General features: G+C 58.7%; 112 protein-coding genes and 5 pseudogenes (1 of these 117 cut by a window edge). 65 read left to right on the top strand and 52 right to left on the bottom strand.

All coding sequences use genetic code 11. The features are described from left to right. The 3 genes from AC07UI_RS26090 to tldD all read left to right on the top strand — a co-directional run. A protein-coding gene (locus AC07UI_RS26090) for a YhdP family protein (protein ID WP_494995195.1) crosses the window boundary here: on the top strand, positions 1–63 show its 3' portion. It extends 3,741 nt beyond the left edge of the window; only the last 63 of its 3,804 coding nucleotides appear in the window; its start codon lies off the left edge, out of view; the stop codon is at positions 61–63. Positions 64–279: 216 nt separating this feature from the next. Then, complete coding sequence (locus AC07UI_RS26085; protein ID WP_494995194.1) at positions 280–1,128, top strand: carbon-nitrogen hydrolase family protein; 849 nt, start codon at positions 280–282, stop codon at positions 1,126–1,128. Positions 1,129–1,146: 18 nt separating this feature from the next. Further along, the gene (gene tldD, locus AC07UI_RS26080) at positions 1,147–2,589 is read left to right on the top strand and encodes a metalloprotease TldD (RefSeq protein ID WP_494995193.1); all 1,443 of its coding nucleotides are present in this window, start codon (positions 1,147–1,149) and stop codon (positions 2,587–2,589) included. 62 nt (positions 2,590–2,651) lie between these two features. Here tldD and yjgA read toward each other — a convergent pair whose 3' ends face one another. Then, a complete protein-coding gene (gene yjgA, locus AC07UI_RS26075) occupies positions 2,652–3,176 on the bottom strand; it encodes a ribosome biogenesis factor YjgA (protein WP_494995192.1) in 525 nt (174 codons plus the stop codon). A gap of 108 nt (positions 3,177–3,284) precedes the next feature. On the opposite strand from yjgA, the gene pmbA reads away from it, so the two are divergent. Both pmbA and AC07UI_RS26065 read left to right on the top strand, forming a co-directional pair. Beyond that, positions 3,285–4,631: a metalloprotease PmbA gene (gene pmbA / locus AC07UI_RS26070; protein ID WP_494995191.1), complete on the top strand. Its 1,347-nt coding sequence runs from the start codon at positions 3,285–3,287 to the stop codon at positions 4,629–4,631. Between the two features lie 59 nt (positions 4,632–4,690). Then, a pseudogene (locus AC07UI_RS26065) lies at positions 4,691–5,143 on the top strand (ZIP family metal transporter); the annotation flags it as partial. A 30-nt stretch (positions 5,144–5,173) separates the two neighbouring features. Here AC07UI_RS26065 and AC07UI_RS26060 read toward each other — a convergent pair. The 10 genes from AC07UI_RS26060 to AC07UI_RS26015 all read right to left on the bottom strand — a co-directional run bounded on the left by AC07UI_RS26060 (position 5,174) and on the right by AC07UI_RS26015 (position 12,284). Continuing rightward, entirely contained in the window at positions 5,174–5,446 is a 273-nt protein-coding gene (locus tag AC07UI_RS26060; protein ID WP_494995190.1) for an HPr family phosphocarrier protein, read from the bottom strand. Between the two features lie 15 nt (positions 5,447–5,461). Continuing rightward, positions 5,462–6,319: an RNase adapter RapZ gene (rapZ, locus tag AC07UI_RS26055; protein WP_494995189.1), complete on the bottom strand. Its 858-nt coding sequence runs from the start codon at positions 6,317–6,319 to the stop codon at positions 5,462–5,464. Positions 6,320–6,321: 2 nt separating this feature from the next. Then, on the bottom strand, positions 6,322–6,786 hold the full coding sequence (gene ptsN / locus AC07UI_RS26050; protein WP_494995188.1) for a PTS IIA-like nitrogen regulatory protein PtsN: 465 nt from the start codon (positions 6,784–6,786) through the stop codon (positions 6,322–6,324). Between the two features lie 12 nt (positions 6,787–6,798). Beyond that, positions 6,799–7,107, bottom strand: coding sequence for a ribosome hibernation-promoting factor, HPF/YfiA family (gene hpf / locus AC07UI_RS26045; RefSeq protein ID WP_494995187.1), 309 nt, complete (start codon positions 7,105–7,107; stop codon positions 6,799–6,801). Between the two features lie 76 nt (positions 7,108–7,183). Then, a complete protein-coding gene (locus AC07UI_RS26040) occupies positions 7,184–8,677 on the bottom strand; it encodes an RNA polymerase factor sigma-54 (RefSeq protein WP_494995186.1) in 1,494 nt (497 codons plus the stop codon). A gap of 270 nt (positions 8,678–8,947) precedes the next feature. Then, entirely contained in the window at positions 8,948–9,673 is a 726-nt protein-coding gene (gene lptB / locus AC07UI_RS26035; protein ID WP_058436531.1) for an LPS export ABC transporter ATP-binding protein, read from the bottom strand. Further along, a complete protein-coding gene (gene lptA / locus AC07UI_RS26030; protein WP_494995185.1) occupies positions 9,673–10,218 on the bottom strand; it encodes a lipopolysaccharide transport periplasmic protein LptA in 546 nt (181 codons plus the stop codon). Before lptA ends, lptB begins: the two co-directional genes overlap by 1 nt. Then, a complete protein-coding gene (gene lptC / locus AC07UI_RS26025; protein ID WP_494995184.1) occupies positions 10,205–10,777 on the bottom strand; it encodes an LPS export ABC transporter periplasmic protein LptC in 573 nt (190 codons plus the stop codon). The genes lptA and lptC overlap by 14 nt, the downstream gene beginning before the upstream one ends. Positions 10,778–10,785: 8 nt before the next feature. Continuing rightward, a complete protein-coding gene (locus AC07UI_RS26020; RefSeq protein ID WP_494995183.1) occupies positions 10,786–11,310 on the bottom strand; it encodes a KdsC family phosphatase in 525 nt (174 codons plus the stop codon). Continuing rightward, positions 11,310–12,284, bottom strand: a complete 975-nt coding sequence (locus AC07UI_RS26015; RefSeq protein ID WP_494995182.1) for a KpsF/GutQ family sugar-phosphate isomerase — start codon at positions 12,282–12,284, stop codon at positions 11,310–11,312. The genes AC07UI_RS26020 and AC07UI_RS26015 overlap by 1 nt, the downstream gene beginning before the upstream one ends. A 223-nt stretch (positions 12,285–12,507) precedes the next feature. On the opposite strand from AC07UI_RS26015, the gene AC07UI_RS26010 reads away from it, so the two are divergent. The 10 genes from AC07UI_RS26010 to hisC all read left to right on the top strand — a co-directional run bounded on the left by AC07UI_RS26010 (position 12,508) and on the right by hisC (position 20,531). Further along, entirely contained in the window at positions 12,508–13,317 is an 810-nt protein-coding gene (locus tag AC07UI_RS26010; RefSeq protein WP_494995181.1) for an ATP-binding cassette domain-containing protein, read from the top strand. Continuing rightward, positions 13,317–14,114 (top strand): lipid asymmetry maintenance ABC transporter permease subunit MlaE, encoded by a 798-nt coding sequence (gene mlaE / locus AC07UI_RS26005; RefSeq protein WP_494995180.1) that lies wholly within the window; start codon positions 13,317–13,319, stop codon positions 14,112–14,114. The genes AC07UI_RS26010 and mlaE overlap by 1 nt, the downstream gene beginning before the upstream one ends. Next, positions 14,114–14,581 (top strand): outer membrane lipid asymmetry maintenance protein MlaD, encoded by a 468-nt coding sequence (gene mlaD / locus AC07UI_RS26000; protein ID WP_494995179.1) that lies wholly within the window; start codon positions 14,114–14,116, stop codon positions 14,579–14,581. The genes mlaE and mlaD overlap by 1 nt, the downstream gene beginning before the upstream one ends. Positions 14,582–14,592: 11 nt before the next feature. After that, positions 14,593–15,252 carry an MlaC/ttg2D family ABC transporter substrate-binding protein gene (locus AC07UI_RS25995; RefSeq protein ID WP_494995178.1) on the top strand — a complete coding sequence of 220 codons (660 nt, stop codon included), beginning with the start codon at positions 14,593–14,595 and terminating at the stop codon, positions 15,250–15,252. Next, positions 15,249–15,554, top strand: a complete 306-nt coding sequence (locus AC07UI_RS25990) for an STAS domain-containing protein (protein WP_494995177.1) — start codon at positions 15,249–15,251, stop codon at positions 15,552–15,554. The genes AC07UI_RS25995 and AC07UI_RS25990 overlap by 4 nt, the downstream gene beginning before the upstream one ends. A 114-nt stretch (positions 15,555–15,668) precedes the next feature. Then, a complete protein-coding gene (locus AC07UI_RS25985) occupies positions 15,669–15,920 on the top strand; it encodes a BolA family protein (protein ID WP_095077854.1) in 252 nt (83 codons plus the stop codon). A gap of 22 nt (positions 15,921–15,942) precedes the next feature. Beyond that, positions 15,943–17,208, top strand: coding sequence for a UDP-N-acetylglucosamine 1-carboxyvinyltransferase (gene murA / locus AC07UI_RS25980; protein WP_494995176.1), 1,266 nt, complete (start codon positions 15,943–15,945; stop codon positions 17,206–17,208). A 137-nt stretch (positions 17,209–17,345) separates the two neighbouring features. Beyond that, positions 17,346–17,981 carry an ATP phosphoribosyltransferase gene (gene hisG / locus AC07UI_RS25975; protein ID WP_494995175.1) on the top strand — a complete coding sequence of 212 codons (636 nt, stop codon included), beginning with the start codon at positions 17,346–17,348 and terminating at the stop codon, positions 17,979–17,981. Between the two features lie 169 nt (positions 17,982–18,150). Further along, positions 18,151–19,482, top strand: coding sequence for a histidinol dehydrogenase (gene hisD, locus AC07UI_RS25970; RefSeq protein WP_494995174.1), 1,332 nt, complete (start codon positions 18,151–18,153; stop codon positions 19,480–19,482). Then, entirely contained in the window at positions 19,479–20,531 is a 1,053-nt protein-coding gene (gene hisC, locus AC07UI_RS25965; protein WP_494995173.1) for a histidinol-phosphate transaminase, read from the top strand. Before hisD ends, hisC begins: the two co-directional genes overlap by 4 nt. A gap of 49 nt (positions 20,532–20,580) precedes the next feature. On the opposite strand, the gene AC07UI_RS25960 is transcribed toward hisC, so the two are convergent. From AC07UI_RS25960 to algW, 3 genes are all read right to left on the bottom strand, one after another. Then, a complete protein-coding gene (locus AC07UI_RS25960) occupies positions 20,581–21,309 on the bottom strand; it encodes a DUF4198 domain-containing protein (protein WP_494995172.1) in 729 nt (242 codons plus the stop codon). Between the two features lie 12 nt (positions 21,310–21,321). Beyond that, positions 21,322–23,427, bottom strand: a complete 2,106-nt coding sequence (locus tag AC07UI_RS25955) for a TonB-dependent siderophore receptor (RefSeq protein WP_494995171.1) — start codon at positions 23,425–23,427, stop codon at positions 21,322–21,324. Between the two features lie 84 nt (positions 23,428–23,511). After that, positions 23,512–24,666 carry a Do family serine endopeptidase AlgW gene (gene algW, locus AC07UI_RS25950; RefSeq protein ID WP_494995170.1) on the bottom strand — a complete coding sequence of 385 codons (1,155 nt, stop codon included), beginning with the start codon at positions 24,664–24,666 and terminating at the stop codon, positions 23,512–23,514. A 102-nt stretch (positions 24,667–24,768) separates the two neighbouring features. On the opposite strand from algW, the gene AC07UI_RS25945 reads away from it, so the two are divergent. The 3 genes from AC07UI_RS25945 to cysN all read left to right on the top strand — a co-directional run bounded on the left by AC07UI_RS25945 (position 24,769) and on the right by cysN (position 28,493). Next, the gene (locus tag AC07UI_RS25945; RefSeq protein ID WP_494995169.1) at positions 24,769–25,527 is read left to right on the top strand and encodes a Nif3-like dinuclear metal center hexameric protein; all 759 of its coding nucleotides are present in this window, start codon (positions 24,769–24,771) and stop codon (positions 25,525–25,527) included. 135 nt (positions 25,528–25,662) lie between these two features. Beyond that, the gene (gene cysD / locus AC07UI_RS25940) at positions 25,663–26,580 is read left to right on the top strand and encodes a sulfate adenylyltransferase subunit CysD (protein WP_494995168.1); all 918 of its coding nucleotides are present in this window, start codon (positions 25,663–25,665) and stop codon (positions 26,578–26,580) included. A 14-nt stretch (positions 26,581–26,594) separates the two neighbouring features. Continuing rightward, positions 26,595–28,493 carry a sulfate adenylyltransferase subunit CysN gene (cysN, locus tag AC07UI_RS25935; RefSeq protein ID WP_494995167.1) on the top strand — a complete coding sequence of 633 codons (1,899 nt, stop codon included), beginning with the start codon at positions 26,595–26,597 and terminating at the stop codon, positions 28,491–28,493. 188 nt (positions 28,494–28,681) lie between these two features. Here the strand turns inward: cysN and yihG are convergent, their stop codons facing one another. The 3 genes from yihG to AC07UI_RS25920 all read right to left on the bottom strand — a co-directional run bounded on the left by yihG (position 28,682) and on the right by AC07UI_RS25920 (position 32,060). Beyond that, entirely contained in the window at positions 28,682–29,590 is a 909-nt protein-coding gene (gene yihG, locus AC07UI_RS25930) for a 1-acylglycerol-3-phosphate O-acyltransferase, YihG family (RefSeq protein WP_494995166.1), read from the bottom strand. After that, the gene (gene pta / locus AC07UI_RS25925; RefSeq protein ID WP_494995165.1) at positions 29,591–31,690 is read right to left on the bottom strand and encodes a phosphate acetyltransferase; all 2,100 of its coding nucleotides are present in this window, start codon (positions 31,688–31,690) and stop codon (positions 29,591–29,593) included. It abuts the gene before it with no gap. Between the two features lie 61 nt (positions 31,691–31,751). Continuing rightward, entirely contained in the window at positions 31,752–32,060 is a 309-nt protein-coding gene (locus tag AC07UI_RS25920) for a DUF3565 domain-containing protein (RefSeq protein WP_494995215.1), read from the bottom strand. Between AC07UI_RS25920 and AC07UI_RS25915 the strand changes: the two genes are divergently transcribed. The 3 genes from AC07UI_RS25915 (at position 32,059) to AC07UI_RS25905 (ending at position 34,500) form a co-directional block, all read left to right on the top strand. Continuing rightward, the gene (locus AC07UI_RS25915) at positions 32,059–32,544 is read left to right on the top strand and encodes an FKBP-type peptidyl-prolyl cis-trans isomerase (protein ID WP_020297166.1); all 486 of its coding nucleotides are present in this window, start codon (positions 32,059–32,061) and stop codon (positions 32,542–32,544) included. The two genes, AC07UI_RS25920 and AC07UI_RS25915, sit on opposite strands and share 2 nt — an antisense overlap. 134 nt (positions 32,545–32,678) lie before the next feature. Further along, positions 32,679–33,161, top strand: a complete 483-nt coding sequence (locus AC07UI_RS25910; protein ID WP_494995164.1) for a glutathione peroxidase — start codon at positions 32,679–32,681, stop codon at positions 33,159–33,161. Positions 33,162–33,396: 235 nt separating this feature from the next. After that, on the top strand, positions 33,397–34,500 hold the full coding sequence (locus AC07UI_RS25905; protein ID WP_494995163.1) for an NADH:flavin oxidoreductase: 1,104 nt from the start codon (positions 33,397–33,399) through the stop codon (positions 34,498–34,500). A gap of 60 nt (positions 34,501–34,560) precedes the next feature. Here AC07UI_RS25905 and AC07UI_RS25900 read toward each other — a convergent pair whose 3' ends face one another. Further along, positions 34,561–35,781 (bottom strand): glycosyltransferase family 4 protein, encoded by a 1,221-nt coding sequence (locus AC07UI_RS25900; protein ID WP_494995162.1) that lies wholly within the window; start codon positions 35,779–35,781, stop codon positions 34,561–34,563. 41 nt (positions 35,782–35,822) lie between these two features. Beyond that, positions 35,823–36,578 (bottom strand): sulfate transporter CysZ, encoded by a 756-nt coding sequence (gene cysZ / locus AC07UI_RS25895; RefSeq protein WP_494995161.1) that lies wholly within the window; start codon positions 36,576–36,578, stop codon positions 35,823–35,825. Positions 36,579–36,884: 306 nt separating this feature from the next. Between cysZ and trxB the strand changes: the two genes are divergently transcribed. Further along, positions 36,885–37,847: a thioredoxin-disulfide reductase gene (trxB, locus tag AC07UI_RS25890; protein ID WP_494995160.1), complete on the top strand. Its 963-nt coding sequence runs from the start codon at positions 36,885–36,887 to the stop codon at positions 37,845–37,847. A gap of 167 nt (positions 37,848–38,014) precedes the next feature. Here trxB and AC07UI_RS25885 read toward each other — a convergent pair whose 3' ends face one another. The 6 genes from AC07UI_RS25885 to AC07UI_RS25860 all read right to left on the bottom strand — a co-directional run bounded on the left by AC07UI_RS25885 (position 38,015) and on the right by AC07UI_RS25860 (position 41,095). After that, positions 38,015–38,353, bottom strand: a complete 339-nt coding sequence (locus AC07UI_RS25885; RefSeq protein WP_494995159.1) for a HopJ type III effector protein — start codon at positions 38,351–38,353, stop codon at positions 38,015–38,017. Beyond that, positions 38,346–38,642: a DUF1244 domain-containing protein gene (locus tag AC07UI_RS25880; protein ID WP_494995158.1), complete on the bottom strand. Its 297-nt coding sequence runs from the start codon at positions 38,640–38,642 to the stop codon at positions 38,346–38,348. The genes AC07UI_RS25885 and AC07UI_RS25880 overlap by 8 nt, the downstream gene beginning before the upstream one ends. A 68-nt stretch (positions 38,643–38,710) precedes the next feature. Beyond that, on the bottom strand, positions 38,711–39,082 hold the full coding sequence (folX, locus tag AC07UI_RS25875; RefSeq protein WP_494995157.1) for a dihydroneopterin triphosphate 2'-epimerase: 372 nt from the start codon (positions 39,080–39,082) through the stop codon (positions 38,711–38,713). Positions 39,083–39,084: 2 nt separating this feature from the next. Further along, on the bottom strand, positions 39,085–39,645 hold the full coding sequence (gene folE, locus AC07UI_RS25870) for a GTP cyclohydrolase I FolE (RefSeq protein ID WP_494995156.1): 561 nt from the start codon (positions 39,643–39,645) through the stop codon (positions 39,085–39,087). Positions 39,646–39,667: 22 nt separating this feature from the next. Next, positions 39,668–40,378 carry a dihydromonapterin reductase gene (gene folM, locus AC07UI_RS25865; RefSeq protein WP_494995155.1) on the bottom strand — a complete coding sequence of 237 codons (711 nt, stop codon included), beginning with the start codon at positions 40,376–40,378 and terminating at the stop codon, positions 39,668–39,670. A gap of 147 nt (positions 40,379–40,525) precedes the next feature. Then, positions 40,526–41,095 (bottom strand): antibiotic biosynthesis monooxygenase, encoded by a 570-nt coding sequence (locus AC07UI_RS25860; protein ID WP_494995154.1) that lies wholly within the window; start codon positions 41,093–41,095, stop codon positions 40,526–40,528. A gap of 208 nt (positions 41,096–41,303) precedes the next feature. Here AC07UI_RS25860 and AC07UI_RS25855 point away from each other — a divergent pair, with 208 nt between their 5' ends. After that, on the top strand, positions 41,304–42,263 hold the full coding sequence (locus AC07UI_RS25855) for a MerR family transcriptional regulator (protein WP_494995153.1): 960 nt from the start codon (positions 41,304–41,306) through the stop codon (positions 42,261–42,263). Positions 42,264–42,272: 9 nt separating this feature from the next. Here AC07UI_RS25855 and AC07UI_RS25850 read toward each other — a convergent pair whose 3' ends face one another. Then, the gene (locus tag AC07UI_RS25850; protein WP_494995152.1) at positions 42,273–42,878 is read right to left on the bottom strand and encodes a hypothetical protein; all 606 of its coding nucleotides are present in this window, start codon (positions 42,876–42,878) and stop codon (positions 42,273–42,275) included. Positions 42,879–43,160: 282 nt separating this feature from the next. On the opposite strand from AC07UI_RS25850, the gene AC07UI_RS25845 reads away from it, so the two are divergent. The 4 genes from AC07UI_RS25845 (at position 43,161) to AC07UI_RS25830 (ending at position 46,576) form a co-directional block, all read left to right on the top strand. Beyond that, positions 43,161–43,616, top strand: coding sequence for a flavodoxin (locus tag AC07UI_RS25845; protein WP_494995151.1), 456 nt, complete (start codon positions 43,161–43,163; stop codon positions 43,614–43,616). Between the two features lie 203 nt (positions 43,617–43,819). Next, complete coding sequence (locus AC07UI_RS25840; protein ID WP_494995150.1) at positions 43,820–44,602, top strand: class II aldolase/adducin family protein; 783 nt, start codon at positions 43,820–43,822, stop codon at positions 44,600–44,602. After that, the gene (locus AC07UI_RS25835) at positions 44,602–45,504 is read left to right on the top strand and encodes an alpha/beta fold hydrolase (protein WP_494995149.1); all 903 of its coding nucleotides are present in this window, start codon (positions 44,602–44,604) and stop codon (positions 45,502–45,504) included. The genes AC07UI_RS25840 and AC07UI_RS25835 overlap by 1 nt, the downstream gene beginning before the upstream one ends. A gap of 160 nt (positions 45,505–45,664) precedes the next feature. Continuing rightward, positions 45,665–46,576 carry an SDR family oxidoreductase gene (locus AC07UI_RS25830; protein WP_494995148.1) on the top strand — a complete coding sequence of 304 codons (912 nt, stop codon included), beginning with the start codon at positions 45,665–45,667 and terminating at the stop codon, positions 46,574–46,576. 49 nt (positions 46,577–46,625) lie between these two features. Here AC07UI_RS25830 and AC07UI_RS25825 read toward each other — a convergent pair whose 3' ends face one another. Both AC07UI_RS25825 and AC07UI_RS25820 read right to left on the bottom strand, forming a co-directional pair. Beyond that, positions 46,626–46,883 (bottom strand): bacteriocin immunity protein, encoded by a 258-nt coding sequence (locus AC07UI_RS25825; protein WP_494995147.1) that lies wholly within the window; start codon positions 46,881–46,883, stop codon positions 46,626–46,628. 1 nt (position 46,884) lies between these two features. Then, positions 46,885–48,840, bottom strand: a complete 1,956-nt coding sequence (locus AC07UI_RS25820) for a pyocin-S2/colicin E7-DNase domain-containing protein (RefSeq protein ID WP_494995146.1) — start codon at positions 48,838–48,840, stop codon at positions 46,885–46,887. 1,052 nt (positions 48,841–49,892) lie between these two features. Here AC07UI_RS25820 and AC07UI_RS25815 point away from each other — a divergent pair. Then, positions 49,893–50,003, top strand: a pseudogene (locus tag AC07UI_RS25815) (helix-turn-helix transcriptional regulator); the annotation flags it as partial. 361 nt (positions 50,004–50,364) lie between these two features. Next, a complete protein-coding gene (locus AC07UI_RS25810; RefSeq protein ID WP_494995145.1) occupies positions 50,365–50,721 on the top strand; it encodes a hypothetical protein in 357 nt (118 codons plus the stop codon). Positions 50,722–50,763: 42 nt separating this feature from the next. Here the strand turns inward: AC07UI_RS25810 and AC07UI_RS25805 are convergent, their stop codons facing one another. Then, positions 50,764–51,549 (bottom strand): IclR family transcriptional regulator, encoded by a 786-nt coding sequence (locus tag AC07UI_RS25805; RefSeq protein ID WP_494995144.1) that lies wholly within the window; start codon positions 51,547–51,549, stop codon positions 50,764–50,766. 164 nt (positions 51,550–51,713) lie between these two features. On the opposite strand from AC07UI_RS25805, the gene hmgA reads away from it, so the two are divergent. From hmgA to maiA, 3 genes are read left to right on the top strand one after another with little or no spacing between them, the layout of a single operon-like run. Further along, positions 51,714–53,018 carry a homogentisate 1,2-dioxygenase gene (hmgA, locus tag AC07UI_RS25800; RefSeq protein ID WP_494995143.1) on the top strand — a complete coding sequence of 435 codons (1,305 nt, stop codon included), beginning with the start codon at positions 51,714–51,716 and terminating at the stop codon, positions 53,016–53,018. Positions 53,019–53,021: 3 nt separating this feature from the next. Next, positions 53,022–54,326, top strand: a complete 1,305-nt coding sequence (gene fahA, locus AC07UI_RS25795) for a fumarylacetoacetase (protein WP_494995142.1) — start codon at positions 53,022–53,024, stop codon at positions 54,324–54,326. A 12-nt stretch (positions 54,327–54,338) separates the two neighbouring features. Continuing rightward, positions 54,339–54,974: a maleylacetoacetate isomerase gene (gene maiA / locus AC07UI_RS25790; RefSeq protein WP_494995141.1), complete on the top strand. Its 636-nt coding sequence runs from the start codon at positions 54,339–54,341 to the stop codon at positions 54,972–54,974. 75 nt (positions 54,975–55,049) lie between these two features. On the opposite strand, the gene AC07UI_RS25785 is transcribed toward maiA, so the two are convergent. After that, a complete protein-coding gene (locus AC07UI_RS25785; RefSeq protein ID WP_494995140.1) occupies positions 55,050–55,853 on the bottom strand; it encodes a SirB1 family protein in 804 nt (267 codons plus the stop codon). 181 nt (positions 55,854–56,034) lie between these two features. Here AC07UI_RS25785 and AC07UI_RS25780 point away from each other — a divergent pair, with 181 nt between their 5' ends. The 4 genes from AC07UI_RS25780 to AC07UI_RS25765 all read left to right on the top strand — a co-directional run bounded on the left by AC07UI_RS25780 (position 56,035) and on the right by AC07UI_RS25765 (position 60,357). Beyond that, on the top strand, positions 56,035–57,054 hold the full coding sequence (locus AC07UI_RS25780) for a Leu/Phe/Val dehydrogenase (RefSeq protein ID WP_494995139.1): 1,020 nt from the start codon (positions 56,035–56,037) through the stop codon (positions 57,052–57,054). A 103-nt stretch (positions 57,055–57,157) separates the two neighbouring features. Then, positions 57,158–58,252: a pyruvate dehydrogenase (acetyl-transferring) E1 component subunit alpha gene (pdhA, locus tag AC07UI_RS25775; RefSeq protein ID WP_494995138.1), complete on the top strand. Its 1,095-nt coding sequence runs from the start codon at positions 57,158–57,160 to the stop codon at positions 58,250–58,252. Then, entirely contained in the window at positions 58,245–59,231 is a 987-nt protein-coding gene (locus AC07UI_RS25770; protein WP_494995137.1) for an alpha-ketoacid dehydrogenase subunit beta, read from the top strand. The genes pdhA and AC07UI_RS25770 overlap by 8 nt, the downstream gene beginning before the upstream one ends. 16 nt (positions 59,232–59,247) lie before the next feature. Then, positions 59,248–60,357, top strand: a complete 1,110-nt coding sequence (locus AC07UI_RS25765; RefSeq protein ID WP_494995136.1) for a dihydrolipoamide acetyltransferase family protein — start codon at positions 59,248–59,250, stop codon at positions 60,355–60,357. 215 nt (positions 60,358–60,572) lie between these two features. Here AC07UI_RS25765 and AC07UI_RS25760 read toward each other — a convergent pair. Then, positions 60,573–60,812: pseudogene (locus tag AC07UI_RS25760) on the bottom strand (YebG family protein); the annotation flags it as partial. A gap of 359 nt (positions 60,813–61,171) precedes the next feature. Here AC07UI_RS25760 and AC07UI_RS25755 point away from each other — a divergent pair. Further along, positions 61,172–61,672: a phosphate-starvation-inducible protein PsiE gene (locus AC07UI_RS25755; RefSeq protein WP_494995135.1), complete on the top strand. Its 501-nt coding sequence runs from the start codon at positions 61,172–61,174 to the stop codon at positions 61,670–61,672. On the opposite strand, the gene AC07UI_RS25750 is transcribed toward AC07UI_RS25755, so the two are convergent. The 3 genes and pseudogenes from AC07UI_RS25750 to AC07UI_RS25740 all read right to left on the bottom strand — a co-directional run. Next, entirely contained in the window at positions 61,669–61,998 is a 330-nt protein-coding gene (locus tag AC07UI_RS25750; protein WP_494995134.1) for a DUF3509 domain-containing protein, read from the bottom strand. The genes AC07UI_RS25755 and AC07UI_RS25750 overlap by 4 nt on opposite strands. A gap of 216 nt (positions 61,999–62,214) precedes the next feature. Continuing rightward, positions 62,215–62,337: pseudogene (locus AC07UI_RS25745) on the bottom strand (HAAAP family serine/threonine permease); the annotation flags it as partial. Between the two features lie 67 nt (positions 62,338–62,404). Continuing rightward, a pseudogene (locus AC07UI_RS25740) lies at positions 62,405–62,919 on the bottom strand (L-serine ammonia-lyase, iron-sulfur-dependent, subunit alpha); the annotation flags it as partial. 282 nt (positions 62,920–63,201) lie between these two features. Here AC07UI_RS25740 and AC07UI_RS25735 point away from each other — a divergent pair. Further along, positions 63,202–63,609, top strand: a complete 408-nt coding sequence (locus tag AC07UI_RS25735) for an HPF/RaiA family ribosome-associated protein (RefSeq protein WP_494995133.1) — start codon at positions 63,202–63,204, stop codon at positions 63,607–63,609. A 213-nt stretch (positions 63,610–63,822) separates the two neighbouring features. Here the strand turns inward: AC07UI_RS25735 and AC07UI_RS25730 are convergent, their stop codons facing one another. Genes AC07UI_RS25730 through AC07UI_RS25720 form a run of 3 tightly spaced genes read right to left on the bottom strand, consistent with a single transcriptional unit; the run spans position 63,823 to position 66,439 of the window. Next, entirely contained in the window at positions 63,823–64,575 is a 753-nt protein-coding gene (locus AC07UI_RS25730; protein ID WP_494995132.1) for an SDR family NAD(P)-dependent oxidoreductase, read from the bottom strand. Between the two features lie 22 nt (positions 64,576–64,597). Continuing rightward, positions 64,598–65,383, bottom strand: a complete 786-nt coding sequence (locus AC07UI_RS25725) for a sulfite exporter TauE/SafE family protein (RefSeq protein ID WP_494995131.1) — start codon at positions 65,381–65,383, stop codon at positions 64,598–64,600. Positions 65,384–65,413: 30 nt separating this feature from the next. Continuing rightward, positions 65,414–66,439 carry a TauD/TfdA family dioxygenase gene (locus AC07UI_RS25720; protein ID WP_494995130.1) on the bottom strand — a complete coding sequence of 342 codons (1,026 nt, stop codon included), beginning with the start codon at positions 66,437–66,439 and terminating at the stop codon, positions 65,414–65,416. Between the two features lie 554 nt (positions 66,440–66,993). On the opposite strand from AC07UI_RS25720, the gene AC07UI_RS25715 reads away from it, so the two are divergent. The 6 genes from AC07UI_RS25715 (at position 66,994) to AC07UI_RS25690 (ending at position 73,747) form a co-directional block, all read left to right on the top strand. Continuing rightward, positions 66,994–68,382 (top strand): aminotransferase-like domain-containing protein, encoded by a 1,389-nt coding sequence (locus AC07UI_RS25715; RefSeq protein ID WP_494995129.1) that lies wholly within the window; start codon positions 66,994–66,996, stop codon positions 68,380–68,382. Between the two features lie 149 nt (positions 68,383–68,531). Beyond that, a complete protein-coding gene (locus tag AC07UI_RS25710) occupies positions 68,532–69,107 on the top strand; it encodes an RNA polymerase sigma factor (protein WP_494995128.1) in 576 nt (191 codons plus the stop codon). After that, a complete protein-coding gene (locus tag AC07UI_RS25705; RefSeq protein WP_494995127.1) occupies positions 69,107–70,093 on the top strand; it encodes a FecR family protein in 987 nt (328 codons plus the stop codon). The genes AC07UI_RS25710 and AC07UI_RS25705 overlap by 1 nt, the downstream gene beginning before the upstream one ends. A gap of 176 nt (positions 70,094–70,269) precedes the next feature. Beyond that, on the top strand, positions 70,270–72,708 hold the full coding sequence (locus AC07UI_RS25700; RefSeq protein WP_494995126.1) for a TonB-dependent siderophore receptor: 2,439 nt from the start codon (positions 70,270–70,272) through the stop codon (positions 72,706–72,708). Further along, a complete protein-coding gene (locus AC07UI_RS25695) occupies positions 72,708–73,109 on the top strand; it encodes a YncE family protein (protein ID WP_494995125.1) in 402 nt (133 codons plus the stop codon). Before AC07UI_RS25700 ends, AC07UI_RS25695 begins: the two co-directional genes overlap by 1 nt. Next, complete coding sequence (locus AC07UI_RS25690; protein ID WP_494995124.1) at positions 73,082–73,747, top strand: YncE family protein; 666 nt, start codon at positions 73,082–73,084, stop codon at positions 73,745–73,747. The genes AC07UI_RS25695 and AC07UI_RS25690 overlap by 28 nt, the downstream gene beginning before the upstream one ends. Positions 73,748–73,800: 53 nt before the next feature. On the opposite strand, the gene AC07UI_RS25685 is transcribed toward AC07UI_RS25690, so the two are convergent. Beyond that, entirely contained in the window at positions 73,801–74,676 is an 876-nt protein-coding gene (locus AC07UI_RS25685) for a helix-turn-helix domain-containing protein (RefSeq protein WP_494995123.1), read from the bottom strand. Positions 74,677–74,814: 138 nt separating this feature from the next. Between AC07UI_RS25685 and AC07UI_RS25680 the strand changes: the two genes are divergently transcribed. Next, positions 74,815–75,717, top strand: a complete 903-nt coding sequence (locus AC07UI_RS25680) for a DMT family transporter (RefSeq protein ID WP_494995122.1) — start codon at positions 74,815–74,817, stop codon at positions 75,715–75,717. Between the two features lie 115 nt (positions 75,718–75,832). Here the strand turns inward: AC07UI_RS25680 and AC07UI_RS25675 are convergent, their stop codons facing one another. Continuing rightward, entirely contained in the window at positions 75,833–76,807 is a 975-nt protein-coding gene (locus AC07UI_RS25675) for a 2-hydroxyacid dehydrogenase (RefSeq protein ID WP_494995121.1), read from the bottom strand. Positions 76,808–77,017: 210 nt separating this feature from the next. Then, positions 77,018–77,986 carry a LysR family transcriptional regulator gene (locus AC07UI_RS25670; protein ID WP_494995120.1) on the bottom strand — a complete coding sequence of 323 codons (969 nt, stop codon included), beginning with the start codon at positions 77,984–77,986 and terminating at the stop codon, positions 77,018–77,020. A 194-nt stretch (positions 77,987–78,180) separates the two neighbouring features. Between AC07UI_RS25670 and AC07UI_RS25665 the strand changes: the two genes are divergently transcribed. Genes AC07UI_RS25665 through AC07UI_RS25650 form a run of 4 tightly spaced genes read left to right on the top strand, consistent with a single transcriptional unit; the run spans position 78,181 to position 82,976 of the window. After that, positions 78,181–79,692, top strand: coding sequence for an efflux transporter outer membrane subunit (locus AC07UI_RS25665; RefSeq protein ID WP_494995119.1), 1,512 nt, complete (start codon positions 78,181–78,183; stop codon positions 79,690–79,692). Between the two features lie 24 nt (positions 79,693–79,716). After that, entirely contained in the window at positions 79,717–81,912 is a 2,196-nt protein-coding gene (locus AC07UI_RS25660) for an FUSC family protein (protein ID WP_494995118.1), read from the top strand. Continuing rightward, positions 81,902–82,102, top strand: a complete 201-nt coding sequence (locus AC07UI_RS25655) for a DUF1656 domain-containing protein (RefSeq protein WP_494995117.1) — start codon at positions 81,902–81,904, stop codon at positions 82,100–82,102. The genes AC07UI_RS25660 and AC07UI_RS25655 overlap by 11 nt, the downstream gene beginning before the upstream one ends. Before the next feature lie 10 nt (positions 82,103–82,112). After that, entirely contained in the window at positions 82,113–82,976 is an 864-nt protein-coding gene (locus tag AC07UI_RS25650; RefSeq protein WP_494995116.1) for an efflux RND transporter periplasmic adaptor subunit, read from the top strand. A 67-nt stretch (positions 82,977–83,043) separates the two neighbouring features. On the opposite strand, the gene AC07UI_RS25645 is transcribed toward AC07UI_RS25650, so the two are convergent. The 3 genes from AC07UI_RS25645 to yaaA form a co-directional block, all read right to left on the bottom strand. Continuing rightward, entirely contained in the window at positions 83,044–83,868 is an 825-nt protein-coding gene (locus AC07UI_RS25645; RefSeq protein WP_494995115.1) for an SDR family oxidoreductase, read from the bottom strand. 36 nt (positions 83,869–83,904) lie between these two features. After that, positions 83,905–84,369: a multidrug transporter gene (locus AC07UI_RS25640; protein ID WP_494995114.1), complete on the bottom strand. Its 465-nt coding sequence runs from the start codon at positions 84,367–84,369 to the stop codon at positions 83,905–83,907. A 237-nt stretch (positions 84,370–84,606) separates the two neighbouring features. After that, a complete protein-coding gene (gene yaaA, locus AC07UI_RS25635) occupies positions 84,607–85,386 on the bottom strand; it encodes a peroxide stress protein YaaA (RefSeq protein ID WP_494995113.1) in 780 nt (259 codons plus the stop codon). A gap of 170 nt (positions 85,387–85,556) precedes the next feature. On the opposite strand from yaaA, the gene AC07UI_RS25630 reads away from it, so the two are divergent. From AC07UI_RS25630 to AC07UI_RS25605, 6 genes are all read left to right on the top strand, one after another. Further along, entirely contained in the window at positions 85,557–86,681 is a 1,125-nt protein-coding gene (locus tag AC07UI_RS25630; RefSeq protein WP_494995112.1) for a polysaccharide deacetylase family protein, read from the top strand. Positions 86,682–87,042: 361 nt separating this feature from the next. Further along, complete coding sequence (locus tag AC07UI_RS25625; RefSeq protein ID WP_494995111.1) at positions 87,043–88,437, top strand: PhoH family protein; 1,395 nt, start codon at positions 87,043–87,045, stop codon at positions 88,435–88,437. Positions 88,438–88,710: 273 nt separating this feature from the next. Next, on the top strand, positions 88,711–89,181 hold the full coding sequence (gene moaC / locus AC07UI_RS25620) for a cyclic pyranopterin monophosphate synthase MoaC (RefSeq protein WP_494995110.1): 471 nt from the start codon (positions 88,711–88,713) through the stop codon (positions 89,179–89,181). A 16-nt stretch (positions 89,182–89,197) separates the two neighbouring features. After that, positions 89,198–89,440 carry a MoaD/ThiS family protein gene (locus tag AC07UI_RS25615; RefSeq protein ID WP_494995109.1) on the top strand — a complete coding sequence of 81 codons (243 nt, stop codon included), beginning with the start codon at positions 89,198–89,200 and terminating at the stop codon, positions 89,438–89,440. A 2-nt stretch (positions 89,441–89,442) separates the two neighbouring features. Then, a complete protein-coding gene (gene moaE, locus AC07UI_RS25610) occupies positions 89,443–89,895 on the top strand; it encodes a molybdopterin synthase catalytic subunit MoaE (protein ID WP_494995108.1) in 453 nt (150 codons plus the stop codon). A 299-nt stretch (positions 89,896–90,194) separates the two neighbouring features. After that, positions 90,195–90,971 carry an ABC transporter substrate-binding protein gene (locus AC07UI_RS25605; RefSeq protein ID WP_494995107.1) on the top strand — a complete coding sequence of 259 codons (777 nt, stop codon included), beginning with the start codon at positions 90,195–90,197 and terminating at the stop codon, positions 90,969–90,971. Positions 90,972–91,110: 139 nt separating this feature from the next. Here the strand turns inward: AC07UI_RS25605 and AC07UI_RS25600 are convergent, their stop codons facing one another. The 5 genes from AC07UI_RS25600 to AC07UI_RS25580 form a co-directional block, all read right to left on the bottom strand. Further along, positions 91,111–91,737, bottom strand: a complete 627-nt coding sequence (locus AC07UI_RS25600; RefSeq protein ID WP_494995106.1) for a helix-turn-helix transcriptional regulator — start codon at positions 91,735–91,737, stop codon at positions 91,111–91,113. Positions 91,738–91,826: 89 nt separating this feature from the next. After that, positions 91,827–92,954, bottom strand: coding sequence for an NAD(P)/FAD-dependent oxidoreductase (locus AC07UI_RS25595; protein ID WP_494995105.1), 1,128 nt, complete (start codon positions 92,952–92,954; stop codon positions 91,827–91,829). A gap of 162 nt (positions 92,955–93,116) precedes the next feature. Next, positions 93,117–94,073 (bottom strand): ornithine cyclodeaminase family protein, encoded by a 957-nt coding sequence (locus tag AC07UI_RS25590; protein WP_494995104.1) that lies wholly within the window; start codon positions 94,071–94,073, stop codon positions 93,117–93,119. Positions 94,074–94,201: 128 nt separating this feature from the next. Then, positions 94,202–95,689, bottom strand: coding sequence for an ATP-dependent RNA helicase RhlB (gene rhlB, locus AC07UI_RS25585; RefSeq protein ID WP_494995103.1), 1,488 nt, complete (start codon positions 95,687–95,689; stop codon positions 94,202–94,204). 96 nt (positions 95,690–95,785) lie between these two features. Further along, a complete protein-coding gene (locus AC07UI_RS25580; RefSeq protein WP_494995102.1) occupies positions 95,786–96,442 on the bottom strand; it encodes an alpha/beta hydrolase in 657 nt (218 codons plus the stop codon). Positions 96,443–96,908: 466 nt separating this feature from the next. On the opposite strand from AC07UI_RS25580, the gene AC07UI_RS25575 reads away from it, so the two are divergent. The 9 genes from AC07UI_RS25575 to AC07UI_RS25535 all read left to right on the top strand — a co-directional run bounded on the left by AC07UI_RS25575 (position 96,909) and on the right by AC07UI_RS25535 (position 105,149). Next, positions 96,909–97,940: an amino acid ABC transporter substrate-binding protein gene (locus AC07UI_RS25575; RefSeq protein ID WP_494995101.1), complete on the top strand. Its 1,032-nt coding sequence runs from the start codon at positions 96,909–96,911 to the stop codon at positions 97,938–97,940. Between the two features lie 65 nt (positions 97,941–98,005). Then, positions 98,006–99,187: an amino acid ABC transporter permease gene (locus AC07UI_RS25570; RefSeq protein ID WP_494995100.1), complete on the top strand. Its 1,182-nt coding sequence runs from the start codon at positions 98,006–98,008 to the stop codon at positions 99,185–99,187. Positions 99,188–99,197: 10 nt separating this feature from the next. After that, a complete protein-coding gene (locus tag AC07UI_RS25565; protein ID WP_494995099.1) occupies positions 99,198–100,295 on the top strand; it encodes an amino acid ABC transporter permease in 1,098 nt (365 codons plus the stop codon). Between the two features lie 10 nt (positions 100,296–100,305). Continuing rightward, positions 100,306–101,070 (top strand): amino acid ABC transporter ATP-binding protein, encoded by a 765-nt coding sequence (locus AC07UI_RS25560; RefSeq protein WP_494995098.1) that lies wholly within the window; start codon positions 100,306–100,308, stop codon positions 101,068–101,070. A gap of 144 nt (positions 101,071–101,214) precedes the next feature. Further along, complete coding sequence (locus AC07UI_RS25555) at positions 101,215–101,874, top strand: FadR/GntR family transcriptional regulator (RefSeq protein ID WP_494995097.1); 660 nt, start codon at positions 101,215–101,217, stop codon at positions 101,872–101,874. Next, complete coding sequence (locus AC07UI_RS25550) at positions 101,864–103,180, top strand: CynX/NimT family MFS transporter (RefSeq protein ID WP_494995096.1); 1,317 nt, start codon at positions 101,864–101,866, stop codon at positions 103,178–103,180. Before AC07UI_RS25555 ends, AC07UI_RS25550 begins: the two co-directional genes overlap by 11 nt. 100 nt (positions 103,181–103,280) lie before the next feature. Beyond that, positions 103,281–103,751, top strand: a complete 471-nt coding sequence (locus AC07UI_RS25545) for a nuclear transport factor 2 family protein (protein WP_494995095.1) — start codon at positions 103,281–103,283, stop codon at positions 103,749–103,751. Between the two features lie 53 nt (positions 103,752–103,804). Then, a complete protein-coding gene (locus AC07UI_RS25540; protein ID WP_494995094.1) occupies positions 103,805–104,149 on the top strand; it encodes a GIY-YIG nuclease family protein in 345 nt (114 codons plus the stop codon). 64 nt (positions 104,150–104,213) lie between these two features. Continuing rightward, positions 104,214–105,149 carry a glutathione S-transferase family protein gene (locus AC07UI_RS25535; protein WP_494995093.1) on the top strand — a complete coding sequence of 312 codons (936 nt, stop codon included), beginning with the start codon at positions 104,214–104,216 and terminating at the stop codon, positions 105,147–105,149. Between the two features lie 113 nt (positions 105,150–105,262). Here the strand turns inward: AC07UI_RS25535 and AC07UI_RS25530 are convergent, their stop codons facing one another. Next, positions 105,263–105,610 carry a glutaredoxin domain-containing protein gene (locus AC07UI_RS25530; protein WP_494995092.1) on the bottom strand — a complete coding sequence of 116 codons (348 nt, stop codon included), beginning with the start codon at positions 105,608–105,610 and terminating at the stop codon, positions 105,263–105,265. Further along, complete coding sequence (yejK, locus tag AC07UI_RS25525) at positions 105,610–106,614, bottom strand: nucleoid-associated protein YejK (protein ID WP_494995091.1); 1,005 nt, start codon at positions 106,612–106,614, stop codon at positions 105,610–105,612. The genes AC07UI_RS25530 and yejK overlap by 1 nt, the downstream gene beginning before the upstream one ends. A 396-nt stretch (positions 106,615–107,010) precedes the next feature. Between yejK and AC07UI_RS25520 the strand changes: the two genes are divergently transcribed. Continuing rightward, a complete protein-coding gene (locus tag AC07UI_RS25520) occupies positions 107,011–107,292 on the top strand; it encodes an HU family DNA-binding protein (RefSeq protein ID WP_494995090.1) in 282 nt (93 codons plus the stop codon). A 102-nt stretch (positions 107,293–107,394) separates the two neighbouring features. Here the strand turns inward: AC07UI_RS25520 and rlmF are convergent, their stop codons facing one another. Then, complete coding sequence (gene rlmF / locus AC07UI_RS25515) at positions 107,395–108,417, bottom strand: 23S rRNA (adenine(1618)-N(6))-methyltransferase RlmF (protein WP_494995089.1); 1,023 nt, start codon at positions 108,415–108,417, stop codon at positions 107,395–107,397. A gap of 302 nt (positions 108,418–108,719) precedes the next feature. Next, positions 108,720–111,566 carry a valine--tRNA ligase gene (locus AC07UI_RS25510; protein ID WP_494995088.1) on the bottom strand — a complete coding sequence of 949 codons (2,847 nt, stop codon included), beginning with the start codon at positions 111,564–111,566 and terminating at the stop codon, positions 108,720–108,722. Between the last annotated feature and the right edge of the window lie 314 nt (positions 111,567–111,880).

Below are 111,880 nucleotides of genomic sequence, written 5' to 3'. Positions count from 1 at the left end.
GTGAAATACAACGTCAAAGGCCCGTGGAAAGAACCGAAAATCACCTTCGACAAGCCTTTTTGAAAAACCACGCCTGGGGCTATGGGAGTAGCATGACTCCATGCGTTTTTTGTAGCAGTTGCCGCCAGGCTACGTCCGGCTGCGTAGCGGCCGTAAAGTCTGACACTGCGATTCTTCTGGTTAACCGCGTACGCCGCAGACGCAGGCTTCGCCAGCTGCTACACAGGGTTTTGCAGAGTCTGCACCGGGCGTGCAGAACCAACCGAAAAAGGATACGCCATGTCTCTTGCGGTGATTCAAATGGTCAGCCAGAGCGATGTTCTGGCCAATCTGGTCCAGGCCCGGCGCTTGCTGGAGCAAGCAGCGGCTGGCGGTGCCCGGCTGGCGGTGCTGCCGGAAAACTTCGCTGCAATGGGCCGCCGTGATATTGCCGACATTGGTCGTGCCGAAGCCTTGGGCAGCGGTCCGATCCTGCCCTGGTTGAAACAGACCGCTCGCGACCTCAAGTTATGGATAGTGGCCGGCACATTGCCGTTGCCGCCCCAGGATCAACCCGACGGCAAGGTCAATGCCTGCTCCTTGTTGATCGACGAACACGGTGAGGCGGTGGCGCGTTACGACAAGCTGCATTTGTTCGATGTGGATGTGGCCGACAATCGCGGTCGTTATCGTGAGTCGGATGACTATGCTCATGGAGATGCGGTGGTGGTCGCAGACACACCTGTCGGCCGAGTGGGCCTGACGGTGTGCTACGACTTGCGCTTCCCGGAGTTGTACAGTGAGTTACGCGCAGCCGGTGCCGAGTTGATCACCGCGCCCTCTGCATTTACCGCGGTGACCGGTGCGGCTCATTGGGAGGTGCTGATCCGCGCACGGGCAATCGAGACCCAGTGTTATGTGCTGGCAGCTGCCCAGGGTGGGATTCACCCGGGAGCGCGAGAAACCTTTGGCCATGCAGCGATTATCGACCCTTGGGGGCGTGTGCTGGCCGAGCAGGATCAGGGCGAGGCTGTGCTGCTGGCCGAGCGCGATAGCAGCGAACAGGCGTCCATCAGGGCGCGGATGCCGGTGGCCAGCCATCGGCGCTTTTTCTCGCAGGGCGCACAGCGACCTGCCTCAGAACGATGAATTTAAGGCGCAAAGCATATGAGCGAGTTGTTGTCCTCAGTCAGTGAACACCTTTTAGCGCCGGGTGGCGTGACCATTGAAAGCCTGCAAGCAGTGCTCGGCGATCTGGCCGGGCCGGGCATCGATGCCGCCGACCTGTATTTCCAGGGACAGATTTCCGAGTCCTGGGCGCTGGAAGACGGCATCGTCAAGGAAGGTAGCTTCAACCTTGACCAAGGCGTCGGTGTGCGTGCGCAGTCGGGCGAGAAGACCGGTTTTGCTTACAGCAATGCCATTACTCTCGAAGCCCTGGGCCTGGCCGCCCGTGCTGCCCGTTCGATTTCCCGTGCCGGGCAGAATGGCACCGTGCAGGCGTTCAGTACCCAGGATGTCGCCCGACTGTATGCGCCGGATAACCCGCTGGAAGTCATCAGCCGTGCCGAGAAGGTCGAGCTGCTCAAGCGCGTCGATGCCGCGACCCGGGCGCTGGACCCGCGCATCCAACAAGTCACCGTGAGCATGGCCGGGGTCTGGGAGCGGATTCTGGTCGCATCCACCGACGGCGGTCTGGCGGCAGACGTGCGTCCCTTGGTGCGATTCAATGTCAGCGTCATCGTCGAACAGAATGGTCGCCGCGAACGCGGTGGTCACGGCGGTGGCGGTCGTACCGATTACCGTTACTTCCTTGGCGAGGACCGCGCCATGGGTTATGCCCGTGAAGCATTGCGCCAGGCTCTGGTCAATCTCGAGGCGATTGCGGCACCGGCCGGTACGTTGCCGGTGGTCCTCGGTTCCGGTTGGTCGGGTGTGCTGTTGCATGAAGCGGTAGGTCATGGCCTGGAAGGTGACTTCAACCGTAAAGGCAGTTCGGCTTACAGCGGCCGCATGGGCGAAATGGTTGCTTCCAGGCTCTGCACCATCGTCGACGATGGCACTTTGGCCGGTCGCCGCGGTTCCTTGAGCGTCGACGACGAAGGCACTCCGACCGAGTGCACTACTCTGATCGAAAACGGTGTGCTCAAAGGTTATATGCAGGACAAGCTCAATGCCCGCCTGATGGGCATGGCCCGCACTGGCAACGGTCGTCGTGAGTCATATGCGCACTTGCCAATGCCGCGGATGACCAACACTTACATGCTCGCTGGTGAAAGCGATCCGGCCGAAATCATCGCCTCGGTGAAGAGGGGTATCTACTGCGCCAATCTCGGCGGCGGTCAGGTGGACATCACCAGCGGCAAATTCGTGTTCTCCACCAGCGAGGCCTATCTGATCGAAGACGGCAAGATCACCGCGCCGGTCAAAGGTGCGACGTTGATCGGTAACGGGCCGGAAGCGATGAGCAAAGTGTCGATGGTCGGTAACGACCTGGCGCTGGACAGCGGGGTAGGGACATGCGGTAAGGATGGGCAGTCGGTGCCGGTGGGTGTCGGCCAGCCAACCTTGAAGATCGACGCGATCACCGTGGGTGGCACGGGCGCTTGAGCTTGAGAGGGAGCCTTGGGTGGGTGAACCGCGAAGCGGTACAACCCACCCGGGGTCGAAGACTAACGCAGACCGCGTTGTGTCTCGTCCAGCTCACGGATGTACTTGAAGATTTTTCGGCTGGCAGCAGGTGGCTTGCTTTGCGCAAGCTCATGCTGGGCCTGACGGATCAGGGAGCGCAGTTGCTGGCGATCCGCGTCCGGGTAGTCGATGACGAACTTCTCCAGGACACCGTCATCGCCCGCGATCAAGCGATCGCGCCAGCGTTCCAGACCGTGGAAACGTTCGTTGTACTGCCGAGTGGAGGCGTCGAGTTGATCAAGCAACACCAGAATGGCGTCAGTGTCCTGATCGCGCATCAGTTTGCCGATGAACAGAATGTGCCGTTTACGCGCGATATTCGCGGTGTGCTTGGGCGCTTCAGCCAAAGCCCGGCGCAAGGCGTCGGTCAATGGCAGTTTTGCCAGCAAGTCAGGCTTGAGTGTTGTAAGGCGCTCGCCAAGATCAACCAGAGCATGCAGCTCGCGTTTGACCTGGGATTTGCTTTTTTCTCCCCCGTCGAGGGAGTCGTCGTAAGAATCAACCATGGTGGCAGTCCGCAAAGAAACGCCGCCATGATAACCAGTCGGGGGCCGCTTGTCCGGCCCGGTCGCTCGAAGGCCCCAGCCGAACGCAGAATTTGAGTGGAGAAAACCATGAGTGCAGTTGAAAGCGTCGGTCCACAAGCCTTGCCGGCACTGCAAGAACAAGTCGAGCAGATCATCGCCGAGGCCAAACGCCAGGGCGCCAGCGCCTGTGAAGTCGCGGTTTCTCTGGAGCAGGGGCTGTCGACCACGGTCCGCCAGCGGGAAGTCGAAACCGTTGAGTTCAACCGTGACCAGGGCTTTGGCATCACCTTGTATGTTGGCCAGCGCAAAGGTTCGGCCAGCACCTCGGCCAGCGGTCTGGAGGCGATTCGCGAAACCGTCGCCGCCGCCCTGGCCATCGCCAAACACACCTCGGAAGATGAAAGCTCAGGTTTGGCCGATGCAGCCTTGATGGCCAAGGATCTGCCGGACTTCGACCTGTTCCACGCCTGGGACATCACTCCGGAGCAAGCCATTGAGCAGGCACTGGCCTGTGAAGCGGCGGCGTTTGCCACCGACAGCCGAATCAAGAACGCCGATGGCACATCCCTGAGCACCCATCAGGGTTGCCGTGTGTATGGCAACAGTCACGGATTTATCGGCGGTTACGCGTCGACCCGTCACAGCCTGAGCTGCGTGATGATTGCCGAAGCCGATGGCCAGATGCAGCGCGATTACTGGTATGACGTGAATCGCCAGGGCGAACTGCTCGCTGATCCGGTCAGCATCGGCCAGCGTGCTGCGCAACGGGCGGCCAGTCGTCTGGGCGCGCGTCCGGTTCCAACCTGCGAAGTGCCGGTGCTGTTTTCCGCAGAACTGGCTGGCGGTTTGTTCGGCAGTTTTCTCGGGGCGATCTCCGGCGGCAATCTGTACCGAAAATCGTCGTTCCTCGAAGGTACGTTGGGCCAACGGCTGTTCCCTGAATGGCTGACCCTGGATGAGCGGCCACACCTGATGCGTGGCCTGGGCAGTTCGGCCTTCGATGGCGACGGTCTGGCAACTTACGCCAAACCTTTCGTCGAGAACGGTCATTTGGTTTCTTACGTGCTGGGCACGTACTCCGGTCGCAAACTGGGCATGCCGAGCACCGCCAACGCTGGTGGCGTGCATAACCTGTTCGTTAGCCATGGCGATGAAGACCAGGCTGCGCTGCTGCGGCGCATGGGGCGCGGGCTGCTGGTCACCGAATTGATGGGTCAGGGCTTGAACATGGTGACTGGCGACTATTCCCGTGGTGCCTCGGGTTTCTGGGTGGAAAACGGCGAGATTCAGTTCGCCGTGCAAGAAGTGACCATCGCCGGCAACATGCGTGACATGTTCCAGCAGATCATCGCCGTTGGTAATGACCTGGAATTGCGCAGCAATATTCGTACGGGGTCAGTGCTGATCGAGCGGATGACAGTGGCCGGTAGCTAAACGACCGCAGCTTCAAGCGAAGGCGCGTCACCCAATGGGAGGCGCGCCTTTTTTTGTGGGAGCATCCGGTGATTGCTCCGCGGATCTGGCAATTTGTATTTGCCATCATTGCTCACAACATCCCGGAAGGCATGGCGGTCGGCGTGTCTGCCGGCGGTGGGATGCCCGACGCCGACAGTCTGGCCATGGGCATCGCTTTACAGGATGTGCCGGAAGGTTTGGTGATCGCTTTGGTATTAGCCGGGGCAGGGATGTCGCGGGTCAAGGCGTTCCTGGTCGGCGCGGCTTCAGGTTTGGTTGAGCCGGTCTTCGCGTTGTTGTGTGCCTGGCTGGTGAGTCTGGCCGAGTTGCTCTTGCCTCTGGGGTTGGCGTTGGCTGCAGGCGCGATGCTGCTGGTGGTGACTCACGAGGTGAGCCCGGAGTCACGGCGCAATGGCCACGACAAGCTGGCCAGCCTGGGGCTGTGTATCGGGTTCTGTCTGATGACAGTCATGAATACCGCGCTTGCGTAGGCGCCGCCGAAGGCTCGGGCCGCCGAGCTTTTATTCGCCTTCGTCGAAGAAGTTATTGATCAGCGCAACCAGTGCATTCAGCGCTTCCTGTTCTTGTTCGCCTTCAGTGCACAGATGGATTTTGGTGCCTTTACCGGCAGCGAGCATCATCATGGCCATGATGCTTTTGCCATCGACCATGGATTCAGGGGTACGTCCGGCTTTTATCTGGCAGGGATATTGACCTGCTACGCCGACAAACTTGGCAGATGCTCGGGCATGTAAACCCAGCTTGTTGATGATTTCAATTTCCAGAGCGGGCATCGCGGTGTGAATCCTTTAGCTTAGGTCGCGGTGGCGAACCTGGACGTTCTTCAGGGACTTTTGTAGAGCCTGGCCCAGACGTTCGGTCAGGTAGACGGAGCGGTGATGCCCGCCGGTGCAGCCAATGGCAATGGTGACGTAGGCGCGGTTGCTGGCGGCAAAGCGGGGCAGCCATTTCAGCAAATACGCAGAGATATCCTGGAACATTTCTTCGACATCCGGCTGAGCAGCCAGATACTCGGCAACCGGCTGGTCCAGCCCGGACTGATCGCGCAACTCCGGTTTCCAGTATGGATTGGGTAGGCAGCGCACATCGAATACCAGGTCAGCATCGACCGGCATTCCGCGTTTGAAGCCGAAAGATTCGACCAGAAACGCCGTGCCCGGCTCCGGCTGGTTCAGCAGGCGAAGTTTGATGGTATCGCGCAGTTGATACAGGTTCAGATGGGTGGTGTTGAGCTTCAGATCAGCGAGGTCGGCAATCGGCCCAAGCAGGTTGGTTTCATCATCAATGGCTTCGGCGAGCGACCGATTGGCGGTGCTCAGGGGGTGGCGTCGACGGGTTTCCGAGAATCGCTTGAGCAGGGTTTCCTCGTCGGCGTCCAGATACAGCACGTCGCATTGGATGTGCCGGCTGCGCACTTCTTCCAAAAGCTCCGGAAAGCGCGACAGATGGCTGGGCAAGTTACGGGCGTCGATGGAAACCGCAACCAGCGGTTGCGCCAGTTCAGTGTGAATCAACGCACGTTCGGCCAATTCCGGAAGCAGGCCGGCCGGCAGGTTGTCGATGCAGTAGTAACCGTTGTCCTCCAATACATCGAGGGCGGTGCTTTTACCGGAGCCGGATCGGCCGCTGACAATGATCAAACGCATGATTAATGACCGTTCTGCTCGTCCAGGACAACCTGGTACAGGGCTTCATTAGTTGCGGCGCTGCGAAGTTTTTCGCGCACTTCCTTGCGATCAAGCATGCTGGCAATTTGCCGAAGCAGTTCCAGATGCGCATCGGTAGCGGCTTGCGGGACCAGCAGGACAAACAGCAGGTCGACCGGAGCACCATCGATGGCGTCGAAATCTATGGGGGCGTCCAGGTGCATCAAGGCACTGATGGGCGATTCGCAGCCTTTGAGGCGGCAGTGGGGAATGGCGATGCCGTTGCCAAAACCGGTTGAACCAAGTTTTTCACGGGCTATCAGACTCTCGAAGACATCTTGCATCCCCAGATCCGGCACTTCGCGGCTGATCAGGTTGGCAATTTGCTCGAGGGCGCGCTTTTTACTGCCGCCCGGCACGTTCACCAAAGAACGGCCGGGGGTCAGGATGTTTTCAAGTCGAATCATGGGTTGGGAGTGTTAACGACCTGTTGCGCCCTGGAGGAGGCTCTGGGTCTTTTCCTTGTGCTTTTTGAGTTGGCGATCCAGCTTGTCGGTGAGTGCGTCGATTGCCGCGTACATGTCGTCATGCTCGGCGTTGGCGACCACTTCATTGCCGGGGATATGCAAGGTAGCTTCGATTTTCTGCTTCAGCTTTTCGACGGTCATCGTGACTTGCACATTGGTGATCTTGTCGAAATGCCTTTCCAATCGTTCGAGTTTTTCGCCGATGTAGATGCGCAGGGGTTCGGTCACTTCCAGTTGGTGTCCACTGATGTTGACTTGCATACAGCTTCTCCTTCGTTGCCAGTGCATAAAGCGGCAGGCAGAAATGCCTGCCACTGGAACGCTGTGGCGTGGCCCGTTACATCAAACGCTTACGTTCGCTCGAAGGCGCGATCCCAAGGGATTCGCGGTATTTGGCGACGGTGCGACGGGCTACCTGAATGCCTTGTGCCTCCAGTAAACCAGCGATCTTGCTGTCACTCAACGGCTTTTTCTGATTTTCCGCTGCAACCAGTTTTTTGATGATCGCGCGGATCGCTGTAGACGAGCATTCACCGCCTTCAGAGGTGCTTACGTGGCTGGAGAAAAAATATTTCAGTTCGTAGATGCCGCGCGGGGTATGCATGAATTTCTGGGTGGTGACCCGGGAAATTGTCGATTCGTGCATGCCGACCGCTTCGGCGATGTCATGCAGCACCAGCGGTTTCATCGCCTCATCGCCGTACTCGAGAAAGCCCCGTTGATGCTCGACGATCTGGGTGGCGACTTTCATCAGGGTTTCGTTGCGGCTTTGCAGGCTTTTGATGAACCAGCGCGCTTCCTGCAACTGGTTGCGCATGAAGGTGTTGTCGGCGCTGGTGTCGGCCCGGCGCACGAAACCGGCGTACTGCGGGTTGACCCGCAGGCGCGGCACGGATTCCTGATTCAACTCCACCAGCCAGCGTTCGTTGTCCTTGCGTACGATGACGTCGGGGACGACGTACTCGGCTTCGCTGGATTCGATTTGAGAACCCGGGCGCGGGTTGAGGCTTTGCACCAGCTCGATGATCTGCCGCAGTTCGTCCTCTTTGAGCTTCATACGGCGCATCAGCTGGCTGTAGTCACGGCTGCCAAGCAGGTCGATGAAGTCGGTGACCAGGCGTTTAGCCTCGCTCAGCCAAGGTGTTTTGGCTGGCATTTGACGCAGCTGCAGCAACAGGCATTCGCTGAGGTTGCGCGCACCGATACCGGCGGGTTCGAATTGCTGGATGCGGTGCAGGACGGCCTCAATCTCGTCCAGTTCGATGTCCAGTTCCGGGTCGAAGGCTTCGAGGATTTCCTCAAGAGTTTCGTCCAGGTAGCCCTGATTGTTGATGCAATCGATCAGGGTAACGGCGATCAGGCGATCAGTATCGGACATCGGTGCCAGGTTCAGTTGCCAGAGCAAATGACTCTGCAGGCTCTCACCGGCCGATGTGCGGGTGGTGAAGTCCCACTCGTCGTCATCGTTACTCGGCAGGCTGCTGGCACTGGTCTGGTAAACATCTTCCCAAGCGGTGTCGACAGGTAATTCGTTGGGGATGCGCTCGTTCCAGTCGCCTTCCTCGAGGTTATCCACCGTCGGGGCGGTTTCCTGGTAAGAGGGTTCCTGAACATCGGTATTGGCTTTCTGCTCGACGTTGTCGGCCAGAGGGTCGGCGTTATCGAAGTCGTCGCCTTCTTCCTGGCGTTCGAGCATCGGATTGGACTCCAGTGCCTCCTGAATTTCCTGTTGCAGGTCCAGGGTCGACAATTGGAGCAGGCGGATGGCCTGTTGCAGCTGCGGTGTCATCGTCAGCTGCTGGCCCATTCTCAAGACTAGCGATGGTTTCATGGCAGGGGCTTAACACCTTATTTGCCGGCGCACATGCGCCATCCACTACAGGGCGCCGAAGCGCCAAACATAAGCAAATTATATGCCTGAAACTGAAGTGTTTGCCTAGAGCGCGGTAACAATAAAAATTTACAGGGTCTCATTGCTACTGGCGCTCTGACTATTGGCTGAACACCTGAGGGCGCGTGTTTGCCTAAAGCGCGGTAACAATAAAATTTATAGGGTTTTATTGATAGCGGCGCTCTGACGACTTGCCCAACACCTCAGCGCTTACAGGCGGAACTCATGGCCCAGATACACTTCCTTGACCAGCTCGTTGGCCAGGATGGTGGCGGAGTCGCCTTCGGCGATCAGTTGACCGTCGTTAACGATGTAGGCGGTCTCGCAGATATCCAGGGTTTCACGGACGTTGTGATCTGTGATCAGCACGCCGATGCCCTTGGCCTTCAGGTGATGAATGATCTGCTTGATGTCTCCCACCGAGATCGGATCCACACCGGCAAACGGTTCATCGAGCAGGATGAACTTCGGTGCGGTGGCCAGGGCTCGGGCGATTTCCACGCGACGACGTTCGCCACCGGAGAGGCTCATGCCGAGGTTGTCGCGGATATGGTTGATGTGGAATTCCTGCAGCAGGCTTTCCAGCTCCTGGCGACGTCCGGCCTTGTCGAGTTCCTTGCGGGTCTCAAGAATGGCCATGATGTTATCGGCAACCGACAGCTTGCGGAAGATCGATGCTTCTTGCGGCAGATAGCCGATGCCGGCCCGTGCGCGGCCGTGCATCGGCTGGTGGCTGACGTCCAGGTCGTCGATCAGTACGCGACCCTGATCGGCCTGGACCAGCCCGACGATCATGTAGAAACAGGTGGTCTTGCCGGCACCGTTAGGGCCGAGCAAGCCGACGATCTGGCCGCTGTCGATGGACAGACTGACGTCACGCACGACCTGGCGGCTCTTGTAGCTCTTGGCCAGATGCTGAGCTTTCAGAGTTGCCATTACTGGGCCTTCTGCTCGTCAGTTTTCTTTTTCGGCTGGATCACCATGTCGACCCGCGGACGTTGCTGGGTGACCTTGTTGCCAGTGGCGCGACCGGCGTTAGCGACCTGTTTGACGGTGTCGTAGACGATTTTCTCACCTTCGGTGGTGTTGCCGTCGTTGATCACTTTGGCCTTGTCGATCAGCACGATACGGTTTTGCGCGGCGTGATACTGAATGGTCACACCATAAGCCTGGACAGGCTTTGGATCAGTCGCCTTTTGCAGCTGTTCGAAGTAAGCCAGGTTGCCCACCGAGGTCACTACGTCGATTTCACCTGCCGGGGTGCGAGTGATGGTCACGGTATTACCGGTGATCTTCATCGAGCCCTGGGTAATGATCACGTCGCCCTTGTAGGTGGCCACGCCATTCTTGTCGTCCAACTGAGCGTCGTCGGCCTGAATGCGGATGGGTTGCTGGCTATCAGTCGGCAGAGCCCAGGCGCTCACGCTTCCCAGTGCTGCGCTCAGGCTGAGCAAAATAGGGAGGGTTTTAACGAGCCTCATACTGTCCTCTTACGTTCGATAGCAGGTGCATCCTGCCTTCTTCCAAATACGCTTTCATTCCCTTGCCAGTAGTCGCGCCACCAGCGCCGTCGATTCTAACGGCTTGCTCGGTCTGCGCATATTGCTTCTGAGGGAATACGGTCATACGGCTACTGGTAATAATGGTCGTACGATCTTTCTCGTCGGTACGTGCAATACGTACCGAATCAATCAGTTCTACTTCAGTGCCGTCCGGATTGACTTCGCCGCGTTCGCTCTGGACGTGCCAGGGGAAAGTAGTGCCGCGATAGATGTGCAAGTCGGGCTTGGTCAGCATCGTCACTTCGGTCGCTTTCAGGTGTTCGACCTTGTCGGAAGTCATTTCGTACTGCAACTTGCCATCGGGCAGAAACTGCACACTGTGGGCGTTGATGGCGTAGTAGTCGATAGCGTTTTCGTCGACGACTGCCGCTGGCCGCTCGAGAAAGCGTTCCGGGCTGATGTTCCAGTAGCCAACGGCCGCGAACAGGGCGGTGATGACTCCGAAAATCAGAATGTTGCGAGTCTTTTTGCTCAGCATAGGTGGCTCTACAGGTAGGCGGCGTTGGCCGCTTCAAGGCTGCCTTGGGCGCGCAGGATCAACTCGCAAAATTCGCGCGCAGCCCCTTCGCCGCCACGGGCCTGAGTGATGCCGTGCGCATGTTCACGAACGAAGCTGGCGGCGTTGGCGACCGCCATACCCAAACCGACACGACGAATCACGGGAAGGTCGGGCAGGTCGTCACCCAGGTAGGCGACTTGTTCATAGCTTAGGTTGAGTTGAGCAAGAAGCTCGTCCAGTACCACCAGTTTGTCTTCGCGGCCCTGATAAAGATGAGGAATACCGAGATTTTTCGCGCGGCGCTCGACCACCGGGGTCTTGCGGCCGCTGATAATGGCAGTCTGTACGCCCGCGGCCATCAGCATCTTGATGCCTTGGCCGTCGAGAGTGTTGAAGGTCTTGAATTCGCTGCCGTCTTCAAGAAAGTACAGGCGGCCATCAGTCAGTACGCCGTCGACGTCGAAAACCGCGAGTTTGATGTTTTTGCCGCGTAGCAGTAGGTCTGTGCTCATTACATTACTCCCGCACGCAGCAAATCGTGCATATTCAAGGCGCCAACCGGGCGATCATCGCTATCGACCACCACCAGTGCGCTGATTTTATTGTCTTCCATGATTTTCAGGGCCTGGGCCGCGAGCATTTCGGCGCGCGCGGTTTTGCCATGAACGGTCATCACTTCATCGATGGTGGTGCTGTGGATGTCAATGGTGCGATCCAGTGTTCGACGCAAATCGCCGTCAGTGAAGATCCCGGCCAGACGCCCGTCGGCCTCGAGAATCATGGTCATGCCAAGGCCTTTGCGGGTCATTTCCACTAAGGCGTCTTTGAGCAAGGTGCCGCGCGGCACTTGAGGCAGTTCCGTGCCCGAGTGCATGACATTTTCCACTTTCAGTAGCAGGCGACGACCCAGGGCACCGCCCGGATGGGAGAAGGCGAAGTCTTCAGCGGTAAAACCCCGTGCTTCAAGCAAGGCGACCGCCAGTGCGTCCCCCATTACCAGGGCTGCGGTGGTGGAGGACGTCGGCGCCAGGTTCAGCGGGCAGGCTTCGTGCTCGACGTGAACATTGAGATTGACCTCTGCGGCCTTGGCCAGTGCCGACTCGGGATTGCCGGTCATGCTGATCAACTGAATGCCCATGCGCTTGATCAGCGGCAACAGGGTGATGATTTCATTGGTAGAGCCGGAATTGGACAGGGCGAGGATGATGTCGTCGCGGGTGATCATGCCCATGTCACCGTGGCTGGCTTCCGCCGGGTGTACGAAAAATGCAGTGGTGCCGGTGCTGGCCAGGGTTGCGGCAATTTTATTGCCGATGTGCCCTGACTTGCCCATGCCGACCACAACCACGCGGCCTTTGCTGGCCAGAATCATCTCGCAAGCGCGTACGAAATCTGCGTCGATATGAGCCAGCAAGCTTTCTACAGCTTCAGTTTCGAGGCGAATGGTACGTTGTGCTGATTGAATCAGGTCGCTGGATTGGCTCATATCAGAAATCGTATACCCAGATGAAAAGGCGGCGATTATAACGGTAATGATCAGTTCCCTCACGTAAGTTCGTCGGGCTTTGCGTGATTTGCCTGTCTTGATCCTGAACAGGCACGGCTTCGGCCTTGGGCGCTCTGCATCAGCAGTGATATAGTTCGCCGCCAGTTCGGCCTGCCTAGGGAGCCAGGCGTCCTAGTGAGAGGCTGCATCGCAAGGAGTTTAGATGAGTGCCGATAACGCCTACGCGGTCGAGCTGAAGGGACTGTCCTTCAAGCACGGTGCGCGCAGCATCTTCAATAACGTTGATATTCGCATTCCGCGAGGCAAGGTCACCGGCATCATGGGACCTTCCGGCTGCGGTAAAACCACGCTGTTACGCCTGATAGGCGCGCAGTTGCGGCCCAGCGCCGGTGAAGTCTGGGTCAACGGTCAGAACCTGCCGAAGCTATCGCGCAGCGACCTGTTCGACGCGCGCAAGCAAATGGGCGTGTTGTTTCAAAGCGGCGCATTGTTCACGGATCTGGACGTTTTCGAGAACGTTGCCTTTCCGTTGCGCGTTCATACCCAATTACCGGATGAAATGATCCGCGACATCGTTCTGCTCAAATTGCAGGCGGTGGGGCTGCGGGGTGCCATCGATTTGATGCCTGACGAGCTGTCGGGCGGCATGAAACGTCGCGTCGCGTTGGCACGAGCCATTGCCCTCGATCCGCTGATTCTCATGTATGACGAACCCTTTGTCGGGCAGGACCCTATCGCCATGGGCGTACTGGTGCGCCTGATCCGTCTGCTTAATGACGCTCTGGGGATCACCAGTATCGTGGTTTCCCACGATTTGGCCGAAACCGCGAGCATTGCCGATTACCTGTATGTGGTCGGCGATGGACAAGTGTTGGGGCAAGGGACTCCTGAGGAATTGATGAACACCGACAACCCGCGCATTCGCCAATTCATGAAAGGCGATCCAGACGGCCCGGTTCCGTTCCACTTCCCGGCGCAGGATTACCGCGCAGATCTTCTGGGGAAGCGCTGATGCACAAGACTTCATTAATCGAGAGGATTCGCCTCTTTGGTCGATCCGGCATCGACATTGTCGAGTCGCTGGGACGTTCGACGCTGTTTCTGTTTCACACACTGCTTGGTCGCGGGAGCATCGGCGGCGGGTTTGGCCTGCTGGTAAAACAATTGCATTCGGTGGGTGTGATGTCCCTGGTGATCATTGTGGTCTCCGGGATATTCATCGGCATGGTACTGGCACTGCAAGGCTTCAATATCCTGTCCAGCTACGGTTCGGAGCAGGCGGTCGGGCAGATGGTTGCGCTGACGTTGCTGCGTGAATTGGGGCCGGTGGTCACCGCCTTGCTGTTTGCCGGGCGTGCCGGTTCGGCCCTGACCGCCGAAATCGGCAACATGAAATCCACCGAGCAGCTCTCCAGTCTGGAAATGATTGGCGTGGACCCGCTCAAGTACATCATTGCCCCGCGCCTCTGGGCCGGCTTCATTTCGCTACCGCTGCTGGCGATAATTTTCAGCGTGGTAGGGATCTGGGGTGGCTCCTGGGTAGCTGTCGACTGGCTTGGAGTGTATGAAGGCTCCTACTGGTCGAATATGCAAAATAGCGTGAGTTTCAACGGCGATGTGCTCAATGGTGTTATCAAAAGCATCGTTTTCGCTTTTGTAGTGACCTGGATCGCCGTTTTTCAAGGCTATGACTGTGAGCCCACATCCGAGGGGATCAGTCGTGCCACCACCAAGACGGTGGTGTATGCCTCTTTGGCCATTCTCGGCCTCGACTTTATTCTGACCGCCTTGATGTTTGGAGATTTCTGATGCAAAACCGCACCCTGGAAATCGGTGTCGGCCTTTTCTTGCTGGCTGGCATCCTGGCTTTGCTGCTGCTGGCTTTGCGGGTCAGTGGCCTGTCCCCGAGCGCGAGCAGTGACAGTTATAAACTTTATGCGTATTTCGACAATATCGCCGGTTTGACTGTCAGATCCAAAGTGACCATGGCCGGTGTAACCATCGGCAAGGTCACGGCTATCGATCTGGATCGCGACAGTTTCACCGGTCGGGTCACGTTGCAGCTGGAAAAGCGTGTAGATAACCTGCCGACTGACTCCACTGCATCTATCCTGACCTCTGGCCTGTTGGGCGAGAAATACATCGGCCTCAGCGTGGGTGGGGAGCAGACTCTGCTCAAGGATGGTGGAACCATCCATGACACCCAGTCGTCGCTGGTGCTTGAAGACCTGATCGGTAAATTCCTGCTCAATACCGTTAGCAAAGACCCCAAATGAGGAGTTTTTTCATGATCTCTATCTTGCGACGTGGCCTGTTGGTATTACTCGCGGCATTGCCGTTGGTGGCTAACGCCGTGGCTGCGCCTTCCGCGCACGATCTGGTTCAGGACACCACCAATCGATTGCTCGCCGATCTGGCGGCCAATAAAGAGAAGTACAAACGGGATCCGAGCGGCTTTTACGACTCCTTGAACAGCATCGTCGGGCCTGTAGTGGATGCCGAGGGCATCTCCAAGAGCATCATGACGGTCAAGTACTCGGGCAAAGCCACGCCTGAGCAAATGAAAACCTTTGAAAATAACTTCAAGAGGGGCCTGTTCCAGTTCTATGGCAACGCCTTGCTCGAGTACAACAATCAAGGCATCACCGTCGATCCAGCCAAGGATGAGTCGGGAGATCGTACAAACGTTGGCATGACGGTCAAGGGCAGCAATGGCGCGATCTACCCTGTGTCTTACACACTGGAAAAGATCAATGGCGAGTGGAAACTGCGTAACGTGATCATCAACGGCATCAACATCGGCAAGCTGTTCCGTGATCAGTTCAGCGATGCAATGCAGCGCAATGGCAATAACCTGGACGCGACCATCAATGGTTGGGCCGGTGAAGTCGCCAAAGCCAAGGAAAAGACCGAAGCTGAAACGACTCAGAAGAAGCCCGCCCAATGAGTGAGTCGGCTGTCAGCATGGGCGAGGCCGGTGAGCTGATGCTCAATGGCATACTCGATTACCGCACCGGGCTGGATCTGCGCAAGCAGGGCCAGGTGTTGATCAAGTCGAGCGAGGCGTCAGCCTTGGTGCTTGATTGCTCGGGTGTGCAAAAGTCCAGCAGCGTCGGTTTGTCGTTGTTGCTGTGTTTCATGCGTGACGCGCAAGCGGCGGGCAAGGCGCTGAGCATCCGTGCCCTGCCTGACGACATGCGTGAAATCGCTCAGGTCAGCGAGTTGACCGAGCTGTTGGCGCACCCTTAACTATCATCAATAAAGAGGCCCCCCGTCAGAGTCCTGCTTAGCGGGGTTCGCAGGCGCGGGGCTTTTTTGTATGATGTCCGACCCGTGCGCACAGGGCGCCGATTGAGGTTGAGCATGCAGGCCAACGAAGTGAAGAGCTTCCTTGAAGGAAAGCTGTCCGAGACTCTTTTATCAGTGCAGGTAGAAGTTGAGGGCGAAGGCTGCAACTTTCAGCTGAACGTGATTAGTGACGAGCTGGTGGCTTTGAGCCCGGTCAAGCGTCAACAGAGCATCTATGCCCATTTGAACCCATGGATCGCCGATGGCAGCATCCACGCGGTCACTATGAAATTTTTCAGCAGCGCGGCCTGGGCCGAGCGCACCTGAGCCCAAGGGCGTCGAGATTCTTATGGATAAATTGATTATTACCGGCGGCATTCGTCTTGATGGCGAAATTCGCATCTCCGGGGCAAAGAACTCTGCCCTGCCGATTCTGGCTGCAACCTTGCTGTGCGATGGTCCTGTAACCGTCGCCAACCTGCCGCACCTGCACGATATCACCACCATGATCGAGCTGTTCGGTCGCATGGGCATTGAGCCGGTGATCGACGAAAAACTCAGCGTTGAAATCGATCCGCGTACCATCAAGACCTTGGTCGCACCGTACGAACTGGTGAAAACCATGCGTGCCTCGATACTGGTGCTGGGGCCGATGGTTGCCCGTTTCGGTGAAGCCGAAGTCGCGCTGCCTGGCGGTTGCGCCATTGGCTCGCGTCCGGTCGACCTGCACATCCGTGGCCTCGAAGCCATGGGCGCAACCATCGAAGTCGAAGGTGGCTACATCAAGGCCAAGGCGCCTGAAGGCGGCCTGCGCGGTGCGCACTTCTTCTTCGATACCGTCAGTGTGACCGGTACCGAAAACATCATGATGGCTGCCGCGCTGGCCAACGGTCGCAGCGTGCTGCAAAACGCCGCCCGCGAGCCCGAAGTCATCGACCTGGCGAACTTCCTGAACGCCATGGGTGCCAAGATCTCCGGTGCCGGCACTGACACCATCACCATCGATGGCGTGGAGCGTCTGCACCCGACGATTTACAAAGTGATGCCTGACCGCATCGAAACCGGTACCTACCTGGTGGCTGCTGCTGTCACGGGCGGCCGCGTGAAGGTCAAGGACACCGATCCGACCATACTTGAAGCCGTACTGGAAAAACTCAGGGAATCGGGTGCCGAAATTACCACCGGTGAAGACTGGATCGAACTGAACATGCACGGCAAGCGGCCAAAAGCCGTCAACGTGCGTACTGCTCCGTACCCGGCGTTCCCGACCGACATGCAGGCGCAGTTCATCTCGCTCAACGCCATTGCCGAAGGCACTGGTGCGGTGATCGAGACCATCTTCGAAAACCGCTTCATGCACGTGTATGAACTGCACCGCATGGGTGCCAAGATCCAGGTCGAAGGCAACACCGCGATCGTTACCGGCACCGAGAAGCTTAAAGGCGCGCCAGTCATGGCCACCGACCTGCGGGCTTCGGCCAGTCTGGTCATCTCGGCACTGATCGCCGAAGGCGACACGCTGATCGACCGCATCTACCACATCGACCGTGGTTACGAGTGCATCGAAGAGAAGCTGCAGATGCTCGGCGCCAAGATTCGCCGCGTACCGGGCTAGTTTCTTGCGTCATGGGCACATGGAGGTGCCCGATAGTTGGTTTCGTTTCAAGTCGAGCCTGTAATGTTCAGGTTCGATGTTTGTCCGGCGCCGTTTGTGACCGGGCATAAGTATCCTGATAAGGACTTACGTTTCCCATGTTGACCATCGCACTGTCCAAGGGCCGCATTCTCGATGACACTCTGCCGCTTCTGGCTGAAGCGGGCATTGTACCGACCGAGAATCCGGACAAGAGCCGCAAGCTGATCATCCCCACGACCCAGGCCGATGTGCGCTTGCTGATCGTGCGTGCTACCGATGTGCCGACCTACGTCGAGCATGGTGCCGCCGATCTCGGTGTGGCCGGTAAAGATGTGTTGATGGAGTACGGCGGCCAAGGCCTGTACGAGCCATTGGACCTGCAGATTGCCCAGTGCAGGCTGATGACCGCTGGTGCCATTGGCGCGGTTGAGCCCAAAGGCCGGCTACGGGTGGCGACCAAGTTCGTCAACGTTGCCAAGCGTTACTACGCCGAACAGGGCCGTCAGGTCGACATCATCAAGCTTTACGGCTCGATGGAACTGGCTCCGTTGATCGGTCTGGCGGACAAGATCATCGACGTCGTAGACACTGGCAACACGTTGCGGGCCAATGGCCTGGAGCCTCAGGAGTTGATCTCGATGATCAGTTCCCGTCTGGTGGTCAACAAGGCCTCCATGAAAATGCAGCACGCCCGTATCCAGGCGCTGATCGATACCCTGCGCAAAGCGGTAGAGTCGCGACACCGCGGCTGACCCATCCGCGCGACCCCGGTCGCGCCCATCTATCCGTGTCATAGCCAGAATTCTCAGGTGCCCACGCGGATGGCTTGGTAGTCTTGCGGCGCCTGAGATTTGCAAAACCCAGCTTTGCAAAACCAAGCTTTGCCCATTTGAGCATTCGCCAATTATTGAGGCCCTCGCTATGACCGCTCCCACTGCAATTCGCCGACTCAACGCTGCTGACCCGGATTTCGCGCATCATCTGGATCATCTGCTGAGCTGGGAAAGTGTGTCTGACGACTCGGTCAATCAGCGGGTGCTGGATATCATCAAAGCCGTGCGCGAACGCGGCGACGCGGCGCTGGTGGAATTCACCCAGCGCTTCGACGGCCTTGAAGTGACATCGATGGCCGATCTGATTCTGCCCCGTGAGCGTCTGGAGCTGGCCCTGACCCGGATCACCGTGCCCCAGCGTGAAGCGCTGGAAAAAGCTGCTACGCGAGTACGCAGCTACCACGAAAAACAGAAACAGGATTCCTGGAGCTACACCGAGGCCGACGGCACGGTGCTGGGCCAGAAGGTCACGCCGCTTGACCGCGCTGGTCTGTACGTCCCCGGAGGCAAGGCTTCCTATCCGTCTTCGGTGTTGATGAACGCGATCCCGGCCAAGGTCGCGGGCGTGACCGAAGTGGTCATGGTCGTACCGACCCCGCGCGGTGAAATCAATGAACTGGTGCTGGCCGCAGCCTGCATCGCCGGTGTTGACCGGGTATTTACCATCGGTGGCGCCCAGGCCGTTGCCGCCTTGGCTTATGGCACCGAAAGTGTGCCCAAGGTCGACAAAGTCGTCGGCCCGGGCAACATCTATGTGGCCACCGCCAAGCGCCACGTGTTTGGTCAGGTCGGTATCGACATGATTGCCGGCCCGTCCGAGATTCTGGTGGTCTGCGACGGTCAGACCGATCCGGACTGGATTGCCATGGACCTGTTTTCCCAGGCTGAGCACGACGAAGATGCCCAGGCCATTCTGATCAGCCCGGATGCCGGGTTCCTCGACAAGGTGGCGGCGAGTATCGCCAAACTGCTGCCGACCATGGAACGCGCCGAAATCATAGAGACCTCGATCAACGGTCGTGGTGCGTTGATTCAGGTTCGCGACATGCAGCAAGCCATCGACGTGGCCAACCGCATTGCCCCGGAGCACCTGGAGCTGTCGGTCGCCGATCCGCAAGCCTGGTTGCCGCAGATCCGCCATGCCGGTGCGATCTTCATGGGCCGTCACACCTGCGAGGCCTTGGGCGACTACTGCGCCGGTCCCAACCACGTGTTGCCGACTTCCGGCACTGCGCGTTTCTCCTCGCCGCTGGGGGTGTATGACTTCCAGAAGCGTTCGTCGATTATTTTCTGTTCGCAGGCGGGCGCTTCCGAACTGGGCAAAACCGCTTCAGTGCTGGCCCGCGGCGAGTCCCTGACTGCCCACGCCCGCAGCGCGGAATACCGGATCGTTACCAATGAAGAGGGGAAACAAGCATGAGTAAATTCTGGAGTCCCTTCGTCAAGAATCTGGTGCCTTACGTGCCGGGTGAGCAGCCGAAGCTGGCGAAACTGGTCAAGCTCAACACCAACGAAAATCCTTATGGTCCATCGCCTAAAGCCTTGGCGGCGATGCAGACCGAATTGAACGACAACCTGCGTCTGTATCCGGATCCGAACAGCGACCTGCTCAAGCAAGCCGTTGCCAAGTACTACGGGGTGCAGAGCAATCAGGTGTTCCTCGGCAACGGTTCCGATGAAGTGCTGGCCCATGTTTTCCACGGTTTGCTCCAACACGATCAGCCGCTGCTGTTTCCGGACATCAGCTACAGCTTCTATCCGGTGTACTGCGGCCTGTACGGTATGGCATTCGAAGCGGTGGCGCTGGATGAGCAGTTTCAGATTCGCGTCTCGGACTATGCCAGGCCTAACGGCGGGATCATTTTCCCCAATCCGAATGCGCCAACCGGTTGCCTCTTGGCGCTGGACGCGGTCGAGCAAATCCTCAAGGCCAGCCCGGACTCAGTAGTCGTTGTCGACGAGGCCTACATCGACTTCGGTGGCGAGACGGCGATCAGCCTGGTGGATCGTTATCCGAATCTGCTGGTGACTCAGACACTGTCCAAGTCGCGTTCCCTGGCGGGTCTGCGGGTCGGTCTGGCGGTCGGTCATGCGGATTTGATCGAGGCGCTGGAGCGGATCAAGAACAGCTTCAACTCCTACCCGCTGGATCGTCTGGCGATCGTCGGCGCGGCAGCCGCGTTCGAGGATCGTGAGCACTTCGACAAGACCTGCAAGCTGGTTATCGACAGTCGTGAACACGTGGTTGAGCAATTGCAGGCAAAGGGTTTTGAAGTGCTGCCGTCGGCGGCGAACTTCATCTTCGCCCGTCATCCGCAACACGACGCGGCAGGCCTGGCGGCCAAGTTGCGTGAGCAAGGCGTGATCGTGCGCCACTTCAAGCAGGAGCGAATCGCTCAGTTCCTGCGCATCTCCATCGGCACGCCAGAGCAGAACCAGGCGTTGCTGGACGGCTTGGGCGACCTGTAGTTGGTTTTGATTGATCGTTCCCACGCTCCGCGTGGGAACGATCTTTGCCTTACTCGTGATGCGCTTCACCCAAAAACGTCAGTGAACTGAACAATCCCCGCGACGCCACATCGGCATTGTCTTTCAGCGGGATTTCCACCTGCGCTGCAATCACATTCAGCCCTTCATTACGCACCAGCACCTGTGCCCGACCTTCGGCATCCGTTTCGGTACTCAGGGTGTTCGGCGCGTTGCGATAATCGCCAATCAACTTCACCCCGGCCGCAGGTTTGCCATCGAGCAGCACGCGCACCGGCAGTGACTGGCCCGGGCCGACGGTGAGCGGATCGACTTCCGGCAGGATCAGCAGTTTGATCTGATCCAGCTTCGCAAACCTGGCCCCCGGCTGATAAATCGCCAGGCTGTACTTGAAGGTCTGGGTCGAGGCGATCGCTCCCGGTACTTTGCTGCGTCCCTGATTGACCCATTGCTTGTCAGCGGTCTGCGACCACATACCGTTATCCAGCGCCACGGCCAGCACGGCGGGCGGCTTGAGTGGTTGAAGGCGCGCATGATCGGCCAAGCGTTGTACGGTGACCGGGATCATCTTGCCTGCGACGTCATAGGCCCAGGCACCGCTGATTTTCTGCGCTTTGAAGGCATTGTCCTCGGCGCCATGGCCGTAGATGACTTCGACATTACCACGGCGTTGTTCGGTCCACAGGCCGTGGGCCGAGACTTGAGTGGCGAACAACGCGCCGAGCAGACCCAGCAGAGCCAGTGTTTTTGGTTGTTGCATGGCGGTTCCCTTTTACAGATTGAGTGTCAGGCTGACGGTGAAATTGCGCGGCTCGCCGGGGTTGACCCAGTAATTACTGTAGGAGCGCTCGTAATATTTCTCGTCGAAGAGGTTGTTCAGATTCAGCCCCACGGTGACGTTTTCGCTGGTCTTGTAATGGGCCAGCAGGTCGACGGTGTGGTAGGCGGGCAGTTCGAAATCGCCACCGGCTTCGCCTGAGCGGTCACCCACATAGGTGAGCGCCGCGCCGACATCGGCGCCGCGCATCAGGCCATCCTGAAATACATACACGCCCAACAGACTGCCGCTGCGTTTGGCTACACCGAGAATCCGGCTGCCGGTGGGGATCGCTTTGTCGCCTTTTGTGACCTCGGCATCGATATAGGCGAAAGCACCGATCACTCGCACGGCGTCACTGAGTTGCCCGGTGACTTGCAGGTCAATGCCCTGGCTGCGGCCCTTGCCCATGGCGCGATAGTTGTCGGTGGCCGGGTCAAGGGTCAGAACGTTTTCTTTCTCGATGTGGAAAGCGGCGAGGGTGGTGCTCAGGCGATCGTCGAACAGCTCGCTCTTGATACCGGCTTCATAGCCGACGCCTTCCTCTGGATCGAAGGATTTGCTGCTGACATCCAGGCCGTCGTTCGGTTTGAACGAGGTGGACGCATTGGCGAACAGGCCGACTTGCGGTGTCAGTTGGTAGAGCAGGCCCGCGCGTTGGGTCAGAGCGTCATGGGTTTGCCGGGTACTGGCGTTCCTCGTGAAGTCGTCGATCTTCTGTTCGAAGTGCTCCAGGCGAACGCCGAGCATGCCTCGCAGACGTTCGCTGAAGACGATCTGGTCTTGCAGGTTCAGCGCCTGGCTTTCGACATGTTCGAAGAAGTCTGTGCCCGAGCGCGCACCATCGGGTTTCGGCTGGCCGTAAACCGGGTTGTAGATATCGATGGCATACGGGCTACCGGCGATAGTGGTGACCCGTTCATTCTTGCGGTAGTTCTCGTATTCGCTGCCGATCAGCAGCTCGTGCTGCCAATTGCCGATGTCGAACAGACCGCGTAGTTCAAGCTGGGTAATGCTGTCGTGCCAGTCGCTATCGCGCTCCCGGTAGCGACGGTTGACGGTGTGCTGATCGGCGTTCAGCGGGCGGGCTTCCGAGGCGAAACCCCAGAGTTTGCCCTGCTTGTAATGACTGGCCAGGCGCAGTTTCCAGGCATCGTTCAAATGATGTTCGAGCGCGGCCTGGAGCATGTTGTTGTGGTTATCAATGTCATCGTCGTTGGGCTCGCCGAGGAAGGTAGAGCGCGATACACCGCTCCACGTGTTGTTCGGTGCAACGATGCCGCGATCGAATGTCGAGCTGTGGCGTACGAATTCACTTTCCACCAGCAGGCTGGTATCCGGGTCGGGTTGCCAACTGAACGACGGCGCGACGAACACCCGCCGACTGTCGACGTGATCGCGCAAGCTGTGGTTGTCTTCTACCGCGAGGTTGACCCGGGACAGCACATTGCCTTGCTCGTCGAGGGGGGTGTTGACGTCCATTGCACTACGGTAGCGATCCCAACTGCCGGTGCTGGTTTGCAACGTCGTGAAGGCTTCGGGTTGCGGTTTTTTGGTGACGATATTCACCGTGCCGCCGGGATCGCCACGACCATACAGGCTGGCTGCCGGCCCTTTGAGTACTTCGATGCGCTCGATGTTGGCGGCATCCGGTGTGCTTGGGAAACCGCGGTTGGCGCTAAAGCCGTCCTTGTAGAACTGCGAAGTGGTGAAGCCGCGCACGCTGTATTCGTAGAGGGTCAGGCCACCGAAGTTGTTTTGTTTCGAGACGCCGCCGGCAAACTCCAGGGCGCGTTCGACGCTGGTGCTGCCCAAATCCTTGAGCACGCTGGCGGGGATCACACTGATGGACTGCGCAATATCCCGAATGGCCGTATCGGTTTTGCTCGCGCTGGAGGAACGAGTGACGCGATAGCCCTTGACCGGGCCGGTGGGGGATTCGTAGTCGGCGGTGACGCTGATGGCGTCGAGTTCCAGCGGTTGTGGTTCTTCGGCGAAGACCGGATCCCCCAGCAGACCAAGGGCCAGGCCTGCCAGGGAAGCAGTTTTGCGAGACGTCATGACATCGTTCCAATAGCAATATTGAAACAATATAACATGACCAATGAGAATGTATGCTTTTAGCCCGGCGAGCCGGGCTGGCGCTTACTGCTCTTCTTTGACGGGCGCTGGCGGCGGACGCAGACCGATTTCCGCCGTGAGCTTGAGATCCTGGCCGTTGCGGATGACCTGGATGGTGACCTTGTCGCTCGGCTTGATCCGCGCCACCTGGTTCATCGAGCGGCGCCCGTCACCGGCCGGTTCGCCGTCGATGCTGAGGATCACATCGCCCAGTTGCAGACCGGCTTTCTGCGCCGGGCCATCACGGAAAATTCCGGCGACCACAATGCCCGGACGTCCGGAGAGGCCAAAGGATTCCGCCAGTTCCTGAGACAGCGGCTGTACTTCGATGCCGAGCCAGCCACGGATCACCTGGCCGTGCTCGATAATCGACTTCATCACTTCCATGGCCAGTTTGATCGGGATGGCAAACCCGATGCCCTGAGAGCCGCCGGATTTGGAGAAGATCGCCGTGTTGATCCCGGTCAGGTTGCCATTGGCGTCTACCAGTGCACCGCCCGAGTTACCGGGGTTGATCGCGGCGTCGGTCTGGATGAAGTCTTCGTAGTTGTTCAAACCCAGCTGATTGCGCCCGGTGGCGCTGATGATGCCCATAGTGACGGTCTGGCCGACGCCGAACGGGTTGCCGATGGCCAGCGCGACGTCGCCGACGCGGATGTTTTCGGAGCGGCCGACGGTGATCGAGGGCAAATTCTTCAGATCAATTTTCAGGACCGCAAGGTCGGTCTCCGGATCACTGCCGATCACTCGGGCCAGGGTTTCGCGGCCATCCTTGAGGGCCACCACGATTTGGTCAGCGCCGGTGGTAACGTGGTTGTTGGTCAGCAGGTAGCCTTCCGGGCTCATGATCACGCCCGAGCCGAGGCTGGACTCCATACGCTTTTGCTTGGGTGCGTTGTCGCCGAAAAAGCGCCGGAACTGGGGATCCTCGAACAGTGGATGAGCGGGTTTGTTGATCACCTTGGTGGTGTACAGGTTGACCACCGCAGGCGCGGCAGTGACCACCGCATCGGCGTAGGACACAGGCCCCTGCAGGGTGCTGGTGGTTTGCGGAGCTTGCTGCAGGTTGACGTCAAGGCTTGGCAGCCCGACCCATTGCGGGTAACGCTGAATAATCAGCAACGCGATAAGCACGCCGGCCAACAGCGGCCAGCCAAAAAAACGCAGCGCCTTGAGCATTAAGCAAGTCCTGAGAGGTTACGAAGGACCGCATACGGCCCATAATGTCGCGCATTATAGAGGCGCGCGAGCGCCTCTGAACGGGATATTTAGGAGTCTTTTATGGCCGTCGCCCTGAGCACCCTGGTAGAAGAAGCGGACCGTTACCTCAGCAGTTCGCGGATTGCCGATTACTGCCCCAACGGTTTACAGGTCGAAGGCCGGCCGCAGGTCATGCGCATCGTCAGCGGCGTCACCGCCAGTCAGGCGTTGCTGGACGCCGCAGTGGAGGCCAGGGCTGATCTGGTGCTGGTGCATCATGGCTACTTCTGGAAGGGCGAGAACCCGTGCATTACCGGGATGAAGCAGCGCCGGCTGAAGACCTTGCTCAAGCACGACATCAGCCTGCTGGCGTATCACCTGCCACTGGACCTGCATCCCGAGGTCGGCAATAACGTGCAGCTGGCGCGTCAACTGGACATCACGGTCGAAGGTCCGCTGGACCCGGAAAACCTCAAGGTGGTCGGCATGGTCGGGTCGTTGGCCGAGCCTGTGACCGCGCGTGATTTTGCCCGTCACGTGCAGGAAGTGATGGGCCGCGAGCCGCTGTTGATTGAGGGCAGCGAGATGATTCGGCGTGTCGGCTGGTGCACCGGCGGAGGCCAGGGTTATATTGATCAAGCGGTATTGGCCGGTGTCGATCTGTACCTGAGTGGTGAAGCTTCGGAGCAGACCTTCCACAGCGCCCGGGAAAACGACATCAGCTTTATCGCCGCCGGTCACCACGCCACCGAACGCTATGGTGTGCAGGCGCTGGGGGATTACCTGGCGCGGCGTTTTGCGCTCGAGCACATCTTTATCGATTGCCCGAATCCGATTTGAACGCTCAAACAGGCGGGTATATTCATATACCGTTTCGATCTACTTGGTGTCCTCAATAGAAGCGGACGCTGTGCTAGCATGCCCCGCTCGAACACGGCCCGCTGGCCGTCCATAAGATCGTTTTCGTGAGTAGCCATGGTCGACAAACTGACGCATCTGAAACAGCTGGAGGCGGAAAGCATCCACATCATCCGCGAGGTCGCCGCCGAGTTCGATAACCCGGTGATGCTGTACTCCGTCGGTAAAGACTCCGCTGTAATGCTGCACCTTGCGCGCAAGGCATTCTTCCCCGGCAAGCTGCCATTCCCGGTGATGCACGTCGACACCCAGTGGAAATTCAAGGAGATGTACAGCTTCCGCGACCGCATGGTCGAAGAACTGGGCCTGGACCTGCTGGTGCACGTCAATCCGGAGGGTATAGCGCAGGGCATCAACCCGCTGACCCACGGTAGCGCAAAGCACACCGACATCATGAAGACCGAAGGCCTCAAGCAGGCTTTGGACAAATACGGCTTCGACGCCGCTTTCGGTGGCGCCCGTCGCGACGAAGAGAAGTCTCGTGCCAAAGAGCGCGTGTATTCCTTCCGTGACAGCAAGCACCGCTGGGACCCGAAAAACCAGCGCCCCGAGTTGTGGAACGTCTACAACGGCAACGTCAACAAAGGCGAGTCGATCCGGGTATTCCCGCTGTCGAACTGGACCGAGCTGGACATCTGGCAGTACATCTACCTTGAAGGTATCCCGATCGTGCCGCTGTACTTCGCCGCCGAACGCGATGTCATCGAGATGAACGGCACGTGGATCATGATCGACGACGAGCGTCTGCTCAATCACCTGAGCGATGAAGACAAGGCTCGCATCGTCAAGAAGAAGGTCCGTTTCCGCACACTTGGCGACTACCCGTTGACGGGCGCGGTCGAGTCCGAGGCCACCAGCCTTACCGACATCATTCAGGAAATGCTCCTGACGCGAACTTCCGAGCGCCAGGGCCGGGTCATCGATCACGATGGCGCCGGTTCCATGGAAGAAAAGAAACGTCAGGGCTATTTCTAAACAGGGTGTCTCACATGTCGCATCAATCTGAATTGATCAGCGAGGACATCCTCGCCTATCTGGCCCAGCACGAACGCAAGGAAATGCTGCGCTTTCTCACCTGTGGCAACGTCGACGACGGCAAGAGCACCCTGATCGGGCGTCTGCTGCACGACTCCAAGATGATCTACGAAGATCATCTGGAAGCCATCACCCGCGATTCGAAGAAAGTCGGCACCACGGGCGACGATATCGATCTGGCATTGCTGGTCGATGGCCTGCAGGCCGAGCGCGAGCAGGGCATCACCATCGATGTCGCCTACCGTTATTTCTCGACCGCCAAGCGCAAATTCATCATCGCCGACACCCCCGGCCATGAGCAGTACACCCGCAACATGGCCACCGGCGCATCGACCTGCGACCTGGCGATCATTCTGGTGGACGCCCGTTACGGCGTGCAGACCCAGACCCGTCGCCACAGCTTTATCGCCTCGTTGCTGGGCATCAAACACATCGTTGTCGCCATCAACAAGATGGACCTCAACGGCTTCGATGAAACCGTGTTCGAGTCGATCAAGTCCGATTACCTGAAGTTCGCCGAAGGCATCGCGTTCAAGCCGACCACTATGGCGTTTGTCCCGATGTCGGCGCTCAAGGGCGACAACGTGGTGAACAAGAGCGAGCGTTCGCCCTGGTACACCGGTCAATCGTTGATGGAGATTCTCGAAACCGTCGAAATTGCCAGTGACCGCAACTACGCCGACTTGCGTTTCCCGGTGCAGTACGTCAATCGTCCGAACCTGAATTTCCGTGGTTTCGCCGGTACCCTGGCCAGCGGCATCGTGCACAAAGGCGATGAAGTCGTGGTTCTGCCGTCGGGCAAGAGCAGCCGCGTCAAATCCATCGTCACCTTTGAAGGCGAGCTGGAACACGCAGGCCCAGGTCAGGCGGTGACGCTGACCATGGAAGACGAGATCGATATCTCCCGTGGCGACTTGCTGGTGCATGCCGACAATGTCCCGCAAGTGACCGACGCTTTCGACGCCATGCTGGTGTGGATGGCTGAAGAGCCGATGCTGCCGGGCAAGAAATACGACATCAAACGTGCTACCACGTACGTGCCGGGTTCGATCACCAGCATCGTCAATCGCGTCGATGTGAACACCCTGGCCGAAGGTCCTGCCAGCGCGTTGCAGTTGAACGAGATCGGTCGGGTGAAGATCAGCCTCGATGCAGCCATTGCGCTGGACGGTTACGACAGTAACCGCACCACCGGTTCGTTCATCGTCATCGACCGTTTGACCAATGGCACTGTCGCAGCGGGCATGATCATCGCCCAGCCTCTGGCTCATGACAGCGTCACTCACCACGGCAAACTGGCTCATGTTGCCACCGAAGAGCGTGCCCAGCGCTTCGGCCAGCAACCGGCCACCGTGCTGTTCAGCGGCCTGTCCGGTGCCGGCAAAAGCACACTGGCCTATGCGGTTGAACGCAAATTGTTCGACATGGGTCGTGCGGTGTTCGTACTCGATGGCCAGAACCTGCGTCATGACCTGAACAAAGGTTTGCCGCAGGATCGCTCCGGGCGTACCGAGAACTGGCGTCGTGCGGCTCACGTCGCGCGTCAGTTCAACGAAGCCGGCCTGCTGACGTTGGCGGCGTTCGTCGCACCGGATGCCGAAGGTCGCGAACAGGCCAAGGCGCTGATCGGCGGCGATCGTTTGCTGACTGTCTATGTCCAGGCTTCGCCGACGGTCTGCGCCGAGCGTGATCCGCAAGGCTTGTACGCGGCGGGCGGGGACAACATCCCTGGCGACTCCTTCCCGTACGACGTGCCGCTGGACGCTGACCTTGTGGTCGACACCCAGTCGCTGTCGCTGGAAGAGTGTGTCAAGCAAGTACTGGAACTGCTGCGTAACCGCGGCGCGATCTAAGCTTCACGCGCACTGAAAAGCCCGCAACCGAGTGATCGGTTGCGGGCTTTTTGTTGATCCGGGATTGATCGTTCCCACGCTCTGCGTGGGAATGCCGCCTTGGACGCTCCGCGTCCTCTTCAGCTGTGACGCAGAGCGTCACGGGATGCATTCCCACGCGGAGCGTGGGAACGATTGTGTACAGGCGGTCAGCGTTTGCTCGGATACTCCAGATGCATCTGCGCCAGCAATGCATCCTTGTTTTCCCACAGCACATTGATCCACTGCTGAAACTCCAGGCGGTACTCATCATCCTGGTCGTAGTTCTTGCCGATGAATTGCGCTGGAATCCGTACTTCCTCGAAATGCACCACAAGGTCATTCACCTTGCCGCACAGCAAGTCCCAATAACCGGGACGCCCGGCCGGGTAGTGGATGGTGACGTTGACGATCGACTCCAGCTGTTCGCCCATGGCATCCAGCACAAAGGCGATGCCGCCGGCCTTGGGCTTGAGCAGGTAGCGCAACGGTGAGTTTTGCTGTGCGTGTTTGCCTTCGGTGAAGCGCGTGCCTTCGACGAAGTTGAAGATACCGACAGGATTGTCGCGAAACTTCGCGCAAGTCTTGCGGGTGGTTTCCAGGTCTTTGCCTTTCTTTTCCGGGTACTTGGCCAGATAGGCCTTGGAGTAGCGCTTCATGAACGGGAAGCCCAGCGCCCACCAGGCCAGACCGATCACCGGGACCCAGATCAACTCCTGCTTGAGGAAGAACTTCAGCGGACGGATACGCCGGTTCAGCACGTACTGCAGCACCATGATGTCGACCCAGCTCTGATGATTGCTGGTGATCAGGTACGAGTGCTGATAGTCCAGGCCATCAAGGCCGCTGAGGTGCCAGCGAGTCCGACGCAGCAGGTTCATCCAGGCTTTGTTGTTGCTGATCCAGGCTTCGTGGATATGGCTCATCAGCCAGTCGGTGAAGCGTTGGGCGGCCGGGAACGGCAGCAGCAGTTTGACGATTGCCACGATAAACAGCGGGGTGCAGCAGGCAATAGTGTTCAGCGCCAACAGCAGCGAGGCGATCACGCCGCGCACCGGTGCGGGTAGAAAATCCAGCATTTAGAGGTCCAGAGGTCGGTTGGCGGCTTGAATCGCAGTCAGGGCAATGGTGTAGACGATGTCGTCGACCTGAGCGCCGCGCGGCAAATCGTTTACCGGTTTACGCAGGCCTTGCAGCATCGGTCCGAGGCTGACGCAATCGGCACTGCGCTGCACGGCTTTGTGGGTGGTGTTGCCGGTATTCAGGTCGGGAAAAATGAACACCGTTGCCCGACCGGCCACCTGACTGTTCGGCGCCAATTGCCGAGCCACGACTTCGTTGGCCGCGGCGTCGTACTGTAACGGGCCGTCGATCAGTAGCGAGTTCTGCGTTTCATGGGCGAGCAAGGTGGCTTCGCGGACTTTCTCGACTTCTTCACCGCTGGCCGACTCGCCACTGGAATAGCTGAGCATCGCCACCCGGGGGGTGATGCCGAATGCCGCGGCGGAGTCGGCGCTTTGCAGCGCAATCTCGGCCAGTTCGCTGGCGCTCGGGTGCGGGTTCATGATGCAGTCGCCGTAAACCAGCACTTCTTCCGGGAACAGCATGAAAAACACCGACGAAACCAGCGTGCAGCCGGGCGCGGTCTTGATCAGTTGCAGGGCCGGACGAATGGTGTTGGCGGTGGAGTGAATGACCCCGGATACCAGCCCGTCGACCTCATCGAGCGCCAGCATCATGGTGCCGATCACCACGGTGTCTTCCAGTTGCTGCTCGGCCATCGGGGCGTTGAGGCTTTTGGTTTTGCGCAGTGCGACCATTGGTTCGACATAGCGCTGACGGATCAGGTCCGGATCGAGAATCTCCAGGCCTTCAGGCAACTCGATGCCTTGGGCGCGCGCGACTGCCTGCACGTCCTCGGGCTTGGCCAGTAACACGCAGCGAGCGATACCGCGAGCCTGGCAGATCGCCGCCGCCTGTACGGTCAAGGGTTCGCTGCCTTCAGGCAGGACGATGCGTTTGTTGGCGGCCTGGGCGCGCTGGATCAATTGATAGCGGAACACTGCCGGCGACAGACGCATTTCCCGTGGCGTGCCACAGCGCTGATGCAACCAGTTTGCGTCCAGGTGGCTGGCGACGAAGTCAGTGATGATCTCCGCACGTTCGCGGTCGTCGATCGGAATTTCCTTGTTCAAACCGTTCAACTGGTTGGCGGTGTCGTAGGAGCCGGTACTCACCGACAATACCGGCAGACCGGCCTGCAAGGCGCCTCGGCAGAGGTCCATGATTCGTGGGTCGGGCAGGGTGTCGCTGGTCAGCAACAGGCCGGCCAGCGGCACGCCGTTCATTGCCGCGAGGCTGACGGCGAGGATGATGTCGTCGCGATCGCCGGGGGTCACCACCAGCACGCCTGGCTTGAGCAGTTCCACGGTGTTGCGCATGGTGCGAGCGCAGATGATGATCTTGGTCATGCGCCGGGTTTCGTAGTCGCCGGCGTTGAGCACTTGTGCGCCCATCAGGTCCGCTACGTCGCGGGTGCGTGGGGCGTTCAGTTCAGGCTGGAACGGGATGCAGCCGAGCAGACGGAAATCGCCGCTGCGCAGCAACGGCGAATGCTCTTTCAGGCGAGCGGCGAAGGCCTCCATGCTTTCATCGGTCCGAACCTTGTTGAGGATCACGCCGAGGACTTTCGGGTCTTTCGGACCGCCGAATAGCTGCGCCTGCAACTCGACCCGACCGGACAGTTCGGTAAGCACTTCGTTTTCCGGTGCCGAGACCAGAATCACTTCGGCATCCAGGCTTTTCGCCAGATGCAGGTTGACCCGGGCGGCGTAGCTGGCGCTGCGGGTTGGCACCATGCCTTCGACAATCAGCACGTCTTTGCCAATCGCGGCCTGCTGGTAAAGGGTGATGATTTCTTCCAGTAGCTCATCGAGTTGACCATCGCCAAGCATTCGCTCGACGTGGGCCAGGCCCAACGGCTGTGGCGGTTTCAGGCCGTGGGTGCGGGCCACCAGTTCGGTGGAGCGTTCAGGCCCGGTGTCGCCGGGGTGCGGCTGGGCAATTGGCTTGAAGAAACCGACTTTCAGCCCGGCCCGTTCAAGGGTACGCACCAGCCCGAGGCTGATAGAGGTCAGACCCACACCAAAATCGGTGGGCGCGATAAAAAAAGTTTGCATGCGGATTCTCTGGAGGTGCATGGCAAGGGTGAACGCCTATGACTGGCCTTCTACCGATATTTCAGACGTCAAGGTTATCGCTAACCGAGCCTTGAGCGCACCAACCGCAGTCAAAGGGTTGGCCTATTTTTTCCTGACGTCGCGCAGGATCCATTACCCAGGCTCGGGATTGCCACGGTGGCTGGTGGCGAAGGTGCTGGGTATGGCCGCAGGAAAGCTCGGCAACCCAGTGTCCGTCCTCGTCTTGATGGAAGCCATCGATCGTCGATCCTTTCGAAGCGGGCCGTCTGTCCGGGTTCCGTTCGCTTTCGGGCGATTGCTTCGCTAAACTTGACCGTTCTTCATTCTTTTGCAAAAGGTCTCGCCCCATGCTGATCGCTGCCAATAAGGCTGTCTCTATCGACTATACCCTGACCAACGATGCTGGTGAGGTCATCGACAGCTCCGCCGGCGGCGCGCCGCTGGTTTACCTGCAAGGCGCAGGTAACATCATCCCGGGCCTGGAAAAGGCTCTGGAAGGCAAGAAAGTCGGTGATGAACTGACTGTTGCCGTAGAACCTGAAGATGCCTACGGCGAATACGCTGCCGAACTGGTCAGCACGCTGAGCCGCAGCATGTTCGAAGGCGTCGACGAACTGGAAGTGGGCATGCAGTTCCACGCTTCCGCTCCGGACGGCCAAATGCAGATCGTCACCATCCGCGATCTGGACGGCGACGACGTTACCGTCGACGGTAACCACCCGCTGGCTGGTCAGCGCTTGAACTTCCAGGTCAAAATCGTTGATATCCGCGACGCCAGCCAGGAAGAAATCGCCCATGGTCACGTCCATGGCGAAGGTGGTCACCACCACTGATTTTCTGCGCTAAGCTCGGATCGCTGGAGAGGCGCCCGAGGGCGCCTTTTTAGTCTTCGGCTGTTCGCGGCTGCAAAGCGGTTGTACTGTCGAGTGGCTATTTCGAGAAGAACACGGGAAATTTGGAGTCCGTCATGAGTGCTTTTCACGACCTTAATCTAAAAGCTTTGGATGGCCAGGACCTGCCTCTCGCGCCCTTCAAGGGGCACGTCGTACTGGTGGTCAACGTCGCCTCCAAATGTGGTTTGACGCCACAATACGCGGCGCTGGAAAACCTCTACCAGCAATACAAGGACCAAGGCTTCAGTGTGCTGGGTTTGCCGTGCAATCAATTTGCCGGGCAGGAACCAGGTACTGAACAGGAGATCCAGGAGTTCTGTAGCCTCAACTATGGCGTAACGTTTCCATTGTCCAGCAAGCTGGAAGTGAACGGGCATGATCGTCATCAGCTGTACCGTCTGTTGGCGGGCGAGGGCGCGGAATTCCCCGGTGACATCACCTGGAACTTCGAAAAATTCCTCCTGGGTAAAGACGGTCGCGTGCTGGCGCGTTTTTCGCCACGTATGGCTCCCGATGATCCAGCCGTGGTTCAGGCGATCGAGAAAGCCCTGAGCTGAGCGTTGCAACAAGAAGTGCCGGGCATCAGCGCCCGGCCAGTTTCACCCCCCGCCTTTCGGATGTTTCGCACTTCCACTCTTTCGCCAGCTTTTGCACCTTAATCACGTTGATCAATAGTGCTGGGCGATTCTCTCGATGAACAATATTATAACCATCATAAGGCGTTCGATCGGCCGCTAATCCGCGTCGATGCGCTGACCTTTGATTCGAGCCCGCTTTCTTGTGGAGTGCCGCATGCCTGTTCAAGCCTTGTTCAAACCGTTTCAGCTCGGAACGCTTCAACTGCCGACCCGAGTGGTGATGGCACCGATGACCCGTTCGTTTTCCCCGGGTGGCGTGCCGAACTCAAAAGTGATCGAGTATTACCGTCGTCGCGCCGCGGCCGGCGTGGGCCTGATCATCACTGAGGGCACGACGGTCGGTCACAAGGCTTCCAACGGTTATCCCAACGTTCCGCATTTCTATGGTGAAGTCGCGCTGGCCGGCTGGAAGAAGGTTGTCGATGCGGTGCACGCCGAGGGCGGCAAGATCGTTCCACAACTCTGGCACGTCGGCAGTGTGCGACGTATCGGCACCGAGCCGGATGCCAGCGTGCCGGGCTATGGCCCTTCGGAAAAACTCAAGGACGGTCAGCTCGTCGTTCACGGTATGACCAGGCAAGACATTGATGACGTCATCGCCGCGTTCGCCCAGGCCGCCAAAGATGCTCAGAGTATCGGCATGGACGGTGTGGAGATCCACGGTGCCCACGGTTATCTGGTGGATCAGTTCTTCTGGGAAGGCAGCAACCAGCGCACCGATGAATACGGCGGCAGCCTGGCCAATCGTTCACGTTTTGCCATTGAGTTGATTCAGGCCGTGCGCGCTGCGGTCGGCCCGGGCTTCCCGATCATCTTCCGTTTCTCCCAGTGGAAGCCGCAGGACTATACCGCCCGCCTGGTACAAACCCCGGAAGCCTTGGGTGAGTTCCTCAAGCCATTGTCCGATGCCGGCGTGGATATCTTCCATTGCTCGACGCGACGTTTCTGGGAGCCGGAGTTCGATGGTTCCGAGCTGAACCTGGCCGGTTGGGCTCGCAAGCTCACCGGCAAGCCGACCATCACCGTAGGCAGCGTGGGCCTGGATGGCGAGTTCCTGCAGTTCATGGTCAACACCGACAAAGTTGCTCAACCGGCGAGCCTGGGAAAACTGCTGGAGCGTCTGGGCAACGATGAATTCGATCTGGTTGCAGTCGGCCGTGCACTGTTGGTCGACCCGGACTGGGCGTTGAAGGTTCGCGAAGGCCGCGAGCAAGACATTCTGCCGTTCAGCCGTGAGGCGTTGATGAGCCTGGTTTAAGCGGCGACCAGGCTGACACCATATCGCGGGCAAGCCTCGCTCCTACAGGATTTGGGTCGATCACAATAATTTTGATCTCGCCGGACCTTGCAGGAGCGAGGCTTGCCCGCGGTGCTCTTCCTGGCAAGCCCCGCGCAACTGACCTTCAAACTGTTCGATGACCGTTGCCCAACCTTGCCGGCTGGCGTGCTGGCGTGCATTGAGCCGTACCCGACGCAAGGTTTCGCGCTCTTCCAGCAGCCAGATGGCAGCATCGCAGAACGCGTCTTCGTCGCCGGGCATGGCGAGTACGCCGTTGTAACCATGTCGAATGTGTTGGGCCGCCGCTGCTTGATCGTAAGCCACCACCCCCAATCCCGACGCCAGGGCTTCGAGCACCACGTTGCCGAAGGTTTCGGTCAGGCTTGGAAACAGAAACAGGTCCCCCGACGCATAGTGGCTGGCTAATGCTTCCCCACGTTGCGAGCCGCAAAAAATCCCTTCCGGCAATTCCTTCTCCAGCGTCGCGCGCTGTGGTCCTTCACCAATCACGATCAGTTTCATCCGCTGCTGTGGATAAGTGGCCTGCAAGGCATCGAAACTACGCTTGAGCAATCCGAGGTTTTTCTCTGACGCCAGGCGTCCTACGTGAATGACTGCAATATCGTCGTTACCCAGGCCCCAGGTTTCCCGCAGCGCGTTCAGGCGTTTGGCCGGGTTGAACAGCTGGTTGTCCACGCCACGCGAGAGCAGTGCCAAGCGCTCGAAGTGCCGACGTTCCAGCTCCAGGCGTTGGCTGGCGCTGGGCACCAGAGTCAATTTTGAACGGTTGTGGAACCAGCGCAGATAATGAGTCAGCAGCCGGGTTATCAGACTGAGGCCGTACTGGTTGGAGTACTGTTGAAAATTGGTGTGAAAACCACTGACCACCGAGATACCCAGGCGTCGAGCGGCCCGCAGTGCAGACAAACCCAGTGGCCCTTCAGTCGCGATGTACAGCACATCGGGGCGATGGCGCTGCCAGCGACGCAGCAATTTGTGCATCGAGGAGTGCCCCCATTGCAGGCCGGGGTAGCCGGGCAACGGCCAACCGCGACAGAGCAGCAGTTGCTCGTCACTCGGCCGGCTCTGGTCACAGTCCTGACGCGGCCGGACCAGTTCGACCTGATGTCCGCGCGCGCGCAAACCATCGAAAAAGCGGCCAAGCGTATTGGCCACGCCGTTGATTTCCGGAGGGAAGGTTTCGGTGATCAGAGTGATACGTAGAGCTGTCGTCATGGCCTCAGTGTCGGCTGAGGCCATGTCGTCATTGTGTCGCTGGGATGATGGATTTGTGACGGTGCTCAGACTTGCCTGACCACCAGCTTTTCAGCGCCGCGCTCGCGGACCCAGAACAAGGTCGCCCCAGCCACGGCGGCGGGCATCATCAGGATGTTCACCACCGGAATCAGCAACGCCAGATAGACGATGCCGCCAAAACTCATGCTCTGCCAGCGCTTCTCGCGCAGCCAGGCAAGCATCTCGTTCCAGCCCAGCTGGTGGTTGTCCGCCGGGTAGTCGATGTACTGGATTGCCATCATCCACACGCCGAACAGCAGCCACAGCGGTGCGGCGATCACGTTGACCACGGGAATGAACGAGAGGATGAACAGCCCGATGGTTCGCGGCAGGAAATAGCCGAGCTTGCGCATTTCCCGGGCCAGAGTGCGCGGGACCATGGCGATCAACTCGCGCCAGCTGAATGACGGGAAGTCGTCGGTGCCGCGCACCACCACTTCGACTTTCTCCGCGAGAAAACCGTTGAAGGGTGCAGCGATGACGTTAGCCAGCAGGGTGAAGGTGAAGAACACCATCAGCGCCACCAGCACCACGAACAGCGGCCAGAGGATGTAGCTGAGAAAACTCAACCAGTGCGGCAATGAAGGCATCAGCGCATCGACCCACAGGCTGAACTGATGACCGGCCAGGTAGATCAATCCGACGAACAGCACCAGGTTGATCGCCAGGGGTAACAGGACGAACAAACGCAGGCGGGGGCTCAAGACCAGCTTCAGGCCTTCGCGCAGGTATTGCGGGCCAGACAGAGCGGGGGCGGGCATAGCGTGTTCCTTGCGATGAGAAAACTTGCCGACCTTAACGGCTTTGCTCCCTAGGCGAAAGCGCAGTAATTGTGTCGACATTAACTGTAACAAAGGCGCCCTCAGTCAGGACTGTTGCAGATAGAGACCGCCTATGAGCTGGATTGTTAATCCGTATTTCCTTAATCTTCGCCCCCTCGATACGCTGCACCCATTATTTTCAGGACTGTCTCGCTTCCCCAAGTGCTTTCACAGTCCTTTTTTTATTCCAGCCGGTTTTCCGGCGTTCCGCGCCAGATGCCCAGGGCCGGTCAATAGGAGTGAGTCATGTCTGATGTACGTCATTCGCGAGTGATTATTCTCGGTTCCGGCCCTGCCGGTTACAGCGCTGCGGTCTATGCCGCTCGTGCCAACCTCAAGCCGCTGCTGATCACCGGCATGCAGGCCGGCGGTCAGCTGACTACCACCACCGAAGTCGACAACTGGCCGGGCGACGTCCATGGCCTGACCGGCCCGGCGTTGATGGACCGTATGCGTGAGCATGCTGAACGCTTTGAAACCGAAATCGTGTTCGACCACATCAACGCAGTCGACTTTGCGGCCAAGCCTTACACCTTGACCGGTGACAGCGCCACCTACACCTGCGACGCGCTGATCATCGCCACTGGCGCCAGCGCTCGTTACCTGGGTCTGCCTTCAGAAGAAACCTTCATGGGCAAAGGCGTTTCGGCCTGCGCTACCTGCGATGGTTTCTTCTATCGCAACCGTGAAGTCGCTGTGGTCGGTGGCGGCAATACCGCCGTTGAAGAAGCGCTGTACCTGGCCAACATTGCCAGCAAGGTCACGCTGATCCACCGTCGCGAAACCTTCCGCGCCGAGAAGATCCTGATCGACAAACTGCACGCGCGGGTTGCCGAGGGCAAGATCGTCCTCAAGCTGAATTCGACCCTTGACGAAGTGCTGGGCGACAACATGGGCGTGACCGGTGCGCGTCTGAAGAACAACGATGGCAGCTTCGACGAGCTGAAAGTCGATGGCGTGTTCATTGCCATCGGCCACACCCCGAACACCTCGTTGTTCGAAGGTCAGCTGACATTGAAAGACGGCTACCTGGTGGTTCAGGGCGGCCGTGAAGGCAATGCCACTGCGACCAGCATCGAAGGTATCTTTGCTGCCGGTGACGTGGCTGACCACGTTTACCGTCAGGCGATCACTTCGGCAGGTGCCGGCTGCATGGCCGCACTGGACGCAGAGCGTTATCTGGACGACCTGCAGAACGCCAAGTTCTGAGTCTGATGAAATGAAAAAACCGGCCTTGGCCGGTTTTTTCATGTTCGCAGTTCATTGATCGTTCCCACGCTCCGCGTGGGAATGCAGCCCCGGACGCTCCGCGTCCATTGCGGAGCGTCCAATGAGACATCCCCACGCAGAGTGTGGGAAGGATCGTCCATCTTGAATTAGCGGCGTTGCAGAGGCTGCGCCGCGAACTTCACACCCGCCAGACCATGAGCCATCAACGCCCGGATATTGCCGTGGTCGGTGCCATCCGGGGTCGATACGACCGAGCGGTAGTGCTCGCCGAACGCCAGCAAGGCTTCCTCGTCGCTCAAGCCTTCCAGCAGCGCCAGGCCCAGGGTCTTGCACGAACCTTCGTTCTGCCCGGCAGCATTTTCTACGCCGCCGTTGTTGAAGGCTTGTGGCTGGTAATCGTAGCCAGCGGCGATAAACGCCAGGGTCTCGGCAAAGGCGTGTTCGTCGCTTTTGAGGCTGGCGCGCAGGGTGTTCAGATCAGTCATGGGTTTTTCCTTTGGCAAACGCCGCTTGTTGTTCGGCGTTGGCTTCTTGCTGGTATTGGGCTTTCCACTCGGCGTACGGCATGCCGTAAACCACCTCGCGGGCGTCGTCGAGGCTGACCTCGATCTGGCGATCATCGGCCTCGGCCTTGTACCACTTGGACAGGCAGTTACGGCAGAAACCGGCGAGGTTCATCAGGTCGATGTTTTGCACATCCTTGCGGCTGTCCAGGTGCGCGACCAGGCGGCGGAAGGCGGCGGCTTCGAGTTCCAGGCGTTGTTGCTCGGTCATGATGGGCTCTGTGCGATCTATCGTGGCGCGGATGATAAAAGCCTGGCGGACAATTGGCCAGACGGCGGTCAGCGGCTCGCGGCGAGGGTGATCGATACCGACTCGGCGAAACGCAGGGCATGGGGTTTGTCGACTTCGACTTCGGCGTACAGCACCGATTCGTTGGTCATCACCAGATCGAGCAACTCCTGCGTCAGGCGTTCGAGCAAGGCAAAACGATTGCCCTCGACGTGGGCAATGATCGCTTTGGTGATTGTGCGGTAATTCAGCGCGTGGTCGATGTCGTTGTCGCGCACAGCGTCCTGTGCGGCATAGAGGATGGTCAGGTTGATCAACACATCCTGCTTGTTGAGGATTTCGTCCTCATTGATTCCGATGAAGGTCCGCAAACACAGGTCCTTGACCCGGATGCGTGCCATTCCTGGCTGAAGTTGTGGCATTGCTACTTGCTCCGTCCTATCAATTGCAGGAACTCCTGGCGAGTGTTGCTCGAGTCGCGGAAGGCACCGAGCATCACCGAGGTATTCATGGTCGAATTCTGTTTCTCGACGCCGCGCATCATCATGCACATATGCTTGGCCTCGATCACCACCGCGACACCGGCGGCCTGGGTCACTTGCTGAACGGCATCAGCGATTTCCCGGGTGAGGTTTTCCTGGATTTGCACGCGGCGGGCGAACATGTCGACAATTCGCGCGATCTTCGACAGCCCCAGGACCTTGCCGGTCGGAATATAAGCCACATGAGCCTTGCCGATGAAGGGCAGCAGGTGATGTTCGCAGAGTGAGTAGAGTTCGATGTTGTCGACGATTACCATCTCGTCGTTATCAGAGTCGAACAGTGCACCGTTGACGATCTCCTCGACGCTCTGCGCATAGCCATGACAGAGGTACTGCATGGCCTTGGCTGCGCGGGCAGGCGTCTGGAGCAAACCCTCGCGATCCGGGTCTTCACCCAGGCCTATCAGGATTTCCCGGTAATTTTGGGACAGGGATAACGTCATACAACATCCTCGCAGGGGCGGCTTATTTGACGTGCCTTCCGCCGTTGACGGTCAGGGTCGTGCCGGTGACATAAGGGTTGTCCAGCAAATAGCGCAGGCTCTGGTAAATCACCTCGCTGCCGGGTTCGATACCCAGCGCGGACTTGGCCAGTGCCCTGGCGCGGTACGCCGCGTCGTCGTCCGGGTTGAACATCAGCAGGGCCGGGGCAATGCCGTTGACCTTGATTCGCGGCGCATATTTCGCTGCGAAGGACAGGGTCAGGCTGTCCAGACCGGCTTTGCTGGCGCAGTAGGCAATGTGCTTGCTGCTGCCCTTGCGGGTGACATCGTCGCTGATATGCACGATGTCCGCCGGGCTGGAGCGTTCCAGCAAGTCAGCACAATGCAGGTTGATCAGATAGGGCGCAAGCATATGCACGCTGAACATCTGGGTGAATGCGGCTGTTTCGCTGCCAGGCGTTTCTGCCAGCCAGGATGAAGCGTTGTGAACAATCGCCCGCAGGCCAAGGGTGTGAGTTTTCAGTTCGGCAATGAACTTCAGGATGCCGGCCTCGCTGGAGAAGTCGGCAAACAACGCAATGGCACCGCGCTCGCGCAGGGTCTGCACGCCCGGCCGCTCGCTGCGGTAGCTGATGATGACCGGATGACCTTCCTCCAGCAGCCGCAATGCGCAATGCAGGCCAACGCGCTGGCCGGCGCCGGTGATCAGGATCGGGGCAGGGGAAAGAGTCATGGAACGCTCGCGTCGAGGTATAGGTAAAACTATACCAGCGACGATACCTGGTCACCTAAAACGAAGGGGGGACAGCCTCGTGTGCAGAAAAATCGTCCGAACGCGGCCCGAGCCATCGGTGCAGGAGCCGGCGCTGGCTGCGATCTTTTATGGAGTTTGCGTGGAAGGTGCGCCGGGCAATGATCGTGCAGGCGTGCTGTTCAGCCAGCCGGATAAAAGACGGGTCGACAGCGGAATAAAGAAGTACACCATCAATGGCGTCAAGGCCAGGGTGCTGAAGAACACCCGACTCAACAGCCCCAACTCGCCCAACAATGGCCCCAACAGCAGGTTGAACAGCAGCGAGACTGGAAAGAATGCCAGCCAGATCGCTACGGCCTGCTTCCAGCGAGGAGGGCGGTGACCGGCTGCGCCAAACCAGCCATCGATGCCGCTGACCCGATGTTCCGAAGGATGAGCGAACAAGTCGCTACCCCGCGCCAGCCAGGCGCCGCGCGAGGCGGAGTGTTCCCAGGCATGCAGGGTCTGTTCATTGGCAAAGCGGAAGATGATCTGGAATTCGTCATCATCGGGCGGCGGAGCAAGCACGCCAGAGCCGAGATAGCCGGGGAAGTCGGTGGCCAGTTGTTCGCCTTCGCCAAGCCAGGCGATCAAATCCTGGTAACGACCGTTGGCGACGCGGCGCGCCACCATCAGAGTGACGGGGGAGGTAGACATTGTGTATCTCCGAATTGTAAGCGCAGCCCCGGATAGGGGACTCACTTCACGCAGCGCCGGGGTGGTGGGCTGCGTTTAAGTACATGCAAGGATTATTCCTTGTTTCGGCGAATATACCAGCGACGTTTGTCGACTATGCCCTTGGAAGAACGGTACTTTTGGAGCATAAAATGGGATCCAATTTGTTAGCAGATATTTCCGCGTCCAGATGATCTCCATTACTGAACTCGCCCGCGATTCACTCATCTCCCACCAACTTGAACGGGAAGAGTTGTTCCCGATCCGGGAAGTGGCACGGCTGACGGGCGTCAACCCGGTGACCCTGCGCGCCTGGGAGCGTCGCTACGGTTTGATTGTTCCCACACGCACCGAAAGTGGGCATCGGTTGTATTCAATGGTCGAGATCGAGAAGGTCCGCAGCGTCCTTGGCTGGATCGAACGTGGTGTTGCGGTCAGTAAAGTCGGCAAGATCCTGAGCAAAACCAGCGCAGCTCAGACGCAGTCCAACGCCATTCCTGGTGAAGACACCCAAAGTGAGTATGCGCATTGGCAGACGCAACTCAAGACGGCGGTCAGCGAGTTTGATGACCTGCAACTGGAACGGCTGTATGGCCAAGTGTTTTCAAGCTTCGAGCTGAGTGTCGTGTTCCAGGACGTCCTGATGCCGCTCTGGAAACAATTGCTGCACCAGAAGGAGATGTTTGGTCAGACCAGCGAGTGGCTGTTCCTGGATGGCTTTTTACGCGCTCGGGTCTCGCAACGTCTGGTGTTGATACGCGGCTCGCAACGGCAGCGGGTGCTGGTGACGGCCATCGCCGGACAGTGCCGTGAGCTCGAATTGCTGGTGGCTGCCCTGTTCATGGGAAGCATGGAGGTCGGTGTCAGGGTACTGACGGTGGGGCAACCGTTCGATGAGTTGACCCTGGTCTGCGAAAAGATCAAACCCCAGGCGCTCGTGCTGTTCTCCAACCATGCACCTGCTCCCGAGTTACTCAGGCGCTTGAATCGTCTGGCCATTACCCTGAATTGTCCGGTAATGCTGGCTGGCGATGCGGCGAATCTGGCGCAGGAGAGTCTGGCGGGGTCGTCGATCGGGTGTCTGGGCAGCGATGTTCAGGTGATGCCGCAACGCTTGCGGCGACTCCTGAGCGGCGCGTTGGATACCTGAAAGAAAGCGTCAGATGTGAAGTGCAGGATGGGTCAGACGATGCTGCTGAAGGATGAACTGGCGCAGGCGTTCGGTTTCGTTCTTGTCACTCTGGTTCAGACGATAAGCGTAGTAGCCGTGCTCGGTTTCGCGCTCGAAGGTGCCGCGCAGAGCGATGCGCTCATAACCCGAAGGGCTGAACCAAAGGGCGAAATGCTTCGCTGGTTTGGTTCGATTGCGAATTTCCACCAGTACCCCTTTGAATGACACTTCGTGGACCCACAAGGCACCGGGTTGACCCTTTGCGTTTTCCAGTGCAACCGGCTCTTCGAGCGTCAAGCGCCAAGGTCGAACCATAGGCCCGTCTTCATAAATGCTGGGTACACCGAGGCGTAAATGCATCGCATGAAACTCGTCTTCCACCAGGTGCAGCGGAAAAGTAATCTGCTGGTTTTCGAAATGTGCCTGGATGGTGACTTGCTCATGGGCGGCAAGGCGCGTGAGCAGATCGCGGATTTGTGAACCGCCGTTGACCAACAGGCTCGATGTCGCATCCCGCACGTTGAGTTGCGGGTTGTGCTGCATGGTCTGGATGAAATCCAGCTCATCCTGGGTCAGGAGGGTGTCACGGTGCATGATTTACTCGAAAAAAATAATTACAAATTCATTGGTGATTGTAGTTAATGACCATTAATTCGATGACTTGTTTAAGCCGTTCGTCGCTTTGAACGCTTTGAGTTCGGCTTGAACCTCGGCCAATTGCGCTTCCAGTTGTACTACGCGTTGCTGAGCCTTGACCTGAACAGTGACGTCTCTGCTTCCTGTCTAGGACGCTGCATTTTAAGACATCATCGTGAGCTGTCCACTTGCCGTCAGCTGTTAATATTCTGATCTTTACTCAGCTTCAGGATCAGATTGATGAAAGTCGCCATCCTTTCCGGCTCGGTGTACGGCACGGCTGAAGAAGTCGCCCGGCATGCCGCAAAACTTCTAAATGCAGCAGGTTTCCAGGCTTGGCACAACCCGCGTGCGAGCCTGGCCGATGTCCTGGCATTCGGCCCCGAGGCGTTTCTTGCCGTGACCTCGACCACGGGCATGGGTGAGTTGCCGGATAACCTGCAACCGCTGTATTCGATGATTCGTGATCAATTGCCTGCTGCCTGGCGCGGTCTGCCGGGAGGGGTGATCGGTTTGGGCGATTCGAGTTACGGCGATACCTTCTGCGGCGGCGGTGAGCAGATGCGAGAGCTGTTCGCCGAACTGGGCGTGCGCGAAGTCCAGGAAATGCTGCGTCTGGACGCCAGCGAGAGCGTGACCCCGGAAACCGACGCCGAGCCGTGGCTTGCTCAGTTCGCTGGCGCTCTGCGCGGCTGACCGGGCTGTTGAATCTGTTCGCGGCCCCCTCTACTGGCGCCGATGCTTTGATATTAAATTGAACGTATTGATACGAAACTCAGCTCTGACCCGCTCGGCCAGTAAGCTGGCTGCCAATGCAACTACCCCAGGCCCGGTGGCTGACTAGACTGATTGGACGTTAGTAAAAATAATAAAAATCGAAAACTGCCGAGGTCACTGCCGTGAGCGTAGCCCCCGTTCCATCGACACAGAATGTGAAAGACCAGGTCAGCGCCGCCGAGTGGCAGACCCGTGTGGATCTGGCAGCCTGCTATCGGCTGGTGGCGATGCATGGTTGGGACGATCTGATCTTTACCCACATTTCGGCCAAGGTGCCGGGCACTGAAGATTTTCTGATCAATCCCTTTGGTTTGATGTTTCACGAAATCACCGCGTCCAGTCTGGTGAAGGTCGATCAGGCCGGCAACAAGCTGATGGACAGTCCCTACGAGATCAATCCCGCGGGCTACACCATCCATAGCGCGGTGCATGAAGTGCGTCACGATGTGGTTTGCGTCCTGCATACCCATACGGCTGCTGGCGTGGCGGTTTCGGCACAGAAGCAAGGCGTGTTGCCGATCAGCCAGCAATCGCTGTTCGTGCTCGCAAGCCTTGCCTGTCACGGCTATGAAGGTGTGGCGCTGAATCACGAAGAGAAGGCGCGACTGCAAGCCGATCTCGGTGAAAACAATTTTTTGATGCTGCACAACCACGGTCTGCTGACCTGTGGCGGCACGATTGCCGATACCTTCCTGATGATGTTCACCTTCCAGCGAGCCTGCGAAATCCAGGTGCTGGCGCAGAACGGCGCGGCGGAGCTGATTACGATCGAGCCGCAGATTCTGGCAGGGGCCAAGGCCATGATCGCCGGGGTCACGAAAAGCGCTCAAGGCATGGGTGGCATGCTGGCCTGGCCAGCGCTGCTGCGCAAACTCGATAAACAAGACTCGGGATACAAACTCTAATGCATCTCGCCGAGATCCCTCTTTGCGTCTGGCGAAAGCGCGGGAAGAGCTTTGTGTTTCGCGGCCAGACCATTCGCTACTGGATGGCGGGGCAGGGGGAACCGCTGTTGCTGATTCATGGCTTCCCGACCGCCAGTTGGGATTGGCACTATCTCTGGCAGCCGCTGGCTCAGCGCTACCGGGTGATTGCCTGCGACATGCTCGGCTTTGGTGACTCGGCCAAACCGCGGGATCATGAGTACAGTCTGCTGGAACAAGCGGACCTGCAACAGGCGCTACTGGAGCATTTGGGTATCGAGCAGCCGGTGCATGTGCTGGCCCATGATTATGGCGATAGTGTTGCCCAGGAACTGCTTGCCCGTCATTACGAAGCCAGTATCCATATTGCCAGTTGCGTGTTTCTCAACGGTGGCCTGTTCCCGGAGGCCCATCGTCCGGTGCTGATACAGAAACTCTTGCTCAGCCCCTTGGGCTGGATGATCGGCCGGGCGTTCAGCCGTGACAGGCTGGTCAAGAGCTTCAGCCAGATCTTCGGTCCTCAGACCCGGCCCAGCGAAAGTGTGCTGGATGACTTCTGGAGCCTGGTCGACAACAACCATGGGACGCGGATCCTGCACAAATTGATCAGCTACATCCCGGAGCGTCGGGTGCAGCGCGAGCGGTGGGTCAGCGCCATGCAGCGTGGTGACGTGCCGCTGCGGGTCATTGATGGTGAGGTCGATCCGGCTTCCGGTGCGCACATGGTTGTGCGCTACCGGGAGTTGATCCCGGAACCGGACACCATTCTACTGGCCCGGATCGGCCATTACCCCCAGACCGAAGCACCGGTGCAGGTGCTCAAACATTATCTGGATTTTCGTGACCAGCTTATTTCCCCACCCAGAAAAATGGCGTGCTCCTGAACTCGTTTCTACGAGGTTTTGCGTTCGACGATTCTCACTATCAGCCGCCAATCATCCCCCTGCCTTATCGCGCACCATTCAGCCTGCGCCGTATTCATTGTGACCAGCAAGCCTGTGCCTGACACTCAACGTATTGTCCATTGGCCTGCTGGAGTTCCGTATGAATGAGTCTGTGCGCTTCGAAGATAAAGTCGTGATCGTCACCGGTGCAGGCGGTGGCCTCGGACGGGCTCATGCACTGCTGTTCGCTAAACATGGTGCAAAAGTGCTGGTCAACGATCTCGGCGGTTCGGCTCAGGGCGAAGGCGCAAACGCATCGGCGGCAGACCGTGTGGTGGCAGAGATTCGTGATGCAGGCGGGATCGCCCAAGCCAACCACGACTCGGTCACCGATGGCGACAAAATCGTTCAGAACGCTATGGATGCATTTGGCCGCGTTGACGTAGTCGTAAACAACGCCGGTATCCTGCGGGACAAAACCTTCCACAAAATGGACGACAGCGACTGGGACCTGGTTTACCGCGTGCATGTCGAAGGCGCCTACAAAGTTACCCGCGCCGCCTGGCCGCATATGCGTGAGCAACGTTATGGCCGGGTTATCTTCACCGCCTCAACCTCAGGCATTTACGGCAACTTTGGCCAGTCCAACTATGGCATGGCCAAACTCGGCCTTTATGGCCTGACCCGCACTTTGGCCATCGAGGGCCGCAAGAGCAACATCCTGGTCAACGCTATCGCCCCCACCGGCGGCACGCGCATGACCGAAGGGCTGATTCCGCCGCAAGTCTTCGAACAACTCAAACCGGAACTGGTCAGCCCGCTGGTGGTGTACCTGGCCAGCGAAAGTTGCCAGGAAACCTCCGGCCTGTTCGAAGTGGGCGGCGGCTGGATGGGCAAAGTCCGCTGGGAACGCAGTCTCGGCGCAGGCTTCGATCCCCGTGAAGGCTTCTCGCCGGAAGACGTCGCCGCCCATTGGCAACAGATCTGCGACTTTGAAGGTGCAGCTCATCCGAAGGACAACATCGAAGCGTTGAAGGAAATGATGGAGAACTTGCAGAAGTATTCGCTTTAAGAAAAAGCAACAGGGTCAAGAGCAAATGTTGACCCTGTTTGGTTTTTTATTATTCGATTTTAAATCCAGACTTGCCGTTCGCTGCTCTCCACTCTTTAATTTTTGCGAGAATGATTTCTGGAGTTGCTTCTTGCTCTGACGGTGCGTAATAAATTAAATCAGAGCCGTCGGGGTGCTCGGTCAACCGTTCAAAATCAAGCACAGCCTGTATTTGTTCGGCTTCTGTTGGATATTCTGAATTACAGATTTTTTTAATAAATAGCAGGAATTCATTTTCGGTATAATCAGAAAATATTTTGATGGGCATGTTATTTTTCTCCTTTATGTATCTCGCCATGTCGTTTTGGGGTGACTATATGAATGTTGTCGATATCATATAATGTACCGTCTTTCGAAAGATGTTGTATGTGGTGTAGCTCAAATTTTACCTGGTCGCCAACTCTATCGCTTTTACGAGAGAACGGTGCCCGACCATTTTTCATTTCAAGGATGTTGTTACTAATGAACTGTTTAGACAGTTCAGTATCTTGAGCTACGGCTATCCATAAAGCCTCCCGAAAGTCCCTAAATCTCCTGAAATTTTTTCCCCGCAACTGATCCGCAATCTGCGAAGGAATGGGAGCACCTTCCCCTTGAGTCGCAGCGCCTAACCAAGTGTCTGAAACCGGCTGTCCGCTCCCACTGGCAACCCCGGGATCCTGGCGACGGTCGCTGAACATCGTAAAAACAGGAGGGAGCCCCGACTCAATCGGAAAAACGGTGATGAAGCCGCCAAAGCTGTACTGATCGGCTGACGGGAACGTATCGACTCGTCCTTCGGTCGGGGTGACGGTGGCGCCCTCATAAACGGGTACATCCGGCTTTGTAGCAGGAAAGGCGGTCGAGGCGTTTTCCGGTTTCACTATTGGCGTCCATGTCATGACTCTGGACGGTGAATCCGGGCTGTAAGAGGTGTAGATATTCTTGTGTGAATCGAACGTGGCGAGTCTGGCAGATACTTTGGAAGGAACCGTTAGGCCGTCGGTTGCTGCAACAACGACTTCCACTTTTCCCCCAAAAGTCCTCGAACCGATAATCACCGGTAGTTCAATTTCCCCGCGAGCAACAGCAACCTCATGCAAGTCAGCCGTAGAGTCAGAAGCCAGTTCTGACAGTGGGACGCTAATGGAATATAGATCGCTGTTGCCCAACTTTGACGGGATGAGCAGCGCAGCGAATCCACCTACAATTGCACCCGCTGAAGCAGTTGCACCTGCAGTAACCGCGGACACCGCAGTGCGCAGGGCGGCTTTTAGCGCCAAGGAGATGGTCGGGTTGGTCGAGATCGTTCCGCTGGAGATGGTAAATACCGGGCCGAATGCCGCAGATGAACCCGCGTTGGCAAACGTGATGGCTCGCTGGCGGGCATGTTCCTCTGCCAGTTTCTTCGCTTGCTGTTCCGCTTCCAGTCGTACCCGTTCGGCTTGCCGTTTAACTTCAGCCAGTGCCTCAAGACGAGCCTGTTCGGCGGCGATGTGCTGAGCAGCCGCTTTTGCAGCAGCCTCAGCCTGCTCGTTGGCCAATCGTTGAGCTTCTGCCAATGCTGCAACCCGCGCCTGCTCTCGAGCCCGGGCCTCTGCTTGCGCGTTGATGCGGGCCAATTCAGCAGCAACCCTCTGGGCTTCCTGTTCCGCAGCCATTCGTGCCTGATCATCTGCCTGCACAGCGCGGAGAAAGTTCTGCACATTGACGGATTGCTGGTTGAGCAACTGAATGGTTTGGGACAACAATCGTGCGTCGTGGGCCGCCCTGTACGACGTGGCCCACGCCTGCATCGCAATACCATCAGGGACGACCACCTTCTCCAGGGTCAAGGCTTTTGGGTAGAACTCCTGCAACGGCCTGTCAATTGGGTCGAAGCCATAAAATTCATTGGCGATAGCCGTTTTGTAATGGAACTCAGCCGTCTTTCGAATCAATAGTTTGTTACGCACGCCCAACTCGCGAATGATCGCTTCAGCGGGCGGAAGCGGGTTGGTTGGACCTTCCAGCCTTGTTGCGGCCAGTTCATTCTCAATGGTTTGCGGTAGTTGGTTGGATAGGGTTTTATACTCCTCTGCCAATGTACTGGCGGTGGTTTTCAGTTTGTGCAAATTTATTCCGACTGCCGGCTGGAAGCCGGGCTTGGACGTTCTGTCGAAACCTCCCCCAATGGGGTCTTTACCGGGTGGTGGCTGAGCACCAACGTAGATTGCTGGAAGTACATGTTCCTGACGGTCAGACATGTTTTGTTCTCCGTGATATTGATCAGTGTCAACTTGCTTAGAGATGAATGGTTTAGGCTCGATGTTCGAGCGTAAAGATTGTTTGTTGAGTATTGATTTTCTTGTGCATTACTTGTCCTGCGTTGGATGCGAAAAATTAAGCGTTTGAGCAAGTGTTTGCATGTTAGCGAATGGCGTTTGGTAATGGGTCTGAGAAATGTGTAGGTTATTTCTTGTTTTTGTTGCGTGCGTCGAAGGTTTGGTTTTTTGTTAATAATTGAAGTGTGTGAATTAAAGGTGGGATGTTTTTTTATGTGTCAGCTAAAAGTTATTTGTTTTCTGTAGAGGCTTTCTGGTTTGTTGCTGGTCGCAGTTCTGCGTGTAAAGCTCGCCCTGCGACCACTTTACTTTTCAGTACATTGGGGCGAGAGGAATCAGGCGCAGATAAAGTTGCGGGCAGATGGAACAAGCAAAAAAAAGCCGCTGCATCAGCAGCGGCTAAAATAAGACGTTAGATAAAGGAGCAATAAATCAACGTCAGTGAACTCAGTGGTAAAAGCTTGAATAAGTTTTTTCAAGCTGTCCGAATGCTATCAATCAGAAGTGGAGTATTCACACTTCACTGTTTGCTCTTTCTGGCTGTTTGCCGTGAAAGCCCGGCAAGAATAAACACTTATCTCCCCGTGAAAAATAGTGATTCAGAACAATGACTGTTACAGCTTCAGCAACAGTCACCGTTCAGACTGCGCGCGTCCCCGTAGCAGCTGCCGAAAGCTGCGTCCGAGCCTGGGTCGCGTCCGACCGACGCACACGCAAAACCAGACACCGTGTTTTTCAGAATAACCAGGTCTGCATGATTTACGACTGCTGCGCAGCCGGACGCAGCCTTCGGCAGCTGCTACAAAAGCCGGTGCTATCCATCCCCCTGATAACGTCCCATCCAGCCCACGCATGCTCCGCTGCAAGCCCTGGCAGGCGCAGGCATTCATCCTTTCGAGGTACAACGCGAATACCTCCTTGGTGCGCTTATCGCTCCCGATTGCCGACAGTAGGGTGAGGCCTTCTGTCACTCATTTATCTCGTTGCATACGGTGAAAACTCATGCCCGGCGGATTCACGGCAAGCTTGGGGTGGAACGCCGGACTCAGGCGGTCGCCAAGGCCAGGCAGCTGGAACTGATGTGACGTGTATATGCCTTTAATATCTGGCGCTGTGAAACTCAGTGAGTGAGTCTTGGATGAGTAAAAACTGTACGTGACTCGAATGGAACTGTGTGGGCCTATGATGTTCTTTTTACGAAATCATACATATTTCAGTGAGCGATGCTTTTGTAATCGGCTATAAATTTATTCGCGGCAAGAATAAGTGGTGCCTTGAATCTGCTCTGTCGGTCCATCCTTAATTAACCAAAGGGAGTCTTCGGAGCCGATTTGTCCCTTGGGAACAGTATGAGGTGGTTTGTAAGTAACGTTTGAATATCAGAAGGCTCATGTATTGATATTCCAGACTTGGAGTCTGGGCACGTGAGCGTTAAAAGGAGCAGTTATGAGTGACCAATATTTTCACAAGAATGATCCGCGTATTACCGAGCTTCACAAAGGCCATATTGCATATGCAGTGCGTGTACTCTTGGGTGAGCGTCTTGAAAAGCTGGGGCTTCACCCTGAAAGGACATACATCACCAGTGTTGATAATCTTGTCTCTCAGCAAATTTTCGGATCGCGAACGCTGTTCGACGAGGTGCTGGAGAAGGTTCAGGAGAACGATCGACCCACGTATAGCCAAGGGAATGTCGGTATTTTTACCGAGTCGTATTCGTTTGCACCTGAACATAAGGTGAAGGGGTTGGACATTATTCAGTTTGAAAACATGCTCATCAACATCGTCGATGTATTGAATTAACGATGTTGACGCTGCACCGGACGATTCTATTGAACCGTCCGGTCAGCGCTCATACCCCATTCTCCAACTCACCGCCTGCGTCGCCGCCAACAAACGCTGCGCTGCCGGGCCATTCTCATCGGCATGAAACAACGACGTCGGCCCGACCACCGTCAGCACCGCCGCCACATTTCCGACCGCGTTGAACACCGGTGCCGACAACGCGTCCACACCCGGCATCAACAGGCCATGGACATGATGCAGACCGCGTAAACGGATCTGTTCGCACACTGCCGCGTAAGCCTTCTCATCGGCCAGCAGATGACCAGCGCTCGCTTTCAGTTCCTGCTCGCGCAACTCGATGGTTTCGCGGTTCGGCAGGAAAGCGCTGAACACCAACCCTGTCGATGAGCTGAGCAATGGCAATACCGAGCCCAATTGTGTGACCACCGTCACTGCGCGCACCGCCGGTTCGATATGCACCACGGTCGCACCCTGATTACCCCATACCGCGAGGAAGCACGTTTCGTTCAGCTCGTCGCGCAACTCGGCCAGCGGCAGCGCGGCGACTTTCAGCACGTCCATACTGCTAAGAGCGGCCAAACCCACGCGCAATGCTTCACGGCCCAGGCCGTAATGGTTGGTGGCGGTATTTTGCTCAGCAAAACCGCTGGCAATCAGCGCCTGCAAATAGCGATGGACCTTGCTCGCCGGCATCTTCACGTGTTCGGCCAGACGCGACAAAGAAGTGGCCGGCGACAGTTCCGCCAGGGCCTTGAGGATGTCAGTACCGACCTCGGCCGAGCGGACTTTCTGTTTACCGTTGCTGTCGCTGGTGTTCTTTTCCATGGAGGCGGTGTGATCCCGAGACGAATGGACGTCTTTATAGCTTGACGCTCAATACCAATCAAATTACGTTATGCGTAATCTAATTACGATAAAAACAATGCGGGCGTGCTGAGACTTCTGGATCGGAAGGTACAGCGCTCTGCTCACTCCACTCAGGAGGCTCCATGGACCTCGATTCCTCGGCGCAAGCCTTGGCTTATCAGTCAGGCTTTGGCAACGAATTCAGCAGTGAAGCGCTGCCTGGCGCGTTGCCCGTCGGCCAGAATTCTCCGCAAAAAGCGCCCTACGGTCTCTACACCGAACTCTTCTCCGGCACCGCGTTCACCATGGCTCGCAGCGAAGCGCGGCGCACCTGGATGTACCGCATTCAGCCATCGGCCAACCACCCGGCGTTCGTCAAGCTGGAACGGCAACTGGCGGGTGGCCCGCTGGGTGACGTCACGCCTAATCGCCTGCGCTGGAACCCGTTGGACATTCCCAGCGAACCGACCGATTTCATCGACGGTCTGGTGAGCATGGCTGCCAACTCGGCGGCGCAGAAGCCGGCCGGGATCAGTATCTATAACTACCGCGCCAACCGCTCGATGGAGCGGGTGTTCTTCAACGCCGACGGCGAGTTGCTGGTGGTGCCGGAGCAGGGCTGTCTGCGTATCGCCACCGAACTGGGTGTGCTTGAGCTGGAACCGCTGGAAATCGCCGTGCTGCCTCGCGGTATGAAATTCCGTGTCGAGCTGCTCGATGCCCAGGCTCGCGGCTACATCGCCGAGAACCATGGCGCACCCCTGCGCCTGCCGGACCTGGGGCCGATTGGCAGCAACGGCCTGGCCAATCCGCGGGACTTCCTGACCCCGGTCGCCCATTACGAAGACCTCAAGCAGCCCACTACCCTGGTGCAGAAATTCCTCGGCGAACTCTGGGGTTGCGAGCTCGATCATTCGCCGCTGAACGTGGTCGCCTGGCACGGTAACAACGTGCCATACAAATATGACCTGCGGCGTTTCAACACGATCGGCACGGTCAGCTTTGACCATCCCGATCCATCGATCTTCACCGTCCTTACGTCGCCGACCAGTGTCCACGGCTTGGCCAACCTCGACTTTGTGATCTTCCCGCCACGCTGGATGGTGGCTGAGAACACCTTCCGTCCACCGTGGTTCCACCGCAACTTGATGAACGAGTACATGGGTCTGATCCAGGGCAGTTACGACGCCAAGGCCGAAGGCTTCCTGCCGGGTGGTGCGTCCTTGCACAGCTGCATGAGCGCCCACGGGCCAGACGGCGAGACCTGCACCAAAGCGATCGCCGCTGAGCTTTCGCCGAGCAAGATCGACAACACCATGGCTTTCATGTTCGAAACCAGTCAGGTGCTGCGCCCGAGTCGCTTCGCCCTCGACTGCCCGCAGTTGCAGAATGACTACGATGCTTGCTGGGCGTCGTTGCCCGCTACCTTCAATCCGAACCGGAGATAACCGATGAATCAGCCAACCATCACTCGTAGCTGGGTTGCCTCCGCCAACGGCCACGCCGATTTCCCGCTGCAAAACCTGCCGTTGGGTGTGTTCAGCATCAACGGTTCTGCACCCCGCAGCGGCGTGGCGATCGGTGAGCACATCTTTGATCTGGAAGCGGCGCTGGAGGCCGGTCTGTTTGACGGCGCAGCATGCACGGCGATCGAAACTACCCGCGGTGGCCAGTTGAACGCGTTCTTCGAGCTGGGCCGCAGTGCTCGCCTCGCTTTGCGCGAACGTCTGCTGGAACTGTTCGCCGAAGGCAGCACCCTGCACGGCAAGATCGAAGCCCAAGGCGCGAAGTTGCTGCCACTGGCTGCGAACTGCCAAATGCACTTGCCAGCGAAGATCAATGATTACACCGACTTCTATGTCGGCATCGAGCACGCACAAAACGTCGGCAAGCTGTTCCGTCCCGACAACCCGCTGCTGCCGAACTATAAATATGTACCGATCGGCTACCATGGCCGCGCATCGACCATTCGCCCGTCCGGCACCGACGTGCGTCGGCCGAAAGGCCAGACCCTGCCGGCCGGTCAGACCGAGCCGACTTTCGGCCCATGTGCGCGCCTGGACTATGAGCTTGAACTGGGTATCTGGATCGGTCAGGGCAACGCCATGGGCGACTCGATTGCCATTGGCGATGCTGCGGAGCACATCGCCGGTTTCTGCCTGCTCAACGACTGGTCGGCGCGGGATATCCAAGCGTGGGAGTACCAGCCGCTGGGTCCATTCCTGTCCAAAAGCTTCATCACCAGCATCTCGCCGTGGGTGGTGACGGCCGAAGCCCTGGAGCCATTCCGTCGTGCCCAACCGGCCCGTCCGGAGGGCGATCCACAGCCGCTGCCGTATCTGCTCGACAAGCGTGATCAGGCCACCGGTGCCTTCGATATCGAACTGGAAGTGCTGTTGCTGACCGAGTCGATGCGCGAACAGAACCTGCCGGCCCATCGCCTGACTTTGAGCAACACTAAACACATGTACTGGACCGTGGCGCAGATGGTTGCGCACCACAGCGTCAACGGCTGCCAGCTGCAGGCCGGCGATCTGTTCGGTTCGGGCACCCTGTCGGGGCCAGAGAATGGTCAGTTCGGCAGCCTGCTGGAAATCACCGAGGGCGGCAAAAAGCCGATCGAACTGGCGTCGGGCGAAGTGCGTAAATTCCTCGAAGACGGCGACGAAATCATCCTGCGTGCTCGCTGCAGTGCTGACGGTGTTGCCTCCATCGGTTTCGGCGAATGCCGCGGCAAAATCCTGCCGGCACGTTAAGAGGTTCTAGCCATGGAACTCTATACCTACTATCGCTCAACCTCGTCCTATCGGGTGCGCATCGCGCTGGCGCTCAAGGGGCTGGATTACCAGGCGCTGCCGATCAACCTGATCGCCGCCCAAGGTGGCGAACATCGGCAGCCGGCGTACCTGAGTGTCAACCCGCAGGGCCGCGTACCGGCCTTGCGCACCGATGAAGGCGACTTGCTGATTCAGTCACCGGCGATCATCGAGTACCTCGAGGAACGTTATCCACAGGTGCCGTTGCTGTCCAAAGATCTGGCCACCCGCGCGCACGAGCGTGGGGTGGCAGCGTTGATCGGTTGCGACATTCATCCGTTGCACAACGTCAGCGTGCTCAACCTGCTGCGCCAATGGGGCCATGACGAGGTTCAGGTGGTGCAGTGGATCAGTCACTGGATCACCCAAGGGCTGACGACGGTCGAACACTTGATCGGCAACGAAGGTTACTGCTTTGGCGGCGAGCCGGGGTTGGCGGATGTCTACCTGATCCCGCAGGTGTATGCGGCCGAACGGTTCAACATTTCCCTTGAGGGCTATCCACGGATTCGTCGGGTGGCCGCGTTGGCTGCTCAGCATCCGGCGTTTCTCAAGGCGCATCCGGCGCAGCAACCCGATACACCGTAGTGTGAGGGTTGATGATCGTTCCCACGCTCTGCGTGGGAATGCCGCCATGGACGCTCTGCGTCCGTCAATTCAGACTCAATGCACAATCGAATTAGGCGGTAAATGCCCCAACCGCTCGGTCAGTCGCAACCGCTGTATCGGGTCTTCACTGAGCAGCAACGCATGCTCAAGATCGAAGCGCTCGGCATTTGGGCAATCCAGACGTTGATACAGGCTGGCGCGGGCCAGGTAATCGGCTGCGCTGGCGTTACCCAGCTCCAGCACACGTTCGGCGTCGATCAGTGCGCCGAGGTTGTCGTTGTTGGCGAGGTGTAACTGGCGCAGGTTGCGCGACAGGCGCTGCAACATGTGAATCGGCTCGGCGGTGAGTAAATGCTCTGCGCCAAGCTTCATGTTCGGACCATATTGGCGTTGCAGCAGCTCACGGCAATCATTGGGATATAGCCGTCGCCCGCCGCACGGGTCGAGCAGATGGTCAGTACCAGGCACTCGCAGCAGGAAATGCCCCGGGAAGTTGACGCCGACCAGGGGGATTTCCAGACGCCTGGCCAGCTCCAGGGCAACCAACCCCAGCGCCAGCGGTTGTCCGCGTCTGCGTTCCAGTACTTTATCGAGCAGTGCAGCCTGGGGTCGCAGCGGGGTGGAATCATCCTGCGCAAAGTGCAGGTCATTCATACGGCGCAACAAGGGCTGCCCGAGCTCAGTCACCGGCAACATCGGCAAACCGGAGCTGACCCGTTGCTGCAGCTCTATGAAATTGTGCAACAGCACCTCTGGCTCTACCGCCGGATCGTGCTCGACAGCGATCCACAGTGCCGCTTCAAAGAGCGCCGGTGGAGAGCGTTGCAGACAGGCGAAAAAAGCTTGGCGGGGGGTCATCAAAATCTCCGGTGAATGCCTCGTTTTAGCCCCGTCGCCGGCTTTCGTCCAGTGCCGTGCGCATGACGTTGCAGGTTATGTCTGAAAGCCTGCAAACAGCCTCGGCTTATTCCCGTGTGCTTCAGCAATCTTTTACCGGAAGCCTATACTGGCGACATAAGCTTTATTCGGGAGCCCGATGATGTTTGCTCTCATGCAAAGCACTCGCCTTGAATCGCTGCACCTGAGCGTCGACCCAAAGACCGGGTTGAAGGCGGTGATTGCCATTCATTGCAGTCGCTTGGGACCAGCCCTGGGCGGTTGTCGTTACCTTGCCTACCCCGACGACGAAAGCGCAGTGGTCGACGCTGTGCGTCTGGCCCAGGGAATGAGTTACAAGGCTGCATTGGCCGGTCTGCCTCAAGGCGGCGGCGTAGCGGTGATCGTTCGCCCGCCTCATGTCGAAAGTCGTGCCGCCTTGTTTGAATCTTTCGGCCGCTGCATCGAACAGCTTGATGGTCGCTACATCACCGCCATCGACAGTGGTACCTCGGTTGCCGACATGGATTGCATTGCCCAACAGACCCAGCATGTCACCAGCACCACCGCTGCGGGCGATCCTTCGCCGCACACCGCCATGGGCGTGTTCGCCGGAATCCGCACCACTGCCATGGCCCGTTTGGGCAGCGATAACCTTGAAGGTTTGCGTATTGCCATTCAAGGTTTGGGTAATGTCGGCTTTGCACTCGCCGAGCAATTGCACGCCGCAGGTGCCGAATTGCTGGTCAGCGACATTGACCCCGGCAAAGTACAGTTGGCCATGGAGCTATTGGGGGCTCATCCAATTGCCAATGAAGCGCTGCTCAGCACCCCGTGCGACATTCTCGCGCCTTGCGGTCTGGGTGGTGTGCTCAACAGCCACAGCGTCGCCCAATTGCGCTGCGCGGCGGTAGCCGGTTCCGCGCACAATCAGCTGACCAACCTGCTAGTCGCCGATCAACTGGAAAATCGCGGGATTCTGTATGCACCGGATTACGTGATCAATTCCGGCGGGTTGATTTACGTTGCGCTGAAACATCGTGGCGAAGAGCTGACGACCATTACCGCTCACCTCTCGAAAATCGGCGCACGGCTGACCGAAGTCTTCGCCCACGCCCAGGCCGAAAAACGCTCCCCGGCGCGGGTGGCTGACGAGTTGGCGGAGCGCCTGCTATACCGATAGGAGAGAGCAAAGACCCCACGACGGCCGACTTGCTCGAAAGGCCCGCGCCACAAGCACCGGGCTCAACAGCATCACGCTTATCCGGCGTGTAAGGAGCGGTGCCATGCCCAATAAGGTCGACCTTCCCTATACCCGCTATTTATCTCCCGACGGCAAACTGCTTGGTGAGCTTCCTGCCTGGGCGGATGATTTCAACCTGCTGACGCGCCTCTACCGGCAGATGGTGTTGACGCGCCTGTTCGATCAGAAAGCCGTCGCTCTGCAACGCACCGGGCGCATTGGGACTTACGCGCCGACCTTGGGCCAGGAGGCGATCGGCGTCGCGATTGGCAGCCTGATGCGCCCCGAAGATGTGCTGGTGCCCTATTACCGCGACACCGCCGTGCAATTGATGCGCGGGGTACGCATGGAAGAAATTCTCCTGTATTGGGGGGGCGACGAGCGCGGCAGTGACTTTGCCGAACCTGCGGTGGCCCAGGATTTCCCCATCTGTGTGCCGATCGCGACCCAGGCGCTGCATGCCTGTGGCGTCGCCAGTGCATTCAAGATCCGTGGCGAGCATCGGGTGGTGGTGACCACCTGTGGCGACGGCGCCACCAGTAAAGGTGATTTCCTCGAAGCCCTCAACGTGGCCGGAGCCTGGCAGTTGCCGGTGGTGTTCGTGGTCAACAACAACCAATGGGCGATCTCGGTACCGCGGCGGATTCAGTGCGGCGCGCCGACTCTGGCGCAGAAGGCGATTGGCGCCGGGTTCCACGGCGAGCAGGTCGACGGCAATGACATGCTCGCGGTGTATGAGCGCATGCAAATCGCCCTCGAACGGGCGCGTCACGGCAAAGGCCCGGTACTGCTGGAATGCCTGAGTTATCGTCTCGGCGACCACACCACCGCGGACGACGCCACGCGTTACCGCCCGGCCGATGAGGTCAAGCAAGCCTGGCTTGAAGAACCGATCAAACGCCTGCAAACCTTCATGGCCGGGCAGGGTGTCTGGGATGAAGGTCGCGAGCAGGCGCTGATCGCCGAATGCCAGGGTCTGGTGCAGCGTGCTGTGGATAACTTCGATGCGGCTGGCAATCAAGCGCCGGAAGCGGTGATGCGATACGTCTATGCACAGTGGCCGGCGGCCTTGGCGGAACAGCGCGAATGGTTTCTCGAAAGGATTGCGCGGCGCGCGGGAGGTTCGGCTCATGAGTAACGAAAAAGTCAGCCTCCTTGAAGCCGTGAACCTGGCCATGCACCGGGCCATGAGCGAAGACGAAAATGTCATCGTCCTCGGCGAAGACGTCGGCGTGAACGGCGGTGTGTTTCGTGCCACCCAAGGATTGCGGGACAGCTTCGGCTTCAAACGGGTCATCGACTCGCCACTGGCGGAAACCATGCTCGGTGGACTTGTGGTGGGCATGGCCGCTCAAGGCTTGAAGCCGGTGGTGGAAATCCAGTTCATGGGTTTTATCTACGCCACCATGGAGCACCTGGTGTCCCACGCCAGCCGCATGCGCAACCGCACGCGTGGGCGGATCACTTGCCCGATGGTAATGCGCTCGCCGATGGGCGCCGGAATTCGTGCGCCGGAGCATCACAGCGAAAGTACCGAAGCATTGCTTGCGCATATTCCGGGGCTACGGGTGGTGATTCCATCGTCGCCGGCAAGAGCCTATGGCTTGCTGCTGGCGGCCATCGATGATCCCGATCCGGTGGTGTTTCTCGAGCCAACCCGGCTCTATCGCATGAACCCGCAACCGCTGGTCGATGACGGCAAACGCCTGCCGCTGGATACCTGCTTCACCCTGCGCGAAGGCAACGACATCACCTTGATCAGTTGGGGCGCCAGCGTCATGGAAACCTTGCAGGCCGCCACCGCGCTGGCCGAGCAGGGCGTTTCGGCGGAGGTAATCGATGTCGCCTGCGTCAAACCTTTGGACCTCGACACCCTTGAAGCCTCGGTACGCAAGACCGGTCGCTGCGTGATCGTCCATGAAGCACCACGCTCCTGTGGCGTTGGTGCGGAAATCGCTGCGAGCCTCTACGAGCGGGTATTGCTGCAATTGCAGGCACCGATCCAGCGAGTCACCGCGCCGGATATTCCGCCACCGCTGTACCGGCTCGAACACCTGTATATCCCCAGCGTCGAGGACATCCTTTACGCCTGCGATACCGCGCTGAATTTCGCCTGAGCCCGAGGAGGGAGCGATGAAATATTTCAAACTGCCCGATCTGGGCGAAGGTCTGCAGGAAGCGGAGATTGTCGAGTGGCACGTCAAGGTCGGCGATACGGTGAAAGCCGATCAACTGCTGGTCTCGGTGGAAACCGCCAAGGCCCTGGTGGATATCCCCGCGCCCTATGACGGTGTGGTGGCAAAAACCTACGGCGGCGAAGGCGACATCCTGCATGTTGGCGAGCCCTTGCTTGGCTATGAAGGCGAAGCGGATGCGGGCACCGTGGTCGGGCGCCTCGAAGGCGGCGGCAACAGCCAGGACGATCAGTTTTTCGTCGGTGCCGCGCCCTCGACCCGTGAACACATGGCTACTCGCGCCACCCCGGCGGTGCGGCAACTGGCACGGCAACTGGGCGTCGACTTGAGTGCGCTGAGCGGTTCCGGCGCTGATGGCTTGATCACCCGCAGCGATGTCGAGAACGCGTCCCAGACCGAGCGCGAAAAATTCGGCGGCGATAAGCTGCGTGGCGTACGTCGCAGCATGGCGTTGAACATGGCCAGGTCCCACGCTGAAGTGGTGCCGGTGACAATCTTCGGTGATGCCGATTTGCATCGCTGGGGGCACGCCAGGGATCCGTTGATTCGTCTGGCCAAGGCCATGGCCGCCGCTTGTGCGGTGGAGCCAGTGCTCAACAGTGCGTTCGATGGCAAGTCGCTGTCGATCAAGCAGCACGAAACACTCGACCTGGGGATCGCCGTGGACACACCGGACGGCTTGTTCGTGCCGGTGCTGCGTGACGTGGGCAATCGTAAATCGGCAGACCTGAAAGAGGGCATGAGTCGTTTGCGAGCGGACGTGCAGGCTCGCTCGATACCGCCCAAGGAGATGATGGGCGCGACCCTGACGCTGTCCAATTTCGGCACCTTGTTCGGACGTTATGCCAACCCGGTGGTGGTGCCGCCGCAAGTGGCAATCCTCGCTGCCGGCGGGATTCGCGACGAACCGGTGGCGGTGAACGGCAAGGTGGCGGTGCATCCGGTGCTACCGCTGTCATTGACCTTCGATCACCGGGCAGTCACGGGAGGCGAAGCGGCGCGCTTCTTCAAGGCGTTGGTCGAGGCTCTGGAAAAGCCTGAGGATTAGACTTTTCATTCGCCCATGAAAAAGGCCCTGAGCCATTTGACTCAGGGCCTATTCAATTCGGGCGTTGCTTACTTGGCGGACTTGGCGGTTTTCGCGGGCTTAACGGGTTCAGCTGCTTTAGTCGCTTCAGTCGCTTCAGTTGTTTCAACCACTTCAACCACTTCAACCACTTCAACCACTTCAACCGATTCAGTTACTTCAGCCGGCACGTTGAGCAACTCGGACAGTGCATCCGGTTGGCTCTTGAATGCCCTGGCGAACACATCGCGGTTTTTCGCCATGTAGATCCCGGCTTCTTCCACTTGCTGTTCGGTCAGCGACGGAACCGCTTTTTGCAACACTTCAGCCAGCAACTCAGCCAGTTCGAGCATTTTGTCATGACGGTCAGCTTCGGCTTTATCCATGAACAAGCGCTCCAGATCTCGGCTGCTGCGGTATACCACTTCGACGGCCATTCACCACCTCACATGCCTTTACGATAGTTGTCTTGGCGACTACTGTATTTTTATACAGCTAAAAGGATAAGCGAATCCCTGCGCTTTGGGTAGTGGCTTTTTAATGTAGCCGGGATTTTGGGTTTGTCAGGTAAACCGAGGTGCCTCATTCGCGGGCAAGCCTCGCTCCTGCAGGTACTGCGTTCATGTAGGAGCGAGGCTTGCCCGCGATATGGCGCCGGTACAGGTGCCGCAGAAAAGTGCCTCATATTACCCCGTCACCATCTCACTTCTCAGGCTCTGGCCTTTTTTCTGCATGCAGAGAAACCGTCACGTCAAACCCGCATGATCTGGTCGAACCGACCTAAGGAAATACCATCGTGAAAATCAATTGGGCCGAGAACCTTCGCCAAAATGTCCATCAGCTGGCCGAGTCGCTGGGCAATCTGTTCGTCGAAACGTTCCACTACCTGGCGCTGTTCGCCATTGGTGCGGTGACGGCCTGGGCGGCGGTGATAGAATTCTTGCAGATGATCGAGGCGGGTCACATCAAGATCGATGACATTCTGCTGCTGTTCATCTACCTCGAACTGGGGGCGATGGTCGGGATTTACTTCAAGACCAACCACATGCCAGTGCGCTTCCTGATCTACGTGGCGATCACCGCGCTGACCCGCCTGCTGATTTCCAATGTCTCCCACCACAATCCGCCAGACGTTGGCATTATTTATCTGTGCGGCGGGATTCTGCTGCTGGCATTTTCGATTCTGGTGGTGCGCTACGCCTCGTCGCAGTTCCCCTCGGTGAAGATTGCAAACCCGCAGCGCAAAGCCGGTGCGGGTTCCAGCGAACATTCGGAAATCGAGGAGGGCGAGCGTTAATTCCGCATTGCCAGAGGGGGCTGACCGCCCGGCCAGCTCTTGCGTGGAGGAGATGGAAGTTTGAGGTTGTCGCTGTCGGTCATCGCCTCGAGAATTGCCATGGCGCTGTGGCCCTGTTCGATGGCAATGCCGAACTGAATACTTTGCACCAGTCGTTTCAGGCGCTGCGGGTCGTTGCGTTGCTCGATGCTGATCATGCGTTTGGCCACCACACGGCCAGCGTTGGAAAGGGTCAGCATGATGCTGCCGTCGAGCCCTTGAATGCTCAGATTGACCTGATAATGCGGGGCAAAGGCATCGGTAATGATCTGAAAAGGATTGTCCATAATGCGTCACCGCGTGATTGGATCTTGCAGTCATTGACCGGTCGTGATCGGGATTGGTTCGTACTTCCAGACCATCGGCAGGCCGTTCGCTGAGGTTTCATAAGTCCATTTTCCTCCTGACCGACAAAGCAAAGGGCATGCCGGGAAAATCGTCAGACAATAGACCGGCAATAAAAAGGCGGGCTCACGGGCCCGCCTTTCAAAACACTGCCCGTTTCAGGGCATGAACGAGAAGATGATCGCCGAAAGCGCCACCAAACCGATCACGACCACGAACAGGTTCGACAGCTGCCCGGAGTACTGGTGCAGCGCCGGCACCCGGCGAATCGCATACATCGGTCATCAGTATCGCCTAATTATTGTTTTTACTGGGGCTCACGGAAAAAGGACGGTTAAGGAGTGCTCGTCAGCATTCCACCCAGCTCACCGCCAGGCCGCCCCGTGAAGTTTCTTTGTATTTGTCATGCATGTCGGCGCCGGTATCGCGCATGGTGCGGATCACCCGGTCCAGGGAAATGAAGTGTTTGCCATCGCCGCGCAGGGCCATTTGGGTGGCGTTGATCGCCTTCACCGCGGCAATTGCATTGCGCTCGATGCACGGCACTTGAACCAGCCCGCCGACCGGGTCGCAGGTCAGCCCCAGGTTGTGTTGCAGACCAATTTCGGCGGCGTTTTCCAGTTGCTCCGGGGGGACGCCGAGGACATCGGCGAGTCCGGCCGCGGCCATCGCACAGGCAGAACCGATTTCACCTGACAGCCGACTTCAGCACCGGAAATCGAGGCGTTTTTCTTGCACAGAATCCCCACCGCTGCCGCGCCGAGGAAGAACGCTCTGACATCGTCATCGCAGGCTTCGGGATTGAACTTCATGTAGTAATGCAGCACTGCGGGGATGATTCCAGCGGCGCCGGCGGGCGGTGCATGACTGGCTGGTAGAGGAGGCGGGGATTTTTCGCAGCATGCACCCGTTAGGCGAGGGGCAATTGTGAAAAATGGGGAGGGAGAGCCGAGGCGACCCAACTCCCGACATTAACAGCGCTTTTGCGTGTTGTCCGGCTTTTTTTGTGAATGAAAATTTATCTTTTTTTAGGGGTTGAATTGTTCTGCGCGCAGCCCGACTCTGTAAGCAAGAGGTCACGGTCATCACGCCTCAAGGCGTTGCCGGGGAACCTCTCGCGAGCTAGCTGAAATAAGGGATGAACTATGCAAATCCAAGTCAATAGCGATAACCATATTCAAAGCAGCATCCGACTGGAGGAGTGGGTACGTACTACCATTGAGAGCACGCTCGAACGTTATGAAGAAGACCTGACACGGGTCGAGGTTCACCTGCGGGACGAGAACGGCGACAAACCGGGTCCCCACGATATGCGCTGCCAGCTTGAAGCGCGGCCAAAAGGCCATCAACCGATTTCGGTCACCCATAAAGCCGATACGCTGGACCAGGCGATCGAAGGTGCAGCCACCAAGCTTGAGCACGCGCTGGAGCATCTGTTCGGCAAACTGCGCGGTAAACGCGCCACCGTGACGCCAATCCAGACTGGCGCTCATGCAGATGCGCTGCTTGAAGAAGAGTTTCTGGAAAATGAACAGGCCGCGCTCAATAGCTGACGCCTGACATACCTTTACCACCCCAATGAAAACGGGCCTGCGATCGCAGGCCCGTTTTGTTTTTGGCAATTGGTGCCTGACTCTTGATCGTTCCCACGCTCCGCGTGGGAATGCAGCCCGTGACGCTCCGCGTCACAGCCAAAGTGGACGCAGAGCGTCCAGTGAGGCATTCCCACGCAGAGCGTGGGGACGATCAACGCCGATGCAAAAACCTCAAAGATTGCGTGCGATGCTCAAGGCCGAATAGGTTTGGGCGACGGGCATGATTTCGATGGAGTTGATGTTCATGTGTTCCGGTTGCTGGGCAATCCATGCCACGGTATTGGCCAAATCCTGCGGCAGGATGGCGTCGACGTCCTTGTACAGTGCCGCGACCGCTTCCAGGTTGCCATCCAGGCGCACCACGGAGAAATCCGTCCCCGAGCAAAGCCCCGGTTCGATATTGGTCACGCGCACTTTTGTCCCCGCAAGGTCTGCCCGCAGGTTCAGGCTGAACTGCTTGACGAAGGCTTTGCTGGCGCCATACACGTTGCCGCCGGGGTAGGGGTAAGTACCGGCAATTGAGCCGATGTTGATGATCAGGCCGGTATTGGCTTCGACCATGGCGGGTAGAATCTTGTGCGTGACCATCGTCAACCCGGTGATGTTGGTTGCGATCATCCGCTCCCAGTTCTGTGCGTCGGCGTTCTGTGCCCGTTCGATGCCCAGAGCCAGACCGGCATTGTTCACCAATACATCAATCTGCAAAGACGAATCACGAATGGTTTCGATGGCTGCATCCAGCGATGCCGGATCCGTGACATCCAGGGTCAGGGGAATGAAGTTCTCTCCCAATTCCTGCTCAAGTTCCGCCAGCTTGTCAGTGCGGCGTGCGCCACCAATGACGCAATAACCGTCAGCAATCAGTTTACGGCAGATGGCTTTGCCGAACCCGGCGGATGCGCCGGTTACAAATGCGGTTTTCATGGTGTTCTCCCGTTGAAAAAAATCAGGCCAGGTACTTCACGCCAAGGCTGGCGAACAGACAGAGCATCGACAGCACCAGCACTTGGCGCACCACCTCGTTACCCTTGCGGATCGCCAGGGCACTGCCCACGTGATTACCCAGGATGTTGCACAGCACCAGTGGCAGTGCCAGCAGATAGACGACTTTGCCGGCCATGACGAAAGCCACCAGTGCACCGATATTCGAGGCGAAGTTGAAGGTTTTGGAATTGGCGGAGCTCGATACCAGATCCATCTTCAGCAGGTAATGAAAGGCGATGATGAACATGCTGCCGGTGCCTGGCCCAAAGAAGCCGTCGTAGAAACCGATCACCAGGCAGGTCAGCGGGACCACGGTGTAGAGCACCCGATTGCTCAGGGTGTGTTCTTCGACGGGGCGATCTTTGGGGGTCAGGAAAATCAGGATGCCGATCGGAATCAGCGCGAGGATGATTTTTCCCACGGTTTCCTGAGAGATTGAAATGATCAGGTGCGCCCCGAGGTAGGCACCCAACAGCGAAAACGGTACCCCGACCAGTGCCACTTTCCAGACCATTTTGCTGTTGGCCAGAAAGTTTCTGATGGCGGCGATCGTACCCAGGGTGCTGACCAGCTTTTCCTGACCGAGCGCGACCTGAGGCGGCAACCCGACCAACAGGAAACCCGGCACCAGAAACAACCCGCCACCACCGGCGATGCTGTCGACAAAGCCTGCAACAAAGGCGATAGATCCCAGCATCAGGATCGCAAATATCCAGTGTTCAGCCCAAAAAGATCCCAGCAATTCCATGGTGATACCTGACGAGTGTGAGTTGAAAAATCAAGAAAGGACTTCGTACAGATGATCGGCGCGGGTGAAGCGCACCCGGTTCAAATCGTTGACGGCGAACAGGCGCATCAACCAGCGATCGGCGCCGTCGTTCTGCGGTTCGAAACCATCGCGGGCATGCAGCACACGCTGATTTTTAAAGATCATGAAGTCGCCCGGCAGGAGCAGATGTGGCTCATCGAATTGCCGCGATTCCACCAGGGTTTTCAGGGCATTGAGCGCGCATTGCGCCTGGGTGTTCATGGCATAGGTGTTTTCGCAGTCGAAGCGGCACAGCCATTCACCGGACGAGCCACGCACCAGTACCGGCAAGTTGGCCGTGGTGCGGCGATTGCTGGCGAAGGAATCGGGACGTCTGATCTCGAACTGCGGCAACGTCAGTGCGTGGACGGTTTGCGTCGGCAGGGCTGCAACGAGATCGTCGACGTTGACCAGTGTGGTGTTGATCCGCGGGTCGCAACGCATGCCGAAGAACGACAGGTATTCCGGGCAGCAGGACACCGCGTCGACGTTTTCCGCAGAGAGTGGAAGGTCAGGATTGTCCACGTGATAAGAGAAGCGCAGCTTCGAACCATGGGAGCTTTTCTGGGTGCCCGAGGCGCGTGCCGGAATCACGTGACGGAACAGTCGTCCATCGTTCTCGCCTTCGTACACCACCGGGTTGATGCCCAGCAGGCTGTGCATCGACAGGCTCACCAGGCAAGCCACTGGTGTGCTTTTCGGGCTGAGCACGCCTGAGTAAGGCGTCGGCGGAATATCGCGGTCTCGGGGGCAGTTCCTGATGATCAGCGAGCTCAGCTGTTGGTCTTCGACGAATGAGCGGATTTGCTGGGTCAGTGATGAGCCGAGAACATCCTGGGCCTGTTCCTTGAGCTGAAAGTAGATGTCCTTGTTGGCTTCGAAGTCGAGCGGCGTGTGGTTCAGTACGGCCTGCCATGCGCTGGAAATGACCCATGGCAATCTGATTTCCAGCTTGGTGACAGCCTCGGCGGCGAGCTTTAAATTTGCGCTTTCCATTTCCAGTGAAACCCCATGTTCCGATGCTTGGTGCCGTTAGATTTCGTGCGACGCTGGCAGGCGTGCACGACATTATGATTTTGCCGGTGGCGTCTGTCGGAGCGCGGCCGGGTGTTCGTATCGACTCACGGGGTGCATGGAATGCGCCTCTTGATTGAGTCGATGTAATAATTGTAATTACAAAAATTAAATCGATTCAATTTATTTCTTTGGGGCGATCTACCGCAGCATCGCAAAATGATGTTTAACGTGATGATTAAAAAGGGATTTTTCCGACGGAATTTTATTTTTGAATTCCAGCGCTCTGAGCGCTCAGGCGAAGATTTTATTGGGCATCGCTAAACGACTTGCGCCTGAATATCAGGCCGTGATGCGGGATCAGTAGCAGTGAGTCCACTCATGGGCGCGCCCGCTTTCAGGCATTTTTCAACAGATGTTTTTCTAGGGGTGTAATCGTATTAATAGGTGAATATTGATTCGATTGTGGTGCGATTACTCTTATTGAATTTTTCATGTTAGGCTTTCGCGTTCATGCAATTTCTGGTGTTGTCCCTATGTGGGTTCCTCAATACAGCGGCCAAGCACAACCGGTCTATCTGATGATCGCCGACGCCATCGAGCGCGACATCGTCGCCTCCAGACTCGAGCCAGGCGATCGGCTCCCAACCCTCAAAGAACTGGCTGAAATCCTGAAAGTCACGCCGGGCACCATCGGCCGCGCCTACGATGAAGCGGGCAAGCGCGGGTTGGTGATTGGCGAGGTGGGGCGCGGTACGTTCGTGCTGCACAAGAAAGTCTCGAGTGCAGAGCCGCGCGTGCTGAAGAGTCCCGGGAGCAAGGCCGTGACCGGGCAGATCGATCTTTCGATCATCAAACCCAACGATGCCGGAATGACCGACTGGTTACGCGGCTCGATCGTCGAACTGGCGCAGTCGCCGGACCTGGGGCGCATCCTCGATTACACCACTGATGGTGGTCATGCCGTTCACAAAGAGGCCGGTGCCGCCTGGGTGCAACGCAGCTTGCCGGACGCCAACTGGCAGCAGATCGTGCTGACCGCTGGCGCGCAACATGGTTTGTTGGTCGCCATCAGCAGCCTGTCGACCAGTGATGACGTCATTCTCTGCGAAGAGTATTGCTATCCCGGCATCATCTCCCTGGCCCATAGCCTTGGCCGTCGTTTGAAAGGTGTTCGGGTTGACGAATTCGGACTGGTGCCGGAGTCGTTTCGCGCCCTGTGTGCCGAGCACCGGCCGGCCTTGTTGATCTGCGTAACGACCCACCAGAACCCGACCAACTCGATCATGCCGGATGAGCGACGGGCGCAGATTGCGCAGATCGCCCGTGAGTTCGACGTGTTCATCGTCGACGACGACATCTATGGTTTTCTCGAAACCCGTAACGTCCACAAGCCGCTATCGGCTTACGCCCCCGAGCGCTCCATCTACCTGACCAGCCTGTCCAAAAGCATCTTGCCGGCGCTGCGTATCGGTTACCTCTATGCGCCTGCGGAGACCTTGTCGCGGTTGTCTTCGATGGTGCGCAGCAGTGTCTGGATGCCGTCGCCGTTGATGGCGCAACTGGCGAGCAACCTGATCAACAGCGGCATGGGCGCAGGTCTGGTGAAAGTGCAGCAGGATGAAGCTGCGGTGCGGCAGAAAATGGCGCTGGAAATTCTGGGCGCTTATGACATTCGCAGTCAGACCAACAGTTTCCATATCTGGCTTGAGTTGCCGGAGCCCTGGACCAGCGACGAGTTCGCCAATCTGGCGCGGGCCAATGGCGTGACTGTGGTCAGTGGCAGCCAGTTCCTGGCGCAACGCACGGCGTCGACCCGTGGTGTGCGGATTGCCCTGATGACTCCCACTCGCGACGAATTGGGCTTTGCCCTGACCAAGCTGGCCAGTCTGTTGGCGGCGCCGGAGCCGCGGTTGTTCTACTGACTGACAGGTCTGCGCTTGCGCATTTGTGGCTGCCTCGTCGATGTCTTTTGCGTATGAGAATATTTATCATTAATATTGGCGTTTTGTTGAACCACGAACTAGTGCGGCTGCTTGAGACCATTGCGCAGCACTAGTTGAGCCAGCTATCAATGATCACTACGCCCCCCGAATCCCAGGACGCCGACAGCGCTGAAGCGTTGGGCGGCCGCGCGCATTTCCTGCAGGTGTTTCTATCGCAGCGCCCGCAGATGGAAGCGCTGGTCAGTCGCCGGGTAGGTTGCCGGGCGACCGCGGCGGATCTGGTGCAGGACTTGTTCCTGCGTTTCTGGCGTCGGCCCCTGGTGCAGGTTGAAGAGCTCAGTACCTATTTATTGCGCTGTGCCGGCAACATCGCCATCGATCATTTACGCAGCGAAGGTGCGCGGGGGCGGGTCAACGAAGGTTGGCTGCCGGAGCAACAGGACAATCAAGGCACCGAACCGCAAGCGGCGCTGGAAGCCAGCAATGACCTGCGCCACGTCGAAGCGGCGTTACGCAGTTTGCCGGAGCGCACGCGGCAGATCTTTCTGCTCAACCGCATTCACGGCCGCAAGTACGCTGAGATTGCCAAGGCCATGGGGCTGTCTCAAAGCACCGTCGAAAAACATATGATGCGCGCCCTCGATGCTTGCAAGGCAAGCCTGCGGGAGCCCTCGACACCACGTACGCCAGGGAAAGCACCGTGATGAACACCGCAAGCGTCACCCCGACGCCCGCCCAGGAACAGGCCGCGCTGGCCTGGCTGAGCCTGTTGCATGACCAGCCGAGCAGTGGCGATCAGGCTACGTTCAGGCGCTGGTTGCAGGCCGATCCAGCCCATGTCGAGGCTTATGCCCAGGCTCAGGTGGTCTGGGAGTTGAGTGAAGCGCCAGCGAGCAAGCTGGCACAGGAAGAGGCCTTTGCCTTGCAGGGTTATCTCAACGCCATGAACCGTTCCGGGCGCACTTCGCTGCGACGCTGGTCTGGCGCGTTGGCGATGGCCGCCTGTTTGTTGTTGATGATTTCCCTGGGCGCCGGTTGGCAGCCCTCGCGCTGGATCGATGATTTGGGCGCGGATTATGTCTCGGCGCCTGGCGAAGTGCGTACCGTCACCCTTGCCGATCAATCGCAAGTCACCCTGGATGCCGACAGCGCCATCGCCGTTGATTTCAGCCGGGGAAAGCGGCATATCCAGCTGCGTCGCGGCGCCGGGTTTTTCAGCGTGACCCATACCGGCGAACCGTTCGTCGTTGAAGCCAACGGTGGTGAGGCGCGAGTGCTCGGCACCCAGTTCGAAGTGCGGCTGCAATCGACGGGCGCGCAGGTGACGGTACTGTCCGGGCGGGTGGGCGTCAGCGCGAGCAAAGACGCCGCACAACAGGTGCTCGGCGCCGGTCAGCAAGTGGTCTATGCCTCGGGCGCTGCCGGCAGTTTGCATTCGGTCGACAGCGAAGCGCAGCTTGCCTGGCGCCAGGGCTGGCTGAATTACTACAAGGCACCGCTGGCCGACGTGGTCAAAGACCTGAGGCGCTATTACCCGGGGCGGATTGTTCTGCTCAATGATGAACTGGCTGCCCGCCGGGTCAGTGGCAGCTTTCCCAGCAAGGATGCGCAGCTGGTGTTGAATTCCCTGCAAGGCGTTTTGGGCTTTGAGCAGCACAGTGTGTTGGGGCGTCTGATTATTTTGCGTTGAAGCCTCCTGGCAGAAAATCGTTCCCACGCGGTGCGTGGGAACGATCTCCACAATCTCCAATCTCGGACCTGAAAATATTTTCACATTTTTCGTGAGGTAAACCCGGGCGACATCCGTGTAGTGCTTGAAAGTGCGATTCATTCGCATCCGTAGCGTTCTACACACAGGTCATGAGCATGAAGTCCAGGGCAAGGTCGGCGGCAAGCGGTTCGGTAAAACAATGGCTCGGTGCATCTGCGCTGGCTGTTTCGGGTTTGGCCCTGTTGCCGCTAAGTGTGGCGTTGGCCGCGGATACCGTCGGTGCGCAACACAGTGCACTGTTCAACTTCGCGATCGCGGCCAAACCGCTGCCCCAGGCGCTGAGCGACTTCAGCCGGGTCACGGGCATCAGTGTGGTCTACACCGATGAAGCGCCCTATGGCCTCCAGGCGCCGGCCGTCAGCGGTCAGCTGAGTGCCGTGCAGGCCATGCAGCGCTTGTTGAGCCATTCCGGGTTCACCTTCCGCCAAACCGACGCCCACACCCTGGCTCTCGAACCGCTGCCTACTGAAGGCACGTTGAATCTGGGCGCGACCACCATCACCTCGTCCGAACAGCAACCGATGAGCTATCAGCCGCCGCCCACCAGTTCGGTGATGCGCTCCCAGGCGTTGCTGCAAGAAATTCCACAGACCGTCAACGTGATCCCGGCCCAGGTCATTCGCGATCAGGCGCCACGCAATCTGGATGACGCGCTGGCGAACGTCAGCGGCATCACTCAGGGCAACACGCTGGGCAGTACTCAAGACTCGGTGATGACCCGCGGTTTTGGCGACAACCGCAACGGTTCGATCATGCGTGACGGTATGCCAGTCGTGCAGGGCCGAGGCTTGAACGCCTCGGTGGATCGCGTCGAAGTGCTCAAAGGGCCGGCTTCGCTGCTCTATGGCATTCAGGACCCGGGCGGTGTGGTGAACATGGTCAGCAAGAAGCCCGAGCTTGAGCAATACAACGCATTGACCCTACGCGGTTCGACCTATGGCTCCGGTAAGAACGGCAGCGGTGGCAGCCTCGACAGCACGGGTGCGCTGGGAGATTCGGGGCTGGCTTACCGGATGGTCCTGGACCATGAAGACGAAGATTACTGGCGCAATTTCGGCACCCACCGCGAGTCCCTGATCGCGCCGTCCCTGGCCTGGTTCGGTGAAAGCACCAAACTGTTGTTCGCCTATGAACACCGCGAATTCCTCTCGCCGTTCGACCGTGGCACCGCCATCGATCCCAACACCAATCACCCGCTGGACATTCCCCGTGGCCGGCGTCTGGACGAACCGTTCAACAATATGGAAGGGCGCTCGGACCTGTATCACTTCGAAGCCGACCACGACCTGAACGACAACTGGAAAGCCCACTTCGGCTACAGCTGGAACCGTGAAACCTACGACGCCAGTCAGGTCCGGATCACCGCCATCGACACTAAAAAAGGCACGCTGACCCGCAGCATGGATGGCACCCGGGGCGCCATCAGTACCGATCGCTTCGCCACCGCCAGCCTCGATGGCAAGGTCGATGTGGCCGGCATGCAGCATGACCTGGTGTTTGGCCTGGACGATGAATACCGCAAAATTTATCGTTCCGACCTGATCCGCCAGAAGAGTCAGACAACCTTCAGCTACGTCAACCCGGTCTATGGTCGTGAAGTCGAAGGCAGCACTGTCAGCCCGGCCGACAGTGCCCAGACCGATTTGCTGCGCAGCGATTCGTTGTTCATGCAGGACTCGATTCACCTCACCGACCAGTGGATTCTGGTGGGCGGTGCGCGCTTGCAGGAGTACGACCAGTTCGCCGGCAAAGGTCGACCATTCAAGGCCAACACCGACGGCAACGGGCAGAAATGGGTGCCGCGTGCAGGCCTGGTGTACCGCTACACCGATGAGTTGTCGTTCTACGGCAGCTACACCGAGTCGTTCAAGCCCAACTCGACCATCGCACCGTTGAGCGGCAGCGCGGTGGTGCTCGATGGCAGCATCGCGCCAGAAGAGGCCAAGTCCTGGGAGCTGGGTGCCAAGCTCGACATAGCGGGCCGTGTGACCGGCAACATCGCGCTGTTCGACATCAAGAAACGCAACGTGCTGGTGGCCAACTCCGAAGGTTTGACGACGATTTACAGCACCGCCGGGGAAGTGCGCTCCCGAGGTCTGGAACTGGACATGAGCGGTCAGTTGAGTGATCGCTGGAGCATGATCGGCAGCTATGCCTACACCGATGCCGAAGTCACCGAAGACCCGGACTACAAGGGTAAACGTCTGCAAAACGTGGCGAAAAACAGCGGCTCGCTGTCAGCGGTCTATGACTTCGGCACGATCGTTGGCGGTGACCAGTTGCGGGTGGGTGCAGGCGCGCGTTATGTCGGCGAGCGGGCCGGTAACGCGGCGAATGATTTCGACCTGCCGGGCTACACCGTGGCCGATGCCTTTGCCACCTACGACACCCGGGTCGAAGGTCAGAAGGTCAAGTTCCAGCTCAACGTGAAGAACCTCTTCGACCGCACTTACTACACCTCGGCTGTCAGCCGGTTCTTTGTGTCGATGGGTGATTCGCGGCAGGTGTCGTTGTCCAGCACCCTGGAGTTTTGATGAAGCGCATGAGCCTGTTGTTTCTGGCGTTTGCTTTGAGCAATGCGGCACTGGCCGCCGCGCCGCAGGATGCCCGGCTGTATCACCGCGAGCAGCAGGTGATGTTGCCGGGGTCGGGGGACAGCTGGGGGTTCGCCGCGCTCGATCCCGCGCGACCGTATCTGTTTCTCGCGCGTCGGGAGAACGGCCTGAGCGTGTTCGATGTGGATAAACAGCGTCTATTGAAAACCGTAGAAGGCACCGAGGGGGCCAACGGTGTGGTGTTCGTTGCGCCGTTGAACCGCTTGTTCGTGCTCAACACCGACGGCAGTCTGGGGGTGATCGAGTTATCCACACTGCGGCTGCTGAAAAGGATTCCCGTCGCGCAAAGCCGGTGTACGACCCTCAAAGCGGGCAGGTGATTATCGTCAGCGGTCGGCGTGCCAATCGCTCGACGTTGTTCGTGTTCGATCCCAAACAGGAACGTATCACCGCCGCCCATGAGCTAGACGTCAAGAAGATCGATCCGCTGTTGCTCAAGGGCGATGGCAGTTTCTTTTTGCCCATGCGCGATGAAGGCAAAGTGGCGCGGTTTTCGACCAGCACCTTCGAGATCCTCGATACCTGGCAATTTGCTGGTTGCCCACGCCCCAGCGCCTTGGCGCAGGACACTGAGCGCCAGCGTTTGTTTGTGGCTTGTCGAGGCGACACGCCGCAGCTGATTGTTGCTGATCGGGTGAGCGGCGCCATCAAGGCCAGTCTGCCGATTACCCGTGATGTGAATGCCTTGGCCTATGACGCGGATAATCGCCGGTTACTGATTCCCAGTGGTGTCGATGCCAACCTGAGCGTTGTCGATCAATTCGACGCTGACCATTACGCCCTTCGAGGCAGCGTCAGCACGCAACCGATGGCGTACAACATGGCCTTCGATCCGTTGAGCAAAAAGGTCTACCTGCCGGCGATGAACTTTACTCAACCCGCGCTGGGCAAGAGTGAGCCCAAGCCCGATCCGCTGTTTCATGCCGATACTTTTTCAGTGATGACGCTGGCGCCTTGAGTTTTTTGCGCCGGAATGATTGTGCGGGAAAGTCCTTCTTCACTCGCAAAAAGCTAGCGCAAAAACGCCTGCCGATATTCCCCCGGCGTTCCACCCACCGCTTGCCGAAAGCGGTTGGTGAAATGGCTGGCGCTGGCAAAACCACAGGCCAGAGCTATCTCGCCCAGCGGCTGCGAAGTCGTGCGTAGCAATTGCCGCGCATGAGTCAGACGCCGCGCCAACACGTATTGATGAGGCGGCAAGCCAAAGCTTTCACGGAACATGCGGGCGAAGTGGTATTCCGACAGCGCACACAAACCTGCCAGTTGACCAAGGCTGATCGGCTCGGCCAATTGGTTGTCGACGTACTCCACCAGTTGCCGTCGTTGGTGCGCGGCCAATCCACCTTTGAGGCGCAAGCCCTGACGCATGCCGACCTGGCTGAGCAGGGTATGGCTGAGCAGCTCGTGGGCCAGGCTGCTGGTCAGCAGGCGTTCGCCGGGTTCGTTCCAGTTCAGCTGGATCAACTGGCGAAATCGCCGGGCCTGCGTCGGGTCGTCGAGGAAGGTGCTTTCCTGCAATTGCAGCTCGCGGGGTTCGCGGTCCAGCAGCGTGACGCAACCGAGCGCGAATTGCTCCGGGCTGAAGTACAGGTGAGCCAGGCGGATTTCGCCGTTGATCACCCAGGCGGACTGGTGTTCGGCGGGCAAGATGCAGAGTTTGTCCGGACCACCCTTGGTGCCGGGATGTTCCCGGCGAAAGGTCCCGGTGCCACCGGCGATGTAGCAGGACAAGGTGTGGTGGCTCGGCGCCTGGTAGTCCTGGGCGTCGTGATGGTTGCTCCACAGGGCTGCAGCCATGCCGTCACCGAGCTCGGCGCTGTGCTCCAGACGAGCATTGGGCGAGCGGTTCAAGGCTTGAAAGACTTGCAGGTTTTCCAGTGTGGGCATGATCGTTTTCTCCAACGCTTTGCATCCTACTCCGTAGCCTGCGCGCTGTGAGCCCGCGATCTGACAAAAGCGCAAGTTTATGCAAGCGCGTCCAGGCTTGCGGTCTGAGACTGGTAGCCATACTCAGGAGTCCTCGCCATGAACATCACCTTGTACCTGCTCACTGTCCTGATCTGGGGCACCACCTGGATTGCTCTGAAGCTGCAATTGGGCGTAGTGGCGATTCCGGTGTCGATCGTCTATCGCTTCGGTCTGGCGGCGCTGGTGCTGTTCGTCATACTGCTGCTCAGCCGTCGCCTGCAAGTCATGAACCGGCGCGGGCACCTGATCTGCCTGGCGCAGGGCTTGTGCCTGTTCTGTGTGAACTTCATGTGCTTTCTGTACGCCAGCCAATGGATTCCCAGCGGCCTGGTCGCCGTGGTGTTTTCCACGGCGACGTTGTGGAATGCCTTGAATGCCCGGGTGTTCTTCGGCCAGAAAGTCGCGCGTAACGTGTTGATGGGCGGCACTCTGGGCCTGCTGGGTTTGGGCTTTTTGTTCTGGCCAGAACTGGTCGGCCACACGGCCAGTCCGCAAACCTTGCTCGGTCTGGGTCTGGCGCTGCTGGGGACCATGTGCTTCTCGGCCGGCAACATGCTTTCGAGCCTGCAACAAAAGGCCGGTCTCAAACCATTGACCACCAACGCCTGGGGCATGACCTACGGGGCTGCGATGCTGTCGCTTTACTGTCTGGTCAAAGGCATTCCCTTCGACGTGGAATGGAGCACGCGCTACATCGGTTCGTTGCTGTATCTGGTGATTCCGGGCTCGGTGATCGGCTTCACCGCCTACCTGACGCTGGTCGGGCGCATGGGCCCGGAGCGGGCCGCGTATTGCACCGTGTTGTTCCCGGTGGTGGCGCTGAACGTTTCGGCGTTCGCTGAGGGCTACCAGTGGACCGCACCGGCGCTGGCCGGGTTGGTGCTGGTGATGCTGGGCAACGTACTGGTGTTTCGCAAGCCCAGGCCGCTGGCGGCGACGGCCCCCGGCAAACTGGCCTGACCCGTTTTTGTAGGAGCGAAGCTTGCTCGCGATGAACGATGACGCGGTGTGACAGGTAAACCGCGTTGACCGCATCGCGAGCAAGCTTCGCTCCTACAGAAGACCACCGATTATCTCAACCCTTCCACACCTGCGGATTGACCAGGTCCTGCGGCCGCTTACCCAGCAATGCACTGCGCAGGTTGTCCAGGGCGCGATTGGCCATGGCTTCGCGGGTCTCAAAGGTGGCCGAGCCGATGTGCGGCAAGGTCACCGCATTTTTCAGCTGGAACAGCGGTGACTCGGCCAACGGCTCCTTCTCGTAGACGTCCAGTCCGGCGCCACGAATCTTGCCGTTTTGCAGGGCTTCGATCAGCGCCGGCTCGTCGACCACCGGACCCCGGGAAATATTTACCAGAATCGCGCTCGGCTTCATCAGCGCCAGTTCGCGATGGCTGATCAGGTGTTTGGTTTTTTCGCTGAGGGGCACTACCAGGCAGACGAAATCGGCTTCGGCCAGCAACTGATCGAGGCTGCGAAATTGTGCACCTAGCTCCTGCTCCAGCTCGGTCTTGCGGCTGTTACCGCTGTAGATCACCGGCATGTTGAAACCCAAACGCCCACGACGGGCGATGGCCGCGCCGATGTTGCCCATGCCGACGATGCCCAGGGTTTTGCCATGCACATCGCAGCCAAACAACGGCGCACCGACGGTGGCCTGCCATTGCCCGGCCTTGGTCCAGGCGTCCAGTTCGGCGACGCGCCGGGCGCTGCTCATCAACAGCGCAAACGCCAGGTCGGCGGTGCTTTCGGTGAGCACATCCGGGGTGTTGGTGAGCATGATCCCGCGTTCGTTGAAGTAGGCCAGGTCGTAGTTGTCATAGCCGACCGAAACGCTGGAGACCACTTCCAGTTTTGCGGCGTTTTCCAACTGAGCGCGACCAAGCTTGCGGCCAACGCCAATCAAACCGTGAGCGTGGGGCAGGGCTTCGTTGAATTGGGCATTGATGTCGCCCTGTTTCGGGTTCGGAACGATCACGTTGAAGTCCAGCTGCAGGCGCTCGACCATTTCAGGCGTGACACGGCTGAAGGCAAGTACGGTCTTTTTCATCGCAGGAAAGCTCATCGGGCGGAGGAGAATGCCAAGCAAGCTATCATTTTTGGCGGGGGGTGCGCGAGACCTGCACGTTTGATCGTTCCCACGCGCAGCAAAGGAATGCAGCCCGTGACGCTCTGCGTCACAGAAGCAGACGCAGAGCGTCCATGGAGGCGTTACCACGCGGAGCGTGGGAACGATCTCTCATCGCATAGATCCTTGAGATCAGTTAGCCAGCCTTGCCCCATTCATGCTCCCGCTCAGGTCATACGCTGCCAGCTCTGCCTGATGCGCCGCGAGAATTTCCGGCAGTGAACCGCGCAGGTACTCGACCCAGGTTTTGATCTTGGCATCCAGGTACTGTCGCGACGGGTAGATGGCGTACAGGTTCAGTTCCTGGGAGCGATACTTGGGCATCACCCGCACCAGGGTGCCGTTGCGCAGACCTTCGATGGCTGCGTAGACGGGCAGCACGCCAACCCCCATGCCACTGGTAATGGCAGTCTTCATCGCGTCGGCCGAATTCACCAGAAACGGAGAACTGTTGATGGTGACCATTTCCTGGCCTTCGGGACCATCAAACAGCCACTTCTCCAGTGGAATCACCGGGCTCACCAGGCGCAGGCACGCGTGGTTGAGCAGATCGCTGGGTTTCTGTGCACAGCCATTGGCTTTGACGTACGCCGGCGAGGCGCAAACGATGCTGTAGGTGATGCCCAGTCGTTGCGAGACGAAACCCGAGTCCGGCAGCTCGCTGGCAAGCACGATGGACACGTCATAACCCTCGTCCAGCAGATCCGGTACGCGGTTGGCCATGGTCAGGTCGAAGGTCACGTCCGGGTGGGTTTTGCGATAACGCGCAATGGCGTCGATCACAAAGTGCTGCCCGACCCCGGTCATGGTGTGCACTTTCAACTGCCCAGCCGGGCGCGCGTGGGCGTCACTGGCCTCGGCTTCGGCTTCCTCGACATAGGCCAGGATCTGTTCGCAGCGCAGCAAGTAGCGTTTACCGGCCTCGGTCAGGGCGATACGTCGGGTGGTGCGGTTGAGCAAACGGGTTTGCAGGTGGGCCTCAAGGGTGGAGACCGCGCGCGAGATGTTGGCAGTGGTGGTGTCCAGTTGCACGGCCGCGGCGGTGAAGCTGCCGGCTTCGGCGACACAACTGAAGGCGCGCATATTTTGCAAAGTGTCCATGGGGTGCTCTCTTTGGAGATTGCAAATTGTGACACGAAGTTTCTATTTTTACAGGCACTCCTGTGAACCTGACCAACGGATTATCGCGTTAACGGTAACAAAGATTCACAGGAATCCCGGCTTATCGCCATCCCTGCCGCCCCCTAGAATTGCGCCACCACCCGGAAGATCCCCCACGTCAGGAAATTGCAGCAGTGCCGCGTCGCATCAGCAGAGAACTGAGGACTCTCAGTGTTTGGGCTTTATCGTTAGCAATCAGCGGCTGCATCGGAACCGGAGGAATTGCCCCGCAAGGCAAGACACTCACCGCCAACACATTGGCCACCGACGAGGCGATCCAGAGCGCCGCGCAGGATGCTCACTGGCCGATCGCCCAGTGGTGGCAGGCCTATGGCGACCCGCAATTGAACCGCTGGGTAAACCTCGCCGTGCAGGGTAGCCCGAGCATGGCCATGGCCGCTGCCCGAGTACGCCAGGCCCGGGCGATGGCCGGGATTGCCGAATCTGCCGAGTCGTTACAGATCAAAGGCGAATCGACCCTCAAGCGTCATAACTGGCCCACCGACCAATTCTATGGCCCCGGTGAACTGGCCAATACCACCACCTGGGACAACAATGCCGCGTTGGGCTTCAGCTATGCCCTTGACCTATGGGGCCGCGAAAGCAACGCCACCGAACGCGCTGTGGACATTGCCCACATGAGCGTCGCCGAAGCACGCATGGCCCAGCTGGAGCTGCAGAACAATGTGGTTCGTGTCTATATTCAGCTGTCCCTGCATTACGCTCAGCGGGACATCGTCGAGGCGACCCTGAAGCAGCAACAGCAGATCCTCGACCTGGCGCAAAAGCGTTTGAATGGTGGCATCGGCACACATTTCGAAGTCAGTCAGGCCCAGACGCCGTTGCCGGAAACCCATCGGCAACTGGATGCGCTGGACGAAGAAATCGCGCTGAGTCGCAACCAGCTCGCCGCACTGGCAGGCAAAGGACCGGGGGAGGGCGCGCAGTTGCAACGGCCAACGCTGTCGTTGGCTGCGGCGCTGAAACTGCCATCGGCGTTGCCCGCCGAACTGCTCGGTCAACGTCCGGATGTGGTCGCCAGTCGCTGGCAAGTGGCGGCTCAGGCGCGCGGCATTGATGTCGCCCACGCAGGTTTTTACCCCAACGTCGATCTGGTCGGCAGCCTTGGCTTTATGGCCACCGGCGGTGGCGCGCTGGAGTTTTTGACCGGCAAAAAGCTCAACTACAACGTCGGACCGGCGATTTCGTTGCCGATCTTCGATGGCGGGCGTCTGCGCTCGGAGCTGGGAGAAGCCTCGGCCGGTTATGACATCGCCGTCGCCAAGTACAACCAGACCCTGGTCAATGCGTTGAAAAGCATCTCCGACCAGTTGATCCGTCGCGAGTCGATGGACAAGCAGCAAGGCTTCGCCGCCGAGTCGGTGGCTTCGGCGCAGAAGACTTACGACATCGCGATGATCGCTTTTCAGCGTGGGCTCACCGACTACCTCAACGTGCTCAATGCCCAGAGCCTGTTGTTCCATCAGCAGCAGATCCAGCAGCAGGTCCAGGCCGCACGCCTGAGCGCCCATGCTGAACTGGTCACCGCATTGGGGGGCGGGCTCGGCGCAGGCCTGGACGTGCCTGACGACAGCAAAACCGTGCCAGGCAAGACCCCGGCAGCGCTGGCTGCCTTCGATCACTGACGCTCGGCTATAGAGAACGATGCAATGACTCCCTTGCCTGCACCGCTGCGCTGGCTGTATTCCCTTGAATGGCGCCGTGGTTTTTTCGACTGGGCACGCAGCGATGGCGTGACCTGGGTCTACATCTTCAAGGTGTTGATCGCTGCTTTTCTGACCCTGTGGCTGGCCATGCGCCTGGAGTTGCCGCAACCGCGTACGGCAATGATCACGGTGTTTATCGTGATGCAACCGCAGAGCGGCCATGTGTTCGCCAAAAGCTTCTATCGCTTGCTCGGTACCCTGACCGGGTCTGCGGTGATGGTTGGGTTGATCGCCCTGTTCGCGCAGAACACTGAACTGTTCCTCGGCTCGCTGACGATCTGGGTCGGCATCTGTTCGGCTGGCGCGGCGCGCTGTCGCAACTTTCGCGCCTACGGTTTTGTGCTGGCCGGTTACACCGCGGCGATGGTTGGTTTGCCGGCGCTGGCCCATCCCGATGGTGCGTTTATGGCTGCCGTGTGGCGGGTGCTGGAAATCTCTCTGGGCATTCTCTGCTCTACGCTGGTCAGTGCCGCGATCCTCCCGCAGACCGCCAGCGCCGCCATGCGCAACGCGCTGTACCAGCGCTTTGGAGTGTTTGCGCTGTTCGTCACCGATGGCCTGCGCAGCCGCAGCCAGCGCGATGCGTTCGAAAGCAGTAACGTGCGCTTCATCGCCGAAGCGGTCGGCCTTGAAGGCCTGCGCAGCGTCACCGTATTCGAAGATCCGCACATGCGTCGGCGCAACGGTCGCCTCAGTCGTCTGAACAGCGAATTTATGGGCATCACCACGCGCTTCAACGCCTTGCACCAATTGCTCGAGCGTTTGCGCAGCAGTGGCACGGAGCATGTGGTGGCGGCGATCAAGCCCGGTTTACAGGACCTGGCCGAATTACTCGACGGTTTCTCCGCTCGGGCGCTGACCAGTGCCGATGCGCAACGGCTGGCCGCGCAACTGGCGACCTATAAAGAAGGTTTGCCGGCGCGAGTGCGCAGCCTGCGGGCGACCTTTGAGGAGAGCAACCCGAGCGACGCCGAGCAGCTGGATTTTCACACCGCATATGAGCTGCTCTATCGCTTCGTCGACGACCTGCACGGTTATGCACAGACCCACGCTTCGCTCGCCGAACACAGTCACGAACGCGAGCGCTGGGACGAACCCTACACACCGCAAACCAACTGGCTGGCTTCGGCGGCTTCGGGGATTCGTGCGGCGTTCATTCTGGTGGTGCTCGGCAGTTATTGGGTGGCAACGGCCTGGCCCAACGGCGCCACCATGACCCTGATTGCTGCGGCGACCGTCGGCCTGTCAGCCGCCACACCCAACCCCAAACGCATGGCGTTTCAGATGGCGTGCGGGACCTTGCTCGGTGCGCTCATCGGTTTCGTCGAGATGTTTTTCATCTTTCCCTGGATCGACGGTTTTCCATTGCTCTGCATGATGCTCGCACCGGTGATCGTGCTTGGCTCGTTCCTCACTTCACGGCCGCAATACGCCGGGGTCGGCCTGGGTTTGCTGATCTTTTTCAGCACCGGTTCCGTACCGGACAACCTGACCGTCTACAACCCCTATGCCTTCATCAACGACTACATCGCCATGGTCATGGGCATGTTGGTGTGCGCCGCCGCCGGGGCGATCATTCTGCCGCCCAACAGCCGCTGGTTGTGGCGTCGGCTTGAGCAGGATTTGCGCGGGCAAGTGGTGTACGCCATCAGCGGCAAGCTTAAGGGGCTCGGTTCGAGCTTCGAGAGCCGCACTCGGGATTTGCTGCATCAGGCCTATGGCCTGGCAGTGAGGCAACCGCAGGTGCAGCGTGATTTGCTGCGCTGGATGTTCGTGGTGCTGGAAGTCGGCCACGCGATCATCGAGTTGCGCAAGGAACAGGCGATCCTCCCGGTGCATCCGGCTTACGCCGAAATCCAACCGTGGCGCCAGGCGATTCGGGTGATGGGGCGCTCATTGGTGCGGCTGTTTATCCAGCCGAGCCAAAGTAACCTCGAGCGCGCGTTGACCGCGGTCGACCACGCTATCAGCCGGGTGCAGGCCACCGACGAACCTTTCGCGCCGCACTTCGATACCTCGGCGCTGCGTCGCGTCAAGAGTTACCTGCACTTCATCCGCACCTCATTGCTCGACCCGCAATCACCGCTGGCCGCGTTCGCTGCACCCGCCGAGCCGCAAGGACTAGAACATGCCTCGTGAAATCGCCTTCCACGGCGTGTACATGCCGACCATGACCCTGATGTTTTTCATCGCGGCTCTGCTTGCCTGGGCCCTGGATCGTTTTGTCTCCGGTTACGACCTGTACCGCTTTTTCTGGCACCCGGCGCTGCTGCGCCTGAGCCTGTTCACCTGCATTTTCGGCGCCTTGGCGCTCACTGTTTACCGTTGAGAACGATCTGATGAAAAAACTCTTCAGCCTGCTCGCCACCTTGCTCGTGCTGGCCCTCGCCCTGTGGATCGGCCGGACCCTTTGGGTGCATTACATGAACACGCCCTGGACTCGTGACGGCCGGGTGCGCGCCGATATCATCAACGTTGCCGCCGACGTCACGGGTGAGGTGGTCGACGTCCCGGTGCGTGACAATCAGTTGGTAAAAAAGGGCGACCTGCTGATGCAGATCGACCCTGAGCATTACCAGATCGCGGTGAAACAGGCGCAGTCGCTGGTGGCCTCACGCAAGGCAACCTGGGAAATGCGCAAGGTCAACGCCCATCGGCGCGCCGACATGGACAGCCTGGTCATCTCCAGGGAAAACCGTGACGACGCCAGCAATATCGCTGACTCGGCCCTGGCAGATTACCAACAAGCGCAAGCACAGCTTGAAGCGGCGCAGTTGAACCTCAAACGTACCCAAGTGCTGGCGGCGGTGGACGGTTATGTCACCAACCTCAACGTTCATCGCGGCGACTACGCGCGCATCGGTGAAGCGAAAATGGCCGTGGTCGACATGAATTCATTCTGGGTCTACGGCTTCTTCGAAGAAACCAAACTGCCCCACGTAAGGGTCGGCGATAAAGCCGATATGCAACTGATGAGCGGCGACGTGCTCAAGGGACATGTGGAAAGCATTTCTCGTGGCATCTACGACCGCGACAATCCCGAGAGCCGTGAACTGATCGCCGACGTCAATCCGACCTTCAACTGGGTGCGCCTGGCGCAACGGGTACCGGTGCGCATTCATATCGATGAAGTGCCGGACGGCGTGCTGCTGGCGGCGGGGATTACCTGTACGGTGGTGGTGAAGCAGGAAGGCGAGCAATAGTCCTCAGACCGTCTGATCGTTCCCACGCTCTGCGTGGGAATGCATCTTTCGGATAGCTGCGATCCTCTTACAATCGCCCACTCAACCCGAACCGCTTCATCAACCCCGTCTCCAACACGCCCTTGGGCAGCACTGCCGCCAACAACGGCATCGCCCGGCTGCCATTGCCCAAACGCAGCAAGCGCGGTGGTTTGCTCCGCTGTACAGCCTTGAGCAAATCAGCCGCAAACTCACTGGCAGGTGTCGGGTTGTTCTGGGAGGCTTTGGCCCGGGCGCGGATGCCTTCGCGCAGTGGCCACCAGGGAGATTGTTCGGTGATCAACTGTTCGGCCTCATGCCCTGCATTCTTGGCAAAACTGGAGGCGATGGCGCCGGGCTGGACTTCCATGACGTGGACACCGAACGGTGCCAACTCCATGCGCAGGGCATCGCTCAAGGCATGTACGGCGGCTTTCGAGGCGCAGTAGGCGCCAGCAAATGGTGTCACCAATATGCCGGACACACTGCCGATATTCACCACCAGGCCTTTGCAGCGGCGCAGTACCGGGAACATTGCACGGGTTACCCCGACTACCGCGAACACGTTGGTTTCGAACTGGCGCTGCATCGCCTCCACACCACCGTCGAGCAGCGGCCCCATGGCGCCATAGCCGGCATTGTTGATCAGCACTTCCAAACCGCCGTGTTGCTGATTGATGCGCTCGCTCAACGCTTCCAGCGCAGGCCCGTCATTGACGTCCAGTTGCACCGCGGTGAACCCGGCGGCGGCCAATACCGCAACATCATCAGCCTTGCGCGCAGTCGCCCAGACCTCGTAACCGGCCGTTTTGAACGCATCGGCCAACGCGCGGCCGATGCCGCTGGAACAACCGGTGATTAACGCGAGGGGCATGGAGCGGTCCTTGTGCAAAAGGGGAGAAGTGATGGGTCAGTCAGAGAAACTACCCTGCAAATGCTCGGCGCGAAACTCCAGGGTTTGCGGGCGGTAACCGGGGCGCAGTGGTGGTAGCGGCAAGCAGTCTTCCCACGAGGCGCCGGCCTGTAGCTCACCGGGGCCACGGTAGCGCGGGGCAGCGTAGAGATTGTCCGCAAGGTTTACCGTGTCGCCGGGCGCATACGCGGCGATCCGCCAACGCAGTTCGGTCAGTGGCACGTCATTGCCGTTGTTCATTGTAAGTTTCAGCGGGCGATCCGCCGGGCAGTGCTCGGGCGCATAGTTGATGCGCAACTCCAGCCGCGCCAGTTGCTTGAGTTCGCGGTTGTCCAGCCAGACCACCCACGTCGCTACCAGACCCAGACCCATCGCTGCCGCCAGCGATACCGGAAAGGCTTTGGCCGGATAACGCAGCAGCAGGGTCAGCCAGGTGATGACCAGCAAGACGCCGATGAACATGACGCGGACCTCGGGAATTGAGGAGACCATCCTACCCAAGCGTAGGCGCGATTGACCATGGCCGAAAACCAGTGGTGAATGCTCAGGGGGCCAATCGCTTCGCTTGCTCGTGATGGCGGCCTGTCATCCAGCACCATTGGACAACATGGAAAGCGGGAATAAAAAAGTTCTTCACACAATTCCGGGAAACGCTGTTCGGCGCACGTGCCGATTCATGATGTGCGCCGAAAGAGAGCTCTATTCGGGGGCGTGGTCGCGCAGAAAAACCAGAGTGTCGGGCCTGGACTGCTCAGCGTTGAAGCGGTAACCCTGCGCATCAAATTGCTTGAGTGCGGCCGGGTCGTTGATGCGCTCCTGAATGACGAAGCGGCTCATCATGCCGCGAGCCTTTTTCGCGTAGAAGCTGATGATTTTGTACTGGCCGTTTTTCAGGTCCTTGAACTCGGTGTTGATGATCCGTGCGTTCAGGGCCTGGCGTTTGACCGCCGAGAAGTACTCGTTGGAGGCCAGGTTGAGCAGCACATCGTCGCCTTGTTCGGCCAACGCCTGGTTCAACCACTCACTGATTCGGGTGCCCCAAAAAGCGTACAGGTCCTTGCCACGGGCGTTGGCCAGTTTAGTGCCCATCTCCAGCCTATATGGCTGCATCAAGTCCAGCGGGCGCAGCAGGCCGTACAGGCCGGAAAGCATGCGCAAGTGTTGCTGGGTGTAATCGAAATCCGCCTCACTGAATGTTTCGGCGTTCAGGCCGGTATAAACGTCACCTTTGAACGCCAGCAGCGCCTGTTTTGCGTTGGCTTGGGTGAAGGCCGGGGTCCAGCTGCCGAAACGTGCGGCGTTCAGGCCACCGATTGTGTCGGAAACGTGCATCAACTCGCTGATCTGCGCCGGGCTCAGCTCGCGTAACTGCAGGATCAGCTCCTGGGAATGATCGAGGTATTGCGGCTGGGTGAAGCGCTGGGTCACCGGCGGAGTCTGGTAATCGAGGGTCTTGGCTGGGGAAATCACCATCAGCATGAAGTCGTCTCCTGAAATCGTCGGGGGATTCTAGGGGGTTGCAGGCGTTGACTCCAGCTATCAAGGTCATAGGGGGGTTCGTAGCAGCTGCCGAAGGCTGCTACATGGAGCGCGTCAGGCGCAATGCATCAGCTATAGTGCCGCGCGGCTTTTGTTATGGAGACATCCCTTTGCGTATCGCTTTTCTCTTCTCGGCCTGGCTGTTCAGTCTCAGCGCCATGGCTGTGCCCAATGACGTTGCCACGCTGGATCGCAGTACCTGGCCAGAGCAGCTGACCAGTCCGACTCTGTTCGACGTCGCGTCGCGAGCGGAAATCCTCACCTTTGCTCGCGCCTTGCTCGCCAGCGAGGCGCTGGACGAAACCGCTTTAAAGCAGCGCCTGGGGTTGCGGACGATCAATCTGGAGTCGATCAATAGCTTGCGTCAGCGGATGTGGCAGCGTTTGCTGGCCAACTACAATTTCGCCCAGCAAAGCTGCGATCAGGACGCCTCCTTCTGTTATCTGGTCGAAGACATGGACTCCCTGCGCGAGCAGGCCGGTAAGTTTCAGGTTGCTGCGGATTCCTACTACATGCGCTGGGCCGAACCGAGCCGGATCTTTCATGAGCACTATCTGGACGAACAACTGCGCAAGGCGGCGTTGTTTGCGCAAACCAGCAGCGAAGTCGATCGATTCGGCGATTACGAGCGCAACGGTGACGAGCTCAACGATCGGCTGTTTTTACTGACCTTCGACAGCGCCGCCGCAACCTCGCCGGATAACACCGCCTGGCTCAGCGACTACTTGCGCAAGTCGAACATGAGCGCGACCTTTTTTGTGCTGGGCAGCGATATTCAGAATCGTTTGGCCCAACGCTCGGTGGCTGATTTACAGGCGTTGTACTCAAAGCAGTGCGTCGGTGTGCAGGGTTGGGAATACCGCTCCCATAGCCATTGGCAGGACTGGCAATACTCGATCGAGCGCAGCGTGGAACTGGTGAAAAGCAAATTGCCGGAAAATTACAAACCGCTGTTTCGCCCACCCTATGGTCAGCGACGCGCCGACGGCGAAGGGTTTTTCAAGGCGCAGGGTTTGCAGGTCGCCTTGTGGGATATCGACCCTCAGGACGCCGGCGGCAAGCTCAAGGCTCAAGAGAGCGGCCAGAGGGTGTTGACGCTGATGCTGCTGTGGCGGCGTGGGGTGATCAACTTCAATGTCAAACAGGACGCGGTAAAAACGGCGATACCCTGGCTGGTCACGCAAACCGCGCAAAGCGGTATCGGCTGGGAGGATTGTCAGGACGTTTTTCGTTGAAAAGGCAAAAGGCCAGCAATCATTGGGGGAAGGGTAAGGCAGGAAGGTTTTTAGCGGGATTTCGATACAGGCAGACTTTCGACTTTAACGGGGGTGATGGCAGTCCGCCAAGTGCTATTGGTCACTCTGAAAAATAAACTTCAAAAAAACGTCAAAGTGCTTTTTCCTGTCACAGGTTTTGGAGTATTACGAAGACAGACCGCCGAAACCTGCAACACAGGTGGCGTCTTTCAAGACCCAGCGTGTGCAGTTCACTTGAGTCCTGCTGTTTTTGAGTACTGCAGGGTGAATTCGGTGGCCACTTCGAGGCGCAGCACTGTAATGGTATTGCGTCGACTGGCTCCCACAAAGGTGACCGAGTATGGATGATCACGGACGTAGCTCTTCTTCCAACCAGCCAATCCTCTATGTACTCGATACCAACGTATTGATTCACGATCCAAACGCACTCCTGAACTTCGAAGAACACCACGTTGCCATCCCGATGATCGTCCTTGAAGAGCTCGACAAGCTCAAAAGTGGCCATCACAGCGTCGCGTCCGAATGCCGGCAGGCGATCCGTCTGATCGACAAGACTCTGGGTGATGCAACCCCGGAAGACGTTGAGCTGGGGGTGCCGATCCAGCGTGGCAAGAGCGGGCCAAAAGGTTTGCTGTCGATTCTGATGAACAAGCGCAAAGAGCCCAACAATCTTTTGCCCGAGAATCTGAACGACAACATCATCATCAACCAATTGATCGACCTGCACGTGCGCGACAAGGATCTGCGCCTGGTGCTGGTGACCAAAGACATCAACATGCGCCTCAAAGCGCGAGCCTGTGGGATCGCCGCCGAGGACTACAGCACCGACCAACTGGTTGACGACGTGTCGCTGCTGTCACGTGGTTATCACAACATGACGGGTTCGTTCTGGGATCGCGTCAGCAAGGTCGAGACTCGTCAGGACCACGGTCGCACCTGGCATCAGGTGCAACTCATCGACAACCTGCCTGCCGTGCATGTCAACGAGTTCATCATCGACGAGCAGGGTTTTGTCGGCTGGATCAAAGAGATCAGGGTCGACGTCCTGCTGATCCTCGACCTGCATCAAGAACCGTTGATGCACCAGGAAGCCTGGGGGCTGAAGCCGCGTGACGTCTATCAAAGCCTGGCGCTGTTCGCCTTGCTCGATCCGGACATCCATCTGGTCAACCTGTCCGGTGCCGCCGGCTCCGGGAAAACCATCCTGGCACTGGCCGCCGCCATCGAGCAAACCATGGTCAGCAAACGCTACCGGCGCATCATCGCTACCCGTAGCGTGCAGGGGCTGGACCAGGAGATCGGCTTCCTGCCGGGCACCGAAGCGGAAAAAATGGAGCCTTGGCTAGGCGCCATTACCGACAACCTCGAAGCCTTGCACATGGATGACGAAAATACCCATGGCAGTGTGGATTACATCCTCAGCAAAGTGCCGTTGCAGTTCAAATCCCTCAATTACATCCGGGGCCGCAGCTTCCAGCAGAGCCTGATCCTGATCGATGAATGCCAGAACCTCACCCCGCACCAGATGAAAACCATCATCACCCGTGCCGGTGCCGGTTCCAAAGTGGTGTGCCTGGGTAACCTGGCGCAGATCGACACCCCTTACCTGTCCGCGACCAGTTCCGGGCTGACCTACCTGACCGAACGCTTCAAAGACTTCCCCAATGGTGTGCACATCACCCTGCAAGGGGTGCCACGTTCGATTCTGGCCGAATACGCCGAATCCCATCTGTAACCCTCAAGAACCGGGCGGCCCAAAGCCGCCCGGCTTTTTTTTTGTTGCGATACAACACCCCCTTGTAGGAGCGAGGCTTGCCCGCGATCGAGCGCGAAGCGGTCGCAGAACAGGTCTGCGCATTCCCACAGGACAATTGAGTCGTCTGGATTGCGGCCGCTTCGCAGCCGATCGCGGGCAAGCCTCGCTCCTACATCGCGGGTTTCAATAATCAAACGTGCGAAAAATTGACCTGCAGGTTTACAATCGGCGCTCCTGATCAGGAGTAACCCTGTGCTGACTCATCTCGATTCCCAAGGTCGCGCCAATATGGTCGACGTCACCGAAAAAGCCGTGACGTCCCGTGAAGCCACAGCCGAAGCGCTTGTGCGCATGCTTCCCGAAACCCTGCAAATGATCGTCAGCGGCGGTCATCCCAAGGGTGATGTGTTTGCCGTGGCGCGGATCGCCGGGATTCAGGCGGCGAAGAAAACCTCCGATTTGATTCCGTTGTGCCATCCGCTGATGCTCACCAGCGTCAAGGTCGAGCTCAGCGCCGAGGGCGAGGACGCGGTGCGCATCGTCGCCCGCTGCAAACTCGCCGGCCAGACCGGTGTCGAGATGGAGGCGCTGACCGCCGCCAGCATCGCCGCGCTGACCATCTACGACATGTGCAAGGCCGTGGATCGTGGTATGACCATCGAGAGCGTACGCTTGCTGGAGAAGTTGGGTGGCAAGAGCGGCCACTATCAGGTGTCTGAATAATGCAGGTGTCCGAATAATGAAAGTGACGGTGAAGTTTTTTGCCCGCTACCGCGAGGCGCTTGGAGTGGACTCGCTGAACGTCGAAGGCGATTTCGCCTCGGTCGATGATGTGCGTTTGCTTTTGGCACAGCGCAACGGTGCCGAGGTACTGAGTGAACAGAACCTGATGTGCGCCCGCAATGAAGACCTGTGTCAGCTCGATGAGCCGCTGACCGACGGCGATGAAGTGGCGTTTTTCCCTACCGTGACCGGAGGCTGAGCATGGCCATTCGCGTGCAATCCGCAGCGTTCGACCCAGGCGCTGAAGTCAACGCGATGCACGCGGCGAATGTCGGCGTCGGCGCGGTGGTGAGTTTTGTCGGCTACGTGCGCGACTTCAATGATGGCCGTGAAGTTGCCGGGATGTTTCTCGAGCACTATCCGGGCATGACCGAAAAGGCTCTCGGCAAGATCGCCGATGAAGCCGGGCAGCGTTGGCCGCTGCTCAAGCTTGAAGTGCTACACCGGATCGGCGCCCTGGAGCCGGGTGAGCCGATTGTCTTCGTCGGTGCCGCCAGTGCCCACCGCCAGGCAGCGTTCGACGCCTGCGCTTTTGTCATGGACTACCTGAAAACCCGCGCGCCGTTCTGGAAAAAAGAAAACACCAGTGACGGGCCTCGCTGGGTGGAAGGGAAGGACAGCGACCATGCGGCGGTAGAGCGCTGGGAAAAGTAATCCCCTGATCGTTCCCACGCTCCCGCGTGGGAATGCCGCCCCGGACGCTCTGCGTCCGCTTTGGCTGTGACGCGGAGCGTCACGGGATGCATTCCCACGCAGAGCGTGGGAACAATCAATGGATTTCCTTTCGTTACCCCATTTCATCCTCGCGACCAAAGGAAGGGCGAAGTGTGGACGGCCGATTGACGGCCAATACATAAAAGTCCAGTATGGAATTATAAGTACAAAAAAAGCGTTTCAGTTTTAACTTTTCCTTCTGTCTTGCAAAACCAACAACAACCCGCGAGAGAACGAACATGAAGAAACTCCCCCTCATCAGTGGCCTGGCCCTTAGCCTGTTGGCGTGTAGCAGCCTGTTCGCTGCCGAGAAAACCGTACGTATTGGCATTGAAGCCGCTTATCCACCCTTCGCCTCAAAGACTTCCGACGGCAAGATCAGCGGTTTCGATTACGACATCGGCAACGCGTTGTGTGCGCAGATGAAGATCAAGTGCGAATGGATCGAGGGTGAGTTCGATGGCCTGATCCCGTCGCTGAAAGTGAAGAAAATCGATGCGGCCCTGTCCTCGATGACGATCACCGAGGAGCGCAAGAAGTCCGTCGATTTCACCCACAAGTACTACTTCACCTCGTCGCGTCTGGTGATGAAGAAAGGCGCCGTGGTGGATGACCAGTACGCCAGCCTCAAGGGCAAGACCATCGGCGTGCAACGCTCGACCACCACCGACCGCTATGCCACCGAAGTGTTCGAGCCCAAGGGCATCAAGGTGGTGCGCTACAGCAACAACGAAGAGATCTACATGGACCTGGCGTCCGGGCGCCTGGACGCCATCTTCGCCGACACCATTCCGCTGGATGACTTCCTGTCGATGCCGCGCGGTGCCGGTTATGCCTTTGTCGGCCCTGAGTTGAAAGATCCGAAATACGTCGGTGAAGGCGCCGGGATTGCCGTGCGTAAAGGCAACACCGAGTTGCTGGCCGATCTGAACAAGGCCATCGACGGCATTCGCGCCAGCGGCGAATACCAGAAGATCGAGGCCAAATACTTCAAGTCGGATATTTATGGGGATTGATCAGGGGGATTTGTAGCGCCTGATACATTGCAATCGCGGGCAAGCCTCGCTCCTACAGACCCCATTATCCGTAGGAGCGAGGCTTGCCCGCGAAGCGATGGTAAGAACCATAAATCTGATTCGGGTCAAACGCGGACCTTCAGCCCTTCAATTCTTTCAAATGCTTGTACACCGTCGCCCGGCCCATGTTCAGTACATTCGCCACATAATTGGACGCGCTTTTGCCCTTGAAGGCGCCTTCAGCGTGCAGGGCCAGCACCAGCTCGCGTTTATGCTCGCGGGTCAGCAGGTTGAGGCTCAGCTGACGTTCTTGCATCCATGCGTGCAGGAAGGTGTTGATTCGCTCCTGCCAGTCATCACGAAACAGGGAGTCCGGTTGCGCAATCAGCTTGCTCGGCGACAGGAACAAATCCAGCGCCGCCTTGGCATTTTCGAACAGCGAAATATTCAGGTTGATACACAGCACAGCCAGAGGCTGGCCATCGCTGTCGCGCAGCACACTGCTGAGGCTGCGGATTTTTTGACCGTCCCAGTTGAGCTTTTCGTAAGGGCCAATGTTTCGTTCGCTGACCTCTTCGCTGAGCATGTCTTCCAGCGCGGCATCGTCGCCGATTTCGCGTTTGGACAGGTTGTTGGCGATGTAGTCGATCTTTTGCGTGCGCAAATCGTGCAGCACCACCTCGGCGTGGGGATAAAACAGCGTGGCAATGGCGTCGGCAATCGCCCGGAAGTTTTCCAGGGCGGGATCTTGTCGAGGTGGTGTCATAGGGAGTTGCTCCAGGCAGCGTCAGCGCCCTATCGAAAAGGGCGCTGGAAGTGTGCCGCAATCGAGGCGGGCCGTCACCTGAGGGCGTGTTAACCGAGGCGAGCGGGGGAGAGCATTGCGGCGCTCAGACCAAAGCGCGTCAGTTGTTCAGGCAGGGCTTCGCCGCGTACCAGTGCCGCACCGGCCTGACCCATGGCGGGCGAGGTCTGGATGCCATAACCGCCTTGGGCCGCGACCCAGAACAGCCCCGGCACCTGCTGGTCAAAGCCGCACAAAAGGTCACCGTCGCTGACGAAACTGCGCAGTCCGGCCCAGGTTCGGGTCGGGCGGCGGATGGTCAGCGTGGTGGCTTCTTCAATCTGGTAAATGCCCATGGCGATGTCCAGCTCTTCAGGCTGCACGTCGTGAGGTTCGACCGGGTCGGCGTTGGCCGGTGAGCCGAGGAACATCCCGGCATCCGGTTTCATGTAGAACGACTCGTCGAGGCTGACCAGCATCGGCCAGTCATGGATATCCACCCCTTCAGGGCCGGCGAAGATAAATGCCGCACGACGCTTGGGCTGCAGGCCGAGCGGCCTGGCCCCGGCCATCTCACCGATTTTATCGGCCCAGGCACCTGCCGCATTGATCACCACCGCAGCGCTGAAGGTCTGTTTGGCGGTCTTGACCTGCCAATTACCTTGGGCGTCACGGGTCAGGCTCTGGACTTCACTGTCGGTATGCACTTCACCCTGATTGCGCCGGATACCGCGCAGGTAGCCTTGGTGCAGGGCGTCGGTGTCGATATCGCTGGCGCTCGGGTCATAAATCGCCCCGTGAACTTTCTCCCGGCGCAGGATCGGCAGGCGTTCGCAGGCTTGCTCGGCGCTGAGCAATTGCATCTCCGGCACGCTGGCCTTGGCGCTCAGGTATTGGCTGTTCAACTCAGTCGGGTCGCCGGTGAAGTCCACAGTCATTTCACCACGCGGGGTCAGCAACGGGTGCTCGCAGAAACCGGCCGGCGGCGCGTCGAAGAATTCCCGGCTGGCGAGGGTCAATGCACGGACCTGGGCGGTGCCATAAGCGGCAGTGTATAAGGCGGCGGAACGCCCGGTCGAGTGATAGGCCGGATGCGATTCACGCTCCAGCACAATCACCCGAGCCTGACGCGATAGCCAGTAACCGGTGGACGCACCGGCGATACCGCCGCCGATGATGATGAAATCTGCCTGGGGCATGGGGGTTCTCCTGTCACTGCTCAATGCTTTTGTAGGAGCGAGCTGTGCGGCGGATCCGACTTGCCCGCGATGAACGATGACGCGGTAAATCAGACAGACCGCAGCGCCTGATTTCGCGGGCAAGTCGGATCGCCGCATCGCTCGCTCCTACAGGTGTTGGTATTAGCCGATGCGTTTTTGTAGAAGGTAGATAGCATTGGCTAGCGCGATGTCTTCCAGGCCCAGGCCAATGGAACGGAAGAATACGTGGCGGTCGTAGGCCGGGCGCGGCGCCTTATCGGCAAGCAGCTCTGGCAGGTCGCCTAGAATGGCGCTCCTGTCCCAGCCATGCTGCTCGCTGGCGATCAGCATTTCCCCGGCCGAGCCTGGGGTGGTCTGACGATAGTCGCAATAGACCTGCATTTCATTCAGGGTTTGCGGCGGCACTTCGTGAGCCCGTGGCGCGTTGGTGCTGATCGAGGTGATCAGTGCCGGTTTACTGAGGGTACGCGGGTCGATCACCGGGCCCGCGGAGGAGGTGCAGAGCATGATCACGTCGGCGTCCTGAAGCGCCTGCTCGTGGCTGGCAACGATTTGCAAGCGCGGGTCAAGGGTGCTGATTGGCGCCAGCTCTTCAGGGCTTTTGCCGGCCAGGGCTGGCGAGTAGAGGCTGATGCTCTGCCAGTCGCGCAGCGTCTTCACATAGCGCAGGTGAGCCAGGGCCACCGGGCCGCTGCCAATAATCGCAAGACGCCTGGCGTGCGGCTCAGCCAGGGCGTCGATGGCCACAGCGGTCGCGGCGGCGGTGCGGGCGACCGTCAGTTCGCCTGCGTCGCAGAGTAGCAGCGGTTGACCATTGTCCATCGACATCAGCAGCGTCCAGGCCGTCACCAGTGCGCCTTCGCTGCGCACGATATAGGGTGAGGTTTTCACGCCGTAGACGCGGTCTTCGGCCAGAACGCCAAGGTAATTGATGAAATCGCCGGCGCCTTGGGGGAACTCCACCAATTGCTGGGCCGGTTGCACGGCATGCCCGGCGGCCAGATCACGGAACATCTTGCGCAGAATCTGCGGCACGTCGAGGTGTTCGAGTAGCTGGCGGGCCTGGGCTTTGGCGACCACATAAGGCGTGCTGGACATGCTGATGCTCCGTGGAAGTGAATGTAAACTAATTTGTCCATTATGGACTTATAGTTCCATATGACAATATCCAGACGAAAAAAAACGCAGACCGTTTCCGGGCTGCGTCTCTTTTGTTGCGCCGGGTTTTACGGGCGCTTGCGCTCTACTGCGCGCAGTAGATGGGTCGGCGGTGTTTCGCAACTGATCTTGCGACCCAGCAGCGCCTCGATGGACGGTAGCTGGTAGGAGTCGTCTTCACCGGCGAAGCTGATGGACACACCATCGGCGCCCGCACGACCGGTCCGGCCAATGCGGTGGACGTAATCGTCCGGCACTTCCGGCAGGGTGAAGTTGATCACGTGGCTGATGCCGTCGATGTGAATCCCGCGACCGGCGACATCGGTGGCCACCAGCACGCGAATCTTGCCTTCGCGGAAGCCTTCCAGGGTCTTGATGCGCTTGTGTTGTGGAACGTCGCCGGAAAGCTGGGCGGCGTTGACACCGTCACGCACCAGGCGTTCTTCGATGCGCCGCACTTCGTCCTTGCGGTTGGCGAAGACCATCACCCGTTCCCAGCCGTTGTCGTTCACCAGGTTGTAGAGCAGTTTGTATTTGTCGGCAGCGGCAACAGCATAGATGTGCTGTTCGACGTTCTCGCTGGCAACGTTCTCGGATTCGATTTCAACGATGGACGGGTCGGTGGTCCATTGCTTGGCCAGGTTCATCACGTCTTCGGTGAAGGTCGCAGAGAACAGCAGGGTCTGACGCTCGTTTTTCGGCGGAGTCTGGCGAATGATCTGACGCACTTGTGGGATGAAACCCATGTCGAGCATTCGGTCGGCTTCGTCCAGGACCATCACTTCGACCATGTCCAGGTGCACGTCGCCGCGCTGGTTGAAGTCCAGCAGACGGCCCGGGGTGGCCACGAGGATGTCGCAGTGGCGGGCCTCGAGGTGCTTGAGCTGCTTGTCGAAGTCCATGCCGCCAACGAACGTCATGACGTTGAGTTCGGTGTACTTGGTCAGGTTGGCGGCGTCCTTGGCGATCTGCACCACCAGCTCGCGGGTCGGCGCGATGATCAGCGCCCGCGGTTCACCCATGTAGCGCTCTTTCGGCGGTGGGGTTTGCAGCAGCTGGGTGATGATCGAGATCAGGAACGCGGCGGTTTTGCCGGTACCGGTCTGGGCGCGGCCGATAGCGTCTTTGCCTGCCAGGGTGAAACCCAGCACCTGCGCCTGGATCGGGGTGCAGTACGGGAAACCCAGGTCCTGGATCGCGTGCATTAATTCTGGCGCAAGCTTGAAATCGTGGAAACGGGTTTTGCCTTCCTGGGGTTCGACGACGAAATCTTCGAGTTTCCAGGGCGTGACAGGCGCTTTCGGCGCGTGCGCGCGACGAGGTTGCTCTGGTTTGGGCTTTTCGCTGCGCGGTTGTTCGGAGGCCGGAGCCGCTGCCGGTTGAGCTTGGGGAGTGTTCACCGGCTCTTTTTTAGGCGCGGTGTCAGGCACGGCGCGACCAGGCTGATTACCGTCGGTGCGGCTGCCGGGGCTGTGGGAAGGTGCAATGGAGCCAGGCGCGAGCTGCTCAGCCTCGCTTTTACCAAACATTTTCTTGAGTGCTTTGAGCACGGTCATCTCATCAATTGGTTAAGGAATGTACGCCGGGCAGTGTAATGCAAGAATCGGGCGCGGCGTAGTGGATTGCTTAAAGGGCTACAGGAAGTTTCTATTTCAACGCAAACGGTTGGTGATCCAGGCGCCAATGTCGCGAATTTCATCGGGTAACACTTCATGGCCCATTGGGTATTCCTGCCATGTCACGGTGACATCAAGTCGCTTCAAATGCTCGTAGGCAGTTCGACCCATGGCGTTTTGTACGACGTCATCGTAATGGCCATGCAGGCAATACACCGGGATCCGCTGTTGGCTGGCCGACAATTGCAGTTCGTCACTGAATGTCGGTGCATAAGTAGAGAGGGCGATTACGCCACCCAAGGGGCCTTGCCATTTCAAGAAGGCGGTGTGCAGCACCACCGCACCGCCCTGGGAAAAACCGGCGAGAAAAATCCGCGAGGCGTCTATTCCGCTGGCGCGCTGTTCTTCGATCAAATCGGTGAGCGACCGCGCGGACTCATCCAGCTGCTCGCGGTTGATTGCCCGCGCCGGGTTCATGGCCAGAATGTCATACCAGCTCGGCATTTCGTAGCCGCCGTTGATGGTCACGGCGCGAGTCGGCGCTTGTGGCAGAACAAAGCGGGTAGTCAGCAGGCTTTCTTGTAGCGCCTCGGCTACCGGCAGGAAATCGTAGCGGTCGGCGCCCAGGCCATGCAGCCAGATCACGCAGGCATCGACGGGCTTGCTGGGCTGAAGAATCAAGGTCTGGGTCATGTCTGCTCCATTAGTGTGCGTGCGCTCTGATTGAGTGCGACGTCAGAGTGCGCTTCTGGTTAATCAGTTAAGAAGATGTCGCAAGGTTGCAAGTTTTGCTATTGACCTGCCGCTGAAACGCTTTAGCGGCAGGTGTGGTACGGGCTTTGCTATGTGGAAAGCTGTGCAAGTAATCCTGCGCCGAGCGGTAACACTATCAGTCTACCTTCGGTTGTGGGATAGCAAAGAATCCGGTGATGGACGTTCGCCAAGGGCCGCTACGGGCTTCGCGAACATGAAGGGCTACAGCCTGTTCGGCCGATTGGTGAGAAGTGAGTTTTCCATTAAGTGGATTTTCTCCTACTAGACTCATAGCTAGGTCTTACGCCGCTTGACCCTTAAAAAAGCCAACACGGGTCAACAGCGCCTCATAAGGGTGCGGCAAGACTCAAGCTCCGACACAACAAGAGCAAAACTGGAGGTTTGAATGAAGATGTTGAAATCCACCCTGGCCATCGTGACTGCGGCCGCAGTACTCGGTGTCAGTGGGTTCGCTCAGGCGGGTGCAACCCTGGATGCGGTGCATAAGAAAGGTTTCGTACAGTGCGGTGTAAGCGATGGTCTGCCGGGTTTCTCGGTACCGGACGCAACTGGCAAGATCCTCGGGATCGATGCTGACGTCTGCCGCGCTGTGGCCGCTGCCGTATTCGGCGACGCGACCAAGGTCAAATTCAGTCAGTTGAACGCCAAGGAGCGTTTCACCGCGCTGCAATCCGGTGAAATCGACGTACTGTCGCGTAACACCACCATGACCAGCTCTCGCGATGCGGGCATGGGCCTGAAATTTCCGGGTTTCATCACTTATTACGACGGTGTGGGCTTCCTGGCCAACAACAAGCTGGGCGTGAAAAGTGCCAAGGAACTGGATGGCGCGACCATCTGCATTCAAGCCGGTACCACCACTGAGCTGAACGTTTCTGACTACTTCCGTGCCAATGGCCTGAAGTACACCCCGATTACCTTCGATACCTCCGATGAAAGCGCCAAGTCGCTGGAATCCGGTCGTTGCGACGTGCTGACCTCCGACAAATCCCAGCTGTTCGCCCAGCGCAGCAAGCTGGCCTCGCCGAAAGACTATGTGGTGTTGCCGGAAACCATCTCCAAGGAACCTCTGGGGCCGGTGGTCCGTAATGGCGACGACGAGTGGCTGGCCATCGTGCGCTGGACAGGCTACGCCATGCTCAACGCTGAAGAAGCCGGTATCACTTCGAAAAACGTTGTGGAACAAGCCAAGTCCACCAAGAACCCGGACGTTGCCCGTCTGCTGGGCATCGATGGTGAGTACGGCAAGGACCTGAAGCTACCGAAGGACTGGGTCGTCCAAATCGTCAAGCAGGTTGGTAACTACGGCGAAATCTTCGAGAAGAACCTCGGCAAGGGCACGCCGCTGGAAATCGACCGCGGCCTGAACGCCCTGTGGAGCAACGGCGGCATTCAATACGCACCACCTGTGCGCTGATGGTTCTATCACCCGGTGGGCCAACCACCGGGTGATGTTCTGTTCCATTATTTCTGGGGCACTTCATGCAAAATTCAATCGGCGCACCAAAGCAGAGGTTCTCCCTCAGCGATCCTCGAGTGCGTGCGTGGCTCTTCCAGATCATCACGGTTGTCGCGGTGATCGCCATGGGTTGGTACCTGTTCAACAACACTCAGACCAACCTTCAGCACCGGGGCATCACCTCAGGGTTCGGTTTTCTTGAGCGCAGTGCCGGGTTCGGTATCGCCCAGCACCTGATCGATTACACCGAATCGGACAACTATGCCCGCGTCTTCCTGATCGGCCTGCTCAATACCCTGCTGGTGACCTTCATTGGCGTCATTCTGGCGACGATCCTCGGCTTCATCGTTGGCGTTTCCCGACTGTCGCACAACTGGATCATCAGCAAACTGGCGACCGTTTACGTCGAGGTTTTCCGTAACATTCCGCCGCTGCTGCAGATTCTGTTCTGGTACTTCGCGGTGTTCCTGACCATGCCAGGGCCGCGCAACAGTCATAACTTCGGCGACACTTTTTTCGTCAGCAGTCGTGGCTTGAACATGCCGGCAGCCCTGATCTCCGGCGGCTTCTGGCCGTTCATGGTCAGCATCGTGGTGGCCATTGTTGCCATCGTGCTGATGTGCCGCTGGGCCAACAAGCGTTTCGAAGCGACCGGCGTGCCGTTCCACAAGTTCTGGACCGGCCTGGCAATGTTTCTGGTGATTCCTGCGTTGTGCGCGCTGATCTTTGGCGCTCCGCTGCATTGGGAAATACCGAAGCTGCAAGGCTTCAACTTCGTCGGTGGCTGGGTGTTGATCCCGGAACTGCTGGCCTTGACCCTGGCGCTTACGGTGTACACCGCGGCGTTTATCGCCGAGATCGTGCGCTCGGGCATCAAGTCGGTCAGCCATGGCCAGACCGAAGCGGCCCGTTCCCTGGGGCTGCGCAACGGCCCGACCCTGCGCAAGGTGATCATCCCGCAAGCTCTGCGCGTGATCATTCCGCCGCTGACCAGCCAATACCTGAACCTGGCGAAGAACTCCTCGCTGGCTGCCGGTATCGGTTACCCGGAAATGGTTTCGCTGTTTGCCGGCACCGTGTTGAACCAGACCGGTCAGGCCATCGAAGTCATTGCCATCACCATGAGCGTGTACCTGGCGATCAGTATCAGCATTTCCATGCTGATGAACTGGTACAACAAGCGCATTGCGCTGATCGAGCGGTGAGGAAACGCGCATGACGACTCATATTTTCAAACCTGACATGCCACCACCAGGCATCCGCATCGGTGTCGTGGCGTGGATGCGCGAGCACATGTTCTCCAGCTGGATCAACACGCTGCTCACGCTGTTCGCGTTCTACCTGATCTATCTGGTCGTGCCGCCCATCCTGCACTGGGCGTTTCTCGATGCCAACTGGGTCGGTACGACCCGCGCCGACTGCACCAAGGGCGGCGCCTGCTGGGTGTTCATTGAGCAACGCATCGGCCAGTTCATGTACGGCTACTACCCGGTGGATCTGCGCTGGCGCGTGGACCTGACCGTGTGGCTGGCGGTGATCGGCGTGGCCCCGTTGTTCATCACACGCGTCCCGCAAAAGGCGATCTACGGCCTGAGCTTCCTGGTGCTGTACCCGATCATTGCCTACACCCTGCTGCACGGCGGCTACCTGGGCCTGAGCAATATCGCCACCAGCCAGTGGGGCGGCCTGATGTTGACCCTGGTAATCGCTACCGTCGGTATTGTCGGTGCGTTGCCGCTGGGAATTCTGCTGGCGCTGGGACGCCGTTCGAACCTGCCGGCGATCCGCGTGGTCTGCGTGACCTTCATCGAGTTCTGGCGCGGCGTGCCCTTGATCACGGTATTGTTCATGTCCTCGGTGATGCTGCCGCTGTTCCTGCCTGAGGGCATGAACTTCGACAAGCTGCTGCGGGCGCTGATCGGCGTGATCCTGTTCCAGTCGGCCTACATCGCCGAGGTGGTGCGCGGTGGTTTGCAGGCCATACCCAAAGGTCAGTACGAAGCGGCCGCGGCGATGGGCCTGGGCTACTGGCGCAGCATGGGCCTGGTGATTCTGCCGCAAGCCCTGAAGCTGGTGATCCCGGGGATCGTCAACACCTTCATCGCACTGTTCAAGGACACCAGCCTGGTGATCATCATCGGCCTGTTCGACCTGCTCAACAGCGTCAAGCAAGCCGCCGCCGACCCGAAATGGCTGGGTATGGCCACCGAAGGCTATGTGTTTGCGGCCCTGGTGTTCTGGATTTTCTGTTTTGGTATGTCCCGCTATTCCATGCACTTGGAACGTAGGCTGGACACAGGCCACAAGCGTTAGGAGTTTTGTGATGAGTGAAGCGATCAAACAGCCTGTGGGCCCTGAAGGCATTATTCAAATGCAGGGTGTGAACAAGTGGTACGGCCAGTTCCACGTGCTGAAAGACATCAACCTGAACGTCAAACAGGGCGAGCGCATCGTCTTGTGCGGGCCGTCCGGCTCTGGCAAGTCGACCACCATTCGTTGCCTCAATCGCCTGGAAGAACACCAGCAGGGCCGCATCGTGGTCGATGGCGTGGAGCTGACCAACGACCTCAAGCAGATCGAAGCGATCCGCCGTGAAGTCGGCATGGTGTTCCAGCACTTCAACCTGTTTCCGCACCTGACCATCCTGCAGAACTGCACGCTGGCTCCGATGTGGGTGCGCAAGATGCCCAAGCGTCAGGCCGAAGAAATCGCCATGCACTATCTGGAGCGCGTACGCATTCCAGAGCAGGCGCACAAATTCCCGGGGCAGCTTTCCGGTGGTCAGCAACAGCGTGTGGCGATTGCCCGTGCGTTGTGCATGAAGCCGAAAATCATGCTGTTCGATGAGCCGACCTCGGCGCTCGATCCGGAGATGGTGAAGGAGGTTCTGGACACCATGATCGGCCTGGCCGAAGACGGCATGACCATGCTCTGCGTAACCCACGAAATGGGCTTCGCCCGCACCGTGGCTAACCGGGTGATCTTCATGGATAAAGGCGAAATCGTCGAACAGGCCGCGCCGAACGACTTCTTCGACAAGCCGCAGAATGAACGGACCAAGCTGTTCTTGAGCCAGATCCTGCATTGATGGGTTAGCTGCTGCACCGATAAACCCGGCCATGTGCCGGGTTTATTTTTGTCTGGAATTTGTGTCCTGCTAGTTGAAGTCGTGGCTATATCTGACTATGTTGTCAGGAAATTCATCCGATGATTGGATGAAAAGGCGATTTCCATGACAGATATTTCCCCGTTAGTAAGGCGTTCCCTGGTCGATCAGGCTCTGGAACAGTTGCGTCTGCGCATCAATGACGGCACCTGGACGATCGGCCAGCGCTTGCCCACCGAGCCGGAGCTGGCGATCGAGTTGGGCATCAGCCGCAACACGGTGCGTGAGGCTATGCGGGTGTTGGCGTTTTCCGGGCTGATCGAGATTCGCCAGGGCGACGGCAGTTACTTGCGGGCGGTGGTCGATCCGCTGGACACCATGAAGGTGTTGTCACGCTGTTCCCACGAGCAGGCCCGGGAGACGCGGCACATCCTTGAAGTCGAGGCCATCGGCCTTGCGGCGTTGCGGCGTACGGATGAAGACCTCAAAGCGCTGCATGAAGCGCTGGGCGTCAGCGGCAGTCATTACCACGGCGACCTCGAGAGCTACATCGCGTGTGATCTGGTGTTTCACCGACGGCTGGTGGATGCCGCGCACAACCCCACCTTGAGCGAACTGTACCGCTACTTTTCCAGCATGGTCGGCGCGCATCTGCGCCAAACACTGAGCATCACGCCGCGGCGTCAGGAAGTGTTCGACCTGCACATCGAACTGCTTGAGGCCGTCGAGCAACGGGACCCGGAACGGGCCAAAGCCATTTCCCGGAAGCTGATCAATGAACCTTGAAACCGAGAATCCCATGTCCACCCCACAGGCGACCCGGCGCGGTGTGACGCAACCCAGACGCACGGCGGAGCTTGAGGAGCTATTGATCGACGCCGAAGCGGATGACGAAGAAATCCAGCAAAGCCATCCGGTTTTACGTCGGCCGTGGCTGTTGCTACTGGGATTGATTCTGGTTGCGTTGAACCTGCGCCCGGCGCTGTCGAGCATGGCGCCGTTGCTCAGTGAGGTGTCAAAAAGCCTCGGGCTGTCGGCGGCGCAAGCGGGGCTGCTGACCACATTGCCGGTGCTCTGCCTCGGTCTGTTCGCCCCGCTGGCGCCGATTCTGGCGCGACGTTTCGGTGCCGAGCGGGTGGTGCTGGGAATCTTGCTGACCTTGGCCTGCGGGATCATTCTGCGCAGTTCATACGGTGAAGTCGGCTTGTTTTCCGGCAGCATCCTGGCCGGTGCCAGTATCGGTGTGATCGGTGTGTTGCTGCCGGGCATCGTCAAGCGGGACTTTGCCAAACACGCCGGGACCATGACCGGTGTCTACACCATGGCTCTGTGTCTGGGCGCGGCCATGGCGGCGGGGGCGACGGTTCCTCTGAGCCAGCATTTCGAGGGCAGTTGGGCCATGGGGCTGGGTTTCTGGATCCTGCCGGCATTGGTGGCGGTGGTGTTCTGGTTGCCGCAAGTCGGTCAGAAACACGCTACCCACAATGTGGCTTATCGGGTGCGTGGCTTGCTGCGTGATCCGTTGGCCTGGCAGGTGACGCTGTATATGGGCCTGCAATCTTCGTTGGCTTACATCGTTTTCGGCTGGTTGCCATCGATCCTGATCGGTCGTGGCCTGACACCGACTCAAGCGGGTCTGGTGCTGTCCGGCTCGGTCATCGTCCAGCTGGCCAGCTCGCTGGCCGCGCCTTGGCTGGCAACCCGTGGCAAGGACCAGCGTCCGGCGATCGTCATCGTCATGTGCCTGACGCTCGGCGGTCTGTTCGGTTGTCTCTACGCGCCGCTCGAAGGCCTCTGGGGTTGGGCGATTCTGCTCGGCCTGGGGCAGGGTGGTACCTTCAGCCTGGCGTTGACCCTGATCGTGCTGCGCTCACGGGATGCCCATGTCGCGGCGAACCTCTCGGGCATGGCCCAGGGCATCGGTTACACCCTGGCGTCCATGGGCCCCTTCGCTGTCGGGCTTGTGCATGACCTGACAGGCGGCTGGACTGCGCTGGGCTGGATCTTCGGGGTGATCGGTAGCGGTGCCATCATCGCCGGCCTCGGCGCCGGGCGTTCGCTGTACGTTCAGGTCGAAAGCGAAAAGGTCTGAGCCAGGCGCACTATCGGTATTCCCGCCACGAATGCCGATAGTTTTCCCGAGCGCTGCAGACTATTGTGCAGGCATCCTTTCGATTTTTCGGAGCCTGTTTATGAGTGATGCCCACAGCGCATTGATCACTGAGTTCTACACCGCTTTCCAGCGGCTGGATGCCGAGGCCATGAGCGCCTGCTACACCGAGGACGTGGTGTTCAGTGATCCTGCGTTTGGCGAGTTGCGCGGCCGCGATGCCGGCGATATGTGGCGCATGCTGACCACTCGGGCCAAGAACTTCTCTCTGACCTTCGACGATGTCCGTAGCGATGAGCGCACCGGTAGCGCCCAGTGGGTGGCGACCTATCTATTCAGTCAGACCGGCAACACCGTGGTCAACGACATTCAGGCACGGTTCGTTTTTCGCGATGGCAAGATCTGTGAACACCACGACCACTTCGATCTGTGGCGCTGGTCGCGGCAGGCGCTGGGCACCAAGGGCTTGTTGCTGGGCTGGACACCGTTGGTGAGAAACGCCGTCCGGACCCAGGCCTTGAAGGGATTGAGGGCTTTCCAGGCCAGTCGTTAAAGGCTGGCCTCTGATAAGATTGCGGCTTGTTTTCTGCAGGCCAATATCCTCACGTGAACAGCAGCCTTGAAGCCTCCATCAACAGCGTCGAACCAGAGCCCGCGGTGAGCAAACCATGGTTCGTCTATCTGGTGCGCGCGGCCAATGGTTCGCTGTATTGCGGGATCAGCGATGATCCCGTGCGACGGTTTGCGGTGCATCAGAGTGGCAAGGGCGCGCGGTTCTTTCTTTCCAGCCCGGCGGTGGCACTGGTTTACACGGAAGTCTGCCGCGACAAGGGTGAAGCCCTGCGTCAGGAACGCCTGATTAAAAAACTCAAGAAAAGCGCCAAGGAATGCCTTGTGACGAGTGCCTCCACAGGCTTTATCAATCTGACTGATAAGGTCCCATCAGGCTGATGGGTAGGCCGCCTACCATTTGCGCGCTAAGCTGGCGACTCTTACTCGTGCGGTGGACTTGAGCATGTCAGATCTGATTCTTCACCATTACCCGACTTCCCCTTTTGCGGAAAAGACCCGGCTGTTGCTGGGATTCAAGGGCCTGTCATGGCGCTCAGTGAAGATCTCGCCGGTGATGCCAAAACCCGATCTGACAGCGCTGACCGGTGGTTATCGCAAGACGCCAGTCTTGCAGATTGGCGCTGATATCTATTGCGACACCGCGTTGATTGCCCGTCGTCTCGAGCAAGAGAAAGTCTCACCGGCACTGTTTCCTGAAGGTCAGGAAATGATCGCCGCGATGTTCGCCGCCTGGGCCGATTCGGTGGTTTTCCAGCATGCGGTCAGCCTGGTGTTCCAGCCAGAGTCGGTGGCGGTGCGTTTCGCCAAATTGCCGCCGGAAGCGATCAAGGCGTTTGTCGCCGACCGTGCCGGGTTTTTCAGTGGCGGTAGTGCGACGCGCTTGTCGGCCGAACAGGCCAAGCATCAGTGGCCGACGATCATGGCCCGTCTGGAGCAGCAACTGCAGCGCGAGCAGGGCGACTTCCTGTTCGGTGAACCGTCGATCGCCGACTTCTCCATGGCCCACCCCTTGTGGTTCCTCAAAGGCACACCGGTTACTGCGCCGTTGGTCGATGCGTACCCGGCGGTGTCCGCCTGGCTTGCCCGGGTGATGGGTTTCGGCCATGGCGCATCGAGCGATATGACCGGCGAAGAGGCGCTGGAAATTTCCCGTCAGGCCACGCCAGCCGCTTTGCCGGACGAGCAGTTCGAAGATCCGAATGGTTTCAAGGCCGGTCAGCAGTTGGTGATTGCCGCGATCGACTATGGCGTTGATCCGGTCGCAGGCGAGTTACTGTTTGCGGGTCGCGAAGAGTTGATCCTGCGTCGCGAGGACGAGCGGGGCGGTGTAGTACATGTGCACTTTCCGCGGTTCGGCTTTCGGATTGAAGCACGTTGATTGACAGGTCGAGCGCATAGAGTTGGATGTGTAGGAGCGAGGCTTGCCCGCGAAGCAGACGGCGCATTTTTTCAGATGTACCGCGTTGTCTTCATCGCGGGCAAGCCTCGCTCCTATAGCGCCGACAAAATAGCTTCAGGGCTGTAACCGCGAATCAAGGTGCCGTTTACGTCCAGCATCGGAATCCCGCGTCCACCCAATGCCTCATAGGCCTTGCGCCCTTGGGCATCTTTCTCGAAGTCGAACTCGCTATACGGGATGCCTTTCTGGTCCAGGAAGCGTCGGATCAGTTTGCAGTAGCCACACCAGTCGGTGGCGTAGAGCACGACCCTGGCATTGGCCCGGGTCTGCTCGGACACCACCGCTTGCGGGTTGAACACTCGCTCGATTTTCCCCCAGTTCTGGTAGGCCACGACCACCAGCAGAATCAGCAGGAATTTCTTCAGGATCCCGTTCAGCATCAGTTGCGACGCTTGAGCTGATCAGTCAGTTGGGTCGGCAAGCCCTTGATGATGAGCGTGCCGGCTTCTTCGTCGTATTCAATCTTCGAGCCCAGCAGGTGCGCTTCGAAGCTGATGGACAGACCCTCGGCACGCCCGGTGAAGCGGCGGAACTGGTTGAGGGTGCGTTTATCTGCCGGGATTTCCGGCGACAAGCCGTAGTCCTTATTGCGGATGTGGTCGTAGAACGCTTTCGGGCGCTCTTCGTCGATCAGCTCGGACAATTCCTCCAGCCCCATCGGCTCGCCCATTTTTGCCTGGCTGCTGGCGTAGTCCACCAGGGTCTTGGTCTTCTCCCGGGCGGACTCTTCCGGCAGGTCTTCGCTTTCGACGAAATCGCTGAAGGCCTTGAGCAGCGTGCGGGTCTCGCCAGGGCCATCGACGCCTTCCTGGCAGCCGATAAAGTCGCGGAAGTACTCCGAGACCTTCTTGCCGTTCTTGCCTTTGATAAAGGAGATGTATTGCTTGGACTGCTTGTTGTTCTGCCACTCGGAGACGTTGATTCGCGCCGCCAGGTGCAACTGGCCCAAATCAAGGTGGCGCGAGGGGGTCACGTCCAGCTCGGCGTTCACCGCCACGCCTTCGCTGTGGTGCAGCAGGGCAATGGCCAGGTAGTCGGTCATGCCTTGCTGGTAATGAGCGAACAGCACGTGGCCGCCGACCGACAGGTTGGATTCTTCCATCAGCTTTTGCAGGTGTTCGACCGCGATTCGGCTGAAGGCGGTGAAGTCCTTGCCGCCGTCGAGATATTCCTTCAGCCAGCCGCTGAAAGGATGCGCCCCGGACTCGGCATGGAAAAAGCCCCAGGCCTTGCCTTGCTTGGCGTTGTAGCTCTCGTTGAGGTCGGCGAGCATGTTTTCGATGGCCGCGGACTCAGCCAGTTCGGAGTCGCGAGCGTGGAGAACAGCAGGTGTGCCGTCGGGTTTTTTGTCGATCAGGTGGACGATGCAATGACGGATCGGCATGGGCTTCTCGGCTGGTCGTATAGGGAGGGTTGAGCCCCCCAAAAAAGTGCCCAGTGTACCGCACCTATTGGTTTTGGCGCTGTTCGACGGTCGTTTTGGGACTGTCTGACCGGCGTTATGCATTTTTTTACGGTTTTAGTGTGATAAAGCTGACCAAATGGGTAGGTAGAGGCGGATATTTCCCCGTCTCTGTGCTAGTTTTGCCCCGTCTTACGCGCAGTAATGGCGTTAAGCGTGCATTCAGCATTTGTCAGGTCGAACCAAACCCCATTTCCGGTATCTATAACCCCGATCTGTGGTGGTTGTAGCCAGGGGTGCCAAGTCCTGAGGATCTGGCTCGATGGCTGACACTGCACTCTGCAATCCAAATGAATTTGATAGGGAAGGAACACCACAATGGCTATTACTAAAGACCAATTGATCGCTGATATCGCTGAAGCTATCGACGCGCCGAAAACCACCGCGCGTAACGCTCTGGACCAACTGGCTCAAATCGTTGCTGATCAATTGGAAAACGGCGGCGAAATCACTCTGCCAGGTATCGGCAAGCTGAAAGTGACCGAGCGTCCTGCCCGTACTGGCCGTAACCCATCGACTGGCGCTGCCATCGAAATCGCTGCCAAGAAAGTTATCAAGCTGGTCGTGGCTAAAGGCCTGACTGACTCTGTTAACAAGTAAGACGCAGCAAAAAAACCGTGCTCCGGAGCAATCCGGACACGGTTTTTTTGTGCCTGCGATTTCTGCGATTGACCCAGGGTCAATCGCTGTTTCAGCCGTTACTTAGTTTTTGCGAGCCCAACGTTCGCGCCAGGTCTGCTGCTCGGATTTAGTCTGGAAGGTCCAGGCGACGAAGCGGCTTTGCTTCTGCCCTTGGGACATTTCCACGACCTGACTTTCCAGTACGCCGGCCTTTTTCAGCGCCGTCTGGATTGCAGGCAGGTTTGAGGTTTTCGAGACCAGGGTGCTGAACCAGAGCACTTTGTGTTGAAAATGCGCGCTCTCGGCGATCAGTTGCGTCACAAAACGTGCTTCGCCGCCTTCACACCACAGTTCGGCCGATTGACCGCCAAAGTTCAGCACCGGCAGTTTGCGCTTTGGGTCGGCGCGGCCCAGGGCGCGCCATTTACGCTCGCTGCCCTTGGTCGCCTCGTCCATAGATGCGTGGAATGGCGGGTTGCACATGGTCAGGTCAAAGCGCTCGCCGGGTTCGAGCAGGCCCAGCAGAATGTGCTTGGGATTGCTTTGTTGGCGCAACTGGATGGCTTTGTTCAGCCCGTTGGATTGCACGATGGCTTTGGCGGCGGCTACGGCCGTCGGGTCGATTTCCGAGCCGAGGAAGTGCCAGCGGTAGTCGCTGTAACCGATCAGCGGATAGACGCAGTTGGCGCCCATGCCGATATCGAGCACCTTGACCGGCGCACCGCGAGGGATTTCGCCGTCGTTGACGCTGGCCAGCAGGTCCGCCAGGAAGTGCACGTAATCGGCACGACCCGGAACCGGTGGGCACAGGTAGTCGGCCGGGATATCCCAATGGGCGATGCCATAGAACGATTTGAGCAGCGCCCGGTTGAACACCCGCACCGCGTCAGGGCTGGCGAAGTCGATGCTTTCCTTGCCGTACGGGTTGATGATCACGAACTTCGCCAGTTCCGGCGTGGTTTTGATCAGCGCCGGGAAGTCGTAACGACCCTGATGGCGATTGCGCGGATGCAGGCTGGCCTTCTCGCGGGGTACGACGGCTTTGGGCGTAGTCGCGGGTTTAGGTTTTTTGCGCGCTGGTTTGGGTGTGCTGGGGGCGGTCATGGGCGAGGTCGATTCGGGTATGGCTTAAAGTGACGGGCATTGTCCCACATCTATCGTCGGGTGCGAGATCGCCAAGATCGCAGGCTTCGCCAATGGCTGTACGCACCCCCTGTAGGAGCAGCCGGTCGACGCTCGATTGCTCGCGATGGACTTGAAGCTGATGCGTTTCGTCAGAAAGCACGCGTTATCGTTGACGACCATCGCGAGCAAGCTCGCTCCTACAAAAAGCAATCGTGCCAATTTTGCCGACAAAAAAAGGGAGGCCTTATGGGCCTCCCTTTTTTCAACTGCCCGATTTGCCGTTACAAACTGGCAATCCGCGCATGCTGTTCAGCCAGCTTGCCCAGAGCCTGTTCGGCTTCGGCCAGTTTGGCGCGCTCTTTGTCGATGACTTCGGCTGGAGCCTTGTCAACGAACGCGGCGTTGGACAGCTTGCCGCCGACCCGCTGTACTTCGCCTTGCAGGCGCTGGATTTCCTTGTCCAGACGCGCCAGTTCCGCTGCCTTGTCGATCAGGCCGGCCATCGGTACCAGCACTTCCATCTCGCCAACCAGAGCGGTGGCGGACAGCGGTGCTTCGGCGCCTGGGGCGAGAATCGTGATCGATTCAAGCTTGGCCAGCTTCTTGAGCAGTGCATCGTTTTCGCACAGGCGACGCTGATCTTCGCTGCTGACGTTTCTCAGGAACAGCTGCAACAGCTTGCCCGGGCCGATATTCATCTCGCCACGGATGTTGCGCGTGCCGAGCATCAGGCCTTTGAGCCATTCGATATCGTCTTCGGCCGCCGGATCGATGCGCGCCTCGTTCGCCACCGGCCACGGTTGCAGCATGATGGTCTTGCCTTCGATACCGGCCAGCGGCGCCAGGCGCTGCCAGATTTCTTCGGTGATGAACGGCATGAACGGGTGCGCCAGACGCAGGGCGACTTCCAGCACGCGAACCAGCGTACGACGAGTGCCGCGCTGACGTTCGATCGGCGCGTTTTCGTCCCACAGCACAGGCTTGGAGAGTTCCAGGTACCAGTCGCAATACTGGTTCCAGATGAACTCGTACAGCACCTGAGTGGCCAGGTCGAAACGGAACTGGTCGAGTTGGCGGGTCACTTCGGCTTCGGTGCGTTGCAGCTGCGAAATGATCCAGCGATCGGCCAGGGACAGTTCGACTTCTTCGCCGTTCTGACCGCAGTCTTCGCCTTTATCGAGCACGTAGCGCGCGGCGTTCCAGATTTTGTTGCAGAAGTTGCGATAGCCTTCGACGCGGCCCATGTCGAACTTGATGTCGCGGCCGGTGGAGGCCAGCGAGCAGAACGTGAAGCGCAGGGCGTCGGTGCCATAGCTGGCGATACCGTCAGCAAACTCGTCGCGGGTCTGCTTTTCGATCTTCTTCAGCAGTTTTGGCTGCATCAGACCGGTCGTGCGTTTTTCCACCAGAGCTTCGAGTTCGATGCCGTCGATAATGTCCAGCGGGTCCAGGACGTTGCCCTTGGACTTGGACATTTTCTGGCCCTGGCCATCGCGGACCAGGCCGTGCACGTAGACAGTCTTGAACGGGACCTGCGGCGTGCCGTCTTCGTTTTTCACCAGGTGCATGGTGAGCATGATCATCCGGGCAACCCAGAAGAAAATGATGTCGAAGCCAGTCACCAGAACGTCGGTGGAGTGGAACTTCTTCAGGAACTCAGTCTGCTGCGGCCAACCCAGGGTGGAGAACGTCCACAGGCCCGAGCTGAACCAGGTGTCGAGAACGTCGTTGTCCTGTTGCAGCGCTACGTCCGGGCCAAGGTTGTTTTTGGCACGCACTTCGGCTTCGTCGCGACCTACATAAACTTTGCCCGATTCGTCGTACCAGGCCGGAATCCGGTGGCCCCACCACAACTGACGGCTGATGCACCAATCCTGGATATCGCGCATCCAGGAGAAGTACATGTTTTCGTACTGCTTGGGTACGAAAGCAATCCGGCCGTCTTCAACGGCGGCAATCGCCGGTTCAGCCAACGGCTTGGTGGAGACGTACCACTGGTCGGTCAGCCACGGCTCGATGATGGTCCCGGAGCGGTCGCCTTTCGGCACTTTCAGGGCGTGATCGTCGACGCTGACCAGCAGGCCTGCAGCCTCGAAGTCGGCAACGATTTCCTTGCGTGCCTGGAAGCGGTTGAGGCCGGCGTACACGGCGGGCAGTTTACCGTCGATCTGCTCGTTGAGCGTGCCGTCGAGGTTGAACACCTGAGCGACCGGCAGTACATCGGCGTTCTTGTCGAAGATGTTCAGCAACGGCAGATTGTGACGCTTGCCGACTTCATAGTCGTTGAAGTCGTGGGCCGGGGTGATTTTCACACAGCCGGTGCCGAATTCCGGGTCGCAATACTCGTCGGCGATGATCGGGATGCGACGGCCAACCAGCGGCAGCTCGACGAACTTGCCGATCAGGGCCTTGTAGCGCTCATCTGCTGGGTTCACCGCGACGGCGGCGTCGCCGAGCATGGTTTCGGGACGCGTGGTGGCAACGATCAGGTAATCCAGACCTTGCGCAGTCCTGGCGCCGTCGGCCAGTGGGTAGCGCAGGTTCCACAGGAAGCCTTTCTCGTCATGGTTTTCCACTTCGAGGTCGGAAATCGCCGTGTGCAGTTTGGTGTCCCAGTTGACCAGACGCTTGCCACGGTAGATCAGGCCGTCTTCGTGCAGGCGCACAAAGGCTTCTTTAACGGCTTCCGAAAGACCGTCGTCCATGGTGAAGCGCTCGCGGCTCCAGTCTACGGACGAACCCAGGCGGCGAATCTGGCGGCTGATGTTGCCACCGGACTGATCCTTCCATTCCCAGACTTTTTCGAGGAATTTTTCGCGGCCCAGGTCATGGCGATTCTGGCCTTGAGCTTCAAGCTGACGCTCCACCAGCATTTGTGTGGCGATACCGGCGTGATCGGTGCCCGGTTGCCACAGGGTATTGCGACCCTGCATGCGGCGGAAACGGATCAGGGCGTCCATGATCGCGTTGTTGAAACCATGGCCCATATGCAGGCTGCCAGTGACGTTCGGCGGCGGAATCATGATGGTGTAGGAATCGCCCGCGCCTTGCGGAGCGAAATAATTCTCGGACTCCCAGGTGTTGTACCAGGAAGTTTCAATGGCGTGCGGCTGGTAGGTCTTATCCATGCGCGGCGGGACCCTATTGGCATTTATTCAGGAAAAGCCGGCAAGTATAGCGGGGATGTTCGATTGGGCGTAGAGCGAGGTGATAGCAGGAGGGAGAAAAAACGATAGGGGGGAGGCTGGCGGCGAGGGCGGCAAGCCCTAATGCCCCCCTGTAGGAGCGAGCTTGCTCGCGATGGACGTTAACGATAACGCGTGCTGTCTGAATGAACGCGTCGTCCTCAGGTCCATCGCGAGCAAGCTGAACTGGTCAAGTAATCCCGGACACCGATTACGGTGTTTATGCCGCTTTTTGCTCCATGGCTATTGGCGACAGA

It is taken from the genome of Pseudomonas sp. GW821-FHT04C07 (assembly GCF_059420325.1).
The sequence above is the reverse complement of the archived record's forward strand: the minus strand, read 5'-3'. Positions and strand labels throughout refer to the sequence as shown.

Bases quoted from the DNA above. Each gene is read 5' to 3' on its own strand.
- AC07UI_RS25675 (WP_494995121.1), bottom strand. From the start codon at position 76,807: ATGAAAAAGACCGTACTTGCCTTCAGCCGTGTCACGCCTGAAATGGTC.
- cysN (WP_494995167.1), top strand. From the start codon at position 26,595: ATGTCGCATCAATCTGAATTGATCAGCGAGGACATCCTCGCCTATCTG.
- AC07UI_RS25845 (WP_494995151.1), top strand. From the start codon at position 43,161: ATGAAAGTCGCCATCCTTTCCGGCTCGGTGTACGGCACGGCTGAAGAA.
- AC07UI_RS25730 (WP_494995132.1), bottom strand. From the start codon at position 64,575: ATGAAAACCGCATTTGTAACCGGCGCATCCGCCGGGTTCGGCAAAGCC.
- AC07UI_RS26060 (WP_494995190.1), bottom strand. From the start codon at position 5,446: ATGCCCGCTCTGGAAATTGAAATCATCAACAAGCTGGGTTTACATGCC.
- AC07UI_RS25605 (WP_494995107.1), top strand. From the start codon at position 90,195: ATGAAGAAACTCCCCCTCATCAGTGGCCTGGCCCTTAGCCTGTTGGCG.
- AC07UI_RS25555 (WP_494995097.1), top strand. From the start codon at position 101,215: ATGACAGATATTTCCCCGTTAGTAAGGCGTTCCCTGGTCGATCAGGCT.
- AC07UI_RS25560 (WP_494995098.1), top strand. From the start codon at position 100,306: ATGAGTGAAGCGATCAAACAGCCTGTGGGCCCTGAAGGCATTATTCAA.
- AC07UI_RS26085 (WP_494995194.1), top strand. From the start codon at position 280: ATGTCTCTTGCGGTGATTCAAATGGTCAGCCAGAGCGATGTTCTGGCC.
- AC07UI_RS25805 (WP_494995144.1), bottom strand. From the start codon at position 51,549: ATGGAAAAGAACACCAGCGACAGCAACGGTAAACAGAAAGTCCGCTCG.
- AC07UI_RS25680 (WP_494995122.1), top strand. From the start codon at position 74,815: ATGAACATCACCTTGTACCTGCTCACTGTCCTGATCTGGGGCACCACC.
- AC07UI_RS25655 (WP_494995117.1), top strand. From the start codon at position 81,902: ATGCCTCGTGAAATCGCCTTCCACGGCGTGTACATGCCGACCATGACC.
- rlmF (WP_494995089.1), bottom strand. From the start codon at position 108,417: ATGACCGCCCCCAGCACACCCAAACCAGCGCGCAAAAAACCTAAACCC.
- AC07UI_RS25570 (WP_494995100.1), top strand. From the start codon at position 98,006: ATGCAAAATTCAATCGGCGCACCAAAGCAGAGGTTCTCCCTCAGCGAT.
- AC07UI_RS25595 (WP_494995105.1), bottom strand. From the start codon at position 92,954: ATGCCCCAGGCAGATTTCATCATCATCGGCGGCGGTATCGCCGGTGCG.
- AC07UI_RS25520 (WP_494995090.1), top strand. From the start codon at position 107,011: ATGGCTATTACTAAAGACCAATTGATCGCTGATATCGCTGAAGCTATC.
- AC07UI_RS25855 (WP_494995153.1), top strand. From the start codon at position 41,304: ATGATCTCCATTACTGAACTCGCCCGCGATTCACTCATCTCCCACCAA.
- yejK (WP_494995091.1), bottom strand. From the start codon at position 106,614: ATGCCGATCCGTCATTGCATCGTCCACCTGATCGACAAAAAACCCGAC.
- hisD (WP_494995174.1), top strand. From the start codon at position 18,151: ATGACCGCTCCCACTGCAATTCGCCGACTCAACGCTGCTGACCCGGAT.
- yaaA (WP_494995113.1), bottom strand. From the start codon at position 85,386: ATGCTGATGGTGATTTCCCCAGCCAAGACCCTCGATTACCAGACTCCG.
- AC07UI_RS25920 (WP_494995215.1), bottom strand. From the start codon at position 32,060: ATGGGGCGAGACCTTTTGCAAAAGAATGAAGAACGGTCAAGTTTAGCG.
- AC07UI_RS25600 (WP_494995106.1), bottom strand. From the start codon at position 91,737: ATGACACCACCTCGACAAGATCCCGCCCTGGAAAACTTCCGGGCGATT.
- AC07UI_RS25765 (WP_494995136.1), top strand. From the start codon at position 59,248: ATGAAATATTTCAAACTGCCCGATCTGGGCGAAGGTCTGCAGGAAGCG.
- AC07UI_RS25615 (WP_494995109.1), top strand. From the start codon at position 89,198: ATGAAAGTGACGGTGAAGTTTTTTGCCCGCTACCGCGAGGCGCTTGGA.
- AC07UI_RS25550 (WP_494995096.1), top strand. From the start codon at position 101,864: ATGAACCTTGAAACCGAGAATCCCATGTCCACCCCACAGGCGACCCGG.
- ptsN (WP_494995188.1), bottom strand. From the start codon at position 6,786: ATGATTCGACTTGAAAACATCCTGACCCCCGGCCGTTCTTTGGTGAAC.
- AC07UI_RS25645 (WP_494995115.1), bottom strand. From the start codon at position 83,868: ATGCCCCTCGCGTTAATCACCGGTTGTTCCAGCGGCATCGGCCGCGCG.
- AC07UI_RS25905 (WP_494995163.1), top strand. From the start codon at position 33,397: ATGCCTGTTCAAGCCTTGTTCAAACCGTTTCAGCTCGGAACGCTTCAA.
- AC07UI_RS25945 (WP_494995169.1), top strand. From the start codon at position 24,769: ATGGCCGTCGCCCTGAGCACCCTGGTAGAAGAAGCGGACCGTTACCTC.
- AC07UI_RS25770 (WP_494995137.1), top strand. From the start codon at position 58,245: ATGAGTAACGAAAAAGTCAGCCTCCTTGAAGCCGTGAACCTGGCCATG.
- pdhA (WP_494995138.1), top strand. From the start codon at position 57,158: ATGCCCAATAAGGTCGACCTTCCCTATACCCGCTATTTATCTCCCGAC.
- AC07UI_RS26040 (WP_494995186.1), bottom strand. From the start codon at position 8,677: ATGAAACCATCGCTAGTCTTGAGAATGGGCCAGCAGCTGACGATGACA.
- AC07UI_RS25985 (WP_095077854.1), top strand. From the start codon at position 15,669: ATGCAGGCCAACGAAGTGAAGAGCTTCCTTGAAGGAAAGCTGTCCGAG.
- mlaE (WP_494995180.1), top strand. From the start codon at position 13,317: ATGCACAAGACTTCATTAATCGAGAGGATTCGCCTCTTTGGTCGATCC.
- murA (WP_494995176.1), top strand. From the start codon at position 15,943: ATGGATAAATTGATTATTACCGGCGGCATTCGTCTTGATGGCGAAATT.
- AC07UI_RS25685 (WP_494995123.1), bottom strand. From the start codon at position 74,676: ATGCCCACACTGGAAAACCTGCAAGTCTTTCAAGCCTTGAACCGCTCG.
- AC07UI_RS25670 (WP_494995120.1), bottom strand. From the start codon at position 77,986: ATGGACACTTTGCAAAATATGCGCGCCTTCAGTTGTGTCGCCGAAGCC.
- AC07UI_RS25955 (WP_494995171.1), bottom strand. From the start codon at position 23,427: ATGACGTCTCGCAAAACTGCTTCCCTGGCAGGCCTGGCCCTTGGTCTG.
- AC07UI_RS25830 (WP_494995148.1), top strand. From the start codon at position 45,665: ATGAATGAGTCTGTGCGCTTCGAAGATAAAGTCGTGATCGTCACCGGT.
- AC07UI_RS25580 (WP_494995102.1), bottom strand. From the start codon at position 96,442: ATGACCCAGACCTTGATTCTTCAGCCCAGCAAGCCCGTCGATGCCTGC.
- AC07UI_RS25530 (WP_494995092.1), bottom strand. From the start codon at position 105,610: ATGCTGAACGGGATCCTGAAGAAATTCCTGCTGATTCTGCTGGTGGTC.
- AC07UI_RS25700 (WP_494995126.1), top strand. From the start codon at position 70,270: ATGAAGTCCAGGGCAAGGTCGGCGGCAAGCGGTTCGGTAAAACAATGG.
- AC07UI_RS25820 (WP_494995146.1), bottom strand. From the start codon at position 48,840: ATGTCTGACCGTCAGGAACATGTACTTCCAGCAATCTACGTTGGTGCT.
- AC07UI_RS25625 (WP_494995111.1), top strand. From the start codon at position 87,043: ATGGATGATCACGGACGTAGCTCTTCTTCCAACCAGCCAATCCTCTAT.
- pmbA (WP_494995191.1), top strand. From the start codon at position 3,285: ATGAGTGCAGTTGAAAGCGTCGGTCCACAAGCCTTGCCGGCACTGCAA.
- moaE (WP_494995108.1), top strand. From the start codon at position 89,443: ATGGCCATTCGCGTGCAATCCGCAGCGTTCGACCCAGGCGCTGAAGTC.
- AC07UI_RS25705 (WP_494995127.1), top strand. From the start codon at position 69,107: ATGAACACCGCAAGCGTCACCCCGACGCCCGCCCAGGAACAGGCCGCG.
- yjgA (WP_494995192.1), bottom strand. From the start codon at position 3,176: ATGGTTGATTCTTACGACGACTCCCTCGACGGGGGAGAAAAAAGCAAA.
- AC07UI_RS25565 (WP_494995099.1), top strand. From the start codon at position 99,198: ATGACGACTCATATTTTCAAACCTGACATGCCACCACCAGGCATCCGC.
- AC07UI_RS25960 (WP_494995172.1), bottom strand. From the start codon at position 21,309: ATGCAACAACCAAAAACACTGGCTCTGCTGGGTCTGCTCGGCGCGTTG.
- folX (WP_494995157.1), bottom strand. From the start codon at position 39,082: ATGCCACAACTTCAGCCAGGAATGGCACGCATCCGGGTCAAGGACCTG.
- AC07UI_RS25545 (WP_494995095.1), top strand. From the start codon at position 103,281: ATGAGTGATGCCCACAGCGCATTGATCACTGAGTTCTACACCGCTTTC.
- AC07UI_RS25720 (WP_494995130.1), bottom strand. From the start codon at position 66,439: ATGGAAAGCGCAAATTTAAAGCTCGCCGCCGAGGCTGTCACCAAGCTG.
- mlaD (WP_494995179.1), top strand. From the start codon at position 14,114: ATGCAAAACCGCACCCTGGAAATCGGTGTCGGCCTTTTCTTGCTGGCT.
- AC07UI_RS25900 (WP_494995162.1), bottom strand. From the start codon at position 35,781: ATGGCCTCAGCCGACACTGAGGCCATGACGACAGCTCTACGTATCACT.
- lptA (WP_494995185.1), bottom strand. From the start codon at position 10,218: ATGAGGCTCGTTAAAACCCTCCCTATTTTGCTCAGCCTGAGCGCAGCA.
- rapZ (WP_494995189.1), bottom strand. From the start codon at position 6,319: ATGCGTTTGATCATTGTCAGCGGCCGATCCGGCTCCGGTAAAAGCACC.
- lptC (WP_494995184.1), bottom strand. From the start codon at position 10,777: ATGCTGAGCAAAAAGACTCGCAACATTCTGATTTTCGGAGTCATCACC.
- AC07UI_RS25650 (WP_494995116.1), top strand. From the start codon at position 82,113: ATGAAAAAACTCTTCAGCCTGCTCGCCACCTTGCTCGTGCTGGCCCTC.
- AC07UI_RS25785 (WP_494995140.1), bottom strand. From the start codon at position 55,853: ATGACCCCCCGCCAAGCTTTTTTCGCCTGTCTGCAACGCTCTCCACCG.
- AC07UI_RS25710 (WP_494995128.1), top strand. From the start codon at position 68,532: ATGATCACTACGCCCCCCGAATCCCAGGACGCCGACAGCGCTGAAGCG.
- AC07UI_RS25780 (WP_494995139.1), top strand. From the start codon at position 56,035: ATGTTTGCTCTCATGCAAAGCACTCGCCTTGAATCGCTGCACCTGAGC.
- AC07UI_RS25885 (WP_494995159.1), bottom strand. From the start codon at position 38,353: ATGACTGATCTGAACACCCTGCGCGCCAGCCTCAAAAGCGACGAACAC.
- AC07UI_RS25750 (WP_494995134.1), bottom strand. From the start codon at position 61,998: ATGGACAATCCTTTTCAGATCATTACCGATGCCTTTGCCCCGCATTAT.
- fahA (WP_494995142.1), top strand. From the start codon at position 53,022: ATGAATCAGCCAACCATCACTCGTAGCTGGGTTGCCTCCGCCAACGGC.
- AC07UI_RS25995 (WP_494995178.1), top strand. From the start codon at position 14,593: ATGATCTCTATCTTGCGACGTGGCCTGTTGGTATTACTCGCGGCATTG.
- hpf (WP_494995187.1), bottom strand. From the start codon at position 7,107: ATGCAAGTCAACATCAGTGGACACCAACTGGAAGTGACCGAACCCCTG.
- AC07UI_RS25725 (WP_494995131.1), bottom strand. From the start codon at position 65,383: ATGGAATTGCTGGGATCTTTTTGGGCTGAACACTGGATATTTGCGATC.
- pta (WP_494995165.1), bottom strand. From the start codon at position 31,690: ATGCAAACTTTTTTTATCGCGCCCACCGATTTTGGTGTGGGTCTGACC.
- AC07UI_RS25860 (WP_494995154.1), bottom strand. From the start codon at position 41,095: ATGTCTACCTCCCCCGTCACTCTGATGGTGGCGCGCCGCGTCGCCAAC.
- maiA (WP_494995141.1), top strand. From the start codon at position 54,339: ATGGAACTCTATACCTACTATCGCTCAACCTCGTCCTATCGGGTGCGC.
- folE (WP_494995156.1), bottom strand. From the start codon at position 39,645: ATGACGTTATCCCTGTCCCAAAATTACCGGGAAATCCTGATAGGCCTG.
- tldD (WP_494995193.1), top strand. From the start codon at position 1,147: ATGAGCGAGTTGTTGTCCTCAGTCAGTGAACACCTTTTAGCGCCGGGT.
- AC07UI_RS25640 (WP_494995114.1), bottom strand. From the start codon at position 84,369: ATGTTCATCGGCGTCTTGCTGGTCATCACCTGGCTGACCCTGCTGCTG.
- AC07UI_RS25510 (WP_494995088.1), bottom strand. From the start codon at position 111,566: ATGGATAAGACCTACCAGCCGCACGCCATTGAAACTTCCTGGTACAAC.
- hisG (WP_494995175.1), top strand. From the start codon at position 17,346: ATGTTGACCATCGCACTGTCCAAGGGCCGCATTCTCGATGACACTCTG.
- AC07UI_RS26010 (WP_494995181.1), top strand. From the start codon at position 12,508: ATGAGTGCCGATAACGCCTACGCGGTCGAGCTGAAGGGACTGTCCTTC.
- AC07UI_RS26020 (WP_494995183.1), bottom strand. From the start codon at position 11,310: ATGAGCACAGACCTACTGCTACGCGGCAAAAACATCAAACTCGCGGTT.
- AC07UI_RS26015 (WP_494995182.1), bottom strand. From the start codon at position 12,284: ATGAGCCAATCCAGCGACCTGATTCAATCAGCACAACGTACCATTCGC.
- AC07UI_RS25990 (WP_494995177.1), top strand. From the start codon at position 15,249: ATGAGTGAGTCGGCTGTCAGCATGGGCGAGGCCGGTGAGCTGATGCTC.
- AC07UI_RS25850 (WP_494995152.1), bottom strand. From the start codon at position 42,878: ATGCACCGTGACACCCTCCTGACCCAGGATGAGCTGGATTTCATCCAG.
- cysZ (WP_494995161.1), bottom strand. From the start codon at position 36,578: ATGCCCGCCCCCGCTCTGTCTGGCCCGCAATACCTGCGCGAAGGCCTG.
- AC07UI_RS25810 (WP_494995145.1), top strand. From the start codon at position 50,365: ATGAGTGACCAATATTTTCACAAGAATGATCCGCGTATTACCGAGCTT.
- hmgA (WP_494995143.1), top strand. From the start codon at position 51,714: ATGGACCTCGATTCCTCGGCGCAAGCCTTGGCTTATCAGTCAGGCTTT.
- AC07UI_RS25575 (WP_494995101.1), top strand. From the start codon at position 96,909: ATGAAGATGTTGAAATCCACCCTGGCCATCGTGACTGCGGCCGCAGTA.
- yihG (WP_494995166.1), bottom strand. From the start codon at position 29,590: ATGCTGGATTTTCTACCCGCACCGGTGCGCGGCGTGATCGCCTCGCTG.
- lptB (WP_058436531.1), bottom strand. From the start codon at position 9,673: ATGGCAACTCTGAAAGCTCAGCATCTGGCCAAGAGCTACAAGAGCCGC.
- hisC (WP_494995173.1), top strand. From the start codon at position 19,479: ATGAGTAAATTCTGGAGTCCCTTCGTCAAGAATCTGGTGCCTTACGTG.
- AC07UI_RS25825 (WP_494995147.1), bottom strand. From the start codon at position 46,883: ATGCCCATCAAAATATTTTCTGATTATACCGAAAATGAATTCCTGCTA.
- AC07UI_RS25660 (WP_494995118.1), top strand. From the start codon at position 79,717: ATGACTCCCTTGCCTGCACCGCTGCGCTGGCTGTATTCCCTTGAATGG.
- AC07UI_RS25880 (WP_494995158.1), bottom strand. From the start codon at position 38,642: ATGACCGAGCAACAACGCCTGGAACTCGAAGCCGCCGCCTTCCGCCGC.
- AC07UI_RS25590 (WP_494995104.1), bottom strand. From the start codon at position 94,073: ATGTCCAGCACGCCTTATGTGGTCGCCAAAGCCCAGGCCCGCCAGCTA.
- folM (WP_494995155.1), bottom strand. From the start codon at position 40,378: ATGACTCTTTCCCCTGCCCCGATCCTGATCACCGGCGCCGGCCAGCGC.
- algW (WP_494995170.1), bottom strand. From the start codon at position 24,666: ATGCTCAAGGCGCTGCGTTTTTTTGGCTGGCCGCTGTTGGCCGGCGTG.
- AC07UI_RS25695 (WP_494995125.1), top strand. From the start codon at position 72,708: ATGAAGCGCATGAGCCTGTTGTTTCTGGCGTTTGCTTTGAGCAATGCG.
- trxB (WP_494995160.1), top strand. From the start codon at position 36,885: ATGTCTGATGTACGTCATTCGCGAGTGATTATTCTCGGTTCCGGCCCT.
- AC07UI_RS25735 (WP_494995133.1), top strand. From the start codon at position 63,202: ATGCAAATCCAAGTCAATAGCGATAACCATATTCAAAGCAGCATCCGA.
- AC07UI_RS25915 (WP_020297166.1), top strand. From the start codon at position 32,059: ATGCTGATCGCTGCCAATAAGGCTGTCTCTATCGACTATACCCTGACC.
- AC07UI_RS25715 (WP_494995129.1), top strand. From the start codon at position 66,994: ATGTGGGTTCCTCAATACAGCGGCCAAGCACAACCGGTCTATCTGATG.
- rhlB (WP_494995103.1), bottom strand. From the start codon at position 95,689: ATGACCGTGCTCAAAGCACTCAAGAAAATGTTTGGTAAAAGCGAGGCT.
- cysD (WP_494995168.1), top strand. From the start codon at position 25,663: ATGGTCGACAAACTGACGCATCTGAAACAGCTGGAGGCGGAAAGCATC.
- AC07UI_RS25910 (WP_494995164.1), top strand. From the start codon at position 32,679: ATGAGTGCTTTTCACGACCTTAATCTAAAAGCTTTGGATGGCCAGGAC.
- AC07UI_RS25535 (WP_494995093.1), top strand. From the start codon at position 104,214: ATGTCAGATCTGATTCTTCACCATTACCCGACTTCCCCTTTTGCGGAA.
- AC07UI_RS25835 (WP_494995149.1), top strand. From the start codon at position 44,602: ATGCATCTCGCCGAGATCCCTCTTTGCGTCTGGCGAAAGCGCGGGAAG.